This window comes from Pseudomonas sp. CK-NBRI-02 (assembly GCF_008124495.1).
In the GTDB taxonomy this organism is placed as follows: Bacteria; Pseudomonadota; Gammaproteobacteria; order Pseudomonadales; family Pseudomonadaceae; genus Aquipseudomonas; species Aquipseudomonas guariconensis.
In genome coordinates this window covers 1-113,020 of sequence record NZ_VSJH01000001.1, presented here as the reverse complement: position 1 = coordinate 113,020, position 113,020 = coordinate 1, and the positions used below count along the sequence as shown (strand labels likewise).

At 62.5% G+C, this 113,020-nt stretch carries 111 protein-coding genes and 1 tRNA gene (1 of these 112 cut by a window edge); 67 read left to right on the top strand and 45 right to left on the bottom strand.

Annotation, left to right across the window (positions count from 1 at the left end; translation table 11 throughout):
- From cyoC to DQ397_RS00530, 6 genes are all read left to right on the top strand, one after another.
- Positions 1-30, top strand: partial view of a cytochrome o ubiquinol oxidase subunit III gene (gene cyoC / locus DQ397_RS00555; RefSeq protein WP_043208035.1) — the end only. 594 nt of this gene lie to the left of the window's left edge; only the last 30 of its 624 coding nucleotides appear in the window; the start codon falls outside the window, past its left edge; it ends in the stop codon at positions 28-30.
- Positions 30-362, top strand: a complete 333-nt coding sequence (cyoD, locus tag DQ397_RS00550) for a cytochrome o ubiquinol oxidase subunit IV (RefSeq protein ID WP_043208038.1) — start codon at positions 30-32, stop codon at positions 360-362. The genes cyoC and cyoD overlap by 1 nt, the downstream gene beginning before the upstream one ends.
- Positions 363-373: 11 nt before the next feature.
- The gene (gene cyoE / locus DQ397_RS00545) at positions 374-1,261 is read left to right on the top strand and encodes a heme o synthase (RefSeq protein WP_043208040.1); all 888 of its coding nucleotides are present in this window, start codon (positions 374-376) and stop codon (positions 1,259-1,261) included.
- 271 nt (positions 1,262-1,532) lie between these two features.
- Positions 1,533-2,741, top strand: a complete 1,209-nt coding sequence (gene alaC, locus DQ397_RS00540) for an alanine transaminase (RefSeq protein ID WP_043208041.1) — start codon at positions 1,533-1,535, stop codon at positions 2,739-2,741.
- Between the two features lie 205 nt (positions 2,742-2,946).
- Positions 2,947-3,324, top strand: coding sequence for a YkgJ family cysteine cluster protein (locus DQ397_RS00535; RefSeq protein ID WP_043208043.1), 378 nt, complete (start codon positions 2,947-2,949; stop codon positions 3,322-3,324).
- An 87-nt stretch (positions 3,325-3,411) separates the two neighbouring features.
- Positions 3,412-3,951: a hypothetical protein gene (locus DQ397_RS00530; RefSeq protein WP_148921443.1), complete on the top strand. Its 540-nt coding sequence runs from the start codon at positions 3,412-3,414 to the stop codon at positions 3,949-3,951.
- A 43-nt stretch (positions 3,952-3,994) separates the two neighbouring features.
- Here DQ397_RS00530 and DQ397_RS00525 read toward each other — a convergent pair whose 3' ends face one another.
- Complete coding sequence (locus DQ397_RS00525) at positions 3,995-4,468, bottom strand: DMT family transporter (protein WP_043208045.1); 474 nt, start codon at positions 4,466-4,468, stop codon at positions 3,995-3,997.
- 90 nt (positions 4,469-4,558) lie between these two features.
- On the opposite strand from DQ397_RS00525, the gene DQ397_RS00520 reads away from it, so the two are divergent.
- Entirely contained in the window at positions 4,559-5,485 is a 927-nt protein-coding gene (locus DQ397_RS00520) for a LysR family transcriptional regulator (RefSeq protein WP_043208047.1), read from the top strand.
- Between the two features lie 75 nt (positions 5,486-5,560).
- Here the strand turns inward: DQ397_RS00520 and mnmH are convergent, their stop codons facing one another.
- Both mnmH and selD read right to left on the bottom strand, forming a co-directional pair.
- On the bottom strand, positions 5,561-6,679 hold the full coding sequence (mnmH, locus tag DQ397_RS00515) for a tRNA 2-selenouridine(34) synthase MnmH (RefSeq protein ID WP_043208049.1): 1,119 nt from the start codon (positions 6,677-6,679) through the stop codon (positions 5,561-5,563).
- Positions 6,679-7,713 (bottom strand): selenide, water dikinase SelD, encoded by a 1,035-nt coding sequence (selD, locus tag DQ397_RS00510; RefSeq protein ID WP_043208051.1) that lies wholly within the window; start codon positions 7,711-7,713, stop codon positions 6,679-6,681. Before selD ends, mnmH begins: the two co-directional genes overlap by 1 nt.
- 206 nt (positions 7,714-7,919) lie before the next feature.
- Between selD and DQ397_RS00505 the strand changes: the two genes are divergently transcribed.
- Genes DQ397_RS00505 through phnE form a run of 4 tightly spaced genes read left to right on the top strand, consistent with a single transcriptional unit; the run spans position 7,920 to position 11,150 of the window.
- Complete coding sequence (locus tag DQ397_RS00505; RefSeq protein WP_043208053.1) at positions 7,920-8,774, top strand: putative selenate ABC transporter substrate-binding protein; 855 nt, start codon at positions 7,920-7,922, stop codon at positions 8,772-8,774.
- A complete protein-coding gene (locus DQ397_RS00500) occupies positions 8,771-9,565 on the top strand; it encodes a phosphonate ABC transporter ATP-binding protein (protein WP_043208056.1) in 795 nt (264 codons plus the stop codon). The genes DQ397_RS00505 and DQ397_RS00500 overlap by 4 nt, the downstream gene beginning before the upstream one ends.
- On the top strand, positions 9,559-10,386 hold the full coding sequence (locus DQ397_RS00495; protein WP_043208058.1) for an ABC transporter permease: 828 nt from the start codon (positions 9,559-9,561) through the stop codon (positions 10,384-10,386). Before DQ397_RS00500 ends, DQ397_RS00495 begins: the two co-directional genes overlap by 7 nt.
- Positions 10,383-11,150: a phosphonate ABC transporter, permease protein PhnE gene (phnE, locus tag DQ397_RS00490; protein WP_043208061.1), complete on the top strand. Its 768-nt coding sequence runs from the start codon at positions 10,383-10,385 to the stop codon at positions 11,148-11,150. Before DQ397_RS00495 ends, phnE begins: the two co-directional genes overlap by 4 nt.
- A 47-nt stretch (positions 11,151-11,197) precedes the next feature.
- Here phnE and DQ397_RS00485 read toward each other — a convergent pair whose 3' ends face one another.
- Positions 11,198-11,677, bottom strand: coding sequence for a GNAT family N-acetyltransferase (locus DQ397_RS00485; RefSeq protein ID WP_043208062.1), 480 nt, complete (start codon positions 11,675-11,677; stop codon positions 11,198-11,200).
- Between the two features lie 410 nt (positions 11,678-12,087).
- Positions 12,088-12,172 (bottom strand) — tRNA-Leu (locus DQ397_RS00480).
- 108 nt (positions 12,173-12,280) lie between these two features.
- Here DQ397_RS00480 and queA point away from each other — a divergent pair.
- The 6 genes from queA (at position 12,281) to DQ397_RS00450 (ending at position 18,353) form a co-directional block, all read left to right on the top strand.
- Positions 12,281-13,330, top strand: a complete 1,050-nt coding sequence (queA, locus tag DQ397_RS00475) for a tRNA preQ1(34) S-adenosylmethionine ribosyltransferase-isomerase QueA (protein WP_043208065.1) — start codon at positions 12,281-12,283, stop codon at positions 13,328-13,330.
- Positions 13,331-13,344: 14 nt separating this feature from the next.
- Complete coding sequence (gene tgt, locus DQ397_RS00470; protein WP_167358102.1) at positions 13,345-14,460, top strand: tRNA guanosine(34) transglycosylase Tgt; 1,116 nt, start codon at positions 13,345-13,347, stop codon at positions 14,458-14,460.
- Between the two features lie 43 nt (positions 14,461-14,503).
- Entirely contained in the window at positions 14,504-14,839 is a 336-nt protein-coding gene (gene yajC, locus DQ397_RS00465) for a preprotein translocase subunit YajC (protein ID WP_023382222.1), read from the top strand.
- A gap of 63 nt (positions 14,840-14,902) precedes the next feature.
- On the top strand, positions 14,903-16,765 hold the full coding sequence (secD, locus tag DQ397_RS00460) for a protein translocase subunit SecD (RefSeq protein ID WP_043208070.1): 1,863 nt from the start codon (positions 14,903-14,905) through the stop codon (positions 16,763-16,765).
- A gap of 10 nt (positions 16,766-16,775) precedes the next feature.
- Complete coding sequence (gene secF, locus DQ397_RS00455; RefSeq protein WP_043208072.1) at positions 16,776-17,684, top strand: protein translocase subunit SecF; 909 nt, start codon at positions 16,776-16,778, stop codon at positions 17,682-17,684.
- A 120-nt stretch (positions 17,685-17,804) separates the two neighbouring features.
- Positions 17,805-18,353, top strand: coding sequence for a glycine zipper 2TM domain-containing protein (locus DQ397_RS00450; RefSeq protein ID WP_043208074.1), 549 nt, complete (start codon positions 17,805-17,807; stop codon positions 18,351-18,353).
- 145 nt (positions 18,354-18,498) lie between these two features.
- Here the strand turns inward: DQ397_RS00450 and suhB are convergent, their stop codons facing one another.
- Entirely contained in the window at positions 18,499-19,317 is an 819-nt protein-coding gene (gene suhB, locus DQ397_RS00445) for an inositol-phosphate phosphatase (protein ID WP_043208077.1), read from the bottom strand.
- Between the two features lie 150 nt (positions 19,318-19,467).
- Here suhB and trmJ point away from each other — a divergent pair, with 150 nt between their 5' ends.
- The 21 genes from trmJ (at position 19,468) to DQ397_RS00340 (ending at position 38,161) form a co-directional block, all read left to right on the top strand.
- Complete coding sequence (gene trmJ, locus DQ397_RS00440; protein WP_043208080.1) at positions 19,468-20,238, top strand: tRNA (cytosine(32)/uridine(32)-2'-O)-methyltransferase TrmJ; 771 nt, start codon at positions 19,468-19,470, stop codon at positions 20,236-20,238.
- Between the two features lie 6 nt (positions 20,239-20,244).
- A complete protein-coding gene (cysE, locus tag DQ397_RS00435; RefSeq protein WP_043208082.1) occupies positions 20,245-21,030 on the top strand; it encodes a serine O-acetyltransferase in 786 nt (261 codons plus the stop codon).
- A 168-nt stretch (positions 21,031-21,198) separates the two neighbouring features.
- Positions 21,199-21,690 carry a Fe-S cluster assembly transcriptional regulator IscR gene (gene iscR, locus DQ397_RS00430; RefSeq protein WP_043208084.1) on the top strand — a complete coding sequence of 164 codons (492 nt, stop codon included), beginning with the start codon at positions 21,199-21,201 and terminating at the stop codon, positions 21,688-21,690.
- A gap of 42 nt (positions 21,691-21,732) precedes the next feature.
- Complete coding sequence (locus DQ397_RS00425) at positions 21,733-22,947, top strand: IscS subfamily cysteine desulfurase (RefSeq protein WP_043208086.1); 1,215 nt, start codon at positions 21,733-21,735, stop codon at positions 22,945-22,947.
- Positions 22,948-22,993: 46 nt separating this feature from the next.
- Complete coding sequence (gene iscU, locus DQ397_RS00420) at positions 22,994-23,380, top strand: Fe-S cluster assembly scaffold IscU (protein WP_043208088.1); 387 nt, start codon at positions 22,994-22,996, stop codon at positions 23,378-23,380.
- 42 nt (positions 23,381-23,422) lie between these two features.
- Complete coding sequence (gene iscA, locus DQ397_RS00415) at positions 23,423-23,746, top strand: iron-sulfur cluster assembly protein IscA (protein WP_043208089.1); 324 nt, start codon at positions 23,423-23,425, stop codon at positions 23,744-23,746.
- 8 nt (positions 23,747-23,754) lie between these two features.
- Complete coding sequence (hscB, locus tag DQ397_RS00410) at positions 23,755-24,276, top strand: co-chaperone HscB (RefSeq protein WP_043208091.1); 522 nt, start codon at positions 23,755-23,757, stop codon at positions 24,274-24,276.
- Positions 24,277-24,319: 43 nt separating this feature from the next.
- Positions 24,320-26,182 carry a Fe-S protein assembly chaperone HscA gene (gene hscA, locus DQ397_RS00405; RefSeq protein ID WP_043208093.1) on the top strand — a complete coding sequence of 621 codons (1,863 nt, stop codon included), beginning with the start codon at positions 24,320-24,322 and terminating at the stop codon, positions 26,180-26,182.
- Positions 26,183-26,185: 3 nt separating this feature from the next.
- Complete coding sequence (gene fdx, locus DQ397_RS00400) at positions 26,186-26,527, top strand: ISC system 2Fe-2S type ferredoxin (protein ID WP_043208095.1); 342 nt, start codon at positions 26,186-26,188, stop codon at positions 26,525-26,527.
- 9 nt (positions 26,528-26,536) lie between these two features.
- Entirely contained in the window at positions 26,537-26,737 is a 201-nt protein-coding gene (gene iscX, locus DQ397_RS00395) for a Fe-S cluster assembly protein IscX (RefSeq protein ID WP_023382209.1), read from the top strand.
- 89 nt (positions 26,738-26,826) lie between these two features.
- Entirely contained in the window at positions 26,827-27,258 is a 432-nt protein-coding gene (gene ndk, locus DQ397_RS00390) for a nucleoside-diphosphate kinase (protein ID WP_023382208.1), read from the top strand.
- A 24-nt stretch (positions 27,259-27,282) separates the two neighbouring features.
- Positions 27,283-28,428, top strand: coding sequence for a 23S rRNA (adenine(2503)-C(2))-methyltransferase RlmN (rlmN, locus tag DQ397_RS00385; RefSeq protein WP_043208097.1), 1,146 nt, complete (start codon positions 27,283-27,285; stop codon positions 28,426-28,428).
- A 12-nt stretch (positions 28,429-28,440) separates the two neighbouring features.
- Positions 28,441-29,202, top strand: a complete 762-nt coding sequence (gene pilW, locus DQ397_RS00380; RefSeq protein WP_043208099.1) for a type IV pilus biogenesis/stability protein PilW — start codon at positions 28,441-28,443, stop codon at positions 29,200-29,202.
- Complete coding sequence (locus DQ397_RS00375) at positions 29,199-30,227, top strand: RodZ family helix-turn-helix domain-containing protein (RefSeq protein ID WP_043208102.1); 1,029 nt, start codon at positions 29,199-29,201, stop codon at positions 30,225-30,227. Before pilW ends, DQ397_RS00375 begins: the two co-directional genes overlap by 4 nt.
- A 2-nt stretch (positions 30,228-30,229) precedes the next feature.
- On the top strand, positions 30,230-31,339 hold the full coding sequence (gene ispG, locus DQ397_RS00370; RefSeq protein WP_043208105.1) for a flavodoxin-dependent (E)-4-hydroxy-3-methylbut-2-enyl-diphosphate synthase: 1,110 nt from the start codon (positions 30,230-30,232) through the stop codon (positions 31,337-31,339).
- A gap of 24 nt (positions 31,340-31,363) precedes the next feature.
- Entirely contained in the window at positions 31,364-32,653 is a 1,290-nt protein-coding gene (gene hisS / locus DQ397_RS00365) for a histidine--tRNA ligase (RefSeq protein WP_043208106.1), read from the top strand.
- A 39-nt stretch (positions 32,654-32,692) separates the two neighbouring features.
- A complete protein-coding gene (locus DQ397_RS00360) occupies positions 32,693-33,334 on the top strand; it encodes a tetratricopeptide repeat protein (RefSeq protein WP_043208108.1) in 642 nt (213 codons plus the stop codon).
- Position 33,335: 1 nt separating this feature from the next.
- Positions 33,336-34,478, top strand: a complete 1,143-nt coding sequence (bamB, locus tag DQ397_RS00355) for an outer membrane protein assembly factor BamB (RefSeq protein ID WP_043208110.1) — start codon at positions 33,336-33,338, stop codon at positions 34,476-34,478.
- A gap of 117 nt (positions 34,479-34,595) precedes the next feature.
- On the top strand, positions 34,596-36,062 hold the full coding sequence (der, locus tag DQ397_RS00350) for a ribosome biogenesis GTPase Der (protein WP_043208112.1): 1,467 nt from the start codon (positions 34,596-34,598) through the stop codon (positions 36,060-36,062).
- 168 nt (positions 36,063-36,230) lie between these two features.
- Positions 36,231-37,379 (top strand): pyridoxal phosphate-dependent aminotransferase, encoded by a 1,149-nt coding sequence (locus DQ397_RS00345; protein ID WP_043208115.1) that lies wholly within the window; start codon positions 36,231-36,233, stop codon positions 37,377-37,379.
- Entirely contained in the window at positions 37,367-38,161 is a 795-nt protein-coding gene (locus tag DQ397_RS00340; RefSeq protein ID WP_043208116.1) for an amidohydrolase, read from the top strand. Before DQ397_RS00345 ends, DQ397_RS00340 begins: the two co-directional genes overlap by 13 nt.
- Positions 38,162-38,244: 83 nt before the next feature.
- Here the strand turns inward: DQ397_RS00340 and DQ397_RS00335 are convergent, their stop codons facing one another.
- Together DQ397_RS00335 and DQ397_RS00330 are read right to left on the bottom strand one after the other, a co-directional pair.
- A complete protein-coding gene (locus tag DQ397_RS00335; RefSeq protein WP_043208118.1) occupies positions 38,245-40,800 on the bottom strand; it encodes a sulfite reductase flavoprotein subunit alpha in 2,556 nt (851 codons plus the stop codon).
- A gap of 106 nt (positions 40,801-40,906) precedes the next feature.
- Positions 40,907-43,189, bottom strand: coding sequence for a TonB-dependent siderophore receptor (locus tag DQ397_RS00330; RefSeq protein WP_043208121.1), 2,283 nt, complete (start codon positions 43,187-43,189; stop codon positions 40,907-40,909).
- A 221-nt stretch (positions 43,190-43,410) separates the two neighbouring features.
- Here DQ397_RS00330 and DQ397_RS00325 point away from each other — a divergent pair, with 221 nt between their 5' ends.
- Positions 43,411-44,091 (top strand): Fe2+-dependent dioxygenase, encoded by a 681-nt coding sequence (locus DQ397_RS00325; protein ID WP_043208123.1) that lies wholly within the window; start codon positions 43,411-43,413, stop codon positions 44,089-44,091.
- Between the two features lie 3 nt (positions 44,092-44,094).
- Positions 44,095-44,844 (top strand): tetratricopeptide repeat protein, encoded by a 750-nt coding sequence (locus tag DQ397_RS00320; protein ID WP_043208124.1) that lies wholly within the window; start codon positions 44,095-44,097, stop codon positions 44,842-44,844.
- 124 nt (positions 44,845-44,968) lie between these two features.
- Here the strand turns inward: DQ397_RS00320 and DQ397_RS00315 are convergent, their stop codons facing one another.
- Entirely contained in the window at positions 44,969-46,132 is a 1,164-nt protein-coding gene (locus DQ397_RS00315) for a type III PLP-dependent enzyme (RefSeq protein ID WP_043208127.1), read from the bottom strand.
- Positions 46,133-46,345: 213 nt separating this feature from the next.
- Positions 46,346-46,666 (bottom strand): hypothetical protein, encoded by a 321-nt coding sequence (locus DQ397_RS00310; protein WP_148921442.1) that lies wholly within the window; start codon positions 46,664-46,666, stop codon positions 46,346-46,348.
- Positions 46,667-46,726: 60 nt separating this feature from the next.
- Between DQ397_RS00310 and DQ397_RS00305 the strand changes: the two genes are divergently transcribed.
- The 3 genes from DQ397_RS00305 (at position 46,727) to DQ397_RS00295 (ending at position 50,742) form a co-directional block, all read left to right on the top strand.
- Complete coding sequence (locus DQ397_RS00305; protein ID WP_043208129.1) at positions 46,727-47,227, top strand: RNA polymerase sigma factor; 501 nt, start codon at positions 46,727-46,729, stop codon at positions 47,225-47,227.
- Between the two features lie 17 nt (positions 47,228-47,244).
- Complete coding sequence (locus tag DQ397_RS00300) at positions 47,245-48,207, top strand: FecR family protein (RefSeq protein ID WP_043208130.1); 963 nt, start codon at positions 47,245-47,247, stop codon at positions 48,205-48,207.
- A 108-nt stretch (positions 48,208-48,315) separates the two neighbouring features.
- Positions 48,316-50,742, top strand: coding sequence for a TonB-dependent receptor (locus DQ397_RS00295; protein ID WP_043208132.1), 2,427 nt, complete (start codon positions 48,316-48,318; stop codon positions 50,740-50,742).
- A gap of 106 nt (positions 50,743-50,848) precedes the next feature.
- Here DQ397_RS00295 and DQ397_RS00290 read toward each other — a convergent pair whose 3' ends face one another.
- Genes DQ397_RS00290 through DQ397_RS00275 form a run of 4 tightly spaced genes read right to left on the bottom strand, consistent with a single transcriptional unit; the run spans position 50,849 to position 54,294 of the window.
- Complete coding sequence (locus DQ397_RS00290) at positions 50,849-52,009, bottom strand: betaine/proline/choline family ABC transporter ATP-binding protein (RefSeq protein WP_043208134.1); 1,161 nt, start codon at positions 52,007-52,009, stop codon at positions 50,849-50,851.
- Positions 52,006-52,659, bottom strand: a complete 654-nt coding sequence (locus tag DQ397_RS00285) for an ABC transporter permease (RefSeq protein WP_043208136.1) — start codon at positions 52,657-52,659, stop codon at positions 52,006-52,008. The genes DQ397_RS00290 and DQ397_RS00285 overlap by 4 nt, the downstream gene beginning before the upstream one ends.
- The gene (locus tag DQ397_RS00280; RefSeq protein WP_043208137.1) at positions 52,656-53,567 is read right to left on the bottom strand and encodes a glycine betaine ABC transporter substrate-binding protein; all 912 of its coding nucleotides are present in this window, start codon (positions 53,565-53,567) and stop codon (positions 52,656-52,658) included. The genes DQ397_RS00285 and DQ397_RS00280 overlap by 4 nt, the downstream gene beginning before the upstream one ends.
- 13 nt (positions 53,568-53,580) lie before the next feature.
- Positions 53,581-54,294, bottom strand: a complete 714-nt coding sequence (locus DQ397_RS00275; RefSeq protein WP_043208139.1) for an ABC transporter permease — start codon at positions 54,292-54,294, stop codon at positions 53,581-53,583.
- A 565-nt stretch (positions 54,295-54,859) separates the two neighbouring features.
- Here DQ397_RS00275 and DQ397_RS00270 point away from each other — a divergent pair.
- On the top strand, positions 54,860-56,443 hold the full coding sequence (locus tag DQ397_RS00270; RefSeq protein ID WP_043208143.1) for a peptide chain release factor 3: 1,584 nt from the start codon (positions 54,860-54,862) through the stop codon (positions 56,441-56,443).
- Between the two features lie 95 nt (positions 56,444-56,538).
- Here DQ397_RS00270 and DQ397_RS00265 read toward each other — a convergent pair whose 3' ends face one another.
- The 13 genes from DQ397_RS00265 to DQ397_RS00205 all read right to left on the bottom strand — a co-directional run bounded on the left by DQ397_RS00265 (position 56,539) and on the right by DQ397_RS00205 (position 72,328).
- Positions 56,539-57,618, bottom strand: a complete 1,080-nt coding sequence (locus tag DQ397_RS00265) for a polyamine ABC transporter substrate-binding protein (RefSeq protein WP_043208145.1) — start codon at positions 57,616-57,618, stop codon at positions 56,539-56,541.
- Between the two features lie 56 nt (positions 57,619-57,674).
- On the bottom strand, positions 57,675-58,016 hold the full coding sequence (locus DQ397_RS00260; RefSeq protein WP_043208147.1) for a cupin domain-containing protein: 342 nt from the start codon (positions 58,014-58,016) through the stop codon (positions 57,675-57,677).
- Positions 58,017-58,049: 33 nt separating this feature from the next.
- Entirely contained in the window at positions 58,050-59,456 is a 1,407-nt protein-coding gene (locus DQ397_RS00255; protein ID WP_043208150.1) for an FAD-binding oxidoreductase, read from the bottom strand.
- Between the two features lie 64 nt (positions 59,457-59,520).
- A complete protein-coding gene (locus DQ397_RS00250) occupies positions 59,521-60,330 on the bottom strand; it encodes a nuclear transport factor 2 family protein (protein WP_043208151.1) in 810 nt (269 codons plus the stop codon).
- 352 nt (positions 60,331-60,682) lie between these two features.
- Complete coding sequence (locus DQ397_RS00245; protein ID WP_043208153.1) at positions 60,683-61,651, bottom strand: peptide ABC transporter ATP-binding protein; 969 nt, start codon at positions 61,649-61,651, stop codon at positions 60,683-60,685.
- Positions 61,651-62,619 carry an ABC transporter ATP-binding protein gene (locus tag DQ397_RS00240; RefSeq protein ID WP_043208155.1) on the bottom strand — a complete coding sequence of 323 codons (969 nt, stop codon included), beginning with the start codon at positions 62,617-62,619 and terminating at the stop codon, positions 61,651-61,653. Before DQ397_RS00240 ends, DQ397_RS00245 begins: the two co-directional genes overlap by 1 nt.
- Positions 62,620-62,629: 10 nt before the next feature.
- Positions 62,630-63,556 (bottom strand): ABC transporter permease subunit, encoded by a 927-nt coding sequence (locus DQ397_RS00235; RefSeq protein ID WP_043208158.1) that lies wholly within the window; start codon positions 63,554-63,556, stop codon positions 62,630-62,632.
- Positions 63,557-63,566: 10 nt separating this feature from the next.
- A complete protein-coding gene (locus tag DQ397_RS00230; RefSeq protein WP_043208159.1) occupies positions 63,567-64,577 on the bottom strand; it encodes an ABC transporter permease subunit in 1,011 nt (336 codons plus the stop codon).
- A 78-nt stretch (positions 64,578-64,655) separates the two neighbouring features.
- Positions 64,656-66,251, bottom strand: coding sequence for an ABC transporter substrate-binding protein (locus DQ397_RS00225; protein WP_043208161.1), 1,596 nt, complete (start codon positions 66,249-66,251; stop codon positions 64,656-64,658).
- 65 nt (positions 66,252-66,316) lie between these two features.
- A complete protein-coding gene (locus tag DQ397_RS00220; RefSeq protein WP_043208163.1) occupies positions 66,317-67,693 on the bottom strand; it encodes an OprD family porin in 1,377 nt (458 codons plus the stop codon).
- Between the two features lie 203 nt (positions 67,694-67,896).
- Positions 67,897-69,489: an ABC transporter substrate-binding protein gene (locus DQ397_RS00215; protein WP_043208165.1), complete on the bottom strand. Its 1,593-nt coding sequence runs from the start codon at positions 69,487-69,489 to the stop codon at positions 67,897-67,899.
- 162 nt (positions 69,490-69,651) lie between these two features.
- Positions 69,652-71,277, bottom strand: coding sequence for an ABC transporter substrate-binding protein (locus DQ397_RS00210; protein WP_043208168.1), 1,626 nt, complete (start codon positions 71,275-71,277; stop codon positions 69,652-69,654).
- A gap of 334 nt (positions 71,278-71,611) precedes the next feature.
- The gene (locus tag DQ397_RS00205) at positions 71,612-72,328 is read right to left on the bottom strand and encodes an SIMPL domain-containing protein (RefSeq protein ID WP_043208170.1); all 717 of its coding nucleotides are present in this window, start codon (positions 72,326-72,328) and stop codon (positions 71,612-71,614) included.
- A 198-nt stretch (positions 72,329-72,526) separates the two neighbouring features.
- On the opposite strand from DQ397_RS00205, the gene DQ397_RS00200 reads away from it, so the two are divergent.
- From DQ397_RS00200 to DQ397_RS00185, 4 genes are all read left to right on the top strand, one after another.
- Positions 72,527-73,786: an ATP-binding protein gene (locus DQ397_RS00200; RefSeq protein ID WP_070577091.1), complete on the top strand. Its 1,260-nt coding sequence runs from the start codon at positions 72,527-72,529 to the stop codon at positions 73,784-73,786.
- Positions 73,783-74,343: a response regulator transcription factor gene (locus tag DQ397_RS00195; RefSeq protein ID WP_070093026.1), complete on the top strand. Its 561-nt coding sequence runs from the start codon at positions 73,783-73,785 to the stop codon at positions 74,341-74,343. The genes DQ397_RS00200 and DQ397_RS00195 overlap by 4 nt, the downstream gene beginning before the upstream one ends.
- A gap of 2,027 nt (positions 74,344-76,370) precedes the next feature.
- A complete protein-coding gene (locus tag DQ397_RS00190; protein WP_043213222.1) occupies positions 76,371-77,312 on the top strand; it encodes an AEC family transporter in 942 nt (313 codons plus the stop codon).
- Positions 77,313-77,366: 54 nt separating this feature from the next.
- The gene (locus DQ397_RS00185) at positions 77,367-78,725 is read left to right on the top strand and encodes an amino acid permease (protein ID WP_043213224.1); all 1,359 of its coding nucleotides are present in this window, start codon (positions 77,367-77,369) and stop codon (positions 78,723-78,725) included.
- 120 nt (positions 78,726-78,845) lie between these two features.
- On the opposite strand, the gene DQ397_RS00180 is transcribed toward DQ397_RS00185, so the two are convergent.
- From DQ397_RS00180 to gatC, 6 genes are all read right to left on the bottom strand, one after another.
- Positions 78,846-79,220 carry a carboxymuconolactone decarboxylase family protein gene (locus DQ397_RS00180; RefSeq protein ID WP_043213226.1) on the bottom strand — a complete coding sequence of 125 codons (375 nt, stop codon included), beginning with the start codon at positions 79,218-79,220 and terminating at the stop codon, positions 78,846-78,848.
- Positions 79,221-79,230: 10 nt separating this feature from the next.
- Positions 79,231-80,274, bottom strand: a complete 1,044-nt coding sequence (locus tag DQ397_RS00175) for a calcium/sodium antiporter (RefSeq protein ID WP_043213229.1) — start codon at positions 80,272-80,274, stop codon at positions 79,231-79,233.
- A gap of 61 nt (positions 80,275-80,335) precedes the next feature.
- A complete protein-coding gene (locus DQ397_RS00170) occupies positions 80,336-80,710 on the bottom strand; it encodes a septal ring lytic transglycosylase RlpA family protein (protein WP_090346600.1) in 375 nt (124 codons plus the stop codon).
- A gap of 139 nt (positions 80,711-80,849) precedes the next feature.
- On the bottom strand, positions 80,850-82,295 hold the full coding sequence (gene gatB, locus DQ397_RS00165; protein WP_043213231.1) for an Asp-tRNA(Asn)/Glu-tRNA(Gln) amidotransferase subunit GatB: 1,446 nt from the start codon (positions 82,293-82,295) through the stop codon (positions 80,850-80,852).
- A gap of 11 nt (positions 82,296-82,306) precedes the next feature.
- Entirely contained in the window at positions 82,307-83,758 is a 1,452-nt protein-coding gene (gene gatA / locus DQ397_RS00160; RefSeq protein WP_043213233.1) for an Asp-tRNA(Asn)/Glu-tRNA(Gln) amidotransferase subunit GatA, read from the bottom strand.
- 15 nt (positions 83,759-83,773) lie between these two features.
- Entirely contained in the window at positions 83,774-84,061 is a 288-nt protein-coding gene (gene gatC, locus DQ397_RS00155) for an Asp-tRNA(Asn)/Glu-tRNA(Gln) amidotransferase subunit GatC (RefSeq protein WP_043213235.1), read from the bottom strand.
- A 201-nt stretch (positions 84,062-84,262) separates the two neighbouring features.
- On the opposite strand from gatC, the gene mreB reads away from it, so the two are divergent.
- From mreB to tldD, 8 genes are all read left to right on the top strand, one after another.
- Complete coding sequence (mreB, locus tag DQ397_RS00150; protein ID WP_039575577.1) at positions 84,263-85,300, top strand: rod shape-determining protein MreB; 1,038 nt, start codon at positions 84,263-84,265, stop codon at positions 85,298-85,300.
- 211 nt (positions 85,301-85,511) lie between these two features.
- Positions 85,512-86,531, top strand: coding sequence for a rod shape-determining protein MreC (gene mreC, locus DQ397_RS00145; protein ID WP_232095248.1), 1,020 nt, complete (start codon positions 85,512-85,514; stop codon positions 86,529-86,531).
- A complete protein-coding gene (mreD, locus tag DQ397_RS00140; protein ID WP_043213239.1) occupies positions 86,531-87,019 on the top strand; it encodes a rod shape-determining protein MreD in 489 nt (162 codons plus the stop codon). Before mreC ends, mreD begins: the two co-directional genes overlap by 1 nt.
- A gap of 33 nt (positions 87,020-87,052) precedes the next feature.
- The gene (locus tag DQ397_RS00135) at positions 87,053-87,652 is read left to right on the top strand and encodes a nucleoside triphosphate pyrophosphatase (RefSeq protein ID WP_043213242.1); all 600 of its coding nucleotides are present in this window, start codon (positions 87,053-87,055) and stop codon (positions 87,650-87,652) included.
- A gap of 54 nt (positions 87,653-87,706) precedes the next feature.
- Entirely contained in the window at positions 87,707-89,164 is a 1,458-nt protein-coding gene (gene rng / locus DQ397_RS00130) for a ribonuclease G (protein WP_043213244.1), read from the top strand.
- A gap of 82 nt (positions 89,165-89,246) precedes the next feature.
- Positions 89,247-93,065: a YhdP family protein gene (locus DQ397_RS00125; protein WP_043213246.1), complete on the top strand. Its 3,819-nt coding sequence runs from the start codon at positions 89,247-89,249 to the stop codon at positions 93,063-93,065.
- Positions 93,065-93,916, top strand: a complete 852-nt coding sequence (locus tag DQ397_RS00120) for a carbon-nitrogen hydrolase family protein (RefSeq protein WP_043213248.1) — start codon at positions 93,065-93,067, stop codon at positions 93,914-93,916. Before DQ397_RS00125 ends, DQ397_RS00120 begins: the two co-directional genes overlap by 1 nt.
- A 2-nt stretch (positions 93,917-93,918) precedes the next feature.
- A complete protein-coding gene (gene tldD, locus DQ397_RS00115) occupies positions 93,919-95,358 on the top strand; it encodes a metalloprotease TldD (protein ID WP_043213252.1) in 1,440 nt (479 codons plus the stop codon).
- Positions 95,359-95,430: 72 nt separating this feature from the next.
- Here the strand turns inward: tldD and yjgA are convergent, their stop codons facing one another.
- The gene (gene yjgA / locus DQ397_RS00110) at positions 95,431-95,952 is read right to left on the bottom strand and encodes a ribosome biogenesis factor YjgA (protein ID WP_043213253.1); all 522 of its coding nucleotides are present in this window, start codon (positions 95,950-95,952) and stop codon (positions 95,431-95,433) included.
- 109 nt (positions 95,953-96,061) lie between these two features.
- Here yjgA and pmbA point away from each other — a divergent pair, with 109 nt between their 5' ends.
- Positions 96,062-97,408, top strand: coding sequence for a metalloprotease PmbA (gene pmbA / locus DQ397_RS00105; protein WP_043213256.1), 1,347 nt, complete (start codon positions 96,062-96,064; stop codon positions 97,406-97,408).
- 160 nt (positions 97,409-97,568) lie between these two features.
- On the opposite strand, the gene DQ397_RS00100 is transcribed toward pmbA, so the two are convergent.
- The 10 genes from DQ397_RS00100 to DQ397_RS00055 all read right to left on the bottom strand — a co-directional run bounded on the left by DQ397_RS00100 (position 97,569) and on the right by DQ397_RS00055 (position 104,568).
- Positions 97,569-97,841: an HPr family phosphocarrier protein gene (locus tag DQ397_RS00100; protein WP_043213258.1), complete on the bottom strand. Its 273-nt coding sequence runs from the start codon at positions 97,839-97,841 to the stop codon at positions 97,569-97,571.
- A 20-nt stretch (positions 97,842-97,861) separates the two neighbouring features.
- Positions 97,862-98,716 carry an RNase adapter RapZ gene (gene rapZ / locus DQ397_RS00095; protein ID WP_043213260.1) on the bottom strand — a complete coding sequence of 285 codons (855 nt, stop codon included), beginning with the start codon at positions 98,714-98,716 and terminating at the stop codon, positions 97,862-97,864.
- A 2-nt stretch (positions 98,717-98,718) separates the two neighbouring features.
- Positions 98,719-99,183, bottom strand: coding sequence for a PTS IIA-like nitrogen regulatory protein PtsN (gene ptsN / locus DQ397_RS00090; protein WP_043213263.1), 465 nt, complete (start codon positions 99,181-99,183; stop codon positions 98,719-98,721).
- Positions 99,184-99,195: 12 nt separating this feature from the next.
- The gene (gene hpf, locus DQ397_RS00085) at positions 99,196-99,504 is read right to left on the bottom strand and encodes a ribosome hibernation-promoting factor, HPF/YfiA family (RefSeq protein WP_043213265.1); all 309 of its coding nucleotides are present in this window, start codon (positions 99,502-99,504) and stop codon (positions 99,196-99,198) included.
- 77 nt (positions 99,505-99,581) lie between these two features.
- Positions 99,582-101,075 (bottom strand): RNA polymerase factor sigma-54, encoded by a 1,494-nt coding sequence (locus DQ397_RS00080; RefSeq protein WP_043213267.1) that lies wholly within the window; start codon positions 101,073-101,075, stop codon positions 99,582-99,584.
- A 158-nt stretch (positions 101,076-101,233) separates the two neighbouring features.
- The gene (lptB, locus tag DQ397_RS00075) at positions 101,234-101,959 is read right to left on the bottom strand and encodes an LPS export ABC transporter ATP-binding protein (RefSeq protein WP_043213270.1); all 726 of its coding nucleotides are present in this window, start codon (positions 101,957-101,959) and stop codon (positions 101,234-101,236) included.
- Positions 101,960-102,484 (bottom strand): lipopolysaccharide transport periplasmic protein LptA, encoded by a 525-nt coding sequence (gene lptA / locus DQ397_RS00070; protein ID WP_043213272.1) that lies wholly within the window; start codon positions 102,482-102,484, stop codon positions 101,960-101,962.
- A complete protein-coding gene (gene lptC / locus DQ397_RS00065) occupies positions 102,471-103,043 on the bottom strand; it encodes an LPS export ABC transporter periplasmic protein LptC (RefSeq protein ID WP_043213277.1) in 573 nt (190 codons plus the stop codon). Before lptC ends, lptA begins: the two co-directional genes overlap by 14 nt.
- Positions 103,044-103,051: 8 nt before the next feature.
- Complete coding sequence (locus tag DQ397_RS00060) at positions 103,052-103,576, bottom strand: HAD family hydrolase (protein WP_043213281.1); 525 nt, start codon at positions 103,574-103,576, stop codon at positions 103,052-103,054.
- A 14-nt stretch (positions 103,577-103,590) separates the two neighbouring features.
- Entirely contained in the window at positions 103,591-104,568 is a 978-nt protein-coding gene (locus DQ397_RS00055) for an SIS domain-containing protein (RefSeq protein WP_043213283.1), read from the bottom strand.
- 234 nt (positions 104,569-104,802) lie between these two features.
- Here DQ397_RS00055 and DQ397_RS00050 point away from each other — a divergent pair, with 234 nt between their 5' ends.
- The 10 genes from DQ397_RS00050 to hisC all read left to right on the top strand — a co-directional run bounded on the left by DQ397_RS00050 (position 104,803) and on the right by hisC (position 112,725).
- On the top strand, positions 104,803-105,612 hold the full coding sequence (locus DQ397_RS00050; protein ID WP_043213285.1) for an ATP-binding cassette domain-containing protein: 810 nt from the start codon (positions 104,803-104,805) through the stop codon (positions 105,610-105,612).
- Positions 105,612-106,409, top strand: coding sequence for a lipid asymmetry maintenance ABC transporter permease subunit MlaE (mlaE, locus tag DQ397_RS00045; RefSeq protein ID WP_043213287.1), 798 nt, complete (start codon positions 105,612-105,614; stop codon positions 106,407-106,409). Before DQ397_RS00050 ends, mlaE begins: the two co-directional genes overlap by 1 nt.
- The gene (gene mlaD / locus DQ397_RS00040) at positions 106,409-106,894 is read left to right on the top strand and encodes an outer membrane lipid asymmetry maintenance protein MlaD (protein ID WP_009683030.1); all 486 of its coding nucleotides are present in this window, start codon (positions 106,409-106,411) and stop codon (positions 106,892-106,894) included. The genes mlaE and mlaD overlap by 1 nt, the downstream gene beginning before the upstream one ends.
- Before the next feature lie 9 nt (positions 106,895-106,903).
- Positions 106,904-107,557 carry a phospholipid-binding protein MlaC gene (locus DQ397_RS00035; RefSeq protein WP_043213291.1) on the top strand — a complete coding sequence of 218 codons (654 nt, stop codon included), beginning with the start codon at positions 106,904-106,906 and terminating at the stop codon, positions 107,555-107,557.
- A complete protein-coding gene (locus DQ397_RS00030) occupies positions 107,554-107,856 on the top strand; it encodes a lipid asymmetry maintenance protein MlaB (RefSeq protein WP_043213294.1) in 303 nt (100 codons plus the stop codon). The genes DQ397_RS00035 and DQ397_RS00030 overlap by 4 nt, the downstream gene beginning before the upstream one ends.
- Before the next feature lie 118 nt (positions 107,857-107,974).
- Positions 107,975-108,214, top strand: coding sequence for a BolA family protein (locus DQ397_RS00025; protein WP_029613593.1), 240 nt, complete (start codon positions 107,975-107,977; stop codon positions 108,212-108,214).
- A gap of 24 nt (positions 108,215-108,238) precedes the next feature.
- Entirely contained in the window at positions 108,239-109,504 is a 1,266-nt protein-coding gene (gene murA, locus DQ397_RS00020; RefSeq protein ID WP_043213299.1) for a UDP-N-acetylglucosamine 1-carboxyvinyltransferase, read from the top strand.
- Positions 109,505-109,592: 88 nt separating this feature from the next.
- Positions 109,593-110,228: an ATP phosphoribosyltransferase gene (gene hisG / locus DQ397_RS00015; protein ID WP_043213301.1), complete on the top strand. Its 636-nt coding sequence runs from the start codon at positions 109,593-109,595 to the stop codon at positions 110,226-110,228.
- Between the two features lie 125 nt (positions 110,229-110,353).
- Complete coding sequence (gene hisD / locus DQ397_RS00010) at positions 110,354-111,679, top strand: histidinol dehydrogenase (protein WP_043213303.1); 1,326 nt, start codon at positions 110,354-110,356, stop codon at positions 111,677-111,679.
- 2 nt (positions 111,680-111,681) lie between these two features.
- On the top strand, positions 111,682-112,725 hold the full coding sequence (gene hisC, locus DQ397_RS00005) for a histidinol-phosphate transaminase (protein WP_043213305.1): 1,044 nt from the start codon (positions 111,682-111,684) through the stop codon (positions 112,723-112,725).
- A gap of 82 nt (positions 112,726-112,807) precedes the next feature.
- Here the strand turns inward: hisC and DQ397_RS24615 are convergent.
- Positions 112,808-113,020 (bottom strand): hypothetical protein (locus tag DQ397_RS24615; RefSeq protein WP_218573707.1); only part of this gene is annotated, 213 nt, incomplete at its 5' end.

The window sequence follows — 113,020 nt, the reverse complement described above, 5'->3', positions numbered from 1 at the left end:
ACCGTCGTCTACCTGCTGGGAGTTCTGTAATGGCTAGCGCACACGACACTCATCACGAAGGCAACCACGGCAGCGTCAAGTCGTACGCGATCGGCTTCATCCTGTCGATCATCCTGACCGCGATCCCGTTCGGTCTGGTGATGTACCCGAGCCTGCCGAAGAACCTGACCGTCCTGATCGTGGTGGCCATGGCCGTCATTCAGGTGGTGGTGCACCTGGTGTACTTCCTGCACATGGACCGCTCGAAAGAGCAGCGTTCGAATGTGTCGACGTTCCTGTTCACCACTCTCGTAATCGCTCTGTTGGTCGGCCTGTCGCTGTGGATCATGTTCAGCATCCACATCGAAATGATGGCCAAGTGAGGTAAGACTGCATGTCCGTGAAGCACTTTATCCAAATCACCAAACCGGGGATCATTTTCGGTAACGTGCTTTCCGTGGCAGGCGGTTTCTTCCTTGCCTCGAAGGGCCATGTGGACTTCGCCCTGTTCCTGGCGGTAGTGGTGGGGACCTCTCTGGTCGTCGCGTCCGGTTGCGTGTTCAACAACTGCATCGACCGCGACATCGACCAGAAGATGGAGCGCACCAAGAACCGCGTCATGGTTCAGGGCGGCATGTCGCTGACCCTCGCGCTGATCTACGCCACCCTGCTCGGGGTGGCGGGCTTCAGCCTGTTGTATGTCCAGGCCAATCCGCTGTCGGCGTTCTGCGCAGCTGTGGGCTTCGTCGTCTACGTCGGCTTCTACAGCCTGTGGCTCAAGCGCAAGTCGGTACACGGTACCTTGGTCGGCAGCCTGTCCGGTGCCATGCCTCCGGTGATCGGTTACTGCGCCGTCAGCAACAGCTTCGACCTGGCTGCCGTGACGCTGCTGGTGATGTTCAGCCTGTGGCAGATGCCACACAGCTTTGCCATCGCCATCTTCCGCTTCAAGGATTACAGCGCTGCCAACATTCCGGTTTTGCCGGTGGCACGCGGTATTCTCGCGGCGAAGAAGCAGATCGTGCTGTACGTACTGGCCTTCGTGCTCGCCACCCTGATGCTGACCTTGGGCGGTTACGCCGGCCTGGGTTACCTCGCCGTGGCGGCTGCCATGGGCCTTTACTGGCTGTACATGGCCTGGGGCGGCTACAAGGCCGAGGACGACAGCAAGTGGGCCCGCAAGGTCTTCGGTTTCTCCATCCTCACCGTCACCGCCCTGAGCGTGATGATGTCGGTGGACAGCCAGACTGCCGCGGACGTGCTGATGACATACGCACGCTGATACAGACGCCTGTTACACGAAAACCCCGGCCTTGTGCCGGGGTTTTTTTATGCCTGTGGTGTGTGTTGCGGCTTCTTCGCGGTTTACCGGTGATAGGGCCAGCCCAGGCAACGTAAATCTAATGAATTCGATAAATAAGCCTAAAAAGATCTAATAAAACAGGAAATCGTCCTTTACAGGTTGTATGTTTCGGCACTATCTTCTGATTCGGCCGCCGCAGCGGCCCACGTCGCTCGGACGGTTCCGGGCGCTTACGTCATTCGAGGAAGCCATGGCCAACCCAGGTTCGCCGCGCCGCTTTGCGCGCATCGATCGTCTCCCCCCTTACGTCTTCAACATCACAGCCGAGCTCAAGATGGCCGCCCGCCGCCGTGGCGAGGACATCATTGACCTGAGCATGGGTAACCCCGACGGTGCCACGCCACCGCATATTGTCGAGAAGCTCGTCCAAGTCGCCCAACGGGAAGACACTCACGGTTATTCCACCTCCCGCGGTATCCCGCGTCTGCGCCGCGCCATCTCACGCTGGTACCAGGAGCGCTACGAGGTCGACATCGACCCGGAAACCGAAGCCATCGTCACCATCGGCTCCAAGGAAGGCCTGGCGCACTTGATGCTTGGCACCCTCGACCATGGCGACACGGTACTGGTGCCCAATCCCAGTTACCCGATCCACATCTACGGCGCGGTGATCGCCGGTGCCCAGGTGCGTTCGGTGCCGCTGGTGCCAGGCGTGGACTTCTTCAACGAGCTGGAGCGGGCGATTCGCGAATCGATCCCCAAGCCCAAGATGATGATCCTGGGCTTCCCGTCCAACCCGACCGCCCAGTGCGTCGAGCTGGACTTCTTCGAGCGTGTGGTCGCGCTGGCCAAGCAGTATGACGTGTTGGTGGTTCACGACCTGGCCTACGCCGACATCGTCTATGACGGCTGGAAAGCCCCCTCGATCATGCAGGTGCCAGGCGCCAAGGACATCGCGGTGGAATTCTTCACCCTGTCCAAGAGCTACAACATGGCCGGCTGGCGCATCGGCTTCATGGTCGGCAACCCGGAGCTGGTCAGCGCCCTGGCCCGGATCAAGAGCTACCACGACTATGGCACCTTCACCCCGTTGCAGGTGGCGGCCATCGCCGCGCTCGAAGGCGACCAGCAGTGTGTACGCGATATCGCCGAGCAATACCGCCAGCGCCGCAACCTGCTGGTCAAAGGGCTGCATGAGATCGGCTGGATGGTCGAAAACCCCAAAGCCTCGATGTACGTGTGGGCGAAGATTCCCGAAGCTTATGCTCACCTGGGCTCGCTGGAGTTCTCCAAGAAACTGCTCGCCGAGGCCAAGGTCTGTGTGTCGCCCGGGATCGGCTTTGGCGACTATGGCGATGATCATGTGCGCTTCGCCCTGATCGAGAACCAGGACCGTATTCGCCAGGCCATTCGCGGCATTCGGCAGATGTTCAGGGCCGATGGCTTGACGCGAAAATAAGCTGCAAGCCGCAAGAGGGGCCGCGTGAGCAGCGGCCTTTTGCGGCTTTTCAATCTTGATGCAGCAAGTCGCCTTGCCGCTTGCTACTTGCCGCTGACAAGCGGTGGTTTTTTTTGCTTTCCCCCTCTTCTCAGCCACCCCTGCTTGGACTGAGAATGGCGCGCGGGCCTAGCCCTCATAACAACAACCCTCCCTCCGTGCCATCATGTCCGAATACAACCCTTGCCTTGACTGCGGCGCCTGCTGCGGGTACTTCCGTGTGTCTTTTTTCTGGGGCGAATGCCAATCAGCCGGGGGCGTGGTGCCCGACGATCTGGTGGTTCAGATCAACCCAACCCGGGTCGCGATGATCGGCACCGATGCCAAACCTTGCCGCTGCACGGCGTTGGGTGGCGAGATCGGCAAGCAGGTCGCTTGCACCATCTACGAAAACCGCTCGAGTCCATGCCGAGAATTCGAAGCCTCGTGGGTCAACGGTGTGCATAACCCCAGCTGTGACGCAGCCCGTGCGCATTATGGGCTGCCGCCGCTGGAGGCCAACGAGCCGCACTGGCCGGAGGATGATGGGGCCGAAGTGGCCTGACAGGGGCTTGTGGCGGGAAACCACCTGTTGCGTGAAACACAGGTGCTGTATGGTTTCAGATTCGTCCAAATACCCTGGAGCCTGAGGTTGTCTGCCTATTACCTGCCGTTGAGCCTGCTTGTGTACCTGATCGGCCTGTTTTTTGACGGCGCGTTGATGGGAGCAGGTCGGCACATGCCTGCCTTGCAGATGCTGCTTTACGGGCCCTGGGGCGTACCGTTCGGCTTGTATCAATGGTTTGCCAACCCGTTGCTGGTGCTAGCGGTGCTGGCCCATCGGCGCTTTCGCCGGTTGGCGTTGCTGTTGGGGGTGTGCGCCCTGTACCTGGCGCTCAGTAGCCTGGGTATCGAGCGGCTGCCGGACAACCACAGCTATGCCTTCCAGGACGTCACCGGCTTCGGTGTTGGCTTCTACTTGTGGAGCCTGGCGATCCTGGTGTTTTGCCTGGGGCAGGCCTGGTGGTGCTGGAAGGCACGGCGCGCCGACGACATGCCCGGCTGGCACTGGCTCGATGTGGCGCTGATTGCTGCGATCGCCGTCACGATGTATGCCGGCACCCAGATGCCTGCACTGCATTTCGATGTGGACAAGGTCCTGATGCCGCCGGAGTCGTCACAGTCGCTGTGACTGCAGCTGTATTGCCAGCGAGCAAGACAGTGCGGACACCACATCAGCGAGACGTACCCCACTGCACCACCAGCATACCCGCCACGATCATCCCGACGCCCGCCAGGCGCAGAGCGTTGACGGGCCGTTCCGGCAACCCCATCAGCCCCCATTGGTCGATCAGCAGTGACGACAGCACCTGCCCGGCGATCACGCAGACGATGAATCCCGCAGCCCCAAGCCGGGGTGTCAGCACCAGCGCCGCAGTGATGTAGAGCACGCCCGCGACACCGCCAAACCAGGCCCACCAAGGCGCCTGGGCCAGGTTCTGCAACTGCGGCACAGGTGCTCGCATCAGCAGCAAGGCAGGGACCAGCATCAGCAGGCTGACGGTCAGCGATACCCCCGCCGCCCACAAAGGGTGGCCCAGCAAGCGACCGAGCGCGGCATTGCTGCCGGCCTGGAAAGGCACGGCGGCGCCTGCCAGCAGTGCAACGAGCAAAGGGAGGACGGCTGAGAAGGAGAGGGCGTGCGGCATTGAATGGCTCCTGTCGAAAACACTAGGCGCAGTGTTGTTTATCCATTTCAATGATGGAAATTCGAAATTCACACAGGCTGTATTCGTCATATGGATGATTTGCGTCGTATCGACCTCAACCTGCTGTTGACCCTGCATGCCTTGCTCAGCGAGCAGCATGTTTCACGGGCTGCCGTACGCCTGCACCGCAGTCAGCCTGCCGTGAGCCATGCGCTGGCCCAGCTGCGAGACATCTTCGCTGACCCACTGTTGGTGCGCCGGGGCGGCCGTCTGCACTTGAGCAGCCGTGCCCAGGCCCTGCGTGAGCCGCTGGAGCAGGCCCTCGCACAGCTCGACGGCCTCTTGGGGAGTCCGCGTTTCGAACCGAACCGGGCGCGACGCACCTTTCGCCTGGCAATGTCGGACTATGGCGCGCGGGTGGTGTTGCCGGGGCTGATGCGCAAGCTCAGAGAGCAGGCGCCAGGCATCGACCTGGTGGTATCCCAAGGCAGCCGTGAAGCGATGGTCGGACAATTGATCGATGGTGAAGTGGACTTGGCCCTCGGGGTGTTCCCCGATTTGCCCTCAGAGGTGCAGGTACAGGTGTTGTTCGAGGAGTCGTTCATTTGCCTGGCGGACCGCCACAGTCTACCGGCGCGCACCGGGCTTTCGCTGGCTCAGTGGCTGGCGCGACCTCACGTGCTGGTGGCCGTGCGGCCGGGCATCGACAACGAGATCGACTTGGCGCTCCAGGCGTCGGGTCAGGGGCGGCGGATCGCGCTCACCCTGCCGCACTGGGGCGTGGCCCAAGGCGTGATCAGCGGTACGGACCTCATTCTGACCGTGGCCCGCCGCAGCCTGGCGGGTACCCGGCTCGACCCTGGGTTGCGCTGCTTTGCGCCACCACTGCCGATCGCGCCGTTTGCCTTTACCCAGGCCTGGCACACCCGGCGCGAGGGCGATGCCGGTCACCGCTGGCTGCGTGAACTCATCCGTACGCTTTGCGATGAACACGATGTGCCGAGCTTAGCCAGTTGAGCGCAGGGTTCTGAGGGTGGCGCCGTCGCCATGGGAGCGCCGCTCCGGCGCCCCTGGCTTGTGCTGGGCAGGGCCCTAGGGCGCGACACGTGGCTCGCGTTTGGCCCGGGCCTTGAGGTATTCGCGCACCTCGACCCCGTCGCCGGCAAACTCGATACGCTCTGCCTTGGCTTGGCGTTGGTAGGCATACATCGGGTCGTAGTATTCGTTGAGCAACCCTTCGATCCAGCCCCGGTGCAGATCCACCGCGCCACTGCGCAGCTGCTCGTCCAGGGCCTGGCCCAGTAGCGCCGACAACCGCTGGAAGCGTTCACCGCCCAAGCGCTTGTGGATATTGCCCATGCTTTGCAGCATGCGTTCGGCGAACAGCCGACGGCCGTCTTCTTCGCCATGCAAGGCGACGAACTCGGCGCACAGGTTGATCACGTAGTCCCGCAGGATGCGCTCCACGCGGTTTTCGAAGCTGTCTTCCAGCCACACCAGCGGGTACTGCTGCATGCCCTGGTACAGCTCCAGGGGCACCGAGCAACTCCCGACGATGCGCCCTTCATCCTCCAGAACGAACTGCTGCATTCCTCGGGCGCGCTTTTTCAGGATGTCGATGGCCAGCTGGTTTTCGAAATCGATCTGCGCCGGCTGCGCCGTGGCCCGCTTGCCGAAGCTCGAGCCGCGGTGGTTGGCGTGGCCTTCGAGGTCGAGCACGTTGTCCAACTGAAGCAGCACGTCGGTCTTGCCCGTGCCGGTAAGACCGCCTACCAGCACGAAGTCGCACTGCTCGACAGCTTGCAAGGTGGTCTCCAGCAGGAAGGTCCGCATGGCCTTGTAGCCACCCTTGACCTTCGGGTACTGGATGCCGGCCTCGTCCTTCAGCCAGCCCTGGACGATCTGTGAGCGAAGGCCTCCGCGGAAGCAGTACAGATAGCCGTCGGGGTGGGCCTTGGCGAACGCCGCCCAGGCTTCCAGGCGTGCCTGCTTGATGGCGCCGCCGACCAGCTGGTGACCCAAGGCGATGGCGGCGGCCTGGCCTTGCTGCTTGTAGCAGGTGCCGACCTTTTGCCGCTCCTGATCGTTCATCAGCGGCAGGTTGACGGCGCCGGGGAAGGCCCCCTTGGCGAATTCGATCGGCGCGCGCATGTCCATCATCGGCACGTCGTCGAGGAACAGTTGGCGGTAGTCGGTGCAGTCGTTGCGCATCAAAGCACCTCGACCGCGTGGGTCTGTCGCTCGACCAGCTCGCCGATCGGCGAGAGGGCCAGGTTCAGTTCTGCGGCTACGGCGAGGAATTCGGCCTCGCCTTCGGGGCTGACCGCCACCAGCAATCCACCGCTGGTCTGCGGGTCGCACAGCAGGTGTTTCTGGTCTTCGGTCAAGGCTCCGATCTTGTGGCCGTAGCTGTCGAAGTTGCGCAGGGTGCCGCCAGGGATGCAGCCCTCGGCCAGGTAGTGATCGACGCTGGGCAGGCGTGGCACGGCATCGTAGCGCAGGTGCGCCGTCAGCCCGCTGCCTTCGGCCAGCTCCACCAGGTGGCCGAGCAGGCCGAATCCGGTGACGTCGGTCATGGCCTTGACGCCGTCGAGCTTGCCGAAGCGGCTGCCGGGGGTATTAAGGGTGCACATCCAATCGCGGGCCAGGCCCTGGTCCTGGGTGCGCAGCTTGGCCTTCTTCTCGGCGGTGGTGAGGATGCCGATGCCCAGGGGCTTGGTCAGGTACAGGCGGCAGCCGACGTGGGCGGTGTCGTTGCGCTTGAGGTGGCGCTTGCTGACCACGCCGGTGACCGCCAGGCCGAAGATCGGCTCGGGCGCATCGATGGAGTGACCACCGGCCAGCGGGATACCCGCTTCGGCGCACACGGCGCGCCCGCCGCGGATGACTTCTCGGGCGACTTCCGGCGGCAAGACGTTGACCGGCCAGCCGAGGATGGCGATGGCCATCAGCGGGTCGCCGCCCATGGCGTAGATATCACTGATGGCGTTGGTGGCAGCGATGCGGCCGAAATCGTACGGGTCGTCGACGATCGGCATGAAGAAGTCGGTGGTCGAGACCACGCCGCGTTCATCGTCCAGGGCGTACACGGCGGCATCGTCGCGCGAGGCGTTACCGACCCAGAGTTTCGGGTCCAGGGCCTGGGCGCCGCTTTCGGCGAGAATCACATCCAGCACCTTGGGGGAGATCTTGCAACCACAGCCGGCGCCATGGCTGTACTGGGTCAGACGAATCGGTTCGCTCATACGCACCTCGGATTTTCGTGATGCGCGATTGTAGCAAAGCTGGCCTTTGCGCCACCGGCTCTTATAATCCCCGGGCCGACTGCAAGCTCCAAGTTCCCAGCGCCAAGAGGCAAGTACTTGGGATAGTCAGCGAAGTACGCGGTTCGCTTTCTCTTGTAGCTTGCAGTTGCAGTTACCCTTTCCCCGCTATTGAACCGGAGAATCCCATGCTCAAACGTCCCCTGGCGGTCGCCGCCGGTCTCGTGCTGTCTTGCTGTGCCGTCATTGCCCAGGCTGCTGACACCCTGAGGGTAAGCGCCATCCCGGACGAAGCGCCGACCGAACTGCAGCGCAAGTTCAAGCCGCTGGGCGAATACCTTTCCAAGCAGTTGGGCATGGATGTGAAGTTCGTACCGGTGGCCGATTACCCGGCGGTGGTCGAGTCGCTGGCTTCCAATCGTCTGGACATGGCCTGGCTGGGCGGCTTCACCTTCGTCCAAGTGCACTTGAAGGACCCGACCGCCACGCCGCTGGTGCAGCGCGAGCAGGATGCCCAGTTCACCTCCAAGTTCATCACCGCCAACCCGGATGTGAAGAGCCTGGCCGACCTCAAGGGCAAATCGTTCGCCTTCGGTTCGATTTCCTCGACTTCCGGCAGCCTGATGCCGCGTTACTTCATGCTCAAGGAAGACAACATCAAGCCTGAGAGCTACTTCAGCCGCGTTGCCTACTCCGGCGCCCACGATGCCACTGTGGCCTGGGTCCAGGCTGGCAAGGTCGATGGCGGCGTGCTCAACGCCAGTGTCTGGCAGAAGCTGGTCGATGCCGGCAAGGTCGACACCAACAAGGTCAAGGTCTTTGCCACCACTCCGACCTACTACGACTACAACTGGACCGTGCGCGGCAACCTGGACCCGGCCCTGAAGCAGAAGATCAAGGCCGCTTTCCTGGCGCTGGACCCAGCCAACCCGGAGCACAAGGCGATCCTCGACCTGCAGGCCGCCAGCCGCTTCATCGAAACCAAGCCTGAAAACTACGTAGGCACCGAGCAAGCTGCCCGTGAGGCCGGTCTGCTCAAGTGACTATTCATCTGCACGGCGCCAGCCTGCGCCATGGCCAGGTTCGCGCCCTCGATGCGGTGAGCCTGCGCATCGACAAAGGTGAGCGGGTGGCGATCATCGGCCCTTCCGGGGCCGGCAAGTCGAGCCTGCTGCACCTGATGGCGACGGCGGTCCAGCCCAGTGCCGGGCGCCTGGAGCTGCTCGGCCAGCAACCTTGGGCGCTGTCTGCCAGAGCCCGCCAGCGCCTGCGCGCGCGGGTGGGCCTGGTGCACCAGGCGCCGCCGTTGCCACCGCGCCAGCGCGTGGTCACGGCGGTGCTGGCCGGGCGCCTGGGGCAGTGGGGCATCCTGCGTGGCCTGCTCAACCTGATCTACCCGAGCGATGTGCCTGGGGCTCGTCAGGCGTTGGCCGAGCTGGGACTGGCGGACAAACTGTTCGTTCAGTGTGGGCAGTTGTCCGGCGGTCAGTTGCAGCGAGTCGGCATTGCCCGAGCGTTGTATCAGCGGCCTGAAGTGTTGCTGGCCGATGAGCCGGTTTCGGCCATGGACCCGGTGCTCGCCGACCACAGCCTGGCTCTGCTCAATCGTCATGCCCAGGACAACGGCGTGACCTTGGTGGCCAGCCTGCACGCAGTCGATCTGGCACTGGCGCACTTTCCCCGAGTGATCGGGATCCGCGAAGGTCAGGTCGCATTCGACTGCCCTGCCCAGGCGGTGACCGAGAGCCTGCTCGATGCGCTTTATGCCAACGAACAGCTGGCCTCGCCGCCCACCCCTGGGCCGACCCTGACGGTACAGATCCCGCGATGCTGAAGGCCGACACACGCGACCCTGCGGCATTGCCCCGGCTGTTGCTGACCTTGCTCGCTCTGGCGTTGCTGTGGCCTGGGCTGCGCTTGAGCGAGCTGAACCCTGGTGTGCTGCTGCAGGCGGAAAACCGTCAGCAGATGGGCAGCTTCGTCAGCGCTTTCTGGCCACCGGCGCACGATGGCGACTTTCTCTCGCTGCTCTTCGAAGCCACCTTGCAGACACTGGCCGTGGCCACTGCTGGCATGGCCTTGGCATTGCTGCTCGCGGTGCCGACCAGCCTTTTGGCCAGTCGCGCCCTGTCGCTGAGGGCCGCCTCACGCGGTGGTCGCCCGGGGCTGTGGTCGCGGCTGCTGCGCATGCCGGTGCGCGGTTTGCTGGTATTTTTGCGCAGCGTGCCGGAGATCGTCTGGGCTTTATTGTTCGTGCGCGCCGTTGGCCTTGGGCCTACGGCTGGCGTGCTGGCGATTGCCATCACCTACGCCGGCATGCTCGGCAAGGTCTACGCGGAAATCTTCGAATCGGTCGACCAGCGCCCGGCCCATGCGCTGTTGCAGGCCGGAAGCGGGCGGTTGATGGCGTTCTTCTACGGCATCTTGCCCGGCGCTGCCGCGGAGGTGGTGTCCTACACCGTGTATCGCTGGGAGTGTGCGGTGCGGGCCTCGGTGGTGATGGGCTTTGTCGGTGCGGGCGGCCTGGGGCAGCAGATCGACTTGTCCATGCGCATGTTCGCCGGGGCCGAGGTCGCGAGCATGCTGCTGGCGTTCCTGGTGCTGGTGGTGCTGGCCGATCTGCTCAGCCGGGTGCTGCGGGGGAGGCTGGCATGAACCGGGTGATCAACCTGCTGATCGTCGTCGCGATTCTCGCCGCTGTGGTGGCGTCGTTCAGCTACCTTGAGCTGGACATGGCGTCGGTGGTCGGCAACGGCGGGCTGGCGCAGATGGGCGAATATGCACGCCGATTCCTGAGCCCGGACCTGTCCACCGAGCACCTGCGAGCCGTAGGCAAGGGCGCACTGGAGACCCTGGCCATGTCTGGGCTTGGAACCCTGCTGGCAATGGTACTCGGCCTGTTGCTGGCGCTGCCGGCCGCCGGCCGCTTCGGCTGGCCGCTGCAGGGCGCTGCGCGGTTGCTGCTCAATGCCTTGCGTGCAATCCCTGAGCTCGTCTGGGCCGCTTTGACCGTGCTCGCTGCGGGCCTAGGCCCCAACGCCGGTACCCTGGCTTTGGCCCTGCATACTGCAGGCGTATTGGGCCGCCTGTTCGCCGAGGCCCTGGAAAACGCCCCCGCCGAGCCTGCTGCGGCCATCCGCCTGCAAGGTGGCAGCCAGGCTGCGGCGTTCTGCTTCGGCACCTTGCCCAACCTCTGGCCGCAACTGCTTGCCTACAGCCTTTACCGCTGGGAGAACAACATCCGCATGGCCAGCGTGCTGGGCTTCGTCGGTGCCGGCGGATTGGGGCAGATGCTCTACACCACCCTGAGCCTGTTCCAGGAAGCCCAGGCCAGCACCGTGATCATCGGCATGCTGGTGCTGGTGCTGCTGGTGGATGCCTTCAGCGACGTGCTGCGCCAGCGGTACGTGCGCGCCTGAGCCCTTGGTGGGCTGCGCTCACTAGGAAAGGGCCGGGGAAGAGGGGGTCAAGCGAGCACCTGCCTCATCTGCACCAATGCCACTCGGCTGCCATCCGGCGCCTGGCGCTCTTCGATGCCAAACGGCACGAAGCCCAGCTGTGGATAAAGCAGCAAACCCGCCGTGTTGTGGTTGAAGCACGATACCCACACCTCCCGTGCCGCGAATCGCTCCCGCGCCTGGTCGATCATGCATTGCACCAGATAGCGGGCCACGCCGTGGCCTCGCGCGGCAGGGGCCACCACCACGTTGCCCAAGGCGCACACGCCACCATGCTCGGCCTTGTAGAAATTGGCAAAGCCCAGCACCACGCCATCGCCTTCGATCACCGTCGATCCGCTGCGCTGGGCGATGGCATCGCTCAGTTGGTCGGGCGTGAGCGGGTAGGTGGCCTTCGGGAACATGTAGAAGAGCTCGTCCGGGCCTTGAGGGAAGCAGCAGATAGCGGCGATGTCGTCGTGGCGTACGGGGCGGTGTGACAGCTTCATGGGGTATGCCTTCGAGGGGGGCTTCGATTTACATACTGATGGCGTTGCCGATCGACGAGCAAGTCGGGCTGCCGTTCGACTCTCATTCTCTAGTCAGTGCTTGTCCCCCAAAGAGTCGCAACGCGGCCCCGATGACATGGCTACGGACGCTGCCGCCCTTGACAGCAGGTGCGCAGCCCGCTCCAGGTCGCTTCCCCGCCGGTCGCTGGAAACAAGGTCATCCGCCCTACACACGCCAGCATCGCCGAGGTCTGATCCAGCGGCAGGATCGAGGCATGCCTGCGTGTAGCATGGTCAGCCAGAATGGCGCGTACGCTGTGGGAACGGGTTTACCGCGAAAAAGTCAACGCCATGCAGGCCAAATCCCAGGCACAAAAAAACCGACCATAAGGTCGGTTTTTTCCGGATCTTGGTGCCCCGAGGGAGACTCGAACTCCCACTCCTTTCGAAAACGGATTTTGAATCCGCCGCGTCTACCAATTCCGCCATCAGGGCTTGTGGGGGCGCAGTATAGAGAGCCGCCGTGGGTCGGTCAATCGGGTTTCATGGTCAATTTTCGTTCGTTGGGCTAAACTTTCCGACCCTGTCGAACCGAACACCATCATGCGCGTCGCCGATTTTTCCTTCGAACTCCCCGATTCCCTGATCGCCCGTCATCCCCTGGCCGAGCGCCATGGCAGCCGTCTGCTGGTCCTAGATGGGCCGAGCGGGGAGCTGGCGCACCGGCAATTCACCGACTTGCTGGAATACCTGCGCCCCGGCGACGTGATGATCTTCAACAATACCCGGGTCATCCCGGCGCGGTTGTTCGGCCAGAAGGCCTCCGGTGGCAAGCTGGAAGTGCTGGTCGAGCGCGTGCTGGACAGCTACCGGGTGCTGGCCCATGTGCGTGCCAGCAAGGCGCCCAAGCCGGGCACGCAAATCCTCATCGATGGCGGTGGCCAGGCCGAGATGGTGGCGCGCCACGAGACGCTGTTCGAGCTGCGCTTCACCGAGGAGGTGCTGCCGCTGCTGGACCGTGTCGGGCACATGCCGCTGCCGCCATACATCGATCGTCCGGACGAAGGTGCCGACCGCGAGCGCTACCAGACGGTCTATGCCGAGCGTGCGGGCGCCGTGGCGGCGCCGACCGCAGGCCTGCATTTCGATGAGGCCCTGCTGGAAAGGATCGCCGCCAAGGGCGTGGAACGTGCCTTCGTCACCTTGCATGTGGGCGCCGGTACCTTCCAGCCGGTGCGCGTGGACAAGATCGAAGACCACCACATGCACAAGGAGTGGCTGGAGGTCAGCCAGGAGGTGGTGGACGCTGTCCAGGCCTGTCGCGCCCGAGGTGGCCGGGTAATTGCCGTGGGTACCACCAGCGTGCGCTCGCTGGAGAGCGCCGCCCGTGATGGCCAGTTGAAGGCTTTCAGCGGCGACACCGATATCTTCATCTACCCGGGTCGGCCGTTCCATGTGGTCGATGCCTTGGTCACCAACTTCCACCTGCCGGAGTCCACGCTGCTGATGCTGGTCTCGGCCTTCGCCGGCTACCCCGAGACCATGGCTGCCTACGCGGCGGCGGTCGAACAGGGGTACCGCTTCTTCAGTTACGGTGATGCCATGTTCATCACCCGCAATCCGGCGCCACGCGGCCCCGAGGATCAAGCATGAGTCGCACCTGTCGAATGTCGTTCGAACTGCTGGCCACCGACGGCAAGGCCCGTCGCGGCCGTCTGACTTTCCCCCGTGGCACGGTAGAGACTCCGGCGTTCATGCCGGTGGGTACCTATGGCACGGTCAAGGGCATGCTGCCACGCGACATCGAAGCGATCGGCGCCGAGATCATCCTGGGCAACACCTTCCACCTGTGGCTGCGTCCAGGCACCGAGGTGATCAAGAAGCATGGCAGCCTGCACGATTTCATGCAGTGGAAAGGCCCGATTCTCACCGACTCCGGTGGTTTCCAGGTGTTCAGCCTCGGCGCCATGCGCAAAATCAAAGAAGAGGGCGTGACTTTCGCCTCGCCGGTCGATGGCTCCAAGGTGTTCATGGGCCCCGAGGAGTCCATGCAGGTCCAGCGTGACCTGGGCTCGGACATCGTGATGATCTTCGACGAATGCACGCCATACCCGGCCGAGCACGACGTGGCGCGCACCTCCATGGAGCTGTCGCTGCGCTGGGCCCAGCGCTCGAAGAATGCTCACGCCGACAACACAGCGGCGCTGTTCGGTATCGTTCAGGGCGGTATGTATCAAGACCTGCGCATGCGCTCGCTCGAAGCGCTCGAAAACATCGGTTTTGACGGCCTGGCCATTGGCGGTCTGTCGGTGGGCGAGCCCAAGCACGAGATGATCAAGGTGCTGGACTACCTGCCAGGCCAGATGCCGGCTGACAAACCTCGTTACCTTATGGGGGTAGGCAAGCCGGAGGATCTTGTAGAGGGTGTGCGCCGCGGCGTCGACATGTTCGACTGCGTGATGCCGACGCGCAATGCGCGCAACGGCCATCTGTTCGTCGATACCGGGGTGATCAAGATCCGTAACGCGTTCCATCGTCATGATGATTCGCCGCTCGATCCGACCTGTGATTGCTACACCTGCACCAACTTCTCGCGCGCGTATCTTCATCATCTGGATAAATGCGGCGAAATGTTGAGCAGCATGCTGAATACCATCCACAACTTGCGCCATTACCAGCGCTTGATGGCCGGTTTACGCGAGGCTATTCAACAAGGTAAATTGGCCGCCTTTGTCGACGCCTTCTATGCCAAGCGCGGGCTGCCTGTGCCGCCTTTGGACTGACTGTTCGCATCCATTATTAGAAAATATCCATTAGGAGTGCCCAATGAGCTTCTTGATTCCCGCCGCCTACGCGGACGCAGCAGCCCCTGCCGCCGGCCCTGCCGGTACCGGTTTTGAATGGATCTTCCTGGTCGGTTTCCTGGTCATCTTCTATCTGATGATCTGGCGCCCACAGGCCAAGCGTGCCAAGGAGCAGAAGAACCTGCTGAGCAACTTGCAAAAAGGTGACGAAGTTGTCACCAACGGCGGTATCGCCGGCAAGATCGTCAAAGTCTCCGATGACTTCGTGGTACTGGAAGTGTCCGACAACGTCGAGCTGAAGTTCCAGAAGGGCGCCGTTGCCGCGACCCTGCCAAAAGGTACGCTCAAGGCTATCTGAGTTACCGGTTATCTTTTCCAGTCGGGGCGCGCAACGCGCCCCGCGTCTTGAACGGGCGGCGTGATGCTGAACAAATACCCTCTGTGGAAATACCTGCTGATCCTGGTGGTACTGGCGATCGGCTTTATTTATTCCGCTCCCAACCTCTACCCGGATGACCCGGCGGTGCAGATCAGCGGTGCGAGCTCCGCGCTGCATGTGAGCCAGGCCGATTTGGATCGCGCCACCAAGGCGCTGACCGATGCCGGTATCGCCGTCAAGGGCGGCAGCCTGGGTGAGAAGGGCAGTGCGCTGGTGCGCCTGACCAACCAGGAAGACCAGCTCCCAGCCAAGGATGTGGTACGCAAGGCACTGGGCGATGATTACGTCGTGGCCCTGAACCTGGCCCAGACCACCCCGCAATGGCTGCGCAACCTCGGCGCCAGCCCGATGAAACTGGGCCTGGACCTGTCCGGTGGTGTGCACTTCCTGCTGGAAGTGGACATGGACAAGGCCATGAGCGCCCGTATGAAAGTCTACGAAGGCGAGGTCAAGACCTTGCTGCGCAAAGAGCGCATCCGCTATCGCAGCCTGCCCCAGCAGGACGGCGCGATCATGCTGGGCTTTGCCGACGATGCCACCCGCGAACAGGCTCGCAGCCTGGTCCGCAAGAATTTCAATGACTTCGACCTGACCACCACCGAGCGCAACGAGCTCGCCGTGCTGCGTCTGGCGCTGACCCCGGCCAAAGTCGCCGAGATCCGCGAATACTCGATCAAGCAGAACCTGACCACCGTCCGTAACCGGGTCAACGAGCTGGGCGTCGCCGAGCCGCTGGTTCAGCGTCAGGGTGCCAACCGTATCGTGGTCGAGCTGCCAGGCGTGCAGGACACCGCCGAGGCCAAGCGTATCCTGGGCAAGACCGCCAACCTGGAGTTTCGCTTCGGCGCCGAGCCGGGCGCGTCCAAGGCTACCACCGAGGTCTTCGAGTTCCGCGAAGGTGGCCGTTCCGCTGCAGTCGAGCGTGGCCTGATCATCACAGGCGACCAGGTGACCGACGCCCAGGCCAGCTTCGATGAGCATGGCCGTCCGCAGGTGAACATCCGTCTCGATGGTCACGGCGGCGAGCTGATGAGCCGCGCTACCCGTACCAACGTCGGGCGCAGCATGGCGGTGATCTTCATCGAGCAGAAGCCGATGACCCGCTACGAGAAGCAGATGGTCAACGGTGTCGAGAAAGACGTCGCGGTCCAGACCTTCAAGGAAGAGAAGAAGATCATCAGCCTGGCGACCATCCAGTCGCCGCTGGGCAGCCAGTTCCGTATCACCGGCCTGAACGGCCAGGGCGAATCGTCCGAGCTGGCCCTGCTGCTGCGCGCTGGTGGCCTGGCGGCGCCGATGTACTTTGCCGAAGAGCGCACCATCGGCCCGAGCCTGGGTGCCGACAACATCACCAAGGGTATCGATGCGTCCCTGTGGGGCATGCTGTTCGTCTCGCTGTTCATCATCGCCATCTACCGTGCCTTCGGCGTGCTGGCGACGATCGCCCTGGCGGGCAACATGGTATTGCTGTTGGCGCTGATGTCGCTGCTGGGCGCTACCCTGACCCTGCCGGGTATCGCCGGTATCGTACTGACCATGGGTATGGCGGTGGACGCCAACGTGCTGATCTTCTCGCGTATCCGTGAAGAGATCGCGGCGGGCATGTCGGTTCAGCGCGCCATTCACGAAGGCTTCAACCGTGCCTACTCGGCGATCGTCGATGCCAACCTGACCACGCTGCTGGTCGGCGGCATCCTGTTCGCCATGGGTACCGGTCCGGTCAAAGGCTTCGCCGTCACCATGTCCCTCGGGATTTTCACCTCGATGTTCACCGCCGTCATGATGACCCGTGCACTGGTCAACCTGACTTGTGGCGGGCGTGACATCAAGAAGCTGTGGGTTTGAGGGAGCTGACATGAAAACCATCAACTTCATGGGCGTACGCAACGTCGCGTTCGCCATCACTGCGCTCCTGACTGTCCTGGCGTTGTTCAGCTGGTGGCAAAAGGGCCTGAACTTCGGCCTGGACTTCACCGGCGGTACGCTGATCGAGCTGACCTATGAGCGTCCTGCGGACCTCAAGGCGGTCCGTGCCGAGCTGGTCGACTCCGGCTTCCACGAGGCTGTCGTGCAGAGCTTCGGCGCCACCACCGACCTGCTGGTGCGTATGCCTGGTGACGACCCGCAATTGGGTAATAAGGTGGCCGAAGCCCTGCAGAAGGCAGGTGGCGACAACCCGGCAACCGTCAAGCGTGTCGAGTTCGTCGGCCCTCAGGTGGGCGAGGAGCTGCGTGACCAGGGTGGCCTGGGCATGCTCCTGGCGCTGGGGGGCATCCTGGTCTACCTGGCATTCCGCTTCCAGTGGAAGTTCGCCGTTGGTGCAATCGTCTCGCTGATCCACGACGTGGTGGTGACGCTGGGTATCCTGTCGTTCTTCCAGATCACCTTCGACCTGACGGTGCTGGCGGCGGTCCTGGCGATCATTGGTTACTCGCTCAACGACACCATCGTCGTCTTCGACCGGGTACGTGAAAACTTCCGCGTCATGCGCAAGGCCTCGCTGATCGAGAACATCAACGTTTCGACCACCCAGACCCTGCTGCGTACCATCGCCACCTCGGTGTCGACCTTGCTGGCTATCGCTGCGCTGCTGTTCTTCGGTGGTGACAACCTGTTCGGCTTCTCCCTGGCGCTGTTCATCGGTGTCATGGCGGGTACCTACTCGTCGATCTACATCGCCAACGTGGTGCTGATCTGGCTGAATCTGAGCAGTGAAGACCTGATTCCGCCCGCCAAGACTGACGGTGTGGACGACCGTCCGTAAGGTTGTTTCCTACGCCATTTGGCGTAAAGAGAGGCGCGAGTATTGAACTCGCGCCTTTTTTTTTGCTCCAAGGCTGGGAGAAGGCGGGCGCGAGCCCGCAGGTGCGATCAGGAGGTTCACGTGAATAAATCAATGCTGGTGGGTGCGGTTCTGGGTGCTGTCGGTGTAACCGCCGGAGGTGCTGTGGCGACCTACAGCTTGGTGAACAAGGGGCCGGAGTACGCCCAGGTCACGGACGTGCAGCCCATCAAGGAAACCATCAAGACGCCGCGTCAGGTCTGCCGGGACGTCGCGGTCACGCGTCAGGCGCCGGTCAAGGACCAGCACCAGATCGCCGGTACCGTGGTCGGAGCAATCGCAGGTGGCCTGCTGGGTAACCAGATCGGTGGCGGCACCGGCAAGAAGATCGCGACCGTGGCCGGTGCGGTCGGTGGCGGCTATGCGGGAAACAAGGTGCAGGAGGGCATGCAGGAGCGTGACACCTATACCACCACGCAAACCCGCTGCAACACCGTCAATGACCTGAGCGAGAAAGTGGTCGGCTACAACGTGACCTATTCCATTGGAGACAAGGTCGGGCGGGTGAAAATGAACCACGAGCCGGGTTCGACCATCCCGCTGGACAAGAACGGCAACCTGGTCCTTAGCGAAAACCAGGCAGGACAATGACGCTCACGCCGGCACTCTGGTGCTGGCCGCTTCGCGGGTGAGTCCGCGCTCCCACAGGTTCTAGGCTTGCACAGCGCTTGTGGTCTTTCTCTGAACCATAAAAAAAGCACCCCGAGGGGTGCTTTTTTTATGCGGCAATCGGCGCTTAGCGTTTCATGTGCTCGGGCAGGTGTGGCTGGATGGCAGTCAGCACGGCCTTGAAGCACTTGATGTTGCCGGCGACGATGTGGCCTTTGTCGAGGAAGTCGTGGCCGCCATTGAAGTCGCTCACCAGTCCACCAGCTTCCTGGATCAGCAGTACACCAGCGGCCATGTCCCACTCGGACAGGCCCGACTCCCAGAAGGCGTCGAAACGGCCGGCAGCAACATAGGCCAGGTCCAGGCTCGCGGAGCCGGCCCGACGGATGCCGGCGGTCTGGCCAGTCAGGGCGCGGAACATACCCAGGTAGTTGTCCAGATCGGCCATCTGGTTGTCGCGGAACGGGAAGCCGGTACCCAGCAGGGCGCCTTCCAGGCTGGTGCGCGAGCTGACGCGCAGACGACGGCCGTTGAGTTGCGCGCCGCGACCCCGGCTGGCGGTGAATTCTTCCTGGCGAACCGGATCGACGATGACGGCGTGCTCAAGGCGGCCACGGTACTTGCAGGCGATGCTGACGGCGAAGTGAGGAACGCCACGCAGGAAGTTGGTGGTACCGTCCAGTGGGTCGATGATCCACAGGTAGTCCTTGCCTTCCTCGCCGGAGCCGGCGTGCAGGCCGGTCTCTTCACCCTGGATGGAGTGGTTCGGGTAGGCCTTGCGCAGGGCGTTGACGATGGTCTGCTCGGCGGCGCGATCGACTTCGGAGACGTAATCCTTGGCGTCTTTCTCGTCGACCTTGAGGCTATCCAGGCGTTCGATGGAGCGGAAAATCAGTTCACTGGCGCTGCGAGCGGCGCGCAGCGCGATATTCAGCATAGGCTGCATGGGCGTTTCACCTGGGATGTTAAAGAAGAAAGCCGCATATTCTATCAGAAAACTGTTCCGGCAGAAGGGTGACATTTGCTTTCATGGCGTTACGTCTGTCGGTTCTGTAAGATCGACTCCCCCTTTTCCTGTCTCTGTGAGCTCTACACCTTGCTGCAAAATATTCGTGTTGTTCTGGTCAATACCAGCCACCCCGGCAATATCGGCGGCGCTGCGCGAGCCATGAAAAACATGGGCTTGTCGCGCCTGGTGCTGGTCCAGCCACTGGATTTCCCTTCGGTGGACGCCACCGCCCGCGCATCCGGCGCCGATGACGTGCTGGAAAACGCCCAAGTGGTCGACAGCCTGGAAGCGGCGCTGGTCGGCTGCAGTCTGGCGATCGGCACCAGTGCCCGCGATCGCAGCATTCCCTGGCCCTTGCTCGACCCCCGCGAATGCGGTGCAAAGACCGTCGAGCAGGCGGGGGCTGGTGAGGAAATCGCCCTGGTGTTCGGTCGTGAGCACGCCGGTCTGACCAACGAAGAACTGCAGCGATGTCACTTCCACGTGCACATTCCCTCGAACCCCGACTTCAGTTCGCTGAACCTTGCCGCCGCGGTCCAGGTGCTCGCCTACGAGGTGCGCATGGCTTGGCTGGCGGCCCAAGGTTCGCCAACCAAAGTCGAGAAGTTCGAAGCCAACTCGCTGCGTAGCGGTGAGCTGGCGACCATGGACGAAATGGAGCTGTTCTACGAACACCTGGAGAAGGCTCTGGTGGAGATCGGCTTCCTCGACCCTGAAAAGCCCAAGCACCTGATGCCGCGACTGCGCAGGCTCTATGGGCGCAGCTCGGTCAATCGTTCGGAAATGAGCATTTTGCGCGGCATTCTCACCGAGACCCAGAAAGTCGCCCGGGGCGAGCCGCATAAACGGAAGGACTAGAAAGAGATGTTCGAGCGTCTGCGTGAAGATATCCAGAGCGTATTCCATCGGGACCCGGCGGCGCGCAACGCCTTCGAGGTGCTGACCTGCTACCCGGGCATGCATGCAATCTGGCTGCACCGCCTGGGCCACGCCTTGTGGATTCGTGACTTCAAGTGGCTGGCGCGCCTGGTGTCGAACTTCGGTCGCTGGCTCACCGGCATCGAGATCCATCCGGGAGCGACCATCGGACGGCGCTTCTTCATCGACCATGGCATGGGCATCGTCATCGGCGAAACCGCCGAAATTGGCGACGACGTCACCCTCTACCAGGGCGTGACCCTCGGCGGCACCAGCTGGAACAAGGGCAAGCGCCATCCGACCCTCGAGAATGGCGTGGTGGTGGGGGCGGGCGCCAAGGTGCTTGGTCCGTTCACCGTCGGGGCCGGGGCCAAGATAGGCTCCAACGCCGTGGTCACCAAGGCAGTGCCTGCGGGTGCCACAGCGGTCGGCATTCCGGGGCGTATCATCGTCAAGACCGAGGACACCGAGGTCGAAGCCAAGCGCAAGGCCATGGCTGAAAAAATCGGTTTCGATGCCTACGGCGTCAGTGGCGATATGCCTGACCCGGTTGCCCGTGCGATCGGTCAGATGCTCGATCATCTGCAAGCGGTCGACGAGCGGCTGGAAGGTATGTGCGGGGCGCTGACCAAACTCGGTAGCGATTATTGCGGCAAGGAGCTGCCTGCGCTGCCCGAGGAAGACTTCGTCGAAGTCAAGCAAGCCGCACAGAGCGACACTCAGCCGCATTGATTACGGCGCCATGACACACGGGGCGTGTGCTCGCGCCCCTGGTCTGTTAAACTCGCGCCCGCCTCCCTGATGCAAACCCGACTAAAGCAGTAGGTCTAATAGTTGACTTAAATGCTCGGGAATCGCATACTCGCTCACATCCTGTAACTCCCGTGGTACCCATTAGCCATGCGACTGACTACCAAAGGCCGATATGCCGTGACCGCCATGCTCGATCTGGCGTTGCACGCGCAGCATGGGCCGGTGTCTTTGGCCGACATTTCCGAGCGCCAGGGCATTTCCCTCTCTTATCTGGAGCAGCTGTTCGCCAAGTTGCGCCGCAGCAGCCTGGTTTCCAGCGTGCGCGGCCCGGGTGGCGGCTACCAGCTGTCGCGGGGCATGGAAACCATCCAGGTGGCCCAGGTCATCGATGCGGTCAACGAATCGGTCGATGCCACCCGTTGCCAGGGCCTGGGGGACTGTCACGCCGGTGACACCTGTCTGACCCATCACCTGTGGTGCGACCTCAGCCAGCAGATCCATGAATTCCTTAGCGGTATCAGCCTGGCCGACCTCGTCATGCGCCGCGAGGTGCAGGAAGTCGCCCACCGCCAGGACCTGCGACGCGTCGCGGGCCGTACCGCCCAGCTGGACAAGATTGAGACGTCCGCCGTCGACTGATAGCAGCGACGAGCGACGCCACCGCCTGATAGGAGATACTCAATGAAGTTGCCGATCTACCTCGATTACTCCGCGACCACTCCGGTCGATCCCCGTGTCGCCCAGAAGATGGCCGACTGCCTGCTGGTCGACGGGAACTTCGGTAATCCGGCCTCGCGCTCCCACGTCTTCGGCTGGAAAGCCGAGGAAGCGGTCGAGAACGGCCGTCGCCAAGTCGCCGAGCTGATCAACGCCGACCCGCGCGAGATCGTCTGGACCAGCGGTGCCACCGAGTCCGACAACCTCGCCCTCAAAGGCGTGGCGCACTTCTATCAGACCAAGGGCAAGCACATCATCACCTCCAAGATCGAGCACAAAGCGGTCCTGGATACCGCTCGCCAGCTCGAGCGTGAAGGTTTCGAAGTCACGTACCTGGAGCCGGGTGAAGACGGCATCGTCACCCCGGCCATGGTCGAGGCTGCACTGCGCGAAGACACCATCCTGGTCTCGCTGATGCACGTGAACAACGAAGTCGGCTCGATCAACGACATCGCCGCCATCGGTGAGCTGACCCGCTCGCGTGGTGTGCTGTTCCATGTCGACGCCGCGCAGTCGGCCGGCAAGGTCGAGATCGACCTGCAGAAGCTCAAGGTCGACCTGATGTCGTTCTCGGCGCACAAGGTCTATGGTCCGAAGGGCATCGGCGCGCTGTACGTCAGCCGCAAACCACGTGTACGCCTGGAAGCCATCATCCATGGTGGTGGTCATGAGCGCGGCATGCGTTCAGGCACCCTGCCGACCCACCAGATCGTCGGCATGGGCGAGGCCTTCGCCATCGCCAAGCAGGAAATGGCCGCCGAGAACGCGCGCATCAAGGCCCTGAGCGACCGCTTCTTCGAGCAGGTATCCAACCTCGAAGAGCTGTACGTCAACGGCAGCCGCACTGCCCGCGTGCCGCACAACCTGAACCTGAGCTTCAACTACGTTGAAGGCGAATCGCTGCTGATGTCGCTCAAGGACATCGCCGTATCGTCCGGTTCGGCCTGTACCTCCGCTTCGCTCGAGCCGTCCTATGTGCTGCGCGCCCTGGGGCGCAACGACGAACTGGCGCACAGCTCGATCCGCTTCTCCTTCGGCCGCTTCACCACCGAGGAAGAAGTCGACTACGCCGCGCAGAAAGTCTGCGAGGCCGTGAACAAACTGCGTGAGCTGTCGCCGCTGTGGGACATGTACAAAGACGGCGTTGACATCTCCAAGATCGAGTGGGCCGCCCACTAAGCAGTCGCCAGCAAGAGCGGCTCCCTGATGAGGAAGGAATTGCACCATGGCATACAGTGAAAAGGTCATCGACCACTACGAAAACCCACGCAACGTCGGCAAGATGAACGCCGATGATCCGGATGTCGGTACCGGCATGGTCGGCGCGCCGGCTTGCGGCGACGTCATGCGCCTGCAGATCAAGGTCAACGAGCAAGGCGTCATCGAAGACGCCAAGTTCAAGACCTACGGTTGTGGCTCGGCGATCGCCTCCAGCTCCCTGGCCACTGAGTGGATGAAGGGCAAGACTCTGGACGAAGCCGAGACCATCAAGAACACCCAGCTGGCCGAAGAACTGGCGTTGCCGCCGGTGAAGATCCACTGTTCGGTACTTGCCGAGGACGCCATCAAGGCGGCCGTGCGCGATTACAAGCAGAAGAAAGGCTTGCTCTAAGTCGCCTGTCGCAAGGCCACTGACGTTGAGGAAAGAGTTCCGATGGCTATCAGCATGACAGAAGCCGCCGCCAACCACGTGCGGCGTTCCCTCGAAGGGCGCGGCAAGGGCGAAGGCATCCGCCTGGGCGTGCGCACCACCGGCTGCTCGGGCCTGGCTTACGTCCTGGAGTTCGTTGATGAACTGGCCGCCGAAGACCAAGTGTTCGAGAACCATGGCGTGAAGGTCATCATCGACCCGAAGAGCCTGGTGTACCTCGATGGCACCGAGCTGGACTTCGTCAAGGAAGGGTTGAACGAAGGCTTCAAGTTCAACAACCCCAACGTGCGCGGTGAGTGTGGCTGCGGCGAAAGCTTCAATGTCTGAGGCTTGACGTGGGTACTCCTTGCCATTTCGCTCTGTTTGACCTCCAGCCTGGTTTCCGTCTGGACCTCGATAAACTGGCCAATCGCTATCGCGAGCTGGCCCGTGAGGTCCATCCGGACCGTTTCGCCGATGCCTCCGAGCGTGAGCAGCGCGTGGCGCTGGAAAAATCGGCGGCACTGAACGACGCCTACCAGACTCTGCGCAGCGCACCGCGCCGTGCCCGTTACCTGCTGGCCATCAGTGGCCATGAAGTGCCCCAGGAAGTCACCGTGCACGATCCGGACTTCCTCCTGCAGCAGATGCAGTGGCGCGAAGAGCTCGAAGAGCTGCAGGACGAAGCCGATCTGGAAGGTGTGGCGGTGTTCAAGAAGCGCCTTAAGGTCGCACAGGAGACGTTGAACGAGGACTTCGCCGCCTGCTGGGACGTGGCTGGCGAGCGTGACAGGGCCGAGCGCCTGATGCGCCGCATGCAGTTCCTCGACAAGCTCGCCCAGGAAGTGCGCCAACTCGAAGAGCGCCTCGACGATTAACTCCGGCGTTGCCCGTGACGACGCCTAAGGTACTCAGATAAGCATGGCCCTACTGCAGATCGCCGAACCCGGTCAAAGCCCTCAGCCTCACCAGCGTCGCCTGGCGGTGGGGATTGACCTGGGCACCACCAACTCCTTGGTCGCTGCCGTGCGCAGTGGTCGCAGCGAACCCCTGCCCGATGAGCAGGGCAACGTCATTTTGCCGTCCGCGGTGCGCTACCTCGATGGCCGCAGCGAAGTCGGCCTGGCTGCGCGCGAAGCCGCTTCTAGCGACCCGCTCAACACCATTCTTTCGGTCAAGCGCCTGATGGGGCGTGGCTTGGCCGACGTCAAGCAATTGGGTGAGCAACTGCCGTACCGCTTCGTCGGCGGCGAGTCGCATATGCCGTTCATCGACACTGTCCAGGGGCCCAAGAGCCCGGTGGAAGTGTCTGCAGACATTCTCAAGGTATTGCGCCAGCGCGCCGAGCAGACCCTCGGCGGTGAGCTGGTGGGGGCTGTGATCACCGTTCCGGCCTATTTCGACGATGCCCAGCGCCAAGCCACCAAGGACGCTGCGCGCCTGGCCGGTCTTAATGTCTTGCGCCTGCTCAACGAGCCTACCGCAGCTGCCGTGGCCTATGGCCTGGACCAGAACGCCGAAGGGCTGGTGGCCATCTATGACCTGGGTGGTGGCACCTTCGATATTTCCATCCTGCGCCTGACCGGTGGTGTCTTCGAAGTCCTCGCCACTGGCGGCGACACGGCCTTGGGTGGCGACGATTTCGACCATGCCATCGCCGGCTGGATCATCGAACAGGCCGGTCTTTCGTCCGACCTTGACCCGTCTGCCCAGCGCCAGCTGTTGCAGGCTGCCTGTGCTGCCAAAGAAGCCCTGACCGACGCCGATGTCGTCAGCGTGCGTCATGGCGACTGGCACGGAGAGTTGAGCCGTGCCGGTTTCGAAGCGCTGATCGAACCGCTCATTGCCCGTAGCCTCAAGGCCTGCCGCCGCGCCGTGCGCGACAGTGGCGTTGAGCTCGAGGAGGTCGGTGCGGTGGTGATGGTCGGTGGATCGACCCGCGTACCTCGCGTTCGCGAGGCGGTGGGTGGCCTGTTCGGCCGTACTCCGCTGACTTCGATCGATCCGGACCAAGTGGTTGCCATCGGTGCTGCCATCCAGGCCGATACGCTGGCCGGCAACCGTCGTGAAGGCGGCGAACTGCTCTTGCTGGACGTCATCCCGCTGTCCCTGGGCCTGGAAACCATGGGCGGGCTGATGGAGAAGGTGATCCCGCGCAACACGACCATTCCGGTGGCTCGCGCGCAGGAGTTCACCACCTACAAGGATGGCCAGTCGGCCATGATGATCCACGTCCTGCAGGGCGAGCGCGAGCTGATCAGCGATTGCCGTTCGCTGGCGCGCTTCGAGCTGCGCGGCATCCCGGCCATGGTGGCGGGCGCGGCGAAGATCCGCGTCACCTTCCAGGTGGATGCCGATGGCCTGCTCAGCGTCTCGGCCCGTGAGCTGGGTTCGGGCGTTGAGTCCAGTATCCAGGTCAAGCCGTCTTATGGGCTGACCGACGGCGAAATCGCCCGCATGCTCAAGGATTCCTTCGAGCATGCCGGTTCCGACAAGCAGGCGCGCCAGTTGCGCGAGCATCAGGTCGACGCTGAACGCCTGCTCGAAGCGGTGCAGGGCGCCCTGGATGCCGATGGCGATCGACTGCTCAGCAGCGACGAGCGCGAAGCGATCGAGTACCAGATGCAAGAATTGCGTGATTTGCTCAGCGGCACCGATGGCGCGGCCATCGAGCAGCAGACCAAGCGTCTGTCGCAGGTGACCGATGCATTTGCCGCCCGTCGCCTTGATTCGACGGTCAAAGCCGCACTGGCCGGGCGCAACCTGAATGAGATCGAGGAGTAACCGATGCCCCAGGTGATTTTCCTGCCGCACGAGAAGTTCTGCCCGGATGGGCTGGTGGTGGAGGTGGAGCCAGGCACCAATATCCTGGAGTTGGCTCACGAGCACCACATCGAAATGGAGAGCGCCTGCGGTGGCGTTTGTGCCTGCACCACCTGTCATTGCATCGTCCGCGAGGGTTTCGACTCTCTGGAGGAAGCCGATGAGCTGGAAGAGGATATGCTGGACAAGGCCTGGGGTCTGGAGGCGCAATCGCGTCTGGCCTGCCAGGTGATCGTCGGGGAAGAAGACCTGACCATCGAGATTCCCAAGTATTCGCTCAACCACGCCGCCGAAGCGCCGCACTGAGGTTTCAGCATGAGCCTGAAATGGATTGATGTACTTGAGATCGCCATCCAGCTTGCGGAAAGCAAGCCGGACGTCGATCCTCGTTATGTGAATTTCGTCGATCTGCACCGCTGGGTGCTGGCTTTGCCAGAGTTCAGCGACGATCCGTCACGCGGCGGTGAGAAGGTGCTCGAGGCCATCCAGGCGGCCTGGATCGAAGAAGCCGACTGAGCGTTACCTGCAGGTTAGGCAATCCCCTGGAACCCGCGTATAATTCGCGGGTTTAATTTTTCGCAACACTCAATTTTCTGGAGTTATCCATGGCTGTTCAACGTACTTTCTCCATCATCAAGCCTGACGCCGTCGCCAAGAACGTCATCGGCGAAATCACCACTCGTTTCGAGAAAGCCGGCCTGCGTGTCGTCGCTTCGAAAATGAAGCAACTGTCCAAAGCCGAAGCCGAAGGCTTCTACGCTGAGCACAAAGAGCGCGGTTTCTTCGCTGATCTGGTTGCCTTCATGACCTCTGGTCCAGTCATCGTTCAGGTTCTGGAAGGCGAAAACGCCGTTCTGGCCAACCGTGAGCTGATGGGCGCTACCAACCCGAAAGAAGCTGCTGCCGGCACCATCCGCGCCGACTTCGCCGTTTCCATCGACGAGAACGCTGTCCACGGTTCCGACTCGGAAGCTTCGGCTGCCCGCGAAATCGCTTACTTCTTCTCCGCTACCGAGCTGTGCGACCGCATTCGCTAAGCGAAGCAGGTCTTGGGTGATTCCATGAGTGACATGACTGGCAAGATCAACCTGTTGGGCCTGACCCTGCAGGAAATGGAAAAATTCTTCGAGTCCATCGGAGAGAAGCGTTTTCGTGCCGGTCAGGTCATGAAATGGATTCACCACTTTGGCGTCGATGATTTCGCTGCCATGACCAATGTCGGCAAGGCCTTGCGCGAAAAGCTCGAGGCCGTTGCCGAGATTCGGGCTCCGGAAGTGGTCAGCGAAGACATTTCCGCCGACGGTACCCGCAAGTGGGTGGTCCGCGTTGCCTCCGGCAGCTGCGTCGAGACCGTCTACATTCCCACCGACGATCGCGGCACCCTCTGCGTTTCGTCCCAAGCCGGCTGTGCGCTGGATTGCAGTTTCTGCTCCACCGGCAAGCAAGGCTTCAACAGCAACCTCACTGCCGCCGAAGTGATCGGCCAGGTGTGGCTTGCCAACAAATCCTTCGGGACCGTCCCGGCCAAGATCGACCGCGCCATTACCAACGTGGTCATGATGGGCATGGGCGAACCGCTTTTGAATTTCGACAATGTCATCGCCGCCATGAAGATCATGATGGATGATCTGGGCTATGGCATTTCCAAGCGCCGCGTCACGCTTTCCACCTCGGGCGTGGTGCCGATGATCGACGAGCTGGCCAAGCACATCGATGTGTCCCTGGCCCTGTCGCTGCACGCGCCCAATGACGAACTGCGCAACCAACTGGTACCGATCAATAAGAAGTACCCGCTGAAGATGCTGCTCGAATCGTGCATGGGCTACATGTCGACCCTGGGCGGCAAGCGTGTGCTCACCATCGAGTACACCCTGCTCAAGGACGTCAACGACCAGCCCGAGCATGCCGCCCAGATGATCGAGCTGCTGCGCGATGTGCCGTGCAAAATCAACCTGATCCCGTTCAACCCGTTCCCGCATTCAGGCTACGAGCGGCCGAGCAACAATGCCATCCGCCGCTTCCAGGATCTGCTGCACCACGGTGGCTTCAATGTCACCACCCGCACTACCCGCGGCGAAGACATCGATGCCGCCTGTGGTCAACTGGTCGGCCAGGTCATGGATCGCACCCGTCGCAGCGAGCGCTACATCGCCGTGCGCCAGTTGAGCGCCGATGCAGAGCGCCAAGACAACGCCCCGCGCCACTGACGGTACCCGCCCATGACCTTGCGCGCCGCGCTGTCGATCCTGTCGCTTTCGCTGCTGGCCGGCTGCGTGTCTGGTGGCGCAGGTGACCCTCTGGCCAGTCGCCAAGGGCGCGAAGAGGCCGTGCGGGCCTACGTGCAATTGGGCCTGGGTTATTTGCAACAAGGTTTGACCGGGCAGGCCAAGGCTCCATTGGTGCGAGCCTTGGCACTCAACGGCGGCGATGCCGATGCCCACGCCGCGCTGGCGCTGGTGTTCCAGGCCGAAGGCGAGCCAGAGCTGGCCGAAGCGCATTTCCGTAAGGCCCTGGCAGCGCGCCCGGGGGACACGCGTATTCGCAACAACTACGGCAGTTTCCTTTATGCTCAGGGGCAATTTGCCAAGGCCGAGCAGATGTTTCGCCAAGCCGCCGCCGATACCCTGTATCCTGAGCGCTCGCGAATCTACGAGAATCTTGGCCTGGTCGCCCTGAAGCTCGAGCGTCGGGACCGGGCGCATGAGTATCTGGTCAAAGCCCTGCAACTCAATCCGCAGCAACCGAAGGCGTTGCTCGAAATGGCTGAGTTGTCCTATGAAAACAGGCATTATGTGCCGGCCCGGGACTACTACGATCGTTTCAGCCAGCTGAACGACCCGAGCGCCCGTAGCCTGTTGCTGGGTAGCCGCCTTGCCCAGGCATTCGACGAGCCTGGCACGGTGGCCGAACTGGGCCAGCAATTACAACGACTTTATCCCGGTACGCCGGAATATCAGCAATACCTGTCGGAGCAACGATGAAAGCCGCGCACCCCGAAGTAGCAGCAGCGACTCGCCAGAATCCCGGTGAGGTCTTGCGCCAGGCCCGCGAGAATCGGGAATGGTCGCAAGCCGAGGTGGCCCGCAAGCTCAACCTCACGGTAAGTTCGTTGAACAACCTTGAAAACGGCGCCTTCGACAAGCTGCCGGGGCACACCTTCGCCCGCGGATACATCCGTGCCTATGCCAAGCTGATGGGCATGGACCAGGCGCCTCTGGTCGAGGCATTCGATCACTACACCGGCACTCATGCCAAGGGCAGCGAGGTCCATTCCCTGGGCCGGATCGAAGAGCCGGTGCGTCTGTCGCACAACATCCTGCGCGGCGTCAGCCTGCTGTTGCTGGTGGTCGTAGTCGGTGGTGGCTTCTTCTGGTGGCAGGACCAGAGCAGCCTGCGCGGCAAGGACCTGGCCAAGATCGCCCTGGAGCATGTCGAGGTCGAAAGCGCCGACGGCACCACCCAGATCCACCCGCTGGACGAGCCGGAAGACCAGGCTGTCACCGAAGGCCAGCAACCGGAAGCCTCACCGCTGCCGCTTGAGCAGGCCACCGAGGGCTCTACGCCTGAGGCGGTCATCAGCAGCGAAGCGCCGGCAAGCACGACCGAAACCCCTGCAGTCACGCCAGCGCCTCAGGCTCCAGCCGCCAACGCGCCTGTGGCACCTGCTGCTGCTCCTGTGGTGCCCGCCGCAGCTCCGTCGGCACCGGCCGCTCCTGCCAATGCACCGCTCACGGCCGCTACGACCCCGTCCGAAGCGCCGGTGGGCAGCGCCAAGGTTCAAATCCAGTTCACCGCCGATTGCTGGACCCAGGTCACCGACGGCAACGGCAAGGTGCTGTTCAGCGCCATCAAACGCAAGGGCGACAGCCTCGACCTGAGCGGCAAACCGCCGTTCTCGGTACGCCTGGGCTTTGCCCGTGGCGCCCAGGTCAGTTACAACGGCCAGCCGGTCGACGTAGCTCCGTTCACCAGTGGCGAGACCGCTCGCCTGAAGTTGGGACAGTAACCATGCACGGCGAATCTCCGATCAAACGTCGCGAATCCCGGAAGATCTGGGTCGGCAATGTACCCGTGGGCGGCGATGCCCCCATCGCGGTGCAGAGCATGACCAACACCGACACCAATGACGTCGCTGCCACGGTCGCGCAGATCCAGCGCCTGGTCGATGCCGGCGTCGACATCGTTCGCGTTTCGGTACCGGACATGGACGCCGCCGAGGCGTTCGGCCGCATCAAGCAGCAGGTCAGCGTGCCGCTCGTCGCCGACATCCACTTCGACTATCGCATTGCGTTGCGTGTGGCCGAACTGGGCGTCGACTGTCTGCGCATCAACCCGGGCAACATCGGCCGCGAGGACCGCGTGCGTGCGGTGGTCGACGCCGCCCGTGACCGTGGTATCCCGATCCGTATCGGCGTCAACGCCGGTTCCCTGGAGAAGGACCTGCAGAAGAAATACGGCGAACCGACCCCGGCAGCGCTGGTCGAGTCGGCACTGCGCCATGTCGAGCACCTTGATCGCCTGGACTTCCAGGACTTCAAGGTCAGTGTCAAAGCGTCCGATGTGTTCATGGCCGTGGAGGCCTACCGCTTGCTGGCCAAGCAGATCGTCCAACCGCTGCACCTGGGCATCACCGAAGCCGGTGGCCTGCGTTCGGGGACGGTGAAATCCGCTGTCGGCCTCGGTATGCTGCTGGCCGAAGGCATTGGCGATACCATCCGCATTTCCCTGGCCGCCGATCCGGTCGAGGAAGTGAAGGTCGGCTACGACATCCTCAAGTCGCTGCACCTGCGTTCGCGTGGTATCAACTTCATCGCCTGCCCGAGCTGCTCGCGCCAGAACTTCGATGTGGTCAAGACCATGAACGAGTTGGAAGGGCGCCTGGAAGACCTGCTGGTACCGCTTGACGTGGCCGTAATCGGCTGCGTGGTCAACGGCCCGGGTGAAGCCAAGGAGTCCCATGTAGGCCTGACCGGCGGCACGCCGAACCTGGTCTACATCGACGGCAAACCGTCGCAGAAGCTGACCAATGACAACCTGGTCGATGAGCTGGAAAAACTCATCCGCCAGAAAGCGGCCGAAAAGGCCGAGGCCGACGCGGCGCTGATCGCCCGCGGCTGATTCCCAGATTCGTAAGGACTTTTCGTGAGCAAATCGCTGCAAGCCATCCGTGGCATGAACGACATCCTGCCCGACCAGTCGCCCCTGTGGCGCTACTTCGAAGGTACCGTGGCCGGCCTGCTGGACACCTATGGCTACAGCCAGATCCGCACGCCGATCGTCGAATTCACCGAGCTGTTCAAGCGCTCGATCGGTGAAGTCACCGATATCGTCGAAAAAGAGATGTACACCTTCGAGGACCGCAACGGCGATTCGCTCACCTTGCGTCCTGAAGGCACTGCCGCCTGCGTGCGCGCCGTCCTCGAGCACGGCATCACCGGCAACGGCCAGGTGCAGAAGCTGTGGTACGTGGGCCAGATGTTCCGCCATGAGCGCCCGCAAAAGGGCCGCTACCGCCAGTTTCACCAGATCGGTGTCGAGGTGTTCAACCTCGAAGGGCCGGACGTCGATGCCGAGCTGATCATGCTGACCTGGCGCCTGTGGGGCCTGCTGGGCATCCAGGACGCGGTCAAGCTCGAACTCAACAGCCTGGGCACCAGCGAGGCCCGTGCCCGCTACCGCGAAGCGCTGGTCGAGTTTCTGTCGGCACGTCTCGAGCAACTGGATGAAGACAGCCAGCGTCGCCTCAAGAGCAACCCGCTGCGTATCCTCGATAGCAAGGACCAGGGTACCCAGGCGGTGCTCGTCGGTGCGCCAAAGCTCGAAGACTACCTGGACGAAGCGTCCCGCGTGCACTTCGAGGGCCTCAAGGCTCGCTTGGACGCCGCCGGCATTCCGTTCGTGATCAACACCAAGCTGGTCCGCGGGCTGGACTACTACAGCAAGACCGTGTTCGAGTGGGTCACCGACAAGCTCGGCGCCCAGGGCACTGTCTGTGCCGGTGGCCGCTATGATGGGCTGGTCGAGCAGATGGGCGGCAAGCCGACCCCGGGCGTTGGTTTCGCCATGGGCATCGAGCGTCTGATCCTGCTGCTGGAGACCCTGGGCAAGGTGCCCGAATCCATTAGCCGTCAGATCGACGTCTACCTGTGCGCCTTTGGCGAGCAGGCGGAGCTGGCCGGCCTGCGTCTTTCCGAGGCCCTGCGCGATCGCCTGCCGGGTCTGCGCCTGGCGGTCAACGCCGGTGGCGGCAGCTTCAAGAGCCAGTTCAAGAAGGCCGACAAGAGCGGGGCGCTGTTCGCCCTGATCCTCGGTGATGACGAACTGGCGCAGCAAATGATTGGATTCAAGCCCCTGCGTGGCCAGGGCGAACAACAGAACATTGCCTGGGATGCTCTGGCCGAGCATCTGCAAGCCGCTGTCGCGCAGGCGTGACAGGGTCAAACAGCCGAATTGCTGAAAAGGAGTATTGGGGTGTCGAGTACCGATGATGAAGGCCTGGCCGCAGCCAAGGACTGGTGGAACCGCAACGGCAAGCCGCTGCTGACCGGTGCCCTGTTGGCCGGCGTGGTGGTTATGGGCTGGCAGACCTGGCACAAGTACCAGAACAACCAGTCGCAAGGCGCCTCGGCCCTGTACCAGGCCCTGCTGGAAACCAGCCTGACGCCAAGCGGTCAGCCAGACGCAACCAAGGTTGCGGAACTGTCCGGCAAGCTCAAGAGCGAGTTCGGTGGCTCGGCCTATGCCCAGTACGGCAGCCTGTTCGTGGCCAAGGTCGCGGTCGACAGCGGCAAGCTTGACGACGCTGCCGCCGAGCTTAAAAGCGTGATGGAAAAGCCGGCCGATGCCACCTTGGGTGAGATCGCACGTCAGCGTCTGGCCCGTGTGCTCGCCGCCCAGGACAAAGCCGAAGAAGCCCTCAAGCTGCTCGACGGTGATGCCGACAAGGCCTTCCTGGCCAGCCGCGAAGAACTCAAGGGCGATTTGCTGGTTCAGCTGGGGCGAGCCGACGATGCCCATAGCGCCTATGAAAAAGCCAAGGCTGCGTTGTCCGATGACGCTGCGGTCGGTGGCTTGCAACTGAAGCTGGATGATCTGGCCAAAGGGGACGCCTGACGTGATCGGTTGGAAACAAGCAGCAGTGCTCACCCTGGCCGTGCTGGCCGCAGGTTGCAGCAGCAACAGCAAGAAGGAACTGCCTCCGGCCGAGCTGACCAAGTTCACCGAGGAAGTGGTGCTCAAGAAGCAGTGGAGCCGCTCGATCGGCGACGGCCAGGGTGAGACGTACAACACCTTGGTTCCGGCCATCGAGAACGACCGCATCTATGCCTCCGACGTCAACGGTCGGGTCATGGCCCTGAACCGCATCGACGGCGACGTGGTGTGGAAGAAGGACTTGGACCTGTCGGTCTCCGGCGCAGTCGGCGTGGGTTACGGTCTGGTCATGCTCGGCACCCTCAAGGGCGAAGTCATTGCCCTGGATGCCAGCACCGGCGAAGAGCGCTGGCGTTCTCGGGTGACCAGCGAAGTGCTGGCGCCGCCTGCCAACAACGGTGACGTGGTAGTGGTGCAGACCCAGGACGACCGTTTGATCGGCCTCGACGCTGCCACCGGTGACCGCCTGTGGATCTATGAGAACACTCCGGCCGTACTGACCCTGCGCGGCACCGGCGCACCGGTGGTGACCAACCGCCTGGCCGTGGCCGGCCTGTCCACCGGCAAGGTGGTCGCGGTGGATGTGCGCAACGGCGTGCCGGTGTGGGAGAGCCGCGTGGCCATTCCGCAGGGCCGTTCCGAGCTCGACCGCGTGGTGGACATCGACGGCGGCCTGCTGCTGTCCGGCGGCACCCTGTACGTGAGCACCTACCAGGGCCGCGTTGCGGGCCTGGACCTGGAAACCGGACGTGTGCTGTGGCAGCGCGATGCCTCCAGCTACGTCGGTGTCGCCCAGGGCTTCGGCAACGTCTATGTCAGCGAAGCGTCGGGCACCGTGGAAAGCGTCGATGAGCGCTCGTCCAGCGCCCTGTGGACCAACGACTCCATGGCACGCCGTCAGCTGTCAGCGCCGGAAGTGTTCTCCAGCTACGTGGTCGTAGGTGATTTCGAGGGCTACCTGCACCTGCTCAGCCAGGTCGATGGTCGCTTCGTGGGTCGCGAGCGGATCGACAGCGATGGCCTGCGCGCCCGTCCCCTGGTGGTCGGCGACACCATCTATGTCTTCGGCAACAGCGGCAAACTCGAGGCACTGACCATCCGCTGAAGCTAAGCTTGAGGCCGGATACGGCCTCGAGCCGCGGCGCTTGATGCGCCGCACGAACTCCGGCCGCTGCCTTGCAGCGGCCTTTGCATTTTCAAGAATTCAAGAGTGGAGAGCCGCATGGTTCCCGTAATCGCCCTGGTGGGACGGCCGAACGTCGGCAAATCCACCATGTTCAACCGCCTGACCAAGACCCGCGATGCCATCGTCGGTGACCTGTCGGGCCTGACCCGTGACCGCCAATATGGTGATGCCACCTGGCAGGGTCGTTCCTACATCCTGATCGACACCGGTGGTATCACCGGTGACGAAGTGGGCATGGACGAGAAGATGGCCGAGCAGTCGCTGATGGCCATCGAAGAAGCCGACTATGTGTTGTTCCTGGTGGATGCCCGCGCCGGTATGACCGCCGCTGACCAGATGATTGCCGAGCACCTGCGCAAGCGAAACAAAGAGGCAATCCTGGTCGCCAACAAGATCGACAACATCGATGCGGACGTTGCCCGCGCCGAGTTCTCGCCACTGGGCATGGGTAATGCCATCCCGGTCGCCGGCTCCCAAGGGCGTGGCATCAACGCCTTGATGGAAGCCGTGCTGGGCCACATTCCGCGCGACAAGGTCGAGGAAGCCCTCGACGAAGACGTTGCCGAAGGCGAAGAAGCCGCACGCATCCCGGGGCCGAGCGAGAAGGATGGCATCAAGATCGCCATCATCGGTCGTCCCAACGTCGGCAAATCGACCTTGGTCAACCGTATGTTGGGCGAAGAGCGCGTGGTGGTCTACGACCAGCCGGGCACTACCCGGGACAGTATTTACATCCCGTTCGAGCGTGACGACGAGAAGTACACCTTCATCGACACCGCCGGGGTGCGCAAGCGCGGCAAGATCCACGAGGAAGTCGAGAAGTTCTCGGTGGTCAAGACGCTGCAGGCGATCAAGGACGCCAACGTGGTGATCTTTGTCATGGATGCCCGTGAAGGTGTGGTCGATCATGACCTGAACCTGCTGGGCTTCGCTCTGGAAGCGGGTCGTGCCATCGTCATCGCCCTGAACAAGTGGGACGGCATGGAGCCGAGCGAGCGCGAATACGTGAAGACGGAGCTCGAGCGCCGGCTATTCTTCGTCGACTTCGCCGACATCCATTTCATCTCTGCGCTACACGGCACCGGTGTGGGCCATCTGTACAAATCCGTGCAGGCTGCGTTCAAGTCGGCGGTCACCCGCTGGCCGACCAGCCGCCTGACCCAGATCCTCGAGGACGCCATCAGCGAGCACCAGCCGCCAATGGTCAACGGTCGTCGCATCAAGCTGCGTTACGCCCACCTCGGCGGCGCGAACCCGCCGCTGATCGTGATCCACGGCAACCAGACCGACAAGATCCCGCGGTCGTACTCGCGTTACCTGGAAAACACCTACCGCCGGGTGCTCAAGCTGGTCGGCACGCCGATCCGTATCGAGTACAAGGGCAGCGACAACCCGTTCGAGGGCAAGAAGAACACCCTCACCGATCGTCAGGTCAACAAGAAGCGCCGCCTGATGTCGCACCACAAGAAAGCCGAGAAGAAGCGCAAGGACAAGCGCAAGTAAGCGGCGAGCTTCAAGCTTCAAGCCTCAAGAGAGAGCAGTGCACCGAGTCCGCTCTTTCTTGCCGCTTGAAGCTTTTCGCGTGTGGCTTCGTCCTTTTTCCTGACCGCTCGATCCGCTATGCTCGGGCTCTACCCCGTGCCGTATGCAGTGTTCAGGAAAGAGGGCTTCATGATCCGCAGCAAATTGCCGAACGTCGGCACGACCATTTTCACCACCATGTCGCAGTTGGCCGTACAGACAGGTGCGCTCAACCTGTCCCAGGGCTTCCCAGACTTCGACGCGCCCCAGGCGCTGCTCGATGCCGTGTGCCGCCATGTCATGGCCGGCCATAACCAATACTCGCCGATGACCGGCCTGCCAGCCTTGCGCCAGCAAGTGGCGGCCAAGATCGCACGCCTGTATGGCGTGACGGTCGATGCCGATCAGGAAGTGACCATCACGCCAGGTGCCACCGAGGCGATCTTCTGTGCCATCCAGGCGGTGATCCAGGCGGGCGACGAGGTGATTGTCTTCGATCCGTCCTATGACAGCTACGAGCCGTCCGTTGAACTGGCCGGCGGACGCTGCGTGCACGTGCAACTGTGCGATGGCGAGTTCCGTATCGACTGGCAGAAGTTCAGCGATGCACTGACGCCGCGCACGCGCATGGTCATCCTGAATTCGCCACACAACCCCAGCGGCGCATTGATTAGCCGTGAGGACCTGGACCAGCTGGCACACTTGATCGAAGGTCGTGATATCTACCTGGTCAGCGACGAAGTGTACGAGCACCTGATCTATGACGGCGTGCGCCATGCCAGTGTATTGGCCCATGAGCAGCTCTACTCACGTGCATTCGTGGTCAGCTCGTTCGGCAAGACCTATCACGTCACTGGCTGGAAGACCGGCTATGTGGTGGCGCCACCGGCGTTGAGCGTGGAGTTGCGCAAGGTCCACCAATACGTCAACTTCTGTGGTGTAACGCCCTTGCAGTGTGCCTTGGCCGACTACATGGCCGAGCACCCTGAACATCTGGATGAGTTGCCGGGCTTCTATCAGGCCAAGCGCGACCTGTTCTGCGACTTGCTGCAGGACTCGCGTTTCACCTTCACTCGTACCCCAGGTACTTACTTCCAGCTGGTGGATTATTCGCAGATACGCCCGGATCTGGGTGATGTCGAGATGTCGCTGTGGCTGACCCGTGAGCACGGCGTGGCGACCATTCCGGTTTCGGTGTTCTACCAGCAACCTATCCCCGAGCAACGCCTGGTGCGCCTGTGCTTTGCCAAACGTGAGGAGACGCTGCGTCAGGCGGCGGAAAAACTATGCGCGATCTGAGCCAACTGCCTAACCTGAAAGTCGCCCTGGTGCAGACAACCCTGGCCTGGCACGACCGCGAGGCCAACTATGCGCATTTCGAAGAGCTGTTGGCCCAGGTCGGCGAGGCGGATCTGGTGATCCTTCCTGAGATGTTCACCACTGGCTTCTCCATGGAGTCCGAAAGCCTCGCCGAGCCTGAGAATGGCCCCACCTACAAATGGCTGAAGGCTCAGGCCAAGAAGTTCGATACGGTGATCACCGGCAGCGTGATCATCCAGGCCGCCGATGGCAGCCACCGCAACCGCTTGCTGTGGGCGCGGCCCGATGGCGAGATCCTGCATTACGACAAGCGCCACCTGTTCCGCATGGCCGGCGAGCACCGGCACTACACACCGGGCGAGCGCCAGGTGCAGTTCGAGCTCAAAGGTTGGCGCGTGCGTCCGCTGATCTGCTACGACCTGCGCTTCCCGGTGTGGAGCCGTGATGCCCAGGACACCGACCTTTTGCTTTATACCGCCAACTGGCCGGCCGCGCGCCGTCAGCACTGGAACCGTCTGTTGCCGGCGCGGGGGATCGAGAACCTGTGCTATGTGGCGGCAGTGAACCGTGTCGGCACCGACGGCAAGGGCTTTGCCTATTCAGGCGACAGCCAGGTGCTGGATTTCCAAGGGGAGAGCCTGCTCAGTGCCGGCGAAGCCGATGGGGTGTTCACCGTGGTGCTCCGGGCGGCGGAGCTGGCGGCGTATCGCGCACGTTTCCCGGCCAACCTGGATGCCGATACCTTCGAACTGCATTATTGAATCTTTCGCAGGTCAACCCGCTCCCACCAGTACTGCGCTGAGCCACAGGACAGCGCAATACCTGTAGGTGCGGGTTTGCTCAATCAATACACATCCCGCCGATACCGCCCATCCTCGATCAACTGCTGCACCATCTCGGCCCCGAGGATTCCATTGAGCGCTGCATCCACGCCAGCGGCCATCCCCTGCAAGCTGCCGCAGACATAGATACAAGCCCCCTCGGCCACCCAGCGCTTGAGCACCTCGGCCTGCTGCAACAGGACATCCTGCACATACACTTTATCTGCCTGGTCCCGTGAAAACGCCAGGTCCAGTCGTTGCAGGTCGCCAGCGGTCAACCAGGCCTGAAGCTCGTTCCCGCACAGCAAGTCATGAGCGCGGTTGCGCTCGCCGAACAGCAACCAATTGCGTGTTTCGCCAGCGGCGATACGCGCCTTGAGCAGGCTGCGCAGGCCCGCAAGGCCTGTGCCGTTGCCGATCAGAATCATCGGCGCGGGTGCATCCGGCAGGCGGAAGCCGCTGTTGCGACGCAGGCGCAGGGTGACATTGCCCTGCAGCGGTAAGTATTCAGTCAGCCAGCCTGAGCCCAGGCCCAGGCTGCCGTCGGGGTGCAGTTCTTGACGAACGATCAGCTCCAGCATGCCGTCGCTGGCGATCGACGCGATGGAGTACTCCCGTGGGGTGATGGGAATCAAGGCATCGACCACTGCCTGGGCATGCAGGCCCACCAGATGTTCCCGGCCCAGCGGCAACTGGCGGGTGGCCAGGGCCTTACCGAGAGGCTCGCACAGGCCGTCCAGTTGCACCGGGGTCGTCACGTCCAGCCCCAGGCCGGCGAGCAAGGCGTCAATGCGCGGTTGACCGTTGCGCGGCAGGACCTCTACCAGATCACCCGCTTCCCAGGTGTGGGGCTGGTCTGACTGCAGCGCCAGCAGGTAGACCGGTGCGCCCTGGCTGCCTGGGTTCAGGCATTGGCGCTGGCGCAGGGTCCAGTTGGCGAACGACGGCGCTGGCCAGGCAGTCACCGGTTCGGCTCCGGTCAGTCGGGCGAGTGCCTGATGCCATTGCAGCAGGGCTGCCGGATCAGCGTTGTCCACTTCCACTGGGCTGAAGGCACGGGTGGCGCCGCGCTCGCCCAGCCAGGCCTGGAGTCTGCGGGCGAAGCCACAGAAGTGCGGGTACTGGCGATCGCCCAGCGCGAGCACGGCGTAGTTCAGGTGGTCCAGCGCCCACGGTTGGCCGAGCACCTTGCGCTCGAAGGCGCGGGCGCTGTCAGGGGCTTCGCCGTCGCCGAAGGTACTGACCACGAACAGCGCGCGACGGGCCTGTTGCAGGTCGGCTTGACCCAATTCGGCGAGCGCACGGACTTGCACCGGCAGACCGGCTGCTTGCAGTTGGCCGGCGCTCTGCCAGGCCAGCTGTTCGGCGAAACCGCTCTGGCTGGCGAAACCGATCAGCCAGTTGTCGCCACCGGCCTTGGCGGGGGTTACCGAGCTGCGGGCCGCCTGCACTTGGCGTTTCTTGCGTCGGCGATCGAGGTACAGCAGCCAGCCGGTGATGAAGAACAGCGGCATGGTCAGGCTGGCCACGGTGACGATGATCCGACCTGGCAGGCCGAAGTAGCTGCCCACGTGCAAGGCATAGACGCTTTGCAGCAACTGCGCTTTGAACGGTTTGTCGGCGTAGCGCTCGTGGTGTTTCACCTGGCCGGTGGCCGGGTCCAGCGTGAGGGTGTTGAAAGCGCGCTCGTGGTCGGCACCTTCGAGGAGGTAGAAGAGCGTCGCCGGTCGCCCTCCGGCAGGCGGCAGGCGCAGGTTGTAAGTCAAAAGGCCGGGGCCTGCGGCCTCCTTGAGGCTGGTCCAGATGGCGTCGTAGTCCACCACCAGAGGCGGTGCGTCCTTGTCGAGCTTCTGCGGGCCGTGGCGGCCACGACCCTCTCCACGCTTTTGCTGCTGCCCGGCGGCGGGGGCGTCGGCCAATAGTTTGTTCAGGCCTTCGCGGTACCATTCGTAGGACCAGAACAAGCCCGTCAGGGCGAACAGCAGATAGAACAGCAGACACCAGGTCCCGGCGACGGCGTGCAGGTCCCAATTGAAGGCACGGCCTTTCTTGGCCCACTCCAGCGTCAGCCATGCCCGCCAGTTCAACGCCTGACGTGGCCAGCGCAGATACAGGCCTGAGAGGCAGAAGAACACCAGCATCAGGGTGCAGGCACCGGTAATTTGGCGACCGGTGTCGCCCATGGCCAAGAAGCGATGCAGCTGCAGCATCAGATTGAAGAAGCCTTGCCCCGTGACGTCACCCTGGAACTGGCCGGTGTAGGGGTCGACATAGCGCATCTGGCCGCGGCGCTCACCGGGGGGCGGCTGGAAGAAAATGCGTGCAGCGTTGCCCTCACGGGTATCGACCCACAGCATCGAGACGGTGTCGCCCTGGGCCGCCTCGACCCGGCGCACCAGCTCGGCCGGCGGTAGCACGCCTTCCTGGCGTACCTGCACCTTGAGCACGTGCGGATTGAACAGGCGCAGCAGTTCTTCCTGGAACGAATAAACCGCCCCGGTGACGCCCATCAACGCCAGCACCAGGCCGGCGGTGATGCCAAAGAACCAGTGCAATTGGAACAGCGACTTCTTCACCACATCATTCACCTTGTCTGGACGCCGGGCGAGGCGCGGCGAGCATTATGCCTTGGTACGCGAAAGCCCCGGTCACCGGAAAGGTGAGCGGGGCTCTCGGCCAGCGTGCTTAGAAGTGGACGCTGGTGGTCAGCAGGGCAGTGCGGCCTGCCGCCTGGTTGGCGAAGTGTGTGGAGTACGCCTTGTCGTAGTAGACCTCGTTGGTGAGGTTTTGCACGTTCAGCTGCAAGTCTATGTTCTTGGTCAGCTTGTATGCGGCCATGGCGTCGTAGCGCACGTAGCTGTCAACCATGGTGGTGTTGGCGACGTTGCCGTAGACATCATCCACGTAGAAGGCGCCACCACCGACGGTCAGCTTGGGCGTGATCGAGTAAGTGGTCCACAGGCTTGCGCTGTTGTTGGGAGTGTTCGGCAACTGGTTGCCGTCGTTGGCCTTGCCCATCGGGCCGCCATCGACCTGGCGAGCTTCCAGGTAGGTGTAGCCTGCGAAGACCTGCCACTTGTCGGTGAGCTTGCCGCTGGCCGACAGTTCGATACCGTCCACGCGGGTCTTGCCGACGTTCTCGTAGCTGGTGGTGTCGACCTGGACACGGGCGTTGTCTTTCTCGGTACGGAACACGGCAGCGGCCAGCGACAGGCGCTCGTCGAGCAGGTCCCACTTGGTGCCGATCTCGTAGTTGGTGGTCTCTTCCGGCTCCATGTCGCTGCTCAGGATCTGACCACCACGGTTCGCGGTACCCGACAGCGGGTTGGCTTCGGTACCTTCACCGAGCATGGCACCTGGCGGGGTCGCGGAGGTGGCATAGGAGACGTAGATGCTGCCGTTGTCCGCCGGCTTCCACACTAGGCCCAACTGGCCGGTGAAGAACTCGCTCTTGTCGCGACCCTTGTTCAGGGTACCGTCCTTGTTGACGACGGTGGAGCCATCGGCGTTGTAGCCACGGAACTTGGTGTCGAAGTGGTCATAGCGCAGGCCCATGTTCAACAGCCACTGGGGGGTCAGCTCCAGGGTGTCGAAGGCATAGATCGCACGGGTCTTGCTGCTGGTCTTGGTGCCGGCGTAGTTACGCTCCACGGTGCCGTCCCACGCATCGTCCGGGTTCGGATCGCTCAGCGAGGTGCAGCTGCCGCCATGGCTTGGACCGGTGCAATCCTCGATCTTGCTGTTGGGGGTGACCTTGTAGCTCTGGCGGTCCGAATCTTCCTTGGTGAACTCGACGCCGGTGGAGAAGTTGTTCTTGAAGCCGCCCACGAAGAATTCGCCGAACAGGTCGGTCTGGTTGGTGGTGGTGGCGGTGTTACCCACGCGGGTGTTCGCGCGGCGCCATACGCCGTTGTTGTTCACGTTGCCCGCGCTGTCGTCAGGCTGGGTCAGGACGTAGTCCTGCATGCTGTTGCCGTGACGCAGGGTGTTCTTGATGGTCAGCGAGTCGCTCAGGTCGTGCTCGACGGCGATGGTCGCGATATCGGTGCGGGTCTTGCGGAAATCGCGCCCGGTCAGACCGTAGAAATTGTCGCTGTCACCGCCATCGACCGGCTTGTCAGGATGAGCCGAGGTCCGGGCGTTGCTGCCTGCGCGCGGGATGCTGTAAGGAATGCCGGAATCTGGCAGGTCATCGCTTTCCAGGTGGTAGTAGTCGAGGTTCACGCGGGTCGGGGTGCCGAGGCCGAAGGCCAGGGACGGTGCGATACCCCAGCGGTCGTAGTTGACCTTATCGCGACCGGCGACCTTGCTGTCGTGGGTCATCAGGTTCAGGCGGCCGGCAACGGTATCGCTGAACTGGTAGTTGCCGTCGAGGGTGTAGCGCTGGGTCTGGTCGCTGCCCCAGGTGTAGCCTGCGTCGAACGAGTTGCCCAGGTGAGCGCGCTTGCTCACCAGGTTGATGGTGCCGCCCGCCGCGCCGCGGCCGCCGATGGCGGAGTTTGGGCCTTTGGCGACTTCCACCGACTCGACGGCGAAGATCTCGCGGGTCTGGGCGCCAGTGTCACGCACGCCATCGAGGTAGGTATCGCCCTGGGCGTCGAAGCCACGGATGAACGGGCGGTCGCCCTGAGGGTTGCCACCTTCGCCAGCGCCAAAGGTGATGCCTGGCACGGTACGCAGGGCATCCTGCAGGGTGAGGGCGTTGGTGTCCTTGATGACCTGTTGTGGGATCACGGTGATCGAGCGCGGTGTATCCACCAGCGGTGCTGTGTACTTCTGCGACGAGGCCTTCTCGACTTTGTAGTCGGTGCTGGCCTGCTCGACTTTGCCATTGACGCTGGTGGCATCCAGGGTAATGGCGTTATTGGCAGCAGGATCAGCCGCATAGGCAGAAGTGGCGGTGATCGCCATGCCGATGGCGGAGGCGAGCAGACGTGGTGAACTCACAGCAGATGGCACGTGACGCATTTCGATGAACCTTCCCCAAGGTTTGAAGTCGGCGGATCTTAATGCAAGCAATTGTGAGTCTCAATTGAGAATCGTTAACAGTCGCGAGAAACTTACAATCTTTACAATTTCTCTTTACGGTTTTGCTGTGCTGAAACGTCTTAAGCGGCTGGCAGGGCTTGTGTGGTGCAAAAGGGAATCAATATCATTGGCAGCCTTACTACCTCTCAGGTGCCACCGTCATGCTGCTTCACATTCCCGGTCTGTTCGACGCCGACGAACTCTCCCGCATCCGTGAGGCGCTGGAGCAGGCGGACTGGGCCGACGGCAAGGTCACCGCGGGTTATCAGTCGGCTAAGGCCAAGCACAACCTGCAGTTGCCAGAAGGGCACGCGCTGGCCAAGGAGATCGGCAACGCCTTGATCGATCGTCTGTGGCGCAATCCGCTGTTCATGTCTGCGGCATTGCCGCACAAGGTGTTTCCACCGCTGATCAACTGCTACCGCGAAGGCGGCAATTTCGGCTTCCACATCGACAACGCGCTGCGTCAGCCCAAGGGCAGCGCCGAGCGGATACGCACGGATGTCTCTTCTACGTTGTTCTTGAGCGACCCGGACAGCTATGACGGTGGCGAACTCGTCATCCAGGACACCTATGGTGTGCAGCAGGTCAAGCTGGCGGCCGGCGACATGGTGCTGTATCCGGGCACCAGCCTGCACAAGGTCAATCCGGTTACCCGTGGGGCGCGCTATGCGGCGTTTTTCTGGACCCAAAGCCTGGTGCGCGAGGACAGCCAGCGCACCTTGCTGTTCGAGATGGACAATGCCATCCGCCAATTGACCGCCGATGTCCCCGATCACCCGTCGTTGCTGCAACTGACCGGCACCTATCACAACCTGCTGCGCCGCTGGGCCGAGGTCTGAGCCGTGTCATATCAGTTGCGTCGTGAGGAAGTCGTCGATATCGCAGGTCTGCAAGCCATGCTCGAACAAAGCCCTGGCAAGGCGGCCCAAGCCATCCTGGCCGCGGCGCAACGGGGGGTTGTCGAGGCGCAGTTGATGCTCGGGCAGATTCTGCTGGATGGCCGCGGCATCGAGCAGGACCGGGCGCTGGCGCGGCAGTGGTTTGCTATAGCGGCCCAAGGCGCAAGCGCCATGGGGCACAACATGCTGGGACGATGCCTGGAGCATGGCTGGGGCGGGGAAAGCGACCTGCGGATGGCCGCTGCTCACTATCGCCAGGCGGCTGACGCCGGTCTGGACTGGGGGCTGTACAACTATGCCAACCTGCTGGCTACCGGGAGAGGCGTCGCTGTGGACCAGGCTCTGGCGTTGAGCTGCTATGAAAAGGCGGCGCACTTGGGCCATGCCAAGTCGATGAACCTGTATGGCCGTTACCTGGAGCAGGGGATCGCCACCGCTGCCAGTCCGGTGCGCGCGGTGCGCTGGTATCGCCGTTCGGCTGAGGCGGGTGATTTTCGCGGCATGTTCAGCCTGGCGATGGTACTGGTCGAACGTGGGCAGTTGGCCGAGGCCCAGCCTTGGTTGGAGCGGGCGCGGGTCGAGGGGAACCTGAATTTTCTGCGCAGTGCCTTGGTGACCTTGCAGCAGGCGGGGCCGATGCTGATGGCGTTTGCCGCGCGGTATGCCCAAGAGCTGCAAAGGCGTAAGCCTTGAAGGCGTCTGTCTTTACAGTCCTTCGTGTAAATCCGCTCCACCAGGCCCGTAATGGACTTGATGGGGCGGGTTTACTCACGAAGAAGGCGCACATGAAAACGGGGCCTCGCGGCCCCGTCTTGCATTACAGGTAGTAGGCCTTCAGCGGCGGGAAGCCGTTGAACTCCACCGCGCTGTAGCTGGTGGTGTAGGCGCCGGTGGACAGCCAGTAGAGGCGGTCACCGATGGCCAGGTTCAGTGGCAGGCCGTACTTGTAGTGCTCGTACATGATGTCGGCGCTGTCGCAGGTGGGGCCGGCGATGACCACTTCTTCGGTCTCGCCTTTCTTCTCGGTCCAGATCGGGAACTTGATCGACTCGTCCATGGTTTCGATCAGGCCGGAGAACTTGCCCACGTCGGTGTAGATCCAGCGTTCGACAGCGGTGCGCGACTTGCGTGCCACCAGCACCACTTCGCTGACCAGGATGCCGGCGTTGGCGATCAGCGAGCGACCTGGCTCGAGGATGATTTCCGGCAGGTCGTCACCGAAGTCTTCCTTGAGGAAGCGGATGATTTCCTCGGCGTAGGTTTCGAGGCTGTTGGTACGGGTGATGTAGTTGGCCGGGAAACCACCGCCCATGTTGATCAGCTTGAGCTCGATGCCGTCTTCTTCCTTCAGGCGCTCGAAGATGACCTTGACCTTGGCGATGGCCGCGTCCCAGACGCTGATGTCGCGCTGCTGGGAGCCGACATGGAAGGAGATGCCGTAAGGCACCAGGCCCAGGTCACGGGCGAGGATCAGCAGGTCCATGGCCATGTCGGTCTGGCAGCCGAACTTGCGCGACAGCGGCCAGTCGGCAGTGGTGGAGCCTTCGGTGAGGATGCGCACGTAGACTTTCGAACCCGGTGCGGCCTTGGCGATGTTGCGCAGGTCCGCCTCGGAGTCGGTGGCGTACAGGCGCACGCCCTTCTCGTAGAAGTAGCGGATGTCCTTGGACTTCTTGATGGTGTTGCCGTAGCTGATGCGGTCGGCGGTGACACCACGGCCCAGCACTTTGTCCAGCTCGTAGATCGAGGCGATATCGAAGCTCGAGCCTTTTTCCTTGAGCAGGTCGATGATCTCGACTGCCGGGTTGGCCTTGACCGCGTAGTAGACCTTGGCGAATTCGAAGCCTGCGCGCAGGTCGTCATAGGCCTGGCTGATCATCTGGGTGTCGATGAGTACGAACGGGGTTTCCTGCTTGTCGGCGAACGCCTTCATCTTCTGGAAGGTGTCACGCGCGAAATAGTCTTCGACCTGGATCGACATGCTGAGGGACTCCATGGGCAAACTGAAAAATTAAGTGGTGCAAACTGAACGTCCTCCGTATCCCCACTTTGGTTCGCCTACTTCCCAAGGCATGTCGCCGAAAGCAAAAAGGTCAACCGTGCCCGTGAAGCGGAGCGGCGGGTGACCTTGCTGTCTCGTCGTCAGTACTTGAGCCGGATGGATCGTTTCCAGCATGGACGTTCGGCGCGCACTTTAGGGCGTGAGGAATGCAGAATCAACAGGCAATCCCGGCACGTTCGTCGCGTTTTGGCCACCTGCCACTGGAATAACCGACCTGTGTGAACGGCTGATGTTCCCAAGCGTAAAGAATTGTGGAATGGACCGCGCCGCCCCCTTCAGAGGCGAGCCCCCGAAAAAGACGCCATGGTGTTCTCTTGGCGACGCGAGACCGAGCAAAGGTAACGGATCGATGGCGCCAAAGTGTTCATATTTATGGCCACTTGAGGGGCGCGTCAGATCGACCGAAATTCCTATAAATTTTTTGTTACCGATCTCTAGGTCGGGCTGGGTCATCGTTGATTTGCCGTCGTTTATGAGAAGCATTACTATTCGCGACCTTGTACCTGCCCCTAGATGGCCTCGACCATGTCTGGACACAAAGGCTTCCTCGATCACTATCACGAGCTGATCGGCACCTGGACGCGCAAGCTGCGCAACCGTCCACAGGCCGAGGACCTCGCCCATGACGCTTTCGTGCGGGTGCTGGAAAACCCGCGAGAGGTCATCGAGCAGCCGCGCGCCTACCTGCACCAGACGGCCCGCAACATTGCCGTCGACGGTTACCGCCGTGAGGACCGGCGCCAGGCCTTGGAAGAGGAGATGTTCGATGAAGGCGCCGCAGGCAATGGTGATCCGGAAGCCTATGTACATGCCTTGGAACTGGCCGACAGCGTCGAGCGCGCCCTGGCCGAGCTGCCGGTCAATTGCCGGCAGGTGTTCGTCTGGCAGAAGCTCGAGGGGCTGACCCAGGCGGAGATTGCCGAGCGCATGGGCCTGAGCAAGAACATGGTCGAAAAGTATATGATCCGCACGCTCCGGCATCTGCGTGAGCACCTGGATGTGTCCACCCGATGAGTCAGGAGACCCTTTGCATGAAACAGCCCGGCGCCGAAGACGTGCGTGAGCAGGCCGCCGAATGGTTCGCGCGTATCCAGGATGCGCCGGGAGATACCCAGCTGCAGGCGCGCTTGCATCAGTGGCTTAAGGCCGATCCTCGCCACCGCCAGGAGTACGGCCTGCTCGAGCGGTTGTGGCAGGCCGCCGACCACATCCCGCCCCAGCGCCTGGAGGCGCTGTGCGTTCCTGAGCCTGTGCGGCATCTGCCCCGTCGGCGTTTCCTGCAGCAGGCCCTGGCGGCGGGAGTGGGCGCCGCCGCCCTTGGATTGGGCTGGCGTGGCTGGCAATACACCCGCGAAAACCATAGCGAAGACCTGCAGACCGCCTTGGGCGAGCGCCGTGATATCGAGCTGCCGGACGGCTCGCAGCTGCAACTCAATGGCGCGACTCGCCTGGGCGTGAGGTACAGCGCCGGGCAGCGACAGGTCGTGCTCGAAGCGGGTGAAGTGATGTTCAGCGTCGCCCACGACAGCGCACGGCCTTTCGTGGTCGACACCGCTCAGGGACGCGTCACCGTAACCGGGACCCGTTTCGATGTGCGCCTGGACCGCGGGCACACCCGGGTGGCCGTGGAACAGGGCTCCGTCAAGGTGGAAGGGGCTTCGGGTCCATCGGCGCAGCTCACCGCGGGCCTGGGCGCGCATATCGATCCGCAAGGGCAGGTCGTGGCGCCGTACCCTGTGGATGCGGCTGTCGTGACGGCCTGGCGTCACGGCAAGCTGGTGTTCGATAACGCCACCTTGGCCGAGGTGGTGGCGGAAGTCTCCCGTTACCGCAGCCAGCCACTGCGCGTCGCCCCTGGCAAGGCGGCGGGCCTGCGCCTGTCCAGCACCTTCAGTGTCGATGACACCGACGCGCTGCTTCGGGCCCTGCCGAGCATCTTGCCGGTGGCCATCAAGACCCACGGCGACGGCTCCAGCGAAATTATCGCGAAATAAATTCAGGTTTTTTTTCACTCGTTCGTCTTCCTCGCCAGCTGCAACTGCCAAGCATTTCCATTTGCGTGTGGTTGGCGTTCATCCGGACTTTCAGGATTCTTCGACGACGTGAATAACAACAAGCCTTTCCTGCGTTTGCCTTCCCTCGCGCTGGCCCTGGCGATCAGTGCCGCCACGGCCAATGCCTACGCCGAACAAACGCCGGCGACGATCCAAATCCAGGCTCAGCCCCTGGCTTCGGCCTTGAGCCAGTTGGGGCAACAGACCAACCTGCAATTGTTCTTCAGCCCTGAACTGGTGGCGGGCAAGCAGGCCCCGGCGGTCTCGGGAAATCTTGCGCCGGAGCAGGCGCTGCAACAATTATTGCAAGGCAGTGGGCTGACCTATGAGCTGTCCCAGGGCACCGTGGTGGTCAAGCCGGCCGAGAGCGCAGGCGTGTTGACCACCGGCAGCCTTGAGCTGGCGCCCACCGACGTCAAAGTGGTCGGCGACTGGCTGGGGGATGCCCAGCAGAGCGTGGTACAGAACCATCCCGGCGCGCGCACCGTGGTGCGTCGTGAGGCCATGGTGGAAAAGGGCGCGATGAACGTACGCGACGTGCTGCGCGGCATCCCAGGTGTGCAGGTCCAGGATTCCAATGGCACCGGTGGCAGCGACCTGTCGCTCAACGTGGGTGTGCGCGGACTGACATCACGCCTGTCGCCGCGCTCGACGGTGTTGATCGACGGTATCCCCGCCGCGTTCGCGCCCTATGGCCAGCCACAGCTGTCCATGGCGCCAATTTCCTCGGGCAACCTCGACAGCATCGATGTGGTTCGCGGCGCAGGCTCCGTGCGCTATGGCCCGCAGAACGTCGGCGGGGTGATCAACTTCGTGACCCGTGCCATCCCGGAGAAAGCTTCGGGTGAGTTGTCCACAACGCTGGAAACCTCTCGCCATGGCGGCTGGAAACACACCGAGTCGGCATTTGTCGGCGGCACTGCCGATAACGGCATGGGTGTGGCATTGCTCTATACCGGCGTGAACGGCAACGGTTACCGCAGCAGCAACAATGGCAATGACATCGACGACGTCATCCTCAAGACCCACTGGGCGCCCACCGACAGCGACGAGTTCTGGCTCAACTTCCATTACTACGATGGTCGGGCCGACATGCCCGGTGGCCTGACCCAGGCGCAGTTCGACCAAGACCCCTTCCAGTCGGTGCGCGACTACGACTACTTCGCCGGCCGTCGCAAGGACGTGTCGTTCAAGTGGCAGCGTCAGCTCGACGAGGCCACCCAGTTCGAAGTGCTGACCTATTACACCGACAGCTTCCGCGGCAGCTCCATCGCCGACCGCACCATGAAGACCCTGTCGTCGTACCCGCGCAATTACCACACCTTCGCCATCGAGCCGCGCCTGTCGCGGATCTTCTTCGCCGGCCCCACCACCCAGGAAGTCAGCGTCGGCTATCGCTACCTGAAGGAAGCCATGCGCGAGCAGTCTTCGCAGCTGGCGCTGATCGACAACGTGCCGACGCCGGTCCCGGGTTCCGACGGCCATGTCATCCAGGACCGCAGCGGGGGCACCGAAGCCAGTGCCTACTACATCGACGACAAGATCGACGTCGGCAACTGGACCATCACCCCCGGCCTTCGCTTCGAGCACATCAATACCGACTGGCGCGACCGCCCGGTGCTGGATGGAGACTACCAGCGCGTCCCTGAGAAAAACCGCAGTGTCACCAGCAACGAACCCCTGCCAGCATTGAGCGTGATGTATCACCTGTCCGATGCCTGGAAGCTGTTCGCCAACTACGAGACCTCTTTCGGCAGCCTGCAGTACTTCCAGCTTGGGCAAGGTGGTAAAGGCGACAGCACCGCCAATGGCCTGGAGCCGGAAAAGGCCAAGACCTACGAGATCGGCACGCGTTATGACGATGGCCATTTCGCGGGCGAGCTGACCGCGTTCTACATCGACTTCGACGACGAGCTGCAATACATCAGCAACGAGGTGGGCTGGACCAACCTGGGGGCGACCAAGCACCAGGGCATCGAAGCCGCCGTGCGTTATGACCTGTCCGGGTTGGATGCACGCCTGCAAGGGCTGACGGCCAATGCAGGCTACACCTATACCCGCGCCACCTATGAAGGCGAGATCCCTGGCTTCAAAGGTCGTGACCTGCCGTTCTACTCCCGCCAGGTGGCCACGGCGGGGCTGCGCTACGAGATGAACCGCTGGACCTGGAATCTGGATGCTTATGCCCAGTCCAAGCAGCGCTCGCCAGGCACGGGGATCACCAATGGCCAGTTCAACGGCAACTACATCACCGAGCCGAGTGCCGATGGACGGTTCGGCGATATTCCGGGTTATGTCACCTGGCATGCCCGTGGTGGGTATGACTTCGGACCGCAGCTATCGAACCTGAAGCTGGCGGCGGGCGTGAAGAACCTCTTCGACAAGCAGTACTACACCCGCTCCAGCGACAACAATGCCGGGCTCTATGTGGGGGAGCCGCGCACCTTCTATGTGCAGGCCAGTGTAGGGTTCTGACACCAGTGGTGCCTGATTCGCAGGTAAATCCGCTCCCGCAAATACAACGCTATTGGCTGTAGGAGCGGGTTTACCCGCGAAGCGGTCGGCACAACCGACACGCCTATTAGAGGGCGACAACCGCCTCTGCCGGCGAAACGATACTGGTCTTGCCCCCACGCGAACGCCCCGAACTCAGGTAGGCCGCAATGGACTCCTGGGTCACCTCGCCCAGGAACACCTGCTCGGCATCGAGCACCGGCAACCAGGCACGATTGAACTCATACATCCGCGACAGGAGGATGCGCAGGTGTTCGTCGTGGGCTGCGGTGGCGTTGAACGGGCGCAGGAAATCGCCACAGCTCCCTTGCTGGCGATGCAGGTCGCGTCTGCGCACGTATCCCAACGCCCGGTTCTGCGCATCGGTGACCACCACGTAGCGGCGGTCATGCTCGTCCATCAGCTCCAGGGCATCGCTCACGGGCGTCTCGGGGCTCAGGGACGGGGCGTTGTCTGCGGCATCCTCGGCACGGACCAGCAACAGGCGCTTCAAGGTGCTGTCCTGGCCGACGAAATTGCTCACGAAGTCATCCACCGGATGGGCCAGCAAGGTGTCCGGGTGGTCGAGCTGCAGCAGTTTGCCGGCGCGGAAGATGGCGATCTTGTCGCCCAGCTTGATCGCCTCGTCGATGTCATGGCTGACCATGATCACGGTCTTGTTCAGCGCCCGTTGCATCTCGAAGAACTCGTTCTGGATCATCTCGCGATTGATCGGGTCGACCGCGCCGAAAGGCTCATCCATCAGCAACACCGGTGCCTCGGCGGCCAAGGCACGGATCACGCCGATCCGCTGTTGCTGGCCGCCCGAAAGTTCACGCGGGTAGCGCTGCAGGTACTGCTTGGGCTCGAGCTTGATCATGTGCATCAGCTCGCGGGCGCGCTCGTGACATCTTTGCTTGTCCCAGCCCAGCAAGCGCGGGACGACTGTGATGTTTTCCTCGATGGTCATGTTCGGGAACAGGCCGATCTGCTGGATCACGTAGCCAATGTGGCGGCGCAGGGTCACCTCGTCTAGGGCGCTGGTGTCCTCGCCGTTGATCAATACCTGGCCGCTGGTCGGTGTGATCAGGCGGTTGATCATTTTCAGGGTTGTGCTCTTGCCGCAGCCCGAGGGGCCGAGAAACACGCAGATTTCGCCTTCGTTGACGGTGAGGCTGACCGCGTCGACGGCTTTGATGTCCTTGCCGTTGACGTTGAAGGTCTTGCTGAGGTTCTTCAGTTCGATCATGGACGCAGTCCTTCCGGAGTCAGGGCACGTTGCAGGGTTTGCAGAAGCAGGTCGGCGATGATCGCCAGCAGGCTGACCAGCACGGCGCCGACCAGCAGCATGGACATGTCGCTGCGGCTGATGGAGGTGAGGATGAGTACACCCAGGCCGCCGGCGCCGATGGTGGCGGCGATGGTCATCACGCCGATGTTCATCACCACGGCGGTGCGCACGCCGGCGAGAATCACCGGCACCGCGATGGGCAACTCGACCATGCGCAGGCGCTGGCCGAAGGTCATGCCGATGCCGCGCGCCGCTTCACGGATGCCAGGTTCGACATTGGTCAGGGCCAGGTAGGTGTTACGCATGATCGGCAGCAGCGAATAAAGGAATACCGCCGTGATCGCGGGCAATGGCCCCAGGCCCTGGCCGAACTTGGAGTAGAACGGCAGCAGCAGGCCGAACAGGGCGATCGAAGGGACGGTCAGCAGCACCGTGGCGCTGGCCTGCAGGGGGCCAGCCAAGGATGGGAAGCGGGTCATCAAGACCCCCAAGGGCACCCCGACCAAGATCGCCAGGCCCACGGCCACGCCCACCAGGGTGATGTGCTGGCCGGTCAGGTGCAGCACTTGGAACCAGTCCAGATGCGTGAACGTATCGAGCAGGTTCATGGCTGTACCTCGCTGATCGGGTGCTCGCGCAGAAATGCCGCGGCCACGGTCGCCGGGCTCTGGTGCTCGACATCGACCTTGGCGTTGAGTGCACGCATGGTCTGGTCGTCGAGCAGCTCGGCCAGAGGCTTGAGCAGGTCGGCCAGGCGCGGGTTGGCGTCGAGCGTCTGTTGGCGCACCACCGGGGCGGCGGTGTAGTCGGGGAAGTAGTGTTTATCGTCTTCGAGCAGCTTGAGGTTGAACGCGTTCAGGCGCCCGTCGGTGGTGTACACCAGGCCGGCGAAGACTTGGTTATTGCGCATCGCGGTATAGACCAAGCCGCCGTCCATCTGCCGAATGTTGCGCCGGTCGAGCGGCAGGTCATACAACTCGCGCAGCCCCACCAGGCCGTCCGGCCGGTTGGCGAACTCGGTGTCCAGTGCCACCAGGTGGTTGCGCTCATGCTCGTCGCGCAGCACCCGCTGCAACTGACTGATGGTGTTGAGCTGCGGGTAAGCCTTGGCCACGGCTTGGGGCAGGCCCAGGGCATAGGTGTTGCTGAATTTCGACGGGGTTAGCCAGACCAGGCCCTTCTCGGCGTCCAGTGCCTTGACCCTGGCGTAGGTGGCCTCGGCGCTGGGCATGCGTTCGTCGATGTGGTTGTAGGAGACCAGCGAAACCCCGGTGTATTCCCACATCAGGTCGAGTTGGCCGGTTTCCTGGGCCTGGCGTGCAATGTTGCTGCCCAGGCCTTCGGTGACGCGCACGGTGTAGCCGTTGGCGCGCAGGTATTGGGCGGTGATTTCAGCGAGCACGGTCTGTTCGGTGAAGACCCGCGCGCCGATGCGAATCAGCGGTTTTTCCGCGGCCTGGGAGAGCCCTGCGAATAGCATGGCCGCGCCCAGGAGCAAGGCGATTTTCTTGTTCATTGGTTCCCTCTTTTTATTGGGACAGGCCGCGTTCCAGCCAGCGCTTGCTGGAAAGGCTCACCAAGGCATCGAGCGCCAGTGCCAGCAAGGCCGTGCAGGCTGCGCCCAGCAACAGTTGCGGCTGGTTGTTCAGGGCGATGCCGGGGAAGATCAGGCTGCCCAGGCTGTTGGCGCCGATCAGGAAGGCCAGGGGGGCCGTGCCCACGTTCAGCGCCAGGGCCACGCGCACACCGCCGACGATGATCGGCACAGCGTTGGGCAGCTCTACCTGCCAAAGTTGCTGGCGCGCGGTCATGCCGATGCCGGTGGCCGCTTCCTTGAGTGAGGCGGGGACGTTCTTCAGGCCTTCGTAGGTGTTGCGCACGATGGGCAGGAGGGAGGCGAGGAACAGGGCGAAGATCGCAGGGCCTGCGCCGATGCCCAGGACACTCAGGGCAATGGCCAGGACGGCCAGGGGAGGGATGGTGTTGCCAACGTTGAACAGCTGCATGAAGCGCTCGGCCTTGTCGACCCTGTGCGGTCGACTCAAGGCAATGCCGGCGGGGATACCCACGGCTAACGCCGCCGCCATCGAAGCCAGCACCAGCACCAGGTGCGCTTGCAGATAGAACCAAAGGTCTTCGCGATAACGCGCGAAGGTATCGATGCCGATCCAGTGGACCAGCAGGGCCAGGATGACGAGCACGGCGGCCCATCCCAACAGCCCTTTGCCATAGCGTTCAGCCACAGGCGGACTCCTTTTCAGTCGGCGAACACACTCCCGTGGCGGGCGCCATACCTGGCGCCAGGCAGTGTGGTCGCGAGTAGCAGCGTGACGCACTGAAGACAGGCGGTCACGCCATGAGCCGAACCCCGTCGGGCCCGAAATGCAGATGAAACACGCCCTGAACCGAGGCGGGTTGCAGGGGAGTGGACGTCTCCGAGGCGTTAAAGGTTCCCATCTGAAGAGGCGTTTGGCCAGTGTTAATCACTGGCTCTTCAGAAAAATCACGCGATAAAAAAGCGTGGATAGCACGTGGAGGCGTTGAAGTACCTGCTATTCGGCGGTTTGCCGTACGGCGACTTGGCTGGGCAATTTTCTTGTTATTCGCTTGAGTCGAGGCTCTCGGCGGAACACTTGAGCTTGAACCGCATATGGCTGGGCATGCACCGGTCACGCTTGAAGGCTCTCTGCGACACCGGCGACTCGCAAGATTCAAAGCTGATGCCCAATGGCCTCAGGCGGGTTTTGGCCCTGCTCCGACTTCAGGTATGATATTGCCCCTTTTTGATCCCAAGTCAGGCGATTTCCCATGACCAACCAGGCCGCCGAAGTCGCGAAGCGCCGCACTTTCGCCATCATTTCCCACCCCGACGCCGGTAAGACCACCATCACCGAGAAGCTCCTGCTGATGGGCAAGGCCATTGCCGTCGCCGGTACCGTGAAGTCGCGCAAGTCCGACCGCCACGCCACCTCCGACTGGATGGAAATGGAGAAGCAGCGCGGCATCTCCATCACCACCTCGGTGATGCAGTTCCCCTACCGCGAGCACATGATCAACCTGCTCGACACCCCCGGCCACGAGGACTTCTCCGAAGACACCTACCGCACCCTGACCGCGGTCGACTCGGCGCTGATGGTGCTTGATGGCGGTAAAGGTGTAGAGCCGCGGACCATCGCCCTTATGGATGTCTGCCGCCTGCGCGACACGCCGATCGTTAGCTTCATCAACAAACTCGACCGTGACATCCGCGACCCGATCGAACTGCTCGACGAGATCGAGGCGGTCCTGAAGATCAAGGCTGCGCCGATTACCTGGCCGATCGGTTGCTACCGCGACTTCAAGGGTGTGTACCACCTCACCGGCGACTACATCGTGGTCTATACCCCGGGTCATGGTCATGAGCGCACCGAAGCCAAGATCATCCAGAAGCTGGACTCCGACGAGGCCCGTGCGCACCTGGGCGACCAGTACGATTCGTTCGTCGAGCAGCTGGAACTGGTGCAGGGCGCCTGCCATGAGTTCAACCAGGACGAGTTCATCAACGGTCAGCTGACCCCGGTGTTCTTCGGTACCGCCCTTGGCAACTTCGGTGTCGACCATGTGCTCGATGCAGTTGTCGATTGGGCACCGCGTCCGCTGGGCCGCGTGGCGCACGAGCGTACCGTCGAGCCTGTGGAAGAGAAGTTCACCGGCTTCGTGTTCAAGATCCAGGCGAACATGGATCCGAAACACCGCGACCGCATCGCCTTCATGCGGATCTGCTCGGGCAAGTACGAAAAAGGCATGAAGATGCGCCACGTGCGCCTGGGCAAGGACCTGCGCATCGGCGATGCGCTGACGTTCTTCTCCTCCGAGCGTGAACAGCTCGAGGAAGCCTATGCCGGCGACATCATCGGCCTGCACAACCATGGCACCATCCAGATCGGCGACACCTTCACCGAAGGCGAGGCGCTGGGCTTCACGGGTATTCCGCACTTCGCCCCGGAACTGTTCCGCCGCGTGCGCCTGAAGGACCCGCTCAAGTCCAAGCAACTGCGCCAGGGCCTGCAACAGCTGGCCGAAGAAGGCGCGACCCAGGTGTTCTTCCCCGAGCGCAGCAACGACATCATCCTCGGCGCCGTGGGTGTGCTGCAGTTCGATGTGGTCGCCAGCCGCCTGAAGGAAGAGTACAAGGTCGAATGTGCCTACGAGCCCATCACCGTCTGGTCGGCGCGCTGGATCAGCTGCGACGACAAGAAGAAGCTCGAGGAATTCCAGAACAAGGCCATGGAGAACCTGGCCATCGACGGTGGCGGTCACCTGACCTACCTGGCGCCGACCCGGGTGAACCTATCGTTGATGGAAGAGCGCTGGCCGGACATCAAGTTCCGCGCCACTCGCGAGCATCACTAAGGAGCAGCGGCAAGCTACCAGCAGCAAGCTTCAAGCGGCGCGAGCCTGAACGGGCTCCGTTCTTCTAGCCGCTTGCCGCTTGCCGCTGACGACTGTCAGTTGCCTGCTTTGATACTGGTCCAGATCCGTGTACGGATGCGGTCGATCTTCGCCGGCATCGCCTCCAGGGCATACAGCTTGCCCAGCACCTCGTCACTCGGGTAGATCATGCTGTTGGCCTTGAGTTTCGGGTCCACCAGGCTGTCTGCCTTCAAGTTGCCGTTGGCGTACTGCACATAGTCGCTGATATTGGCCATCACCTCTGGCTGCAACAGGTAGTTCATGTAGGCGTAGCCGGCTTTTTCGTCCGGTGCGTCGGCGGGCATGGCGACCATGTCGAACCACAGCGGCGCCCCTTCCTTGGGTATCGAGTAGCCCACCTTCACCCCATTGTTCGCCTCTTCGGCGCGGTTCTTCGCCTGCAGCACATCCCCCGAGAAACCTACCACCACGCAGACATCGCCGTTGGCCAGGTCGCCGGTGTACTTGGATGAGTGGAAGTAGCTGATGTACGGCCGCACCTGCATCAACAGCGCCTTGGCTTTGTCGTAATCGGCCGGGTTCTGGCTGTGGTGCGGCAGGCCCAGGTAGTGCAGGGCGATCGGTAGCAGCTCCGGGCCGTTGTCCAGCACGGCAACGCCGCAGCTTTTGAGTTTGGAAATGTTCTCGGGCTTGAAGATCAGGTCCCAGGAATCCACCGGCGCATTGTCGCCCAGTACCGCCTTGACCTTGTCGATGTTGTAGCCAATGCCCGTGCTGCCCCAGAGGTAGGGGAAGCCATAGCGATTGCCCGGGTCGTTCACCTCCAGCGCCTTGAGCAGCACCGGGTTGAGGTTATGCCAGTTGGGCAACTGGCTCTTGTCCAGCGGCTTGAGGGCTTTGCCCTGGATCTGCCGGGCCATGAAGTGGTTGGAGGGGAACACCACGTCGTAGCCGGAGTTGCCCGTCATCAGCTTGCCGTCGAGGGTCTCGTTGCTGTCGAACACGTCATAGGTCGGCTGGATGCCGGTGGCCTGCTGGAACTGCTTGAGGGTGTCGGGGGCGATGTAGCTGGACCAGTTGTAGATCTTCACCGAGTCGGCGGCGTTGGCCACGCAGGTGGCGAGCATCAGAGGGGCGAGCAGGAGGGTGCGCATGTCCGGTATACCTTGCTGTGCTTGTTGTTATCGAAGGGCGGCAGGCGATCGTCGGATCAGAAAATCAGAACGTAGGTCTTGCGCACTGTTTCCTGGATATCCCAGGTGCCGGTGCTGTTGGCCGGCAGCATCAGGGCGTCGCCGGCTTCGATGAGCAAGGGCTCGCCACCGTCGGGGGTGAAGGTGCAGCGGCCCTTGATGAAATGGCAGAACTCCTGCTGCACGATCTGCCGCCGCCAGCGCCCCGGGGTGCACTCCCAGATGCCGGTTTCGACGCCGTCGTTGCGCTCGACGCAGGTCACGGAGGTGACCGCGACCGGCTCGCCGAGAGGGACGGCGACAGGACTGGTGCTTTCCAGGGTGACGCTGCCCGTGTGCTTGAACTGGGTGATGCTCATGACCTTGGATCCTGTGTGTTGGTTTGGGTTGAATCAGCGCATGAAGCCTTCCATGAAGTCGGCAAGCGTGCTGGCCAGGCGCCTTCGCCAAGGAGCGCTGCCGGGCTGGGCGAGGGTCTGGTCCTCGTGCACGAAGCTTCGGATGATCGCGTTGTAGCCCAGCCAGCGGCAGGGCTCGGGCGGCCAGCTGGCCAAGCTCGACAGCGGGCGGTTGTCGTACACCCAAGGCTGCGCGGTCAGGGCGTTGTGCTGGCCGAGTATCAGCGCAGCCAGGGTGCGTCCGCCCAGGTTGGTGGCGCCGACGCCTTCGCCGCCATAGCCGCCCGACAACGCAATGCTGCGCTGGCGATCGCACAGCATGTGCGGGTGGAAGCGCCGGGCCATGCCCAGGTTGCCGCCCCAGGAATGGGTGATGCGCACGTCCTTGAGCTGTGGGAACAGGTCGCCGAACAGGTAGCGGCGCAGGGCGATCTCGCTGTCGGTAAGGCTGAAGTCTTCCCGCAGCCGGCCGCCGAAGCGGTAGCCGCCACGGGCACCGAATACCAGGCGGTTGTCGGCGGTGCGTTGGCCATAGGTGACTTGGCGGCTGCCCTCGCTGAAGGCCTGGCCCTGATCCAGGCCGATCTGTGCCCAGGTCGATTCAGGCAGGGGTTCGGTGGCCACCAGCAGGCTCTGCACGGGCAACTGATGACGTCCCAGCGGCGGCAGACTGGCGGCGTAGCCTTCCACGGCTGGCACGATCCACTGGCTGCGGATCGTCGCCTGGGGCGTACGTACCTCGCCGGTTCGCCAGTCGATGGCCGGGGTGTTCTCGTAGATCGGTACGCCCAGGCGTTCGACCGCACGGGCCAGGCCGCGCACGAGTTTGGCCGGCTGGAGGGTAGCGACATGCGGGCTGAAGATCGCGCCATAGGCATTGCTTACCCGCAGTTGGCCATTCAACGCCTCAGGCCCCAGCCAGCGGTAGTCGTCTTCATTCATGCCTTGGCGATAGAGGTCATCCAGGTAGGCACGCAGACTGCGTTCCTGCTCCGGGTAACGGGCGGCGCAATAGAGCACGCCGCCTTTGCGGTAGTCGCAGTCGATGCCTTCGCGTTGCAGGACGCTGTGGACCTCGTTGGGGATGTCATGCAGCAAATCGGTGCTGGCGCGGCGTTGCTGGGGCGAGAGGGTGGCGAGCATCCGGTCCTCGCCCAGCAGGTTGCCCATCAGCCAGCCGCCATTACGACCCGAGGCGCCGTAACCTGCGATATTGGCGTCGATCACCGCGACGTTCAGTTGTGGCGCCTGGCGCTTGAGGTAATAGGCGGTCCATAGGCCTGTGTAGCCGGCGCCGATGATGCATACATCCACCTCCAGGTCCTGGTCCAGGGCCGGGCGGGCGCAGAGTGGCTCCTCGAGCTGGTCCATCCAAAGGCTGATCGTACGCCAGGCTTGCATCGGGTTCGGCTCCACATCCGTAAAGGTCTGCGGGCGATCCTAGTGGCGTGTGGGGAGGGTTGTCTTACGTGCGTGCACGCAGGGAAATCTGCTTCACATAGGCCTTGGGCGACAAACCGGTGTGCTCGCGGAAGCACTTATAAAACGCCGACAGCGAATTGAAACCCGCGGCAAAGGCCAGATCGTCGACCGGGGTTGTCGCGTGCTGGGCGTCGAGGCTGGCCAACAGATGTTGCAGGCGGGCCTGGTTGACGTAGCGGTAGAAGCTTTGGCCGAGCACCTGGTTGAGCAGGTAGGAAATCTGATTGCGGCTGTAACCGCTGTGGTCGGCGACCTGTTGCAGGTCCAGCTCCGGGTCAAGGTAGGGGCGCTGTCGCTGAAAGTAGTGCTCCAGGTCCTGGGCCATGGTGGAGAGCTGGCGCGGTGAAAGGCCCAGGCGGCTGGTGGCCGAACGCGGGTTGGCGCGGCGGGCGCCTTGGGCATCACGACGCACCAAGGTGGCGTATTCGTTGATACGCCAGATCAGCCCATCCTTGACGGTGATCGCCTCGCTGGCCTGGAACGCCACCAATCCGTCACCACCCTGGACCGTGACTTCGTACTGGATGAATGCCGTGCAGCCGTCCACGCGGATGCGGTCGCTGTGTACGATGTCTTCGCCGACCTGGTGGGGCAGCGAGGCGCGAACGTAATCGCGCAGCTCATCGATGCCGAGCACGCGGTTCTGGAAGAAGTCGTGGTATTGGATGTCGGGGTGGTACAGCGCCATGACGCCGTCGAGGTCGCGGTGCTTCCAGCACAGGTGGTAGCGCAACACGGTGTCGGCGGTGAGCGGGGTTTGCTCGGGGCCGTCGGGGAGGGTAGTGGCGGTCATGGACACTGATAGTGCATTGCAGAACACCCTGGCGCAAGGCTGCGGATCCGGCATATTGCACGGTGTTGCCAAGCGGCTTGTCGGCTAAGCCGTTGATTACGCTGAGGGTGATTTTTCAGTGAGGCTGGCATGGGCACTGCAGCTGTCTTTTCACCAACGAACGGGAGAAAGGCCATGCGCTCGATACTGCTTTGGATGATTGGGGTGCCGATTCCGGTGATCATTTTGATCTGGTTCTTCATGCATTGAGGCACAGGGCCACTGTGCGGCCTGTTCACGGCTAACCCGCTTCCACAGGGGGAGCGATGATCCTGGTGGAAGCGGGTTTACCCGCGAACAGGTCTAGACCGATCTAGAGAAACTGCTCGGCGTAGTGGCAGGCCACCTGCCGCGTACCCACTTGTCTCAACGCTGGTATTTCTTTGGCGCAGCGCTCGGTGGCATACGGGCAGCGCTTGTGGAACGCACAGCCGTCCGGTGGATTGAGTGGGTTGGGCAGCTCACCGGCGATACGGATCTTCGGCTTGAGTGGATCGGGGTGAATCGCCGGAGTCGCCGACAGCAGCGCCTGGGTATAAGGGTGCAGGGGCTTCTCGTAGATATCCTCCTTCGGTCCCATCTCCGCCGGTCGTCCCAGGTACATCACCAGCACCTGGTCGGCCACGTGTCGCACTACCGCCAAGTTGTGGGAGATGAACACGTAGGCGGTGTTGAACTCCTTCTGCAGGTCCATGAACAGGTTCAGCACCTGTGCCTGGATCGACACGTCGAGGGCCGACGTCGGCTCGTCGGCCACCAGTACTTTCGGCTGCAGCATCATCGCCCGGGCCAGGGCGATGCGCTGGCGCTGGCCACCGGAGAACATGTGCGGATAGCGCTGGTAGTGCTCCGGACGCAGGCCGACCTGCTCCATCATCTTCTGCACTTTCTCGCGGCGTTCGGTCTTGCTCAGCGAGGTGTTGATCAGCAGGGGTTCTGCGAGTTGGTCACCGATCTTCTGCCGCGGGTTGAGCGAGGCGTAAGGGCTCTGGAAGACCATCTGCACGTCGCGGCGCAGTTGCTTGCGCTCAGCCTTGCTGGCGCCTTTGACCTCCGTTCCGGCGATCTGCAGGGAGCCGGAGGACGGCTCCTCGATCAGCGTCAGGGCTCGGGCCAGGGTGGACTTGCCGCAGCCGGACTCGCCGACCACGGCAAGGGTCTTGCCGGCCTCCAGTTCGAATGACACGCCATTGAGGGCGCGCACCAGCGCATGGCCCTTGAACAGGCCGCGGGAGACTTCGTAATGGCGGGTCAGCTCACGGGCGGATAGGACGACGGTCATCACGCCACCTCCTGGTTCAGCGGATAGAAGCAACGCACCAGGCTATGGGCCTGGGGATCGAGGGGCGGACGCTGCTGGCGGCAGTTTTCCTGCACGTAGGGGCAGCGCGGCGACAACAGACAGCCCTTGGGCCGGTCGTAACGCCCTGGCACGATGCCTGGCAGCGTGGCCAGGCGCTCGGCCCCGATACTGTGCTCGGGGATGGCAGCCAGCAAGGCCTCGCTGTAGGGGTGAGCGGGGACGTCGAACAGCTCCGGCACCTGGCCCACTTCCACGGCTTGGCCGGCATACATCACGCATACGCGCTTTGCGGTCTCGGCCACCACGGCCAGGTCGTGAGTGATGAGAATGAGCGCCATGTTGCGCTCTTTCTGCAGGTTCACCAGCAGTTCCATGATCTGCGCCTGGATGGTCACATCCAGCGCCGTGGTCGGTTCGTCGGCAATCAGCAGCTTAGGTTCGCCGGCAATTGCCATGGCGATCGCCACACGTTGGCTCATGCCGCCGGAGAGCTGGTGGGGATAGGCGTCCAGACGGCTTTCGGCAGCCGGGATCTCGACTTTCTTGAGCAGCTCCAGGGCCCGCTGTCGAGCGGCCTTGCCCTTCAGGCCCAAGTGCTGGCGCAGGACTTCCTCGATCTGGTAGCCCACGGTGTAGCTGGGATTCAGGGCGGTCATCGGGTCCTGGAAGACCATGGCGATGTCCTTGCCCACGACCTTGCGCCGTTGCCGGCCGCTCAGCTTGAGCATGTCGGTGCCGTCGAAATTGAGCACGTCGGCGGTGATGCGCCCGGGGGCGTCGATCAGGCCCATCAGGGCCATCATGGTCACCGACTTGCCGGAGCCGGACTCGCCGACGATGGCGAGGATTTCGCCGGCGTCCACCGCAAGGTCCAGGCCGTCCACCACGGGTACGGCGTTGGCGTCGCCGAAGCGCACGTTCAGGTTGTTGATCTGCAACAGTGACATGGCGTTCTCCTCAGGCGGCGTTCTTGAGTTTCGGGTCCAGCGCATCGCGCAGGCCGTCGCCCATCAGGTTGATTGCCAACACACTGAGCAGGATCGTCAGGCCCGGCAGGCTCACCACCCACCAGGCGCGCTCGATGTAGTCGCGGGCCGAGGCCAGCATGGTGCCCCATTCGGGCGTCGGCGGCTGCACGCCCAGGCCCAGGAAACCCAGGGCGGCGGCGTCGAGGATCGCCGAGGAGAAGCTCAAGGTGGCCTGTACGATCAGCGGCGCCATGCAGTTGGGCAGCACGGTGACGAACATCAGGCGCGGCAGGCCGGCTCCGGCCAGACGTGCGGCGGTGACGTAGTCACGGTTCAGCTCGCCCATCACCGCCGCGCGGGTCAGGCGTACGTAGGAGGGCAGCGAGACGATGGCGATGGCGATCACGGTGTTGATCAGGCCAGGGCCGAGGATGGCGACGATGGCCACGGCCAGCAGCAGCGATGGCAGCGCCAGCATCACGTCCATCAGGCGCATGATCGAAGGGCCGAGGATTTGCGGGAAGAATCCGGCCAGCAGGCCCAGCAGGATGCCAGGGATCAGCGACATCACCACTGACGACAGGCCGATCAGCAGCGACAGCCGCGCGCCCTGGATCAGGCGTGAAAGCAGGTCCCGGCCGAGCTCGTCGGTGCCGAGGATGAACTGCCAGGTACCGCCTTCGAGCCACACCGGCGGGGTGAGCAGGAAGTCGCGGTATTGTTCGCTCGGGTTGTGCGGCGCGATCCAGGGGGCGAACAGTGCGCAGAACACGATCAGGCACATGAAGGCAAGGCCGGCCACGGCGCCTTTGTTGCGCGAGAACGCCTGCCAGAATTCCTTGTACGGGGAAGGGTAGAGCAGGCTCTGGTCCACTGGGCTGGCCGGTGTGACGGATTTTGGAATAGGGCTAGTCATGGCTTGGGCCTCAGCGCTGATGACGGATGCGTGGGTTGGCCAGGCCGTAGAGGATGTCCACGACGAAGTTGACCAGGATCACCAGGCAGGCGATGAGCAGGATGCCGTTCTGGACCACGGGGTAGTCACGGGCGCCGATGGCTTCGATCAGCCACTTGCCGATGCCCGGCCAGGAGAAGATGGTTTCGGTAAGCACGGCACCGGCGAGCAAGGTGCCGACCTGCAGGCCGAACACCGTCAGCACCGGGATCAGTGCGTTGCGCAGGCCGTGGATGAACACCACGCGGCTGGGCGACAGGCCCTTGGCGCGGGCGGTGCGGATGTAGTCTTCGCGCAGGACTTCGAGCATTGAAGAGCGGGTCATGCGGGCGATCACTGCCAGGGGGATGGTGCCCAGCACGATGGCCGGCAGGATCAGGTGCATGACGGCGTCCTTGAACGCGCCTTCCTCGTCGCTGAGCAATGTGTCGATCAACATGAAGCCGGTTTTCGGCTCGATGTCGTAGAGCAGGTCGATCCGCCCTGAGACCGGCGTCCAGCCAAGGCTCACCGAGAAGAACATGATCAGGATCAGGCCCCACCAGAAAATCGGCATGGAGTAGCCCGCCAGCGAGACGCCCATGACCCCGTGGTCGAACAGCGAGCCGCGCTTGAGCGCGGCGATCACCCCGGCCAACAAGCCAACGATGCCAGCGAACAGCAAGGCGGCGAAGGCCAGTTCGAGGGTGGCGGGGAACAGGGTGAGAAATTCGTTCCACACGCTCTCACGCGTGCGCAGGGACTCGCCCAGGTCGCCCTGGGCCAGCTTGCCGATGTAATCCACGTACTGCACCGGCAGCGGTTTGTTCAGGCCCAGGCGCTCCATGGCCTGGGCGTGCATTTCAGGGTCGACCCTGCGTTCGCCCATCATCACTTCCACCGGGTCGCCGGGGATCAGGCGTATGAGCGCGAAGGTCAGCAGGGTGATGCCGAAGAAGGTCGGAATCAGCAAGCCGAGGCGCCGGGCAATAAAACTCAACATCGTCGGGTGTACCTCATTAAGCCGGTCAGGCGGTGCCGCCGGTTCCCGTGTGGGTCGCCGGCGGTCGTTGTTGTTGTGTTACTTCACCTTGGTGGTGGCGAAGTTGTTGTTGGTCAGAGGGTTGATCACGTAACCCTCCACGTTGTCACGCATGGCGGTGAACATCTTGGGATGGGCCATGTTGATCCAGGGTTGGTCGTCATCGTACACCCTCATGGCCTCGGCATAGACCCATCCGCGCTCTTCATCCTTGGTGATCGTGCGTGCGCGGGTGATCAGATCCTGGAACGTCTTGTTGCACCAGCGGGCGTAGTTCTCACCGTTCTTTGCAGCCTCGCAGCTGAGCAACGGGCCGAGGAAGTTGTCCGGGTCACCGTTGTCGCTGGCCCAGCCGGCAGACACCAGGTCGGCTTCACCGGCTTTGGCACGGCGCAGCATTTCGGCCCATTCCATCACCCGGATGTCCAGCTTGATGCCGATCTGGGCCAGATCCGCCTGGAGCATCTCGGCGGACAGCCGCGGGTTGGGGTTGGTCGGCCCGCCACCGTTGCGGGTGAAGAGGCTCATCACGGTCCCCTCCGGCACGCCAGCTTCCTTCAACAGCGCTCGGGCCTTGTCCAGGTCGCGTGGCGGATTCTGGATCGTCACGTTGTTGCCCAGCATGGTATGCGGGTACGGATTGACCGCCTCGGTCGCGTTGCCTTTGCCGAACAGCTGGTCAATGTGATGCTGACGGTCGAAGGCCATATTGAGGGCTTTGCGCACCCGTACGTCATTCAGGTACTTGTGCTCTGTGTTCATGGCGATGTAACCGGTGACCAGTGCCTCGATCTCGGCAACCTTGAGTTTCGGATCGGCCTTGATCGCCGGCACGTCGTCCGGCTTTGGATACAGGGCGATCTGACACTCGTTGGCACGCAGCTTTTGCAGACGCACGTTGCTGTCGGTGGCGATGGCGAAGATCAACGCGTCTGCCGGTGGTTTGCCCCGGAAGTAATCCGGGTTGGGCTTGTAGCGAACCTGGGCGTCCTTGTTGTAGCGCTGGAAGATGAACGGCCCGGTGCCGATCGGCTTGCTGTTGAGCTCGCCAGTCTTGCCGGCCTTGAGCAACTGGTCGCCGTACTCGGCGGAGTAGATCGAGGTGAAGGCCATGGCCATGTCGCGCAGGAAGGGGGCTTCCGGACGGGTCAGGGTGATCACCACGGTGTGGTCGTCGGTCTTGCTTACCGACTTGAGCAAGTCCTTGAAGGCCATGCTCTCGAAGTAGGGATAGCCGACGCTGGTCTTGTCGTGCCAGGGATGCTTCGGGTCAAGCTGGCGGTTGAGGCTCCAAAGCACGTCATCGGCATTGAAGTCGCGTGTGGGTTTGAAGTACGGGGTGGTGTGGAACTTGACGCCTTCGCGCAGGTGGAAGGTGTAGGTCAGCCCGTCCGGGCTGATGTCCCAGCTTTTGGCCAGCGCCGGCTGGATATCGGTGGTACCGGGCTTGAAGTCGACCAGGCGATTGAAGAGCGTCTCGGCCGAGGCGTCGGCGGTGACCGCGGTGGTGTACTGGACGATGTCGAAGCCTTCCGGGCTCGCCTCGGTGCACACCACCAACGGCTTGGCCGCGAGCTGGGTCGCGGCGCCGAGAAGGACGGCCGCCAGGGCGGCACGTAATGGTAGCGATGTCATGAAACCTCCCTGCAGATTGTTCCAGCGTAGCGCTTCGGCCCGCACAAGGCGGGCCGGCGCGGGGGTCAGAGGATGTTGAATGGAATGGTGGTGACGATACGCAGCTCGTCCAGGCTACCGTCGGCCTGGGCTTTGCTGGCGCGGTGCGCGGTGTAGGTGGCGCGGATGCTGGTGTCTTTCAGCGGACCGCTCTGCACGGCGTAGCTGGTACCGATGCCCCACTCGTAGTGGGTCTCGCCATCCATGCCTTTGACGTCGTAGGCATCGCCCCGGTAGTGGGTGCCGTCGATACCCCAGCCACGGGCGTTGTAGACGTTGAACTTCAAGCCCGGCACGCCATAGGGGGCCATGTTCAGCACGTAGGAGATCTGCAGGGACTTCTCGTTGGGGCCGTTGAAGTCCGACAGCAGCGAGTTGGCCAGGTAGATGCCGTTGGTTTCGTGCAGGTAGTCGAAGTACTCGTTGCCGTTGACCTGTTGCCAGGAGGCGCTGAGCGTGTGGGCCTGATGGGTGAGGCCGAACGACAGGCTGTAGGTGTCGTTGTCGATCTCGCCCATCTTCTTGCTGCCGGTATCCACGGTCTTGTAGTAGTTCAGGCCCGTGGTCAGGCTCAGCACCGCGCTGTCGCCCAGCACGTGGTTGGCGCCGAAATAGTACTGGTTCCAGAAGTCGTCGACCTTGGTGGCGTAGAGGCTGGTGGAGAGGCTCTTGAACGGCTGGTAGTTGACCCCGGCTGTGCTGGCACGGTCGGTTTCCACGCCATTGCCATACTCGCTGCGGAACTTGCTCAAGCTCTGCTCGGTACGGGGCGAGACGCGGTCGAAGGTGCCCAGGTCGAACGACAGGTTGTCGAATTCGGCGCTGTGCAGGAATGCACCCTGGAAGCTCGACGGCAACGCGCGGTTGCCGATGTAGGAAATCATCGGCGTGTCCACCGACTGACGGCCCACGGTAAGGGTACTGTTGGATACCCGTGCCTTGACGTTGCCCAAGCCCATCTTGCTCCACTGGCCGATCACGTCGCCATCGCTGTGGGTCAGCGTGCGGTTGTTCGGCCCGGCCACCGCGGCGCGGCCACGCTCGAGGGCGATGGCGTTGTAGCCGGCGGCTTCGACAGCGAAGCCCACGGTGCCTTGGGTGAAGCCTGAGCTGTAATTCAGGATGGTGCCCTGCACCCAGTTGTCACGGCTGTGAGTCCGGTGCAGAGTGCCGTCGCTCTTGTAGTACCTGAACAGCGGTGCGCGGGTGGCGCGTTCGCGGGCGTACCAGTTGCGCGTGCTGCCGGTCAGGCTCTGGCCTTCGAGAAAGCCTGTGGCTTCGGCCTGCTCGCTGCTGGATTTGAGGGTGACCGGGACGAAGTCCTGGCTGACGGGTTCGGCCTGGGCTGTGGCGGACAATGCGCCTAACGACAGGGCCAGTGCGGTAAAGGTTGTACGTCTCAAGGTGAAGCTCCCTTTCTATTTCTAGTTATTCCCGCGCCTTGTGGGCTTGGGGTTTTGCTGCGGTGTTGCCAGGGGTGCCGCGGGATCGCCGGGCAGAGTCGGGGGCGTTGTGCTGGCGGTGCCGGTCTGTTCATGGATAAACCCGCTGCCGCAGGGGCGGTGATCAGTGCGGGAGCGGGTTTACTCGCGAAGAGAGGGGCTAATCAGTCAACACTCACACCGGAAAAGTCGTTGCGTCCAAAGGGGCTGACGCGAAAGTCCTTGACCTTGGCGCTGATCGGCTGGTTGACCGTGGAGTGGGCCACCGGGGTGATCGGCACCTGTTGCTTGAGACGTTGCTGGGCTTGCTGATAGAGCCGGGTGCGCTGTTCGCGGTCGGTGACCTGCTTGGCCTGCTTGACTAGCGTGTCGTACTCTCGGTCGCACCACAGGGAGTAGTTGTTGCTGCCGATGGCATCGCAGCTGTACAGAGTCCCCAGCCAGTTGTCCGGGTCGCCGTTGTCGCCGGTCCAACCGATCAGGGCGATGTCGTGCTCGCCGTTTTTCATGCGCTTGAGGTATTCCCCCCATTCGTAACTGACGATCCTGGCCTTGATGCCGACCTTGGCCCAGTCGGCTTGGAGCATCTCGGCCATCAGCTTGGCATTGGGGTTGTAGGGCCGCTGTACCGGCATGGCCCACAGGGTCACTTCGGTGCCCTCCTTGACGCCGGCGGCCTGGAGCAGTTCGCGGGCTTTGGCCGGGTTGAAACCTGCGTCCTTGATGGTTTTGTCATAGGACCACTGAGTCGGCGGCATGGCGTTGACCGCCGCCTGGCCGGAGTCTTGGTACACGGCCTGGATGATCGCCTGCTTGTTCACGGCCATGTCCATGGCCTGGCGTACCTCGAGGCGATCGAAGGGCGGATGCTGGGTGTTGTAGGCGATATAGCCAAGGTTGAAGCCCGGCTTGTGCAGCACGCTCAGCTTGCTGTCGGCCTTGATCGCCGGCAGGTCGGCGGGGCGGGGATGCAAGGTGACCTGGCATTCGTTGCGGCGGAGTTTCTGGATGCGTACCGAAGGGTCGATGTTGATGGAGAACACCAAGTTGTCGAGCTTGACCTGCTCCGGCGCCCAATAGGCCGGGTTGCCCTTGTAGCGAATCTGCGAATCCTTCTGGTAACGCTGGAACACGAACGGGCCGGTGCCGATCGGCTTTTGGTTGATGTCGCTGGCGCGACCTTCGGCCAGCAGGTGGTCGGCGTATTCGGCGGAGAGGATCGAGGCGAAGCTCATGGCGAGGTTCTGGATGAACGCGGCATCGACACTGTTGAGGGTGAACACCACCGTCAGCGGGTCGGTCTTTTCGACCTTGGCGATGTTCTTGTCCAGCCCCATGCTGACGAAGTACGGGAACTCGGTGGGGTAGGCCTTGCGGAAGGGGTGTCGTTTGTCGAGCATGCGATTGAAGGTGAACAGCACGTCGTCGGCGCTGAAATCACGGCTTGGCGTGAAGTCCTTGTTGCCATGGAACTTGACGCCTTCGCGCAGGTGGAAGGTGTAGCGCATGCCATCCTCGGAGATCTCCCAGAAGGTCGCCAGCGCCGGATGCACGGCAGTGCCGCCTCGCTCGAATTCGACCAGGCGGTTGTAGATCGGCTCGGCGGCATCGTTGTCGGTAGCGCTGGTGTACTGGGCGGTGTCGAAGCCGGCCGGGCTGCCTTCGGAACAGAACACCAGGTTCTTGGCGAGCAGGTCGGGGGCCTGGGTCATCAGGCCGAGGCCGAGCAGGGTGCCGAGGAGAGTGATGGGGCGCATGGCTAGTCCTTTTGCATCTGTCGTGCCGCAACCTTGTAGGAATCGCGGCAACAGGAATCCGATCCCGCTGCGGGTGGCATCGGGAGGGCGCTTGTTTCTGGGGGGCGCTCGTGGCGCGGAATGTCACCGTGGGCGCTCAGGCCCACGGCGCAGGGGCTGGCCCTATTTCTCCACGCTGACGCCGTAGAAGGAGTTCAGGCCGAACGGGCTGATCTTGAAGTCCTTCACCTTGTCGCTCATCGGCTGATAGACAGTGGAGTGAGCGATCGGCGTGATCGGCACTTGCTCCTTGAGGATGTGTTGCGCTTTTTGATACAGCTCGGTGCGCTTGGCCTGGTCGGAAGTGGCCTTGGCCTGCTTGATCAGGTCGTCGTAGGGCTTGTAGCACCACTTGGAGAAGTTGTTCCCATCCATGGCATCGCAGCCGTAGAGGGTACCCAGCCAGTTGTCGGGGTCACCGTTGTCGCCGCTCCAGCCGATCAGCATGGCGCCTTGCTCGCCGCCTTTGGAACGCTTGATGTACTCGCCCCACTCGTAGCTGACGATCTTGGCCTTGATGCCGATCTTGGCCCAGTCGGACTGGAGCATTTCGGCCATCAACTTAGCGTTGGGGTTGTAGGGGCGCTGCACGGGCATGGCCCACAGGGTGATCTCGGTGCCTTCCTTGATGCCGGCTTCCTTGAGCAGTTGCTTGGCTTTCTCCGGGTCGTACTTGGCATCCTTGATGGAGGTGTCGTAGGACCACTGCGTCGGCGGCATGGCGTTGACCGCCAGTTGGCCTGCGCCCTGGTACACCGATTCGATGATCTGCTGCTTGTTCACCGCCATGTCCAGTGCCTGGCGAACCTTCAGCTGGGACAGGGGGTTGGCTTCGTTGCTGCCCTTGATCTTGTCCATCACGTTGTAGGCGATGTAGCCAAGGTTGAAGCCGGCCTGTTCAGGCATTTGAAGTTTCGGATCTTTCTTCAGCGGCTCGATGTCGGCAGGGCGTGGGAACAGAGTGACCTGGCACTCGTTCTTCTTGAGCTTCTGCATGCGTACCGAGGCGTCGGTACTGATGGCGAAGATCAGGTTGTCGATCTTCACGTCATCGGGGTTCCAGTAGTCCTTGTTGCCCTTGAAACGGATCTGGGCGTCCTTCTGGTACTTGCTGAACACGAACGGGCCGGTGCCGATCGGTTTCTGGTTGATGTCGGCGGCCTTGCCCTGCTTGAGCAACTGGTCGGCGTACTCGGCGGACTGGATCGAGGCGAAGCTCATGGCCAGGTTCTGGATGAAGGCGGCGTCCACCTCGTTGAGGGTGAAGCGTACGGTGTGATCGTCGACCTTTTCGAGACGGGCGATGTTCTTGTCCATGCCCATGTCGGTGAAGTAGGGGAATTCGGTGGGGTAGGCTTTGCGGAACGGATGGTTCTTGTCGAGCATGCGGTTGAAGGTGAACAGCACGTCGTCGGCGTTGAACTCGCGGGTCGGCTTGAAGAAGTCGGTGGTGTGGAACTTGACGCCTTCACGCAGGTGGAAGGTGTAGGTCTTGCCGTCGTCGGAGACGTCCCACTTGGTTGCCAGCCCCGGAATGACCGCGGTGCCGCCGCGCTCGAACTGGGTGAGGCGATTGAAGACGGTTTCGGCCGAGGCGTCGAAGTCGGTTCCTGTGGTGTATTGGCCCGGGTCGAAGCCTGCGGGGCTGCCTTCGGAGCAGAACACCAGGTTGGTCGCGGCTAGCGCGGAGGGTGCGCTGGCGAGCAAGCCTGCGCTGACCAGGAACGGAATGACTGCGTGTTTGAGCATGGTGGCCTCATTGTTGTCATTTTTCGATTGAGGCGGCCTCGTGAGCCGACCTGCGGATACTTATGCAGGGTAGATCGCCAATGCAACAGGCAGAGGGATAGTTGACGTCAAAATTGTGGGACTAACGTACATGGATGTCGCATCCATGTAATTTTCATGAAAGTTGAACGTTTGCGCTGGTTTTTTGCAGGCAATTTGCCAGATCTTTTTCAACTTTGAAGTCAATAGGAAAGCAGCTATAGCGCTGTAGGAATGAGGCTTTGAAACTGTCAGTTCTGGAAATGACATCAAAGCGACGGGCATTGCACCCGTCGCTTCGGTTCACTGAGGTCGATCAGGGCATCTGGACTTCGATCAGGCCATCGGCGTTCATGCTGACTTCGCTGGTACCGGCTTCGATGTCCGGCGCGGGAGCGGCTTCATCGGCTGCCATGGCCTTCATGGCCATCGGCGCGCTGCGCAGGTAGGGGCGTGGGTAGCCGCTGCTGTTGAGGTTCAGGCTGACCACTTTGTAGCCTTTGCCGCCGAGGGCTTCGGTGGCCAACTGGGCGCGTGCCTTGAAGGCGTCGACGGCCTCCTTGAGCAGGGCGTCCTCGTTGCTCTTGCGGGTGGCTTGGGCGATGGAGAAGTCCATGCCGCCCATTTTCAGGTCTTGGAGCAGTTCCCCGGTGAGTTTGGACAGGGCTGGGAAGTCGGCGCTTTCCAGGCGCAGTTCGGCGCGTTCGCGCCAGCCAGTGATCTTCTGGCCTTTGCTGTCATAGACCGGGTAGCTGTTGCGGCTGCCCTGGCTGATCTTCACGTCCTTGACCTGGCGTGCCTGCTGCACGGCTTTGTTCATGGTCTCGGTGATTTCCTTGGCCAGCTTGCCTGGGTCGTTGTTCTGGGCTTCGCTGTACAGGGTTACGACCATCAAGTCGCGCGCCACTTCCTTGGTGACTTCGGCGCGCAGCGATACCTGGTTGTAGCGCGGCGCATCGTCCGCCAACGCCGGCAGGCTGGCCAGCAGGCCACAGGACAGGATCAGCGCGGTGCCACGACGGGGGATGTGCATGTAGGACTCCTTGGCAAATAAAGGCGCGGGCATTGTCCATCCCGCGCATGGCCCATCAGACCGGGAACAGTGTAGTGGGTTCCTAAATGCCATCATTAACCTGTGACAAAGTGTGGCGCTTTGCCGCATCGCTGCAGCGGGGCGCCTGGCTTCGGTATACTCCGGTCGATTTTCCTGGAGCACTCATCAGGAGAGCTCATGCTCGCTGCCGCACATCCGCTGTCCGCTACGCGCCAGAACCTCTGGCGTCTGACCTTCATTCGTATCCTGGTCCTGGCCGCCCAGGCTGGCTCCGTTGGCGTGGCCTACTGGACCGAACTGGTCCCGCTGCCCTGGCTGTCGCTGGCCATCACACTGGCCCTGTCGTCGTTGCTGTGTGCCTTCACCGCCTTGCGCCTGCGCTTGTCGTTGCCGGTCACCGAACTCGAGTATGCCCTGCAGCTGGCCTGTGACCTGCTGATCCACAGTGCCTTGCTGTACTACTCCGGCGGCTCGACCAACCCGTTCGTTTCCTACTACCTGGTACCTCTGGCGATCGCCGCGGTGACCTTGCCATGGATCTATTCGCTGGTGCTGTCTGGCATTGCTCTGGTGGCCTATAGCCTGCTGCTGGTGCAGTTCTACCCGCTCGAGACCCTGCCCATGGCCCGGGAAAAGATGCAGGTCTATGGCATGTGGTTGAGCATCGCCTTGGCGGCCGGCGTGATCACGTTCTTCGCCGCACGCATGGCCGAAGAGCTTCGTCGCCAGGAGAAACTGCGCGCCGATCGCCGCGAGGAGAGCCTTCGAGACGAGCAACTGCTCGCCGTGGCCACCCAGGCCGCCGGGGCCGCCCATGAACTGGGCACGCCTCTGGCGACCATGAGCGTGCTGCTCAATGAAATGCGTCAGGACCACACAGACCCGCAATTGCAGGAAGACCTGGAGATCCTTCAGGACCAGGTCAAGCTGTGCAAGGAGACCTTGCAGCAACTGGTCCGCGCCGCCGAAGCCAACCGTCGTCTGAGCGTGGTCGAGCAGGAGGTGACCGCCTGGCTGGATGAAGCGCTCAACCGCTGGCACCTGATGCGCCCGGAGGCCACCTACCGCTTCCAGCGCCTGCGCGATGGCCAGGTTCCGCGTCTGACGCCCCCCCCGGACTTGACCCAGGCCTTGCTCAATCTGCTTAACAACGCCGCCGATGCCTGCCCCGAGGATCTGGAAGTGCGCCTGGACTGGAACGCCCAGGACATCATCATCACGATCCGCGATCACGGCCCTGGCGTTCCCGTCGCCATCGCCGAGGCGATCGGTAAACCCTTCTTTACCACCAAGGGCAAAGGCTTCGGCCTGGGCCTGTTCCTGAGCAAGGCCAGCGTGACCCGTGCTGGCGGCTCGGTGAAACTCTATAGTCATGAACAGGGCGGCACCCTCACCGAGCTGCGCCTGCCCCATGGCAAGCGAGGAGATGAACGATGAGCGAAGAAAACCTGGTCGAAGGCGAAGAGCTGCCGCACTTGTTGCTGGTGGACGACGACGCCACCTTCACCCGCGTCATGGCGCGCGCCATGAGCCGTCGCGGTTTCCGCGTGAGCACCGCCTCCTCGGCCGAGGAGGGGTTGGTGCTGGCCAAGCAGGACGTGCCTGATTACGCGACCCTAGACCTCAAGATGGACGGCGATTCCGGGCTGGCGCTGCTGCCCAAGCTGCTGGAGCTGGACCCTGAAATGCGGGTGTTGATCCTGACGGGTTATTCGAGCATCGCCACCGCGGTTGAGGCTATCAAGCGCGGTGCCTGCAACTACCTGTGCAAGCCGGCGGACGCCGATGATGTGTTGGCGGCGCTGTTGTCCGAGCATGCGGATCTGGATTCGCTGGTGCCGGAGAACCCGATGTCGGTGGATCGCCTGCAGTGGGAGCATATCCAGCGGGTGTTGGCCGAGCATGACGGGAACATATCCGCGACGGCGCGGGCCCTTGGGATGCATCGGCGCACGTTGCAGCGTAAGTTGCAGAAGCGGCCTGTGCGGCGGTGAGGCTTTGTGGTTTGTGGTTTGTGGTTTGTGGTTGTGGGTTTTGAGGTTTGTGGGCTTATCCGTTTGATTTGTCGACGCTGATTCACCTTTCCGCCCTTACGGCGGGTCACTTTTGGTCTTGGCCAAAAGTAACCAAAAGCCGCGCGCCCCTGCATCCGGCCCGGCGCTTCGCACCGGGTCCCCTCGCTGCGGTGTCTTACGGGGCCTCGCGGCCTCCGGCTGGCTACGCCAGCCTCCATCTCGCGACTTCGGCTACGCCGAAGGGCGCTGCGCGCCTGCCCCTACAGACACCTCCGCTCGGCCTGCTGATGGGGCGCAAGCTACGGGCGGCGCCTGGGCTGGCGTTGTTTCATTGAGTGGTTTTGTGGAGTGCTTTTGGGCCATTCGCGGGTAGATCGGGGCGCCGAACCGCCGCTCACACAGGCTCACCGCCGCTCTTGAGAACGGCGTTGTGCCTACAGGAGCGGCGGTTCGGCGCTCCTACCCGCAAATAGGCCGGAACTAACACCCAAACAATTAACTTGTTTGCCGTTGCCGTTGCCGTTGCCGTTGCCGTTGCCGTTGCTTTTGATGCGCGATAGTCCAGACACCACCCATCGCGACCTCAGGAGGCCGAGTGGAGGTGTCTGTAGGGGCAGGCGCGCAGCGCCCTTCGGCGTGAGCCGAAGTCGCGAGATGGAGGTCACCTTTCCGCCTTTACGGCGGGTCACTTTTGGTCTTGGCCAAAAGTAACCAAAAGCCGCGCGCCCCTGCATCCGGCCCGGCGCTTCGCACCGGGTTCCCTCGCTGCGGTGTCTTACGGGGCCTCGCGGCCTCCGGCTGGCTACGCCAGCCTCCATCTCGCGACTTCGGCTACGCCGAAGGGCGCTGCGCGCCTGCCCCTACAGACACCTCCGCTCGGCCTGCTGATGGGGCGCAAGTTACGGGCGGCGCCTGGACTGGCGTTGTTTTATTCAATGGTTTTTGTGGTGAGCTTTTGGGCCATTCGCGGGTAAACCGGGGCGCCGAACCGCCGCTCCTACCCGCAAATAGGCCGGAACAAACACCCAAACAATTAACTTGTTTGCCGTTGCCGTTGCCGTTGCTTTTGATGCGCGATAGTCCAGACACCACCCATCGCGACCTCAGGAGGCCGAGTGGAGGTGTCTGTAGGGGCAGGCGCGCAGCGCCCTTCGGCTTGAGCCGAAGTCGCGAGATGGAGGTTTGCGCAGCAAACCGGAGGCCGCGAAGCCCCGAAAGGCACCGGAGCGGAGGGAACCCCGGAGCGCAGCGCAGGGGCCGCATGTGGGAGCCAGCGGTTTTTGCCTACTTTTGCCCAAGAGCAAAAGTAGGTCGCCGTAAAGGCGAAAAGCGCCGGTGGCGCCCCCACCAACACCGGGCTGGCGTTGTTTCATTGAGTGGTTTTGTGGAGTGCTTTTTGGCCATTCTCGTGTAGATCGGGGCGCCGAACCGCCGCTCACACAGGCTCACCGCCGCTCTTGAGAACGGCGTTGTGCCTACAGGAGCGGCGGTTCGGCGCTCCTACCCGCAAATAGGCCGGAACTAACACCCAAACAATTAACTTGTTTGCCGTTGCCGTTGCCGTTGCCGTTGCCGTTGCCGTTGCTTTTGATGCGCGATAGTCCAGACACCACCCATCGCGACCTCAGGAGGCCGAGTGGAGGTGTCTGTAGGGGCAGGCGCGCAGCGCCCTTCGGCGTGAGCCGAAGTCGCGAGATGGAGGTTTGCGTAGCAAACCGGAGGCCGCGGAGCCCCGTAAGGCACCGGAGCGGAGGGAACCCCGGAGCGCAGCGCAGGGGCCGTATGTGGGAGCCAGCGGTTTTTGCCTACTTTTGCCCAAGAGCAAAAGTAGGTCGCCGTAAAGGCGAAAAGCGCCGGTGGCGCCACCACAAATACCGGATATTCATACAGAAAAAGCCCAAACCCAAGCCCAACTTGCAGGAAGCTTCCTAAATCACCGCCAATTCCCCGCAACTCCCACCGCTCGCGTATCATTAGCCCCCTAACGGCAACCCCCAGGACCCGCAATGCTCGCCCTCCTCATCCAGACGCTGAACATCACGGCCCCGGTGTTCGCCATGCTGTTCATGGGCGTGCTCCTCAAACGCATCCGCCTGATCGACGACAGCTTCATCAAAGTCGCCTCGACCCTGGTCTTCAATGTCTGCATGCCAGCCTTACTGTTCCTGGGTATCTATCACGCCGACCTCGCCACCGCAGTCAAGCCCGGAGTACTGGTCTATTTCATCATCGCCACCCTGGCAGGCTTCGCCATGGCCTGGGGCCTGGCCATCTGGCGCTGTCCGCCTGTCGACCGGGGCATCTACACCCAGGGCGCCTTTCGCGGCAACAACGGTGTGATCGGCCTGGCCCTGGCGGCCAGTCTGTACGGTGACTACGGCATTTCCCTGGGGGCAGTGCTCGCGGGGTTGGTAATCCTTTTGTACAACTCCCTGTCGGCAGTGGTCCTGGCGGTCTACAGCCCGGACCTGAAGTCCGACCCCTGGAGCATCTGCAAGAGCATCCTGAGCAACCCGCTGATCATCAGCGTGCTGCTTGCCGCCCCCATGGCTTACGCCCAGATTCCATTGCCCAACTGGTTGCTCACCTCCAGCGACTACTTGGCGCAAATGACCCTGCCGCTGGCACTGATCTGCATCGGTGGCACCTTGTCCCTCGCGGCGCTGCGTGACAGCGGCAGGCTGGCGATCGATGCCAGCCTGGTCAAGGTTGTCTGGCTGCCATTGCTCGGCACGCTGGGCGCCTGGTTATGGGGTTTTCGAGGAGCGGAACTGGGCATCCTATTCCTCTATATCGGCAGCCCGACCGCCGCTGCCAGCTATGTGATGGCGCGGGCCGCCAATGGCAATCATGAGCTGGCAGCCTCGATCATCGTGATTACTACGCTACTTGCTGCGATCACCACCAATATTGGCATTTTCATCTTGCAGTGGGGCGGATGGATCTAGATCCTTGACTGCAAACAACACCAACAACACTGCCTCCCGAATTGAGGACACTTCATGCAAGACCAGAGCACGCCCGAGCGGTTGCAGCGCGGGCTGAAGAATCGCCACATCCAGCTTATCGCGCTGGGCGGGGCCATCGGCACCGGGCTTTTCCTGGGAATCGCCCAGACCATCCAGTTGGCCGGCCCGTCCGTGCTGCTGGGCTATGCCATCGCTGGCTTGATGGCTTTTCTGATCATGCGCCAACTCGGCGAGATGGTGGTCGAAGAGCCGGTCGCTGGCAGCTTCAGCCACTTCGCCCATCAGTACTGGAGCGAGTTCGCAGGCTTTGTCTCAGGCTGGAACTACTGGGTGGTGTATGTGCTGGTCGGCATGGCCGAACTCACGGCCGTCGGTATCTACGTGCAGTACTGGTGGCCGGATTTCCCCACCTGGGCCACCGCAGCGATCTTCTTCGTGGTGATCAACGCCATCAACCTGACCCAGGTGAAGGTCTACGGTGAACTGGAGTTCTGGTTCGCCCTGGTCAAGGTGGTGGCCATCGTCAGCATGATCGGCTTTGGTGCCTGGCTGCTGGGCAGTGGCCATGGCGGGCCGGACGCCAGTGTTGCCAACCTGTGGCAGTACGGTGGGTTCTTCCCCAACGGCATCACCGGGCTGATCATGGCCCTGGCGGTGATCATGTTCTCCTTCGGCGGGTTGGAGCTGGTGGGAATCACCGCTGCTGAAGCGGACAACCCCCGTGAAAGCATTCCGAAGGCCACCAACCAGGTGGTCTATCGCATCCTGATTTTCTACATCGGCGCCCTGGCGGTGCTGTTGTCGCTCTACCCTTGGCAGAAAGTCGTGCAAGGCGGCAGCCCGTTCGTGATGATCTTCCACGAACTGGACAGCGACCTGGTGGCGACCATCCTCAACATCGTGGTGCTGACCGCTGCGCTGTCGGTGTACAACAGCTGCGTATACGCCAACAGCCGCATGCTGTTCGGCCTGGCCAGCCAGGGCGATGCCCCGCGTCAATTGCTGAAAGTCAGCCGCCGGGGTGTGCCGTTGACCGCGTTGGGTGTCTCTGCGCTGGCGACAGGGCTTTGCGTGCTGATCAACTATCTGATGCCGGGGGAGGCCTTCGGCTTGCTGATGGCGCTGGCAGTATCGGCACTGGTTATCAACTGGGCGAGCATCAGCATCACCCACCTGAAGTTCCGCAAGGCCAAGCTGGCGGCGGGCATCATGCCGTTCTACCGCAGTTTGGGACATCCGCTGACCAACTACCTGTGCCTGGCATTCATCGTGTTGATCTTGGTGGTGATGTACCTGACGCCACCGATCCGCATTTCCGTGATGCTGATCCCGCTGTGGATCGCGGTCTTGTGGGTGGCGTTCAAGTTGAAGAAGGCTCGCCAAGCCAGATAAGAACGGCGGCGGCTTCGTCGCGGATGAATCCACTTCCACAGGTGTTGCGCATTGAATGAAGGCAGCGCAATACCTGTGGGTGTGGTAAGGCCGCGAAGCGGCGGGGCATTGAAGACGGCTTCAGCCTTCGTAGCTGTCGATCACTTCCTGTGCCGCGCGGAACGCATCGATTGCCGCTGGCACCCCCGCATACACAGCGCAGTGCAGCAGCGCTTCGCGAATCTCTTCCACGGTGCAGCCGTTGTTCAATGCACCGCGGACATGGCCTTTGAGCTCCTGAGGGCATTTGAGGGCGGTCAAGGCGGCCAAGGTGATCAGGCTGCGGGTCTTGAGTGGCAACCCTTCACGGGCCCAGACGCTGCCCCAGGCGTGTTCGTTGACGAAGTCCTGCAGTGGCTGGGTGAAGTCGGTGGCGTTGTTCAGTGCCCGGTCGACGAACGCATCGCCCATGACCTGGCGGCGTATCTGCTCGCCGGATTTTCTCGAGTCGGTCATATCCAATTCCTTAGTGTTGACGGCGCCAGGCGCGTACCGTGGTGTACAGCAGCACCAGGCCGAGCACGGGCATTACGTAGAACAGCATGAGCCGCTCCAGGCGGCCAGCCAGCGGCATGCCGGTGGTGAACGCCACCACATGCAGGCCATAGGCCAGATACAGGCAAAGGAACACCAGGCCTTCAGCGCGGGTGACCCGGTAGCCGGAATAGAACACCGGCAGGCTCAGTGCCGCGACGCCCAACATCACCGGTAAGTCGAAGTCCAAGGCATTGGGTGAGATCGACAAGGGTGTTGGGGTGACCAGGGCGGTCAGACCCAGCACGGCCAGCAGGTTGAACAGGTTGCTGCCGATCACCGTGCCTACTGCGATCTCCCGTTCACCTCGCAAGGCGGCGATCAATGCTGCTGCGAGCTCGGGCAGCGATGTGCAGACCGCGACGACCGTAAGGCCGATGATTCGCTCGGAAAGACCCAGGTCGGTGGCGACCTCGACCGCCGCCTCCAGCAGCAGGTGGCCTCCCAGGCTCAGCAAGCCCAGGCCGAACAGTACTTGCAGCGCGGCGCCGGTCCAGAAGCGTGGAGCGCTGCTATGAATGGCCTCGGGGGCCGGGTAGGTCCGGGCGTAGTGGCGTGACTGGTGCCAGAGCATGGCCAGATAACCCAGCAGACCAAGCAAGAGCAGCAGGCCTTCGAGTCGCCCCAGCTGTCCGTTGATTGCCAGCAGATAGACCAGCGCGCTGGCGGCGATCATCAGCGGGATGTCCAGACGCACCAGTTGCCGGGAAACCCGCAAGGGAATGATCAACGCAGCCAGGCCGAGAATCACCAGCACATTGAAGATATTGCTGCCGACCACGCTGCCCACTGCGACGTCCGGTGCCCCCTGGTAGGCCGCTTGCAGGCTCACGGTCAGTTGCGGCGCGGTACTGCCGAAAGCCACCAGACTCAGACCGATGATCAGCGGGCGTACGTGCAGGCGCGTGGCTAGGCGCAAGGCGGCGCGTACCAAAAGCTCCGCGCCGATGACGAGCAGCACGAGGCCCACGCCCAGTTGCAGAAGGCTGAAGGTGGGAAGGGTGGCCAGGTCGAAAATGGTTGGGACTCCTGTCAGATCAGTCGCTCAGCCCTTGTACCCGGACGCGCGCCGTTCCGCTACGGATCATCCCGATTTTTTCTGCGGCAGCCCGTGACAGGTCGATCAGTCGGCCTCGCGTGTGCGGGCCGCGGTCGTTGATACGCACGACGACGCTGCGCTTGTTGCTCAGGTTGGTCACCAGTACGCGGCTGCCAAAAGGCAGGCTGCGGTGGGCGGCGGTCAGGCCATGCTGGTTGAAGGGTTCGCCGCTGGCGGTGCGTTTGCCGTGGTGACGGGAGCCGTAATAAGAGGCAGTGCCGGTCTGGTCGTAACCGCGGGAATCGATATCGTGACTGGCGCAGCCGGCCAGCAGGGAAAAGAGGGCGAGGGTGCCGAGGGAACGCTTGATCAAGTCGAAAGCTCCAGGACTGCGGTTTCAGGGCGCTACGCACCCCATCGCCTGCTTCGCCAGCGTCCACAGGATGGCGGCTATACCTCCTGCGGAAGCTGGCGATGCCTGCGTTGGACTGCCTAGCAGCCCCAGAACAGAATCACCCTTCGAGCTTGGCTTTGAGCAATTGGTTCACTTGCCCCGGGTTGGCTTTGCCCTTGGATGCCTTCATTGCCTGGCCGACGAAGAAGCCGAACATCTTGCCACGCTTGGCCTCGTCGGCGGCGCGGTACTGTTCGACCTGTTCGGCGTTGGCAGCGAGCATCTCGTCGAGCATCTTGTCGATCGCACCGGTGTCGGTCACCTGCTTGAGGCCTTTGCTTTCGATGATGCTGTCAGCGTCGCCTTCACCGGCGGCCATGGCCTCGAACACCGTCTTGGCGATCTTGCCGCTGATGGTGTTGTCACGGATGCGCAGCAGCATGCCGCCGAGCTGCTCGGCAGTGACGGGGGCTTGGTCGATCTCCACCCCCAGCTTGTTGAGCAGGCTGCCCAGCTCGACCATCACCCAGTTGGCGGCGAGCTTGGCGTCGCCACCGATGCGGGCGACTTCCTCGAAGTAGTCGGCCTGTTCGCGGCTAGCTGCCAATACGTTGGCGTCATAGGCCGACAGGCCGTACTGGCTCTGGAAACGCTCGACTTTCTGCTGCGGCAGTTCCGGCAGGCTGGCGCGGGTAGCTTCGAGGAAGGCGTCCTCGATCACCACTGGCAGCAGGTCCGGGTCGGGGAAGTAACGGTAGTCGTTGGCCTCCTCCTTGCTGCGCATCGAGCGCGTTTCGTCTTTGTTCGGGTCGTACAGACGGGTTTCCTGGACAACCTTGCCGCCGTCCTCGATGAGGTCGATCTGGCGTTGGATCTCGCTGTTGATCGCACGCTCGATGAAGCGGAACGAGTTGACGTTCTTGATCTCGCAGCGGGTGCCGAACTCGGTCTGGCCTTTCGGGCGGACCGAAACGTTGCAGTCGCAGCGCAGCGAGCCTTCGGCCATGTTGCCGTCGCAGATACCCAGGTAGCGGACCAGGGCGTGGATTGCCTTGACGTAGGCCACGGCTTCCTTGGCGCTGCGCATGTCCGGTTCGGAGACGATTTCCAGCAGTGGCGTACCGGCGCGGTTCAGGTCGATGCCGGTGGAGCCGCTGAAGTCTTCGTGCAGGCTCTTGCCGGCGTCTTCCTCCAAGTGCGCGCGGGTGATGCCGATGCGCTTGATGGTGCCGTCTTCCAGGGCGATGTCCAGGTGGCCCTTGCCGACGATCGGTAGGTCCATCTGGCTGATCTGGTAGCCCTTGGGCAGGTCCGGGTAGAAGTAGTTCTTGCGCGCGAACACGTTGCGCTTGCCGATTTCGGCGTCGATCGCCAGGCCGAACATGCAGGCCATGCGAACGGCTTCCTGGTTCAGCACCGGCAGAACGCCGGGCATGCCGAGGTCGACCAGGCTGGCCTGGGTGTTCGGCTCGGAGCCGAAGGTGGTGGCGCTGCCGGAGAAGATCTTCGACTGGGTGGCGAGCTGGGTATGAATCTCCAGCCCGATCACAACTTCCCATTGCATGTGTGAATTCCTCAGAAGCCGTTAGGGGCGCGGGTGTGCCAGTCGGTGACTTGCTGGTAACGGTGCGCGACGTTGAGCAGGCGGCCTTCCTGGAAGTACGGCGCCAGCAGCTGCACGCCGACCGGCAGGCCTTCGACGAAGCCGGCTGGCATCGACAGGCCCGGCAGGCCGGCCAGGTTGGCGGTAATGGTGTAGACGTCTTCCAGGTAGGCGGCGACCGGGTCGCTGCTCTTGGCGCCGAGCTTCCAGGCCGGGTTCGGCGTGGTTGGGCCGAGGATTACGTCGACCTGCTCGAAGGCGGCCATGAAGTCGTTCTTGATCAGTCGGCGGATCTGCTGCGCCTTGACGTAGTAGGCGTCGTAATAGCCAGCCGACAGGGCGTAGGTGCCGACCATGATGCGCCGTTGCACTTCGATGCCGAAGCCTTCGCCGCGGGAGCGCTTGTACAGGTCGGTGAGGTCCTTGGGCTCCTCGCAGCGGTAGCCGAAGCGCACGCCGTCGAAACGCGACAGGTTGGAGGAGGCCTCGGCGGGCGCGATCACGTAGTACGCCGGGATCGCGTGCTGCATGTTCGGCAGGCTGATTTCCTTGATCACCGCGCCGAGCTTTTCGAGCTCCTTGACGCTGGCCTGGATCAGGTCGGCGATGCGTGGGTCGAGGCCGGCACCGAAGTATTCCTTCGGCAAGCCGATGCGCAGGCCTTCGAGCGGTGCATTCAGGCTGGCGCTGTAGTCCGGCACCGGCTCGTCGATGCTGGTGGAGTCCTTGGCGTCGAAGCCGGCCATGCCCTGCAGCAGCAAGGCGCAGTCCTCGGCGGTGCGAGCCATCGGGCCGCCTTGGTCGAGGCTCGAGGCGTAGGCGATCATGCCCCAGCGCGAGACGCGACCGTAGGTCGGCTTCAGACCGGTGAGGTTGGTCAGTGCAGCCGGCTGGCGGATCGAACCGCCGGTGTCGGTGCCGGTGGCGGCCGGCAGCAGGCGCGCGGCCACTGCAGCGGCGGAACCACCCGAAGAACCGCCAGGGACGTGCTCGAGGTTCCAGGGGTTCTTCACCGGGCCATAGTGGCTGGATTCGTTGGCCGAGCCCATGGCGAACTCGTCCATGTTGGTCTTGCCCAGGGTGACCATGCCGGCTTCGGCCAGCTTGGCGACCACGGTGGCATCATAGGGCGCCTTGAAGTTGTCGAGCATCTTCGAGCCGCAGCTGGTGCGGATGCCGTTGGTGCAGAACAGGTCCTTGTGGGCGATCGGTGCGCCGAGCAGGGGGCTGTTCTCGCCGGCAGCGCGACGGGCGTCGGCGGCGCGGGCCTGTTGCAGGGCCTGCTCTTCGGTAATGCTGATGAAACTGTTGATCTGAGGGTCGAGCTGCTTGATGCGCGCCAGCAGGGCGCCGGTCAGCTCTTCGGAGGAAAACGACTTGTCGGCGAGTCCACGGGTGATCTCGGCCAGGGTCAATTGATGCATGGCAGGCTGTTTCCCTTACTCGATGACTTTCGGAACCAGGTACAGGCCGTTTTCGGTCGCCGGGGCGATGGCCTGGTAGCGGTCACGCTGATTGCTTTCGGTAACCTGGTCGGGGCGCAGACGCTGGCTGGCCTCCAGAGGGTGGGCCAGGGGTTCGATGCCGTTGGTGTCGACGGCTTGCATCTGGTCGACCAGCCCGAGAATACTGTTCAAGGCATCGGTAATGCGTGGCAGTTCGCCTTCATTCAGGCCCAGGCGGGCCAGATGGGCGATCTTTTCCACGTCGCAGCGTTGAAGCGCCATGGGGATCTCCAGGAAAAACGGAACGGATAGGGTCCGTGGTGAGGAACATGCCAGCCGATCGATGGTCATACGGCCGCGATCATCTGCTGGCGTGCTCGGAAAAACTGCCAATTTAACATATTGGCTCCTTGCCCAAAATCCCCGCCATTGTTAGAGTTTGCCGCACTTTTTTACCCACGCTTTGCCTAGGGTCACTTTCCCATGTTCAAGAAACTGCGTGGCATGTTTTCCAGCGATCTGTCCATCGACCTGGGTACTGCCAACACCCTTATCTACGTGCGTGAGCGCGGTATCGTCCTGAATGAACCCTCGGTCGTTGCCATTCGTACCCACGGCAACCAGAAAAGCGTCGTCGCGGTCGGTACCGAGGCCAAGCGCATGCTGGGCCGTACGCCTGGCAACATCGCTGCCATTCGTCCGATGAAGGACGGCGTGATCGCCGATTTCAGCGTTTGTGAAAAAATGCTGCAGTACTTCATCAACAAGGTTCACGAGAACAGCTTCCTGCAGCCCAGCCCGCGTGTGCTGATCTGCGTGCCGTGCAAATCGACCCAAGTAGAGCGCCGCGCCATTCGCGAGTCCGCCCTGGGAGCCGGTGCCCGTGAGGTGTTCCTGATCGAAGAACCGATGGCCGCAGCCATTGGTGCCGGCCTGCCGGTAGAGGAAGCCCGCGGCTCGATGGTCGTGGACATCGGCGGTGGCACCACGGAGATCGCGCTGATTTCCCTGAACGGCGTGGTCTACGCCGAATCCGTGCGGGTAGGTGGTGATCGCTTCGACGAAGCCATCGTGACTTACGTACGCCGCAACTATGGCAGCCTGATCGGCGAATCCACCGCCGAGCGCATCAAACAGGAAATCGGCACCGCCTACCCGGGCGGCGAAATTCGCGAAGTCGACGTTCGTGGCCGTAACCTGGCTGAAGGCGTGCCGCGGGCCTTCACCCTCAACTCCAATGAGGTGCTCGAAGCCCTGCAGGAATCCCTGGCAACCATCGTCCAGGCGGTCAAGAGCGCCCTGGAGCAGTCGCCGCCAGAGCTGGCTTCGGACATCGCCGAACGTGGCCTGGTGTTGACCGGTGGCGGTGCGCTGCTGCGCGACCTCGACAAGCTGCTGGCCCAGGAAACCGGCCTGCCGGTGATCGTCGCCGAAGATCCTCTGACCTGCGTTGCCCGCGGTGGTGGTCGTGCACTGGAGATGATGGACAAGCACGCCATGGATCTGCTCTCCAGCGAGTGATCCCATACGGTCCATGCATGCATGGATTGTGTTCGCCCGGTTTACAGGTAGCACGCACAGTGCTACCTGTATGCGCTGGGCTGGCGTCCGTCCGGGCGTCGTTTCCGTTAACCCGCAAGCAGGCCGGTGCATTGCTTCATGTCCAATGACCTCCTGAATCGTCGTCCACGAGGAACGGCCCATTAAACCGCTTTTCTCCAAGGGCCCCTCGCTGGGCGTTCGTCTCCTGGTACTGGTGGTGCTGTCGGTCGCGCTGATGGTGGTCGATTCGCGCTTCGCGGTGCTCAAGCCAGTGCGCAGCCAGATGGGGCTGGTACTGATGGAGTCCTATTGGGTCACCGACTTGCCGCAACGCCTGTGGCAGGGTGTGGCCAGCCAGTTCGGCAGCCGTACCGAATTGATCGCGGAAAACGAAAAACTCAAGACCGAAGCCCTGTTGCTGCAAGGGCGGCTGCAGAAGCTGGCGGCCCTGACCGAGCAGAACGTACGGTTGCGCGAATTGCTGAACTCCTCGGCGCTGGTCAATGAGAAGGTCGAAGTGGCCGAACTCATCGGCGTGGACCCCAACCCCTTCACTCACCGCATCCTCATCAACAAGGGCGAGCGTGACGGCGTGTTCCTCGGTCAGCCGGTGCTCGATGCCCGTGGCCTGATGGGGCAGGTGGTCGAGTTGATGCCTTACACCTCGCGCGTTCTGTTGCTGACCGACACCACTCACAGCATTCCGGTCCAGGTCAACCGCAACGGCCTACGGGCCATCGCCAGCGGCACCGGCAATCCGGAGCGTCTGGAGCTGCGTCATGTGGCTGACACGGCTGACATCAAAGAGGGCGACCTGCTGGTCAGCTCCGGGATGGGCCAGCGCTTCCCTGCAGGTTACCCGGTGGCCACCGTCAACGAAGTGATCCACGATTCCGGTCAGCCATTTGCGATCGTGCGCGCGATTCCCACCGCCGCGCTCAACCGCAGCCGCTACATGTTGCTGGTGTTCAGCGACCGGCGCACGGCCGAGCAGCGTGCTACCGATGCCGGGATCGCCCAGGAAGAGGCCGATCGCAAAGGCGCGACGGGCACCAACGGCCAGGGTACCGGCGAAGGCGGGCAGGGTACGCCTGCCACGACACCTGCCCCAGCGGCCGCCCCCGCCGCGCCTGTGGTCCCTGCACCTGCTGCTGCCCCTGCCGCGCCGGCATCGGCTCCCGCAGCACCGCCCCCCTCCCGGAGACAATGATGGCTCGCTCCCGCAGCAAGAACGGCTGGGTGATCTGGCTGACATTCATCATCGGCCTGTTGCTCAGCGTTTCGCCAATGCCCCAGTTCATGGAAGTGTTCCGGCCCATGTGGCTGGCCATGCTGGTGTCCTTCTGGACCTTGGCGGTGCCCAACAAGGTCGGCATGACCACTGCATTCATTCTCGGTCTGGCAGAGGATGTGCTGTACGGCACCCTGTTAGGGCAGAACGCCCTGATCCTGACGCTGATCACGTTCCTGGTGCTGTCCTTGCAACAGCGCCTGCGTATGTATCCCATGTGGCAGCAGAGCCTGGTGATCCTGGTGATCTTCGGCATCGCCCAGCTGATCCAGCTGTGGCTCAGCGCCCTGACCGGTAACCGCCTGCCCACGCTTGCATTGGTCTGGTCGGCGGTCATCAGTGCCTTGCTCTGGCCATGGATCAGCTTTGCCCTGCGCGATTTGCGCCGACGCTTGCACATCAACTGACGGCAACGCCGAATCTGACAGGGAGATGTCGACATGACCCCGCTGTACCTGGCCTCAGGCTCGCCACGCCGTCGTGAACTGCTGGCGCAGATAGGCGTCCCGTTCACCCTGGTCGCTGCCCCCATCGATGAAACTCCGCTACCAGGCGAAGGCGCTGCCGATTATGTCGAGCGTCTGGCCCGGGCCAAGGCGGCTGCTGGCCTCGCCCAGGTTCAAGGCGCTGGGGTGGTGTTGGGGGCCGACACCGCCGTGGTGCTCGATGGCCGCATCCTCGGCAAGCCCGAAAACCGTGAACATTCCCTGGCCATGCTGGCCGAACTTTCCGATCGCGAGCACCAGGTGCTCACCGCCGTCGCCTTGACCGATGGCCAGCGGTGCCTGAGCGCCTGCGTGGCGAGCACCGTGCGTTTCCGTGCGATCGGCGCAAGCGAGGCCGAGCGCTATTGGGCCAGTGGCGAACCGCAGGACAAGGCCGGTGGCTATGCCATCCAGGGCCTTGGTGCGGTCTTCGTCACCGGTCTTACCGGCAGCTACTCGGCCGTGGTCGGCCTGCCTTTGAGCGAAACCGCCGATCTGCTCGGGCAGTTCGCGATTGCATGCTGGCAACAGCACGAGGTTCCAGCGCCGCGCTAGCCAGCTACTCGACCGCGATCCATCATTACCGAACACCTTTGACGAGAGCCTGCCATGAGTGAAGAGATCCTGATCAACATCACCCCGATGGAATCACGTGTGGCAGTGGTGGAAAACGGTGTCCTGCAAGAGGTCCACGTCGAGCGCACACAGCGTCGGGGCATTGTCGGCAACATCTACAAAGGCAAAGTGGTACGCGTCCTGCCCGGCATGCAGGCGGCTTTCGTCGACATAGGCTTGGAACGCGCTGCCTTCATCCACGCCTCGGAAATCTCCCAACGTGAAGGTTCGGCGGTGGAGAACATCACCGCCTTGGTCCATGAAGGCCAGGCGCTGGTGGTCCAGGTGACGAAGGATCCGATCGGCACCAAGGGCGCCCGCCTGACCACTCAGTTGTCGATCCCGTCGCGCTACCTGGTGTACATGCCACGCAGCAGCCACGTGGGTATTTCCCTGAAAATCGAGGATGAGGCCGAGCGCGAGCGCCTCAAGCAAGTGGTCAGCGATTGCGTGGAAAAAGAAGACATCAAGGACGCTGGTGGCTTCATCCTGCGCACCGCCGCCGAGGGCGCCCGGACCGACGAAATCCTCCAGGACATCCGTTACCTGCGTCGCCTGTGGGAGCAGATCGGCAGCCAGATCCAGACCTGCGGCGCCCCGTTGGTCATCTACGAGGATCTGGGGCTGGCCTTGCGTACCCTACGTGACCTGGTCAATCCGAAGATTGAGAAGATCCGCATCGATTCTCGAGAAACCTTCCAGAAAACCACGCAGTTCGTCGCCGAACTGATGCCTGAGATCGCCGACCGCCTCGAACACTATCCGGGCGAGCGGCCGATCTTCGACTTGTATGGCGTCGAGGACGAGATCCAGCGCGCCCTGGAGCGCAAGGTGCCGCTCAAGTCCGGTGGCTATCTGGTGGTCGATCCTGCCGAGGCGATGACCACGATCGATGTCAACACCGGTGCCTTCGTCGGCCATCGCAACCTCGAAGAGACCATCTTCAAGACCAATCTCGAAGCGGCTACTGCCATTGCCAGACAACTGCGCCTGCGCAACATCGGCGGGATCATCATCATCGACTTCATCGACATGGAGGACGAGGAGCATCAGCGCCAGGTGCTGCGCACCCTGGAGAAGCAGCTCGAGCGGGATCACGCCAAGACCAACATCATCGGCATCACTGAACTGGGCTTGGTTCAGATGACCCGCAAGCGCACCCGTGAAAGCCTCGAGCAGGTGCTGTGCGAGCCCTGCATCGCGTGCCAGGGGCGCGGCAAGCTGAAGACGCCCGAGACCGTGTGTTACGAAATTTTCCGGGAGATCCTCCGTGAGGCCCGGGCATACCAGGCCGAGGGTTACCGGGTTCTGGCCAATCAGAAAGTCGTCGATCGCCTGCTGGACGAGGAGTCCGGCAACGTTGCCGAACTGGAGGCTTTCATCGGTCGGACCATTCGCTTCCAGGTCGAATCCATGTACTCGCAGGAACAATACGATGTGGTGCTGCTCTGACTCGTTCTGAAACCTTTATGCGGTCGGGCGTGCTGGCAAAGCCACGGTACCGAGCCATAGTTAAGGCACGACTTGGAGGGCCATGGCCATGGGACGTCTGACCCACGTTCTAGGCGCCTTGACCCGCTGGGGGCTGGGATTCTGCGCCCTGCTGGCGGTGCTGGTGGCGCTGTACGTCAGCCTCGGTCGGGAACTGGTCCCCTTGGTGGCCGAATACCGTGCCGAAGTAGAAAGCAAGGCCGAGCAAGCCCTGGGGCTGCCGGTGCATGTCGGTGCCCTCGAGGGACGCTGGAGTGGCCTGGCACCGGTGCTGCGGGTGCGCGACCTGCAAGTGGGCGAGGGCGCCTCGGCATTGCGCCTGGATGAAGTCAAGGCCGTTCCTGACCTGTGGGCCAGCCTCAAAGCGCGCGAACTGCGTCTGGCGCGTATCCAGCTGGGCGGTCTGCAACTGATCCTGCGTGAGGACGAACAGGGCGCATGGGCGCTCGAGGGGCTGCCCCGCAAGGACGATACGCCTTTGGACCCCGCCCAGGTCCTGCAACGCTTGCGACAACTGGGCAGGGTCGATGTCTTCGACAGTCAGGTGACCCTCCATCCCTGGCAACGCGATCCTCTGACCCTCACCTATGTGAGCCTGGGTTTGCAGGCCGGTGCGTCCCGCCAGGCTCTGGATATGCGCGCGACATTGCCGGATGGTCAGCCCATGGCCATCAATGTGCATAGTCGCGCCAATGCCAAGGCCTGGCGCGACGGTGAATTCGAAGCCTACCTGAGCCTGCCGCAAAGCGATTGGGCCCGCTGGCTGCCGCCACGTCTGTTGGGGCAGTGGAAGGCTCGTACCTTGCGGGCGGGGGGAGAATTCTGGGTCGATTGGGGGCGGGGCCAGTTGCAACGGGCGGTAGTGCGGCTCAATGCGCCGCAGCTGCGCGGTGCCTACAGCGAGCGCAAAGCGGTGACCCTCGATAACCTGGCTTTGACCGCCTGGCTCCAGCGCGGCAAGGACGGTTTCGAAGGTGTGGTCGATTCGTTGGCGGTCAGCATCGGCAAGCAGCGTTGGGAAACCCATGTACAGCTCAAGCAGCAGGTCGGCCAGGAGGCGAACCAGGAAAGCTGGCAGATCCAGGCCGACCGGCTTGACCTGACGCCGCTGACGCCGCTGGTCCAAGGGCTGGCGCCGTTGCCGGAAAAACTCATGGCCGTGGTAGACGCCCTAAAGGTCACCGGAGCGCTGCGCAATGTGCGCCTGGACGTGCGCCCCAAGGCCGAGGGAGACCAGCGCCTGCAGTTCGCCGCCAACCTCGAGAAGGTCGGCTTCGATGCCTATCACGGCGCCCCGGCAGCCGGTAACGTGAGCGGTAGCATCAGCGGCGACCTGGGCAAAGGCGAACTGCGCCTGGATACCGACGCCTTCATGTTGCATCTGTATCCCATCTTCGCCAAACCCTGGCACTACCAGAAGGCCAACGCACGGCTCACCTGGCGCCTGGACCAGGAAGGCTTCACCCTGATCGCCCCTTACATCAAGGTGCTGGGTGAAGAAGGCAAGATTGCCGCTGACTTCCTCATCCGCTTGTTGTTCGAGGAAGGCCGCGAGGATTACATGGATTTGCGCGTCGGCCTGACCGAAGGTGACGGGCGCTACACTGCCAAGTACCTGCCCGAGGTGCTCAGTCCTGCCCTGGACGAGTGGCTGCGCAGCGCTATCGTCAAAGGCAACGTCGATGAAGGCTATTTCCAGTATCAAGGCTCGCTGAACCATGGCGCATCGCCCGAAGCGCGGAGCATCAGCCTGTTCTTCAAGGTGCACGATGCGGCGCTGGACTTCCAGCCCGGCTGGCCGCAGGTGCAGCAGGTCGATGGCGATGTGCTGATCGAGGACAGCGGCGTGCGCATCAAGGCCCGGCATGGCCAACTGCTCGACACCCAGGTCAGGGATGTCAGCGTCGATATCCCTCATGTGGCGGCTGGCGAGCACAGCCATCTGTACCTTGATGGGGATTTCGATGGTCGTCTGAGCGATGGCTTGAAGATTCTCCAAGAGGCTCCGATCGGCACTGGCGAGATGTTTGCCGGTTGGGAGGGCGAAGGGCCGCTCAAGGGTAAGGTCAAGCTCGATATTCCCCTGGCCCATGGCGAGCACCCCAAGGTGCAGGTCGATTTCGCCACCGCCGATGCGCGCCTGAAGGTCGCCCCGCCGAGCCTGGAGTTGAACCGTTTGAAAGGCGACTTCAGCTTTGATCTGGACAAAGGCCTAAGTGGCAAGAGCATCACCTTGCAGGCATTCGGCAAACCGGTCACCGCGCAGATTTTCGCTGAGGGCAAGCCCGGTCAGATCCAGACCCGCATCGATGCCAGTGGCCAGATGCCCCTCAAGGCACTGACCGACTGGCTGAAATTCACCCAGCCGCTGTCCGCATCAGGCGATCTCCCCTTCCAGTTACAAATCAACCTGGGCAGTCGCGATAACCGGCTGAGCGTCAACTCCTCGCTCAAAGGCCTGGCAATCGATCTGCCTGCCCCATTCGGCAAGGCCTCTCAGGACACCCGCGACAGCCGTTTCAGCATGACGCTCAAAGGGCCTGAACGGCGTATCGATGCCAGCTACGGTGAGCTTGCCCGCTTCGCCTATGCTGCACCAGCCGCCACGCTGGCCCAGGGGCGCGGGGAGCTGCTGCTGGGCGGTGGCACCGCACAGCTGCCGTCTGGCCAGGGCCTGCGGGTGCGGGGGCGGATCGAATCGCTGGATATTGCACCCTGGCAAGCGCAAATGGAGCGCTTCGCAGGTCAAGACCCAGGCGGCAATGCCCGGCAGAACCTGCAGGGCGTGGACTTGAGCATTGGCCAGCTCAAGGCGTTTGGCCTCGATCTGAACCAGGCGGTCGTGCGTCTGGCCCGTGGCAGTGGTGCCTGGGACGCGCGTCTGGACAGCCGGGAGGTCATTGGCAACGCGCGCCTTCCCGATGCCAAGTCGGCGCCGATTGTCGTCAGATTGCAAACCTTGCGCCTGCCGCCTGGGGATCCTGCGGGCAAGCAGCCTGAGGATGCGCCGGACCCGCTCGCGGATTTCGACCCGCGCAAGGTGCCGGCCCTGGATGTGACGATCGACAAGCTGTACCGCGGAGATGACCTGTTCGGTAGCCTGGCGGTCAAACTGCGCCCTACACCGCGCGGCATGATTTTCGATGACGTCGACCTGGACCTTAAAGGCCTGCGTATCGATGGAAGCGGTGGCTGGGAAGGCGAGCCAGGGAGTACCGGCAGCTGGTACAAAGGCCGCCTGGAGGGCAAGAACCTGGCCGACGTACTCAAGGCGTGGGGCTTCGCGCCCACCGCCACCAGCCGTGATTTCCGCCTCGACGTGGATGGTCGCTGGCCTGGCTCGCCGGCGTGGGTGGCGCTCAAGCGTTTCTCCGGAAGCCTGGATGCCGCCTTGCGCTCCGGTCAGTTCGTCGAAGTCGAAGGCAGTGCCCAGGCACTGCGGGTATTCGGCCTGCTCAACTTCAACTCCATTGGTCGGCGTCTACGCCTGGACTTCTCCGATCTGTTCGACAAAGGCCTGGCCTACGACCGGGTCAAGGGCTTGCTGGTAGCAAGCCAGGGGGTCTATGTGACCCGCGAGCCGATCACTATCAAAGGCCCCTCGAGCAACTTCGAACTCGATGGCACGTTGGACCTGGTGAGCGATCGCGTCGATGCAAACCTGCAGGTGACCTTGCCGGTCACCAACAACCTGCCGCTAGCCGCCTTGATCGTCGGCGCACCGGCTGTCGGTGGCGCCCTGTTCCTGGTGGACCGGCTGATCGGTGATCGTGTGTCGCGCTTTGCCAGCGTGAACTACCGCATCGAGGGGCCCTGGAAAGAGCCTAGAATGACCTTTGTGAAACCTTTCGAGAAACGCTAATGAAGTCAGCGGTCATCCAGATGGTCAGCCAGGACGATGTGCTGGCCAACCTGCAGCGCGCCAGGGCTCTGTTGGAGCAGGCTGCCGACGGCGGCGCCCGGCTGGCGGTGCTGCCGGAGAACTTCGCCGCCATGGGGCGGCGCGATGCGGCGGCGATCGGCCACGCCGAAGCCCTTGGTCAGGGCCCGATCCTGCCCTGGTTGAAACGCACGGCCCGCGACCTCAGGTTATGGATTGTGGCCGGCACCCTGCCATTGCCGCCTGCCGACCAGCCAGATGCAAAGGCCCATGCCTGCTCTTTGCTGATCGACGAGCACGGTGAGGTCGCGGCGCGTTACGACAAGCTGCACTTGTTCGATGTGGATGTGGCTGACAGCCGCGGGCGCTATCGTGAGTCCGATGACTATGCCCACGGCAGCCAGGTGGTGGTCGCCGATACGCCGGTCGGTCGTCTGGGTCTCACGGTGTGCTACGACTTGCGCTTTCCCGAACTGTACAGCGCCTTGCGCGAGGCCGGTGCGGAACTGATCAGCGCTCCGGCGGCCTTCACCGCTGTGACCGGCGCGGCCCATTGGGAAGTGCTGATTCGTGCGAGGGCGATCGAAACCCAGTGCTACCTATTGGCGGCAGCCCAGGGCGGCACTCATCCGGGACCACGGGAAACCCATGGTCATGCGGCGATCATCGACCCTTGGGGACGGATCATCGCCGAACAGGCGCGCGGCGAAGGCGTATTGCTGGCCGAGCGCGACAGCGCAGAACAGGCGTCCATCCGGACGCGAATGCCGGTTGCCTTGCACCGGCGCTTTTTCTCGCAGGACGCCTTGCGGCCTGCGCACACCTCGGAGTGACTATGAGCCAGATGTTATCCACCGTCAGCGAACAGCTGCTGGCCCCGGGCGGACTGACCCTGGACAGCCTGCAGGCTGTGCTTGGCGAGTTGGCGGGGCCCGGTATCGATGCAGCCGACCTGTACTTCCAGGGGCAGATTTCAGAGACCTGGGCGCTGGAGGACGGCATCGTCAAGGAAGGCAGTTTCAACCTTGACCAAGGCGTGGGCGTGCGTGCTCAGTCCGGTGAGAAGACCGGCTTCGCCTACAGTAATGCCATTAACCTCGAGGCCCTGACCTCGGCGGCCCGTGCCGCGAGATCGATTTCACGCGCTGGGCAGGAAGGCCGCGTACAGGCCTTCCGCAGCCAGGATGTGGTGGCCCTGTACGCTCCAGACAATCCGCTGGACGTGCTCAGTCGCGCCGAAAAAGTCGAGCTGCTCAAGCGCGTGGATGCGGCCACTCGCGCTCTGGATCCACGTATCCAGCAGGTCACCGTGAGCATGGCCGGGGTCTGGGAGCGGATCCTGGTGGCCGCGGTCGATGGCAGCCTGGCAGCTGATGTTCGCCCGCTGGTGCGCTTCAACGTCAGTGTGATCGTCGAGCAGAACGGTCGCCGCGAGCGCGGTGGCCAAGGCGGAGGCGGGCGTACCGACTACCGCTATTTCACCGAGGAGCGGGTCATGGGGTATGCCCGGGAGGCGCTTCGCCAGGCGCTGGTCAACCTCGAAGCCAAGCCGGCCCCGGCAGGTACCTTGCCGGTGGTCCTCGGCCCGGGCTGGTCCGGCGTACTGCTGCATGAAGCGGTGGGCCATGGCCTGGAAGGGGACTTCAACCGCAAGGGCAGTTCGGCCTACAGCGGGCGTATTGGCGAGCAGGTGGCCTCGACGCTGTGCACCATCGTCGACGACGGCACGCTCGAGGGGCGCCGTGGTTCGCTGAGCGTGGACGACGAGGGGACCCCGACCGAGTGCACCACGTTGATCGAGAACGGCATTCTCAAGGGCTACATGCAAGACAAGCTCAATGCACGCCTGATGGGCATGGCGGTCACCGGCAACGGACGGCGCGAATCCTATGCCCACCTGCCGATGCCGCGCATGACCAACACCTACATGCGCGCCGGTGACAGCGACCCACAGGAAATCATCGCCTCGGTGAAAAAGGGTATCTACTGCGCCAACCTCGGGGGTGGCCAGGTTGATATCACCAGCGGCAAGTTCGTGTTCTCGACCAGCGAGGCCTACCTCATCGAGGATGGCAAGATCACAGCGCCGGTCAAGGGTGCGACCCTGATCGGCAATGGTCCGGAGGCGATGAGCCGGGTTTCGATGGTCGGCAACGACCTGGCTTTGGACAGCGGCGTCGGGACGTGCGGCAAGGATGGGCAATCGGTGCCGGTAGGCGTTGGCCAACCGACCCTGAAACTGGACGCGATCACCGTGGGTGGTACAGGCGCGTGACAAGGGTAAAGGACCGCATTGCGGTCCTTTGGGATTTCACCGGGGTTGCATGTCAGCCCCGGGACGAGGACCTCAGCGCAGGCCCCGTTGGGTCTCGTCGAGGTCGCGTATGTATTTGAAGACCTTGCGCGCGGCGGCCGGCGGTTTGTTCCGGGCCTTCTCGTGCTGGGCATGACGGATCAGCGAGCGCAGGTGCTGGCGGTCGGTGTCGGGATACTCGTTGACGAAGCGCTCGAGGTCTTCGTCATTGCCATCGACCAGACGATCGCGCCAACGCTCCAGGTTATGGAAACGTTCGTTGTACTGGCGGCTCGAGCTGTCGATTTGTTCGAGCAGTGCATGGATGGCATCGATGTCCTGATCGCGCATCAGCTTGCCGACGAACGACATATGGCGTTTGCGAGCACCATGAGCAGTGTGCTTGTGGGCTTCGGCCAGTGCCCGGCGCAGCTCGTCGGTCAGGGGCAGGCGAGCCAGGGTATCGGCCTTGAGCGTGGTGAGGCGCTCTCCGAGCTCGACCAGCGCATGCAGCTCGCGCTTGATCTGGGTTTTGCTTTTTTCGCCGTCGAAGGCGTCGTCGTAAGAATCAACCATGGTGGCAGTCCGCTAGAAATCGCCGCCATGATAACCAGTCGGGGGCCGCTTGTCCGGCCCGGTCGTAGAATGACCCTAGCCGTACGCAGAATTTCGAGTGGAGAGAACCATGAGTGCAGTCCAGAGCGTAGGCCCCAAGGACCTGCCGGCGTTGCAGGAACAGGTCGAGGCGATCATCGCCGAAGCACGTCGCCAGGGCGCCAGCGCCTGCGAAGTTGCGGTGTCGCTGGAGCAGGGCTTGTCCACCACGGTGCGTCAACGTGAGGTCGAGACGGTCGAGTTCAACCGCGATCAAGGTTTTGGTATCACCCTTTATGTTGGCCAGCGCAAAGGCTCGGCCAGTACATCGGCCAGCGGCCCGGACGCGATTCGCGAGACTGTGGCGGCTGCGCTGGCCATTGCCCAGCACACCTCCGAGGATGAATGCGCAGGCCTGGCCGATGCGGCGCTGATGGCCCGCGAGATCCCTGATCTCGACCTTTACCATGATTGGGCCCTGGAGCCGGAAAAGGCCGTCGAGATGGCATTGGCCTGTGAGGCCGCAGCCTTCGATGCCGACCCGCGCATCCTCAATGCCGATGGCACGACCCTGAACACCCACCAAGGCTGCCGAGTCTATGGCAACAGCCACGGTTTCATCGGCGGTTATGCCTCCACGCGCCATAGCCTGAGCTGCGTGATGATCGCCGAAGGCGAAGGGCAGATGCAGCGTGACTACTGGTACGACGTCAATCGCCAGGGCCAATTGCTGGCCGACCCGCGTAGCATCGGGCAGCGCGCCGCACAGCGTGCCGCCAGCCGCCTGGGTGCTCGTCCGGTGCCGACCTGCGAGGTGCCCGTGCTGTTTTCCGCGGAACTGGCCGGCGGGTTGTTCGGCAGCTTCCTGTCGGCCATCTCCGGCGGCAATCTGTACCGTAAATCCTCCTTCCTTGATGGCGCTATCGGCCAGCGTCTGTTCCCTACCTGGCTGACGCTCGATGAACGTCCCCACTTGCCGCGAGCCCTGGGAAGCGCAGCTTTCGACGGCGATGGCCTGGCGACCTATGCAAAGCCATTCGTGGAAAAAGGCGAGCTGGTCTCCTACCTGCTGGGTACCTATTCCGGACGCAAGCTGGGACTGCCAAGTACTGCCAACGCTGGTGGTGTGCATAACCTGTTCGTCACCCATGGGGTGGAGGACCAGGCCGCACTGATCCGCCGCATGGGGCGTGGCTTGCTGGTGACCGAACTGATGGGGCACGGCCTCAACATGGTGACGGGGGATTACTCCCGCGGCGCGGCGGGCTTCTGGGTAGAGAATGGCGAGATCCAGTTCCCCGTCCAGGAGGTGACGATCGCCGGCAACATGAAGGACATGTTCCAGCAGATCGTAGCGATCGGCAGTGATATCGAAACCCGGAGCAATATTCATAGCGGCTCGGTGCTGATCGAGCGGATGACGGTGGCGGGGAGCTGATACCTGCCAGCAGGCGGGACGATTGAAACTCAGGGCCGCATAGCGGCCCTTTGCTTTTGTTCTGTGTGGGGGATGTTGCCATCCCAGAATTGGATCTGAGCCGGTACGGCTACGCGGCAAGGTCAGCCAGGTCGGCTCGATTTGAGCCCTTCGCGGCGGATTACTCGCCTTCGTCGAAATAGTTGTTGATCAACTCGACCAAGGCGTCCATGGCCTCGTTGTCCTGTTCTCCCTCGGTCATCAGGTGCACCTGGGTGCCCTTGCCCGCGGCGAGCATCATCACTGCCATGATGCTCTTGCCATCCACCATTTTGTCCGGCGCACGCCCCACCCTGACCTGGCAGGGGAAGCGCCCGGCTACGCCAACGAACTTGGCTGCCGCCCGGGCGTGGAGCCCCAGCTTGTTGATGATGGTGATTTCGCGGGCGGGCATTGGGGTGCGGATCCTGTGGGCTAGAGGTCGCGATGGCGGACCTGGACGTTTTTCAGGGTGGGTTGCAAAAGTTGGCCCAGGCGCTCGGTCAGGTAGACAGAACGGTGGTGACCGCCTGTGCAGCCAATCGCGATGGTGACATAGGCGCGATTGCTGGCGGCGAATCGAGGCAGCCATTTGAGCAGATAACTGGAGATGTCCTGGAACATCTCTTCGACATCCGGTTGGGCGGCCAGGTAGTCGATTACCGGCTGCTCCAGCCCGGAGTGTTCGCGTAGCTCGGGCTTCCAATACGGATTAGGCAGGCAACGGACATCGAACACCAGATCGGCATCCACGGGCATGCCGCGCTTGAAGCCAAAGGACTCCACCAGAAACGCTGTGCCTGGCTCGGGCTGATTGAGCAGACGCAGCTTGATCGAGTCGCGCAACTGGTAAAGGTTGAGGTTGGTGGTGTCGATCTTGAGATCGGCCAGATCGGCGATCGGGCCCAGCAGTTCGCTTTCGACACGGATCGCTTCGGCGAGGGAGCGATTGGCGTTGGTCAGCGGGTGTCGACGACGCGTTTCGGAGAAGCGCTTGAGCAGGGTCTCCTCGTCGGCATCCAGATACAGCACGTCGCACTGGATATGCTGGGCTCGCGCGCCCTCAAGCAGTTCGGGGAAGCGCGTCAGGTGACTGGGCAGGTTGCGCGCGTCGATGGAGACAGCCACCTTGGGTTGCAGCAGTTCGGTATTGATCAACGCGTTTTCTGCCAACTGCGGCAATAGCCCGGCGGGTAGGTTGTCGATGCAGTAATAACCGTTGTCTTCCAGCACGTCGAGGGCGGTGCTTTTGCCGGAGCCAGACCGGCCGCTGACGATGATCAGGCGCATGTTCAGTGCTCGTTCTGTGCGTCCAGGACTACCTGGTACAGGGCCTCGCTGCTGTTGGCGGCACGCAGGCGATCGCGGACCTCCTTGCGATCGAGCATGCTGGCAATCTGGCGCAGCAGTTCAAGGTGGGCGTCGGTGGCGGCTTCTGGCACAAGCAGGACGAACAGCAGATCCACCGGCGCGCCATCGATGGCGTCATAGTCGATGGGGGCATCCAGGTGCAGCAGGGCGCTGACCGGAGCGGTGCAGCCTTCGAGGCGACAATGGGGGATGGCGATGCCGTTGCCGAAACCGGTGGATCCGAGCTTTTCACGGCCAACCAGTTTTTCGAATACGTCTTCCATCTCCAGTTCGGGCACTTCCCTGGCGATCAGGGTGGCGATTTCCTGGAGCACGCGCTTTTTACTGCCGCCCGGCACGTTCACGAGGGAACGGCCGGGGGTCAGGATGGTTTCAAGTCGGATCATGGATGAGAGGGATCAGCGGGCGGCTGCACCTTGCAGCAGGCTTTGCTGTTTTTCCTTATGTTTTTTCAGTTGGCGGTCGAGCTTGTCAGCCAGGGCGTCGATCGCTGCATACATGTCTTGGTGTTCGGCATTGGCGACCACTTCACCGCCGGGAATCTGGAGTGTGGCCTCCACCTTCTGCTGCAGTTTTTCGACCTTCATGATCACCGTCACGTTGGTGATCTTGTCGAAATGCCCCTCCACGCGGGCGAGCTTTTCAAGGACATACTCGCGCAGTGGTTGAGTGACTTCTACATGCTGTCCACTGATGTTGACTTGCATACAGCTTCTCCTTTGTTGCCCGTGCATAAAGGGCAGGTATTGCACCTGCCACTGAAACGCTATGGCTCTTCCAGGGGCTACATCAGTCGCTTGCGCTCACTCGACGGTGCGATGCCGAGGGACTCGCGGTACTTGGCGACGGTGCGACGGGCTACCTGGATGCCTTGTGCCTCCAGTAAACCAGCGATCTTGCTGTCACTCAATGGCTTTTTCTGATTTTCCGCCGCAACCAGTTTCTTGATGATCGCGCGGATCGCCGTAGACGAGCATTCACCGCCTTCGGAGGTGCTTACATGGCTCGAGAAAAAGTATTTCAGTTCGTAGATACCGCGCGGGGTATGCATGTATTTCTGCGTGGTGACCCGGGAAATGGTCGATTCGTGCATGCCTACCGCTTCGGCGATATCGTGCAGTACCAGCGGCTTCATCGCCTCGTCACCATGGTCCAGGAAGCCTCGCTGGTGCTCGACGATCTGGGTAGCGACCTTCATCAGCGTCTCGTTGCGACTTTGCAGGCTCTTGATGAACCAGCGCGCTTCTTGCAACTGGTTGCGCATGAAGGTGTTGTCGGCGCTGGTATCGGCGCGGCGGACGAAGCCGGCATACTGCGGGTTGACCCGCAGGCGTGGTATCGCTTCCTGGTTCAGTTCGACCAGCCAGCGGTCGCTGTCCTTGCGCACGATGACGTCGGGAACCACGTACTCGGGCTCGCTGGACTCGATCTGCGAACCAGGGCGCGGGTTCAGGCTCTGCACCAGTTCGATGACCTGGCGCAGCTCGTCCTCCTTGATCTTCATGCGACGCATCAGCTGGCTGTAGTCGCGGCTGCCGAGCAAGTCGATGAAATCAGTGACCAGGCGCTGCGCCTCAGCCATCCAGGGGGTGTTCGCCGGAAGCTGACGCAGCTGCAGCAGCAGGCACTCGCCAAGGCTGCGGGCGCCAATGCCTGCGGGTTCGAATTGCTGGATGCGGTGCAGTACCGCTTCGATTTCGTCGAGCTCGATATCCAGTTCGGGGTCGAAGCCTGCGCAGATTTCTTCGAGGCTGTCCTCCAGGTAACCCTGTTCGTTGATGCTGTCGATCAGGGTCACGGCGATCAGCCGGTCGGTGTCGGACATCGGCGCCAGGTTGAGTTGCCACAGAAGATGGCTCTGCAGGCTTTCGCCGACGGAAGTGCGGGTGGTGAAGTCCCACTCGTCGTCATCGCTGGCGGGCAGGTTGCTGGCACTGGTCTGGTAGATGTCTTCCCAGGCAGTGTCCACGGGTAATTCGTTGGGGATGCGCTCGTTCCATTCGCCTTCCTCCAGGTTCTCGGCACTGCTGGTGCTTTCCTGGAAGCTGCTCTCTTGGGCTTCGGCAGCCGGCTTGCTTTCGGCGTTGTCGGCCATCGGGTCGCTGTTGTCGAAGTCGTCGCCGTCTTCCTGACGTTCGAGCATCGGATTGGACTCCAGCGCTTCCTGGATTTCTTGTTGCAGGTCCAGGGTGGATAGCTGGAGCAGACGGATGGCCTGTTGCAACTGCGGGGTCATCGTCAGTTGCTGGCCCATTTTTAGGACGAGCGATGGTTTCATGGCTGGGGCTTAATACCTTGTTCGCCGGCGCGCATGCGCCATCCACTACACGTAGGGCGCCGAGGCGCCAATTTTAAGCAAGTTATATGCCTGAAATTGTAGCGTTTGCCTAGAGCACTGTGTCACTTCCTTCAGTGCTCCAAGCAGACTCCGGGCCTTTAAAGTCGGAACTCGTGGCCCAGGTAAACCTCCTTGACCAAATCGTTGGCCAGGATGGTCTCGGCGTCGCCCTCGGCGATCAGCTGACCATCATTGACGATGTAGGCGGTTTCACAGATATCAAGGGTTTCACGGACGTTGTGGTCGGTGATCAGCACCCCGATGCCCTTGGCCTTGAGGTGGTGGATGATCTGTTTGATATCGCCAACGGAGATCGGGTCTACACCAGCGAAAGGTTCGTCCAGCAGGATGAACTTCGGTGCGGTGGCCAGGGCTCGGGCGATCTCGACCCGGCGGCGTTCGCCACCGGAGAGGCTCATGCCAAGGTTGTCGCGGATGTGGCTGATGTGGAATTCCTGCAGAAGGCTTTCCAGCTCCTTTCTGCGGCCGTCACGGTCGAGCTCCTTGCGGGTCTCGAGGATGGCCATGATGTTGTCGGCCACCGACAGCTTGCGGAAGATCGAGGCTTCCTGGGGCAGATAGCCGATGCCGGCGCGGGCGCGACCGTGCATGGGCTGGTGGCTGACGTCCAGGTTGTCGATCAGTACGCGTCCCTGGTCGGCGCGGACCAGGCCAACGATCATGTAGAAGCAGGTGGTCTTGCCGGCGCCGTTGGGGCCGAGCAGGCCGACGATCTGACCGCTGTCGATCGACAGGCTGACGTCGCGGACAACCTGGCGGCTCTTGTAGCTCTTGGCCAAGTGCTGGGCTTTGAGGGTTGCCATTTACTCGGCCTTCTTCTTCGGCTGGATCACCATGTCGATACGCTGACGTGGTGAAGTCACATTGCCACCACGACCGGCGGTAGCCACCTGGGTCTTGGTGTTGTAGACGATCTTCTCGCCTTCGGTGGTGTTGCCTTCGTTCTCGACCTTGGCGCGGTCGGTGAGGATCACCATGTCCTTTTGCGCCTGGTACTGGATGGTCACGCCCCAGCCTTTCATCTTGTCGGGTTTGGCGGCGCTCTGCTGTTGCTCGAAGTAGGCCAGATTGCCCACCGAGGTGACCACGTCGATATCGCCGGAGGCGGCACGGGTGATGGTCACGGTGTTGCCTTTGATCATCATCGAACCCTGGGTGATGATCACGTCGCCGGTGTAGGTGGCGACGCCTTGCTTGTCGTCCAGGTGAGCGTTGTCGGCCTGGATGCGGATAGGCTGGTCACGATCGTTCGGCAGGGCCAAGGCGCTCGCGCTTCCCAGTGCCGCGCTCAGGCTGAGCAAAAAGGGGAGGGTGTTAACGAGCCTCATACTGTCCTCTTACGTTGGACAGCAGGTCCATCCTGCCGTCTTTCAAATACGCTTTCATTCCTTTGCCCGTAGTCGTCCCACCGGCGCCGTCGATTCTAACGGCTTGCTCGGTCTGCGCATATTGCTTCTGCGGGAAGACGGTCATGCGGGTGGTGGTGATGATCGTTTCGCGCTGCTTTTCATCGGTGCGGGCAACCCGGACCTTGTCGATCAGCTCGACCTCGCTGCCATCCGGGTTGACCTCGGCGCGCACGCTCTGCACGTGCCAGGGATACTGGGTGCCCCGGTACATGTGCAAGTCCGGCGTGGTCACCAGGGTGATCTCGCTGGACTTGAGGTGCTCCACCTTGTCGGCGGTCATTTCGTATTGCACCTTGCCATCAGGCAGGTACTGCACGCTGTGGGCATTGATCGCATAGTAGTCGATGGCATTCTCATCGACCTGGGCCACCGGCTTTTCGAGGAAACTCTCGGGGCTGATGTTCCAGTAGCCGACGGCCACCAGCAGTGCGGCGATCGCACCGAGCAGCACGATATTCCTGGCTTTCTTGCTGAACATGTCTGGCCTTAGAGGTAGTTGGCGTTGGCAGCGTCCAGGGTGCCCTGGGCCTGCATGATCAGTTCACAGAACTCGCGTGCGGCACCTTCGCCGCCGCGGGCCTGGGTCACGCCATGGGCGTGCTGGCGAACGAACGGGGCGGCGCTTGCCACCGCCATGCCAAGGCCTACGCGGCGGATCACCGGCAGGTCTGGCAGGTCATCGCCCAAGTAGGCGACCTGTTCATAGCTTAGGCCCAGTTCGGCGAGCAGGCTGTCGAGCACTACCAGTTTGTCCTCGCGGCCCTGGAACAGGTGCGGGATGCCGAGGTTTTTTGCTCGGCGCTCGACCACCGGGGTCTTGCGCCCGCTGATGATCGCTGTGGTCACGCCCGAAGCCATGAGCATCTTGATGCCGTGGCCATCCAGGGTGTTGAAGGTCTTGAACTCGCTGCCGTCTTCAAGGAAATACAGACGTCCGTCGGTCAGCACGCCATCGACATCGAACACGGCCAGCTTGATGGCCTTGCCGCGTTGCAGAAGATCCGGGTTCATTGCATTGCACTCCATCACATCACGCCTGCGCGCAGCAGGTCATGCATGTTCAAGGCGCCGGTGGGGCGGTCGTTCTGGTCGACCACCACCAGCGCGTTGATCTTGTTGTCTTCCATGATGCGCAAGGCCTCGGCGGCGAGCATCTCGGCGCGTGCGGTTTTGCCGTGGACGGTCATCACCTGGTCGATGATGGTCTTGTGCACATCGATGTTGCGCTCCAGGGCGCGGCGCAGGTCGCCGTCGGTGAACACCCCGGCCAGACGGCCGTCGGCCTCCAGGACCACGGTCATGCCTACCAAACTCTTGCGCGACATCTCTACCAGGGCGTCCTTGAGCAGGGTGCCACGCGGCACGATCGGCAGTGCTTCGCCGGTGTGCATGACGTTTTCCACCTTCAGCAGCAGGCGGCGACCCAGCGCGCCTCCCGGATGGGAGAAAGCGAAGTCTTCGGCCGTGAACCCGCGTGCCTCGAGCAGGGCGATGGCCAGGGCGTCACCCAGCACCAGCGCGGCAGTGGTGGAGGAGGTGGGCGCAAGATTGAGCGGGCAGGCCTCCTGGGCGACGCTGGCATCAAGGTTGACCTCGGCGGCCTGGGCCAGGGGAGAGTCCGGGTTGCCAGTGAGGCTGATCATCTGGATGCCCAGGCGCTTGATCAATGGCAGCAGGGTAACGATCTCGGCGGTGCTGCCTGAGTTGGACAGGGCCAGGATGACATCGTCGCGGGTGATCATGCCCATGTCGCCGTGGCTGGCCTCGGCCGGGTGCACGAAAAACGCTGGGGTGCCGGTGCTGGCGAGGGTCGCGGCGATCTTGTTGCCGATATGGCCCGACTTTCCCATGCCGAGGACGACGACTCTGCCTTTGCTGTTCAGAATCAGCTCACAAGCTTTGACGAAATTGCCGTCGATGCGGGGCAGCAGGCCCTCTACGGCTTCGAGTTCCAGGCGCAGGGTGCGCTGGGCGGATTGGATCAGCTCGCTGGATTGGCTCATGTCGGAAAGCAATGTCTGGTAAAAAAGGTGCCGATTATAACGGCAATGTGCGAAACCCTCATCTTTCGTTTGCCTGGGTTGCTGTCGCGGGCCTGAACAGCCCCTGCAATGGCCTTGGGGGCGGCATTGCAGCGGTGCTATAGTTCGCCGCTATTGCGCCCGGCAGGGACGCGTGTGCCTTCATGAAGAGGGTAGGCGTCCATTGCAGACGAGGCTGCATTGCAAGGAGTCTAGATGAGTGTGGATAGCGCCTACGCGGTCGAGTTGAAGGGGGTTACCTTCAAGCGCGGTTCGCGCAGCATTTTCAGCAATGTCGACATACGCATCCCACGGGGTAAGGTCACCGGCATCATGGGGCCTTCCGGGTGCGGCAAGACAACCCTGTTGCGCCTGATGGGCGCGCAGTTGCGTCCCTCCAGCGGCGAGGTTTGGGTCGCCGGGCAGAACCTGCCGAGCCTGTCGCGCAGCGACCTGTTCGATGCGCGCAAGCAGATGGGCGTTCTGTTCCAGAGCGGTGCCTTGTTCACCGATCTCGACGTTTTCGAGAACGTTGCCTTCCCGTTGCGGGTGCACACCCAATTGTCGGACGAGATGATCCGCGACATCGTTCTGATGAAGCTGCAGGCCGTGGGCCTGCGCGGGGCTATCGACCTGATGCCGGACGAGCTGTCCGGTGGCATGAAGCGCCGGGTGGCGCTGGCTCGGGCGATCGCGCTGGATCCACAGATCCTCATGTACGACGAACCTTTCGTCGGTCAGGATCCCATCGCCATGGGGGTGCTCGTGCGCCTGATCCGGCTGCTCAACGACGCCCTTGGGATCACCAGTATCGTGGTCTCCCATGACCTGGCCGAGACCGCGAGCATCGCTGACTACATCTATGTGGTCGGTGATGGCCAGGTGCTGGGGCAGGGCACGCCCGATGAGCTGATGGGGTCGGATAATCCGCGTATCCGCCAGTTCATGAAGGGCGATCCGGATGGCCCGGTGCCATTTCACTTTCCTGCGCCTGACTATCGCGCCGATCTGCTGGGGGCGCGGTGATGCGCAGAAAATCCATACTCGAACGCATTCGTTTGTTCGGCCGCTCGGCCATCGACGTCCTGGCTGTGCTCGGCCGCTCCTGCCTGTTCCTCGGGCACGCCATGGGTGGGCGCGGAGGCATCGGTGGCGGCTTCCAGTTGCTGGTCAAGCAGCTTTATTCGGTAGGTGTACTGTCGCTGGCGATCATCGTGGTTTCCGGCGTGTTCATCGGCATGGTGCTGTCGCTGCAGGGCTACAGCATTCTCACCAAGTACGGATCGGAGCAGGCCGTTGGCCAGATGATCGCCCTGACCTTGCTGCGTGAGCTCGGGCCGGTTGTGACTGCCTTGCTGTTCGCAGGGCGCGCGGGCTCGGCCCTGACCGCCGAAATCGGCAACATGAAGTCGACCGAACAACTGTCCAGTCTGGAGATGATCGGTGTCGACCCACTCAAGTACATCGTCGCTCCGCGTCTGTGGGCCGGTTTCATCTCGCTGCCGATGCTGGCGCTGATCTTCAGTGTGGTCGGTATCTGGGGCGGATCCTGGGTGGCCGTGGATTGGCTGGGCGTCTACGAGGGCTCGTTCTGGGCCAACATGCAAAACAGTGTTTCCTTCACCGACGACGTGCTCAACGGGTTGATCAAAAGCGTTGTGTTCGCCTTCGTCGTGACCTGGATCGCCGTGTTCCAGGGGTATGACTGCGAACCCACTTCGGAAGGGATCAGCCGTGCCACCACCAAGACCGTGGTCTATGCCTCGTTGGCAGTCCTGGGTCTGGACTTTATTCTGACCGCCTTGATGTTTGGAGATTTCTGATGCAAAACCGCACCCTGGAAATCGGTGTCGGCCTGTTCCTGCTGGCCGGGATCCTGGCGTTGCTGCTGCTGGCCTTGCGCGTCAGTGGTTTGTCCGCAAGCCCCAGCAGCGACACCTATAAAGTTTATGCGTACTTCGACAATATCGCTGGTTTGACGGTCAGAGCTAAAGTGACCATGGCCGGTGTGACCATCGGCAAGGTCACGGCCATCGATCTGGATCGCGACTCCTACACCGGTCGGGTGACCCTGCAGCTGGACAAAAGCGTCGACAATCTGCCGACCGACTCCACTGCTTCTATCCTGACCGCCGGATTGCTCGGCGAGAAGTACATCGGCATCAGCGTGGGTGGTGAAGAAGACGTGCTCAAGGATGGCTCTACCATCCATGACACCCAGTCGGCACTGGTGCTGGAAGATCTGATTGGCAAGTTCCTGCTCAATTCCGTGGGCAAGGAACCCAAAGAAGCCCAACCCGCTAATTAAGGAGTTTCCATGATCTCGATCCTGCGACGCGGCCTGCTGGTCCTATTGGCGGCCTTCCCTCTGCTGGCCCTGGCGGCACCTGGGCAAACCCCACGTGACGTGGTGCAAGGCACCACCGATGCCCTGTTGAGCGACCTCAAGGCCAATAAGGAACAGTACAAGACCAACCCTCAGGCCTTCTACGATGCGCTCAATCGTATTCTCGGCCCAGTGGTCGATGCCGATGGCATCTCCAAGAGCATCATGACCGTGAAGTATTCGCGCAAGGCCACGCCCGAGCAGATGCAGCGTTTCCAGGAAAACTTCAAGCGTAGCCTGATGCAGTTCTATGGCAACGCACTGCTGGAGTACAACAACCAAGGCATCACCGTCGATCCGGCCAAGACTGAAAATGGCGATCGCGCCAGCGTGGGCATGAAGGTCACCGGCAACAACGGTGCGGTTTATCCGGTCCAGTACACCCTGCAAAAGCTCGGTGACGAGTGGAAGGTGCGTAACGTGATCGTCAATGGCATCAACATCGGTAAGTTGTTCCGCGATCAGTTCGCAGATGCCATGCAGCGCAATGGCAACAATCTGGACAAGACCATCGACGGCTGGGCCGGCGAGGTGGCCAAGGCCAAGGAAGCGGCCGACAATTCGCCAGACAAGGAAGTGAAATGAGCGAAGCTGGCGTGAGCATGACCGAGCCGGGCGTCCTGCGCCTGGCCGGGGTTCTGGACTACCGCAGCGGTCCGGCCCTGCGCAAGGAGGGCAAGGCGCTGATCGCGGCTTGTCGTGAGTCTAGGCTGGTGTTCGATTGCTCGTCGGTGGCCAAGTCCAGCAGTGTCGGCCTCTCCCTGCTGCTGGGCTTCATCCGTGATGCCCAGGCCGCAGGCAAGGGCTGGGAACTGCGTGGCATGCCTGATGACATGCGGGAAATCGCCGGGGTTTATGACCTCGATGAAGTGTTGGCGGGCTGATGGTTCGCCACTAAGGGATAGCCCCTCGGTCAGCGCACCCCACCATGGGCTTCGCAGGCGAGGGGCTTTTTTGTATGATGGCCGACCCGCGCGCACTGGGCGCCGATTGAGGTTGAGCATGCAGGCCGTAGAAGTTAAAAGCTTCCTTGAAGAGAAATTGCCGGGAACCCGGGTCGAAGTTGAGGGCGAAGGCTGCAACTTCCAGTTGAACGTGATCAGCGACGAGCTGGCCGGCCAGAGCCCGGTCAAGCGCCAGCAGGCGATCTATGCTCACCTGAATCCGTGGATCGCCGATGGCAGCATCCATGCGGTAACCATGAAATTTTTCAGCAGCGCAGCCTGGGCTGAGCGCACCTGAGCCAACGTTGGCGGCGAGATTGCAATGGACAAACTGATTATCACTGGCGGCGCGCGCCTCGACGGCGAGATCCGCATTTCCGGGGCGAAGAACGCCGCCCTGCCAATTCTTTCGGCGACCCTGCTGGCTGACGGCCCGGTCACCGTAGGCAACCTGCCACACCTGCACGACATCACCACCATGATCGAGCTGTTCGGCCGCATGGGCATCGAGCCTGTGATCGACGAGAAGCTCTCGGTGGAGATCGACCCGCGCACCATCAAGACCCTGGTTGCGCCCTACGAGCTGGTCAAGACCATGCGTGCCTCGATCCTCGTGCTCGGCCCGATGGTCGCCCGTTTCGGTGAAGCTGAAGTCGCGCTGCCTGGCGGTTGCGCCATCGGTTCGCGCCCTGTAGACCTGCACATCCGCGGTCTCGAGGCCATGGGTGCGAAGATCGAAGTCGAAGGTGGCTACATCAAGGCCAAGGCGCCTGAAGGCGGCCTGCGTGGTGCGCACTTCTTCTTCGACACCGTCAGCGTGACCGGTACCGAGAACATCATGATGGCTGCTGCCCTGGCCAAGGGCCGCAGTGTGCTGCAGAACGCCGCCCGCGAGCCTGAAGTGGTCGACCTGGCCAACTTCCTGATCGCGATGGGCGCCAAGATCCAAGGCGCCGGCACCGACACCATCACCATCGATGGCGTCGAACGCCTGCACTCGGCCACCTACCGCGTGATGCCCGACCGTATCGAGACCGGCACCTACCTGGTCGCCGCTGCCGTCACCGGCGGTCGCGTGAAGGTCAAGGACACCGATCCGACCATCCTTGAAGCCGTACTGGAAAAACTCAAGGAAGCGGGTGCCGAAGTCACCGCCGGCGAAGACTGGATCGAGCTGGACATGCACGGCAAGCGACCGAAGGCCGTCAACCTGCGTACTGCTCCGTACCCGGCCTTCCCGACCGACATGCAGGCGCAGTTCATCTCGCTCAACGCCATCGCCGAAGGCACTGGCGCGGTGATCGAGACCATCTTCGAAAACCGCTTCATGCACGTCTATGAAATGCACCGCATGGGTGCGCAGATCCAGGTCGAAGGCAACACCGCCATCGTGACTGGGGTCAAGGCGCTCAAGGGTGCACCGGTCATGGCTACGGACCTGCGGGCTTCGGCCAGCCTGGTGCTGTCGGCCCTGGTCGCCGAGGGCGATACCCTGATCGACCGCATCTACCACATCGACCGTGGTTACGAGTGCATCGAGGAAAAACTGCAGATGCTCGGGGCGAAGATCCGCCGCGTACCGGGCTAGTCTGTTCGGCGCAGGGATGCGCCACCGAATTCCACGCGGCCGGGCGCTTGCCCGGTCGGCTGTAGCCGCTTAAGGACCGACGTTTCCCATGTTGACCATCGCGCTATCCAAGGGCCGAATCCTCGACGATACCCTGCCATTGCTGGCCGAGGCCGGTATCGTGCCGACCGAGAATCCGGACAAGAGCCGCAAGCTGATCATCCCGACGACCCAGGACGATGTGCGCCTGCTGATCGTGCGCGCCACCGACGTGCCGACTTATGTCGAGCATGGGGCCGCTGACCTCGGTGTGGCCGGCAAGGACGTGTTGATGGAATACGGCGGTCAGGGTCTGTACGAGCCGCTGGACCTGCAGATTGCCCGCTGCAAGCTGATGACCGCCGGGGCGGTTGGCGCGCCGGAACCCAAGGGGCGTCTGCGCGTGGCTACCAAGTTCGTCAATGTAGCCAAGCGCTATTACGCCGAGCAGGGCCGTCAGGTCGACATCATCAAGCTGTACGGTTCCATGGAGCTGGCACCTCTGATCGGCCTGGCCGACAAGATCATCGACGTGGTCGACACCGGCAACACGCTGCGTGCCAACGGTCTGGAACCCCAGGAGCTGATCGCAACCATCAGCTCGCGCCTGGTGGTCAACAAAGCCTCCATGAAAATGCAGCATGCCCGCATCCAGAGCTTGATCGACACCCTGCGCCAAGCCGTCGAATCGCGACACCGCGGCTGACCTTCGCACGCGACTTTCTGTCGCGTCCGTCTATCCGCGTCATAGCCATTTTTCTCGGGTGCCCGCGCGGATGGACTGGTAGCCTAGGGCGCCTGAGCATTCGCTAATAAAACGAGGCCCTCGTCATGACCGTGTCCACTGCAATTGCCCGTCTCAATGCCGCTGATCCGGATTTCGCCCGACATCTGGATCATCTGCTGAGCTGGGAAAGCGTGTCCGATGACGCGGTCAATCAGCGCGTGCTCGACATCATCAAGGCTGTCCGCGAGCGGGGCGATGCCGCGTTGGTCGAGTTCACCCAGCGTTTCGATGGCGTCGAGGCCAAGGGTATTGACGACCTGATCCTAGGCCGTGAACGCCTGGAGCTGGCATTGACCCGCATCACGCCCACCCAGCGCGAAGCTTTGGAGATCGCCGCCAGCCGAGTGCGTAGCTACCACGAGCGGCAGAAGCAGGATTCCTGGCAATACACCGAGGCCGATGGCACCGTGCTCGGCCAGAAAGTCACGCCGCTGGACCGCGCCGGCCTGTACGTGCCGGGCGGCAAGGCCTCGTACCCATCGTCGGTGCTGATGAACGCCATCCCGGCCAAAGTCGCCGGTGTGTCCGAAGTGGTGATGGTGGTGCCGACCCCACGCGGGGAGGTCAACGAACTGGTGTTGGCCGCCGCGTGCATCGCAGGCGTCGATCGCGTCTTCACCATCGGTGGCGCCCAAGCCGTTGCGGCCCTGGCCTACGGGACCGAGAGCGTGCCCCAGGTGGACAAGATCGTCGGTCCGGGCAACATCTACGTAGCCACTGCCAAGCGCCACGTGTTCGGCCAGGTTGGCATCGACATGATCGCCGGTCCGTCGGAGATTCTCGTTGTGTGCGACGGCCAGACCGACCCGGACTGGATTGCCATGGACCTGTTCTCCCAGGCTGAGCACGACGAGGATGCCCAGGCGATTCTCGTCAGCCCTGACGCCGCCTTCCTCGATCGCGTGGCGGCCAGTATCGCCAAGCTGTTGCCGACCATGGAGCGGGCCGAGATCATCGAGAAATCGATCAATGGTCGTGGCGCGCTGATCCAGGTTCGCGACATGCAACAGGCCATGGACGTTGCGAACCGCATTGCTCCCGAGCACTTGGAGCTTTCGGTCGCCGATCCGCAGGCATGGTTGCCGCAGATCCGTCATGCGGGCGCGATCTTCATGGGGCGCCACACCAGCGAAGCCTTGGGCGACTACTGCGCCGGCCCCAACCACGTGCTGCCGACCTCCGGCACCGCGCGCTTCTCCTCGCCGTTGGGCGTGTATGACTTCCAGAAGCGTTCGTCGATCATCTTCTGCTCGGAGCAGGCCGCTTCCGAGCTGGGCCACACGGCATCGGTCCTGGCGCGCGGCGAATCGCTGACCGCCCACGCCCGCAGTGCCGAATACCGCATCCTCACCGAAAGCAAGGGGAACTGAACATGAGCCGTTTCTGGAGCCCCTTCGTCAAGGACCTGGTGCCTTACGTACCGGGGGAGCAACCCAAGCTGACCCGCCTGGTCAAGCTCAATACCAACGAGAACCCCTACGGCCCGTCGCCCAAGGCCTTGGAGGCCATGCAAGGCGAGCTGAACGACAACCTGCGCCTGTACCCGGATCCGAACGGTGATCGGCTCAAGCAGGCGGTCGCCGACTACTATGGCGTCACTGCCCAGCAAGTGTTCGTCGGCAACGGCTCGGATGAAGTGTTGGCGCACATCTTCCACGGCTTGTTCCAGCATGATGCGCCGCTGTTGTTCCCGGACATCAGCTACAGCTTCTACCCGGTCTACTGCGGCCTTTACGGAATCGCATTCGAGCAGGTGGCGCTGGATGAGCAATTCCAGATCCGCATCGAGGACTATAAGAAGCCCAACGCCGGCATCATCTTCCCCAACCCCAACGCACCGACCGGTTGCCTGTTGCCGTTGCAGGCGATCGAGCAACTGCTGCAGGCCAACCGTGACTCGGTGGTGGTGGTGGATGAAGCCTATATCGATTTCGGCGGCGAGACCGCCATCAGCCTGGTGGACCGCTACGATAACCTGCTGGTGACCCAGACCCTGTCCAAGTCGCGCTCCCTGGCCGGCCTGCGGGTCGGCCTGGCGGTGGGGCATCCTGCGCTGATCGAGGCGCTGGAGCGGATCAAGAACAGCTTCAACTCCTACCCGCTCGACCGCATGGCGATCGTGGGCGCGGCGGCAGCGTTCGAAGACCGAGCCTACTTTGACCAGACCTGCCACAAGGTGATCGAGAGCCGTGAGGCGTTGGTCGAGCAATTGACGGCGCGCGGTTTTGAAGTGCTGCCTTCGGCGGCCAACTTCATCTTTGCACGGCACCCTGAGCGGGACGCTGCCCAGGTGGCGGCGCGCTTGCGCGAGCAAGGGGTGATCGTGCGGCACTTCAAGCAAGAGCGGATTGCGCAGTTCCTTCGGATTACCATCGGGACACCGGAGCAGAACCAGGCGTTGCTTGATGCGCTGTGAGTGAGTAGGTGGATGGGTGGTTGGTGGTTCGACGGGCGTGGAGTTATCCGTTGATGTGCTGACACTGATCACCTGTTCGCCCTTATGTTGGTTGTTGGTTGTTGGTTGTTGGTTGTTGGTTGTTGGTTGTTGGTTGTTGGTTGTTGGTTGTGGGTTTTGAGGTTTGTGGGCTTATCCGTTTGATTTGTCGACGCTGATTCACCTTTCCGCCTTTACGGCGGGTCACTTTTGGTCTTGGCCAAAAGTAACCAAAAGCCGCGCGCCCCTGCATCCGGCCCGGCGCTTCGCACCGGGT

Excerpts from the sequence above, each read along its gene's own strand:
- cyoD (WP_043208038.1), top strand. The coding sequence starts at position 30 with ATGGCTAGCGCACACGACACTCATCACGAAGGCAACCACGGCAGCGTC.
- cyoE (WP_043208040.1), top strand. The coding sequence starts at position 374 with ATGTCCGTGAAGCACTTTATCCAAATCACCAAACCGGGGATCATTTTC.
- alaC (WP_043208041.1), top strand. The coding sequence starts at position 1,533 with ATGGCCAACCCAGGTTCGCCGCGCCGCTTTGCGCGCATCGATCGTCTC.
- DQ397_RS00535 (WP_043208043.1), top strand. The coding sequence starts at position 2,947 with ATGTCCGAATACAACCCTTGCCTTGACTGCGGCGCCTGCTGCGGGTAC.
- DQ397_RS00525 (WP_043208045.1), bottom strand. The coding sequence starts at position 4,468 with ATGCCGCACGCCCTCTCCTTCTCAGCCGTCCTCCCTTTGCTCGTTGCA.
- DQ397_RS00520 (WP_043208047.1), top strand. The coding sequence starts at position 4,559 with ATGGATGATTTGCGTCGTATCGACCTCAACCTGCTGTTGACCCTGCAT.
- mnmH (WP_043208049.1), bottom strand. The coding sequence starts at position 6,679 with ATGCGCAACGACTGCACCGACTACCGCCAACTGTTCCTCGACGACGTG.
- selD (WP_043208051.1), bottom strand. The coding sequence starts at position 7,713 with ATGAGCGAACCGATTCGTCTGACCCAGTACAGCCATGGCGCCGGCTGT.
- DQ397_RS00505 (WP_043208053.1), top strand. The coding sequence starts at position 7,920 with ATGCTCAAACGTCCCCTGGCGGTCGCCGCCGGTCTCGTGCTGTCTTGC.
- DQ397_RS00495 (WP_043208058.1), top strand. The coding sequence starts at position 9,559 with ATGCTGAAGGCCGACACACGCGACCCTGCGGCATTGCCCCGGCTGTTG.
- phnE (WP_043208061.1), top strand. The coding sequence starts at position 10,383 with ATGAACCGGGTGATCAACCTGCTGATCGTCGTCGCGATTCTCGCCGCT.
- DQ397_RS00485 (WP_043208062.1), bottom strand. The coding sequence starts at position 11,677 with ATGAAGCTGTCACACCGCCCCGTACGCCACGACGACATCGCCGCTATC.
- queA (WP_043208065.1), top strand. The coding sequence starts at position 12,281 with ATGCGCGTCGCCGATTTTTCCTTCGAACTCCCCGATTCCCTGATCGCC.
- tgt (WP_167358102.1), top strand. The coding sequence starts at position 13,345 with ATGTCGTTCGAACTGCTGGCCACCGACGGCAAGGCCCGTCGCGGCCGT.
- yajC (WP_023382222.1), top strand. The coding sequence starts at position 14,504 with ATGAGCTTCTTGATTCCCGCCGCCTACGCGGACGCAGCAGCCCCTGCC.
- secD (WP_043208070.1), top strand. The coding sequence starts at position 14,903 with ATGCTGAACAAATACCCTCTGTGGAAATACCTGCTGATCCTGGTGGTA.
- secF (WP_043208072.1), top strand. The coding sequence starts at position 16,776 with ATGAAAACCATCAACTTCATGGGCGTACGCAACGTCGCGTTCGCCATC.
- suhB (WP_043208077.1), bottom strand. The coding sequence starts at position 19,317 with ATGCAGCCTATGCTGAATATCGCGCTGCGCGCCGCTCGCAGCGCCAGT.
- cysE (WP_043208082.1), top strand. The coding sequence starts at position 20,245 with ATGTTCGAGCGTCTGCGTGAAGATATCCAGAGCGTATTCCATCGGGAC.
- iscR (WP_043208084.1), top strand. The coding sequence starts at position 21,199 with ATGCGACTGACTACCAAAGGCCGATATGCCGTGACCGCCATGCTCGAT.
- DQ397_RS00425 (WP_043208086.1), top strand. The coding sequence starts at position 21,733 with ATGAAGTTGCCGATCTACCTCGATTACTCCGCGACCACTCCGGTCGAT.
- iscU (WP_043208088.1), top strand. The coding sequence starts at position 22,994 with ATGGCATACAGTGAAAAGGTCATCGACCACTACGAAAACCCACGCAAC.
- iscA (WP_043208089.1), top strand. The coding sequence starts at position 23,423 with ATGGCTATCAGCATGACAGAAGCCGCCGCCAACCACGTGCGGCGTTCC.
- hscA (WP_043208093.1), top strand. The coding sequence starts at position 24,320 with ATGGCCCTACTGCAGATCGCCGAACCCGGTCAAAGCCCTCAGCCTCAC.
- fdx (WP_043208095.1), top strand. The coding sequence starts at position 26,186 with ATGCCCCAGGTGATTTTCCTGCCGCACGAGAAGTTCTGCCCGGATGGG.
- iscX (WP_023382209.1), top strand. The coding sequence starts at position 26,537 with ATGAGCCTGAAATGGATTGATGTACTTGAGATCGCCATCCAGCTTGCG.
- ndk (WP_023382208.1), top strand. The coding sequence starts at position 26,827 with ATGGCTGTTCAACGTACTTTCTCCATCATCAAGCCTGACGCCGTCGCC.
- rlmN (WP_043208097.1), top strand. The coding sequence starts at position 27,283 with ATGAGTGACATGACTGGCAAGATCAACCTGTTGGGCCTGACCCTGCAG.
- pilW (WP_043208099.1), top strand. The coding sequence starts at position 28,441 with ATGACCTTGCGCGCCGCGCTGTCGATCCTGTCGCTTTCGCTGCTGGCC.
- DQ397_RS00375 (WP_043208102.1), top strand. The coding sequence starts at position 29,199 with ATGAAAGCCGCGCACCCCGAAGTAGCAGCAGCGACTCGCCAGAATCCC.
- ispG (WP_043208105.1), top strand. The coding sequence starts at position 30,230 with ATGCACGGCGAATCTCCGATCAAACGTCGCGAATCCCGGAAGATCTGG.
- der (WP_043208112.1), top strand. The coding sequence starts at position 34,596 with ATGGTTCCCGTAATCGCCCTGGTGGGACGGCCGAACGTCGGCAAATCC.
- DQ397_RS00345 (WP_043208115.1), top strand. The coding sequence starts at position 36,231 with ATGATCCGCAGCAAATTGCCGAACGTCGGCACGACCATTTTCACCACC.
- DQ397_RS00340 (WP_043208116.1), top strand. The coding sequence starts at position 37,367 with ATGCGCGATCTGAGCCAACTGCCTAACCTGAAAGTCGCCCTGGTGCAG.
- DQ397_RS00330 (WP_043208121.1), bottom strand. The coding sequence starts at position 43,189 with ATGCGTCACGTGCCATCTGCTGTGAGTTCACCACGTCTGCTCGCCTCC.
- DQ397_RS00325 (WP_043208123.1), top strand. The coding sequence starts at position 43,411 with ATGCTGCTTCACATTCCCGGTCTGTTCGACGCCGACGAACTCTCCCGC.
- DQ397_RS00315 (WP_043208127.1), bottom strand. The coding sequence starts at position 46,132 with ATGTCGATCCAGGTCGAAGACTATTTCGCGCGTGACACCTTCCAGAAG.
- DQ397_RS00310 (WP_148921442.1), bottom strand. The coding sequence starts at position 46,666 with ATGACCCAGCCCGACCTAGAGATCGGTAACAAAAAATTTATAGGAATT.
- DQ397_RS00305 (WP_043208129.1), top strand. The coding sequence starts at position 46,727 with ATGGCCTCGACCATGTCTGGACACAAAGGCTTCCTCGATCACTATCAC.
- DQ397_RS00300 (WP_043208130.1), top strand. The coding sequence starts at position 47,245 with ATGAAACAGCCCGGCGCCGAAGACGTGCGTGAGCAGGCCGCCGAATGG.
- DQ397_RS00290 (WP_043208134.1), bottom strand. The coding sequence starts at position 52,009 with ATGATCGAACTGAAGAACCTCAGCAAGACCTTCAACGTCAACGGCAAG.
- DQ397_RS00285 (WP_043208136.1), bottom strand. The coding sequence starts at position 52,659 with ATGAACCTGCTCGATACGTTCACGCATCTGGACTGGTTCCAAGTGCTG.
- DQ397_RS00280 (WP_043208137.1), bottom strand. The coding sequence starts at position 53,567 with ATGAACAAGAAAATCGCCTTGCTCCTGGGCGCGGCCATGCTATTCGCA.
- DQ397_RS00270 (WP_043208143.1), top strand. The coding sequence starts at position 54,860 with ATGACCAACCAGGCCGCCGAAGTCGCGAAGCGCCGCACTTTCGCCATC.
- DQ397_RS00265 (WP_043208145.1), bottom strand. The coding sequence starts at position 57,618 with ATGCGCACCCTCCTGCTCGCCCCTCTGATGCTCGCCACCTGCGTGGCC.
- DQ397_RS00260 (WP_043208147.1), bottom strand. The coding sequence starts at position 58,016 with ATGAGCATCACCCAGTTCAAGCACACGGGCAGCGTCACCCTGGAAAGC.
- DQ397_RS00255 (WP_043208150.1), bottom strand. The coding sequence starts at position 59,456 with ATGCAAGCCTGGCGTACGATCAGCCTTTGGATGGACCAGCTCGAGGAG.
- DQ397_RS00250 (WP_043208151.1), bottom strand. The coding sequence starts at position 60,330 with ATGACCGCCACTACCCTCCCCGACGGCCCCGAGCAAACCCCGCTCACC.
- DQ397_RS00245 (WP_043208153.1), bottom strand. The coding sequence starts at position 61,651 with ATGACCGTCGTCCTATCCGCCCGTGAGCTGACCCGCCATTACGAAGTC.
- DQ397_RS00240 (WP_043208155.1), bottom strand. The coding sequence starts at position 62,619 with ATGTCACTGTTGCAGATCAACAACCTGAACGTGCGCTTCGGCGACGCC.
- DQ397_RS00235 (WP_043208158.1), bottom strand. The coding sequence starts at position 63,556 with ATGACTAGCCCTATTCCAAAATCCGTCACACCGGCCAGCCCAGTGGAC.
- DQ397_RS00230 (WP_043208159.1), bottom strand. The coding sequence starts at position 64,577 with ATGTTGAGTTTTATTGCCCGGCGCCTCGGCTTGCTGATTCCGACCTTC.
- DQ397_RS00225 (WP_043208161.1), bottom strand. The coding sequence starts at position 66,251 with ATGACATCGCTACCATTACGTGCCGCCCTGGCGGCCGTCCTTCTCGGC.
- DQ397_RS00215 (WP_043208165.1), bottom strand. The coding sequence starts at position 69,489 with ATGCGCCCCATCACTCTCCTCGGCACCCTGCTCGGCCTCGGCCTGATG.
- DQ397_RS00210 (WP_043208168.1), bottom strand. The coding sequence starts at position 71,277 with ATGCTCAAACACGCAGTCATTCCGTTCCTGGTCAGCGCAGGCTTGCTC.
- DQ397_RS00205 (WP_043208170.1), bottom strand. The coding sequence starts at position 72,328 with ATGCACATCCCCCGTCGTGGCACCGCGCTGATCCTGTCCTGTGGCCTG.
- DQ397_RS00200 (WP_070577091.1), top strand. The coding sequence starts at position 72,527 with ATGCTCGCTGCCGCACATCCGCTGTCCGCTACGCGCCAGAACCTCTGG.
- DQ397_RS00195 (WP_070093026.1), top strand. The coding sequence starts at position 73,783 with ATGAGCGAAGAAAACCTGGTCGAAGGCGAAGAGCTGCCGCACTTGTTG.
- DQ397_RS00190 (WP_043213222.1), top strand. The coding sequence starts at position 76,371 with ATGCTCGCCCTCCTCATCCAGACGCTGAACATCACGGCCCCGGTGTTC.
- DQ397_RS00185 (WP_043213224.1), top strand. The coding sequence starts at position 77,367 with ATGCAAGACCAGAGCACGCCCGAGCGGTTGCAGCGCGGGCTGAAGAAT.
- DQ397_RS00180 (WP_043213226.1), bottom strand. The coding sequence starts at position 79,220 with ATGACCGACTCGAGAAAATCCGGCGAGCAGATACGCCGCCAGGTCATG.
- gatB (WP_043213231.1), bottom strand. The coding sequence starts at position 82,295 with ATGCAATGGGAAGTTGTGATCGGGCTGGAGATTCATACCCAGCTCGCC.
- gatA (WP_043213233.1), bottom strand. The coding sequence starts at position 83,758 with ATGCATCAATTGACCCTGGCCGAGATCACCCGTGGACTCGCCGACAAG.
- gatC (WP_043213235.1), bottom strand. The coding sequence starts at position 84,061 with ATGGCGCTTCAACGCTGCGACGTGGAAAAGATCGCCCATCTGGCCCGC.
- mreB (WP_039575577.1), top strand. The coding sequence starts at position 84,263 with ATGTTCAAGAAACTGCGTGGCATGTTTTCCAGCGATCTGTCCATCGAC.
- mreD (WP_043213239.1), top strand. The coding sequence starts at position 86,531 with ATGGCTCGCTCCCGCAGCAAGAACGGCTGGGTGATCTGGCTGACATTC.
- DQ397_RS00135 (WP_043213242.1), top strand. The coding sequence starts at position 87,053 with ATGACCCCGCTGTACCTGGCCTCAGGCTCGCCACGCCGTCGTGAACTG.
- rng (WP_043213244.1), top strand. The coding sequence starts at position 87,707 with ATGAGTGAAGAGATCCTGATCAACATCACCCCGATGGAATCACGTGTG.
- DQ397_RS00125 (WP_043213246.1), top strand. The coding sequence starts at position 89,247 with ATGGCCATGGGACGTCTGACCCACGTTCTAGGCGCCTTGACCCGCTGG.
- DQ397_RS00120 (WP_043213248.1), top strand. The coding sequence starts at position 93,065 with ATGAAGTCAGCGGTCATCCAGATGGTCAGCCAGGACGATGTGCTGGCC.
- tldD (WP_043213252.1), top strand. The coding sequence starts at position 93,919 with ATGAGCCAGATGTTATCCACCGTCAGCGAACAGCTGCTGGCCCCGGGC.
- yjgA (WP_043213253.1), bottom strand. The coding sequence starts at position 95,952 with ATGGTTGATTCTTACGACGACGCCTTCGACGGCGAAAAAAGCAAAACC.
- pmbA (WP_043213256.1), top strand. The coding sequence starts at position 96,062 with ATGAGTGCAGTCCAGAGCGTAGGCCCCAAGGACCTGCCGGCGTTGCAG.
- DQ397_RS00100 (WP_043213258.1), bottom strand. The coding sequence starts at position 97,841 with ATGCCCGCCCGCGAAATCACCATCATCAACAAGCTGGGGCTCCACGCC.
- rapZ (WP_043213260.1), bottom strand. The coding sequence starts at position 98,716 with ATGCGCCTGATCATCGTCAGCGGCCGGTCTGGCTCCGGCAAAAGCACC.
- ptsN (WP_043213263.1), bottom strand. The coding sequence starts at position 99,183 with ATGATCCGACTTGAAACCATCCTGACCCCCGGCCGTTCCCTCGTGAAC.
- hpf (WP_043213265.1), bottom strand. The coding sequence starts at position 99,504 with ATGCAAGTCAACATCAGTGGACAGCATGTAGAAGTCACTCAACCACTG.
- DQ397_RS00080 (WP_043213267.1), bottom strand. The coding sequence starts at position 101,075 with ATGAAACCATCGCTCGTCCTAAAAATGGGCCAGCAACTGACGATGACC.
- lptB (WP_043213270.1), bottom strand. The coding sequence starts at position 101,959 with ATGGCAACCCTCAAAGCCCAGCACTTGGCCAAGAGCTACAAGAGCCGC.
- lptA (WP_043213272.1), bottom strand. The coding sequence starts at position 102,484 with ATGAGGCTCGTTAACACCCTCCCCTTTTTGCTCAGCCTGAGCGCGGCA.
- lptC (WP_043213277.1), bottom strand. The coding sequence starts at position 103,043 with ATGTTCAGCAAGAAAGCCAGGAATATCGTGCTGCTCGGTGCGATCGCC.
- DQ397_RS00060 (WP_043213281.1), bottom strand. The coding sequence starts at position 103,576 with ATGAACCCGGATCTTCTGCAACGCGGCAAGGCCATCAAGCTGGCCGTG.
- DQ397_RS00055 (WP_043213283.1), bottom strand. The coding sequence starts at position 104,568 with ATGAGCCAATCCAGCGAGCTGATCCAATCCGCCCAGCGCACCCTGCGC.
- DQ397_RS00050 (WP_043213285.1), top strand. The coding sequence starts at position 104,803 with ATGAGTGTGGATAGCGCCTACGCGGTCGAGTTGAAGGGGGTTACCTTC.
- mlaE (WP_043213287.1), top strand. The coding sequence starts at position 105,612 with ATGCGCAGAAAATCCATACTCGAACGCATTCGTTTGTTCGGCCGCTCG.
- mlaD (WP_009683030.1), top strand. The coding sequence starts at position 106,409 with ATGCAAAACCGCACCCTGGAAATCGGTGTCGGCCTGTTCCTGCTGGCC.
- DQ397_RS00035 (WP_043213291.1), top strand. The coding sequence starts at position 106,904 with ATGATCTCGATCCTGCGACGCGGCCTGCTGGTCCTATTGGCGGCCTTC.
- DQ397_RS00030 (WP_043213294.1), top strand. The coding sequence starts at position 107,554 with ATGAGCGAAGCTGGCGTGAGCATGACCGAGCCGGGCGTCCTGCGCCTG.
- DQ397_RS00025 (WP_029613593.1), top strand. The coding sequence starts at position 107,975 with ATGCAGGCCGTAGAAGTTAAAAGCTTCCTTGAAGAGAAATTGCCGGGA.
- murA (WP_043213299.1), top strand. The coding sequence starts at position 108,239 with ATGGACAAACTGATTATCACTGGCGGCGCGCGCCTCGACGGCGAGATC.
- hisG (WP_043213301.1), top strand. The coding sequence starts at position 109,593 with ATGTTGACCATCGCGCTATCCAAGGGCCGAATCCTCGACGATACCCTG.
- hisD (WP_043213303.1), top strand. The coding sequence starts at position 110,354 with ATGACCGTGTCCACTGCAATTGCCCGTCTCAATGCCGCTGATCCGGAT.
- hisC (WP_043213305.1), top strand. The coding sequence starts at position 111,682 with ATGAGCCGTTTCTGGAGCCCCTTCGTCAAGGACCTGGTGCCTTACGTA.